Below are 99,898 nucleotides of genomic sequence, written 5' to 3' on the forward strand. Positions count from 1 at the left end.
CGGGGCCGTTGATCGGCCTGTTCGTCAACACCGTGGTGCTGCGGGCGGGTTTCCGGCCGGGGCTGACCTTCCGCGAACTGCTGGACGCGGTACGGGAGGACGCCGCCGCGGCCTTCTCCCACCAGGACGTGCCGTTCCACCACGTGGTCGAGGAGGTCGGCGTCGAGCCGAGCCTCGCCCACACCCCGCTGTTCCAGGTGATGTTCGTGTGGAACACCGCGGACTCCGGCACGGCGGAGACGGGCGGCGTCCTGGCACGGCCGGTGCCGCGCGAGGACCCGGCCACCGCGAAGTTCGACCTCACGCTGGAGGTGAGCGAGCAGCCCGGCGGCTGGGAGCTGGAGCTCGAGTACGACCGGGAGCTGTGGGACGGGGCGAGTGCCGCCCGCATGCTCGGGCACTACCTGGCGCTCGCCCGTTCCCTCGTCACCCGGCCCGGCCTCGCCGTCGGCGCCCCGGCCCTGGCGACGCGGAGCGAGCTGGAAGCGGCGCTGCGGGACGCCACCGGAGAGGTGCGCGACCATCCCGGGCCGGTCGACCTGGCCGCCATGATCGCGCAGCGGGCCGCGGCCGACGGGGCCGCGGTCGCGTTGAGCATGGACGGCGCGCACCTGACCTACCAGGACTTCGACCGGCGCGCGAACCGGCTGGCCCACCACCTGCGTGCGCTGGGCGCCGGGCCGGAGCAACCGGTCGGCGTGCTGCTGGAGAGGTCCTTCGACCTGGTCGTCGCGATCGTCGCGGTGGTGCGCGCCGGTGCGCCCTATCTGCCGCTGGACCCCGCGCACCCCGCCGAACGGAACGCCTCCGTCCTTCAGGACGCCGGCGCCCGCCTGGTGGTGACCACCGCGGCGCACGCCTCGCCGCCGGACTGCGCCGTGCGGCGAGCGGGCTGCGCGGCCGTGGCCGTCGACGCGGACGCCGAACGGATCGCCGCCCACCCCGGCGCGTGGAACCTCCCCGGCGCACTGCCCGACCAGCTCGCCTACGTGTTCTACACCTCCGGATCGACCGGCCGCCCCAAGGGCGTCATGGTCGGCCACCGGGCCGCGCACAACCAGATCCGCTGGCAGATCGACCGGTTCGGGCTCGGGCCGGGCGAAGCGGTGCTGCTGAAGACCAACATCACCTTCGACGACTCGGTGGTCGAGGTCTTCGCCACGCTGGCGTCCGGCGCGCGGCTGGTCGTCGCCGACCCGGCGGGACACCGCGACCCGGAGTACCTGCGCACGGTCATGGCCCAGGAACGGGTCAGCTACGTCCGCTTCGTACCGACCATGCTCGCGGCCCTGCTCGAACACGGCGGAGACGTGCCGCTGCCCGCTCTGCGGGTCGTCAAGAGCGCCGGAGAGCCGCTGCCGCCGGAACTTGCGGCCCGCTGCCTGGACGCGCTCGACGCCGAGCTGTTCAACGCGTACGGGCCGACCGAGACCGCCGTCAACGTGACCGCCGCCCGCTGCCTCCCCGCCGACCCGCGCATCGCGATCGGCCACCCGGTGGACAACACCCGCTGCCACGTGCTGGACGCCGAGCTGAACCCGCAGCCGGTCGGCCTGCCCGGCATGCTGTACGTCGGCGGCGTCCAGCTCGCCCGCGGATACCTGGGACGGCCCGGGCTGACCGCCGACCACTTCGTGCCGGACCCGTTCGGGCCGCCCGGCGGCCGGCTGTACCGCACCGGGGACCTGGTGCGGCGCCGGGAGGACGGCGGTCTGGAGTACCTGGGCCGCGCCGACCGGCAGGTGAAGATCCGGGGCACCCGCATCGAACTGGGCGAGATCGAGGCGGTCCTCGCCGAGCACCCGTCGGTGAACCAGGCGGTCGTCACCGCCCGCAACGACGGCCCCGACGGGCCGCGACTGGTCGCCTACGTGCTGCCGGGCACGGCCGCCGCACCGACCGCCCGGGAGCTGCGCGGCGCGCTGATCCGGAGACTCCCCGCCTACATGATGCCCGCGGCCTTCGTCGTCCTGGACGCCTTCCCGCAGCTGCCGAGCGGCAAGGTGGACCGCCGCAACCTGCCGGCGCCGGAGACCGTCCGGGACGGCGCGGGGCCGGGCGCCGCGGCGACCGGGCGGGAGAGCCGGCTGCCCGGCGACGCGCCCCACGAGCCGCCGTCCGGCGACGTGGAGCGGCGCCTCGCCGCGATCTGGGCCGAGACGCTGGGGCTCGCGACCGGGGAAGTCGGCCGCCACGACGGGTTCTTCCACCTGGGCGGCCACTCCCTGCTCGCCGTGCAGGCCGTCTTCGCGGTACGGGAACGGCTCGACCGGCAGGTGCCGTTGCGGCTGCTCTTCGAGGCGCCGACCGTGGCCGCCTTCGCGGAACGGCTCGCGGAAGCGGAGGACGCCGCGACCGCCCCCGAGGACAGCGGGGACAGCGAGGACGGCGCCGCGGGGAATCGCCGCCGGGACCCCGGCGGCCCGGCGGCGGAACCTCCCGGCCGCACCCGCGTCGTCCCCCGCCCCCCGGGGGCTCGGGAGGTCTCCGCGGCCGAGGCGCGGATCTGGTTCGCCGACCAGCTCGATCCGGGGGACCCGGCCTACAACCTGCCCGTGGTGTGCCGCCTGCACGGCCCCGTCGACCTGAACGCGCTGCGGAACGCCCTGCGGGCGCTCCCCCGCGCGCACGAGGCGTTGCGCACGTCCTTCCCCGGCGTCGACGGCAGGCCCGTCCGCGAGGTCGCCGGCGCCGTGGAACTGCCGCTGCGCACCGTGGACCTGCGGGACCGCGGCGCCGCGGACCGTGCCGCCGCGCTGCGCGACGTCCTGGCCGAGGAGAGCGGCACGCGGTTCGACCTGGGCCGGGGGCCGCTGGCCCGCGCGGCCGTCGTCCGGGTCGCCGACGAGGAGGCGGTCCTGGCGCTGACGGTGCACCACGTGAGCGCCGACGGCTGGTCGGCCCGCGTCCTGATGGAGGACCTGGCCGCCGCCTACCGCGGCGAGGGGCGCTCCGCGTCGCCGGCCGCGGAGAGGACGCTCGGTGCCGGGGACTACGCGGCCTGGCAGCGCCACGCCCTGAGCGACGAGGTCCGGGCGGCGGAGGCGGACCACTGGCGCGCGCGCCTGACCGGGGCGTCCGGCCAGGACCTCCCCGCGGACCGCCCACGGTCCGCGGGAGGGGCCGGCTCCGCCGGGTCGGCCCACCGGTTCACGCTGCCCGACGGTCCGTGCGCCCGGGTTCGGGAACTCGCCGACCAGGAGCACTGCACGCCGTTCGTCGTGCTGCTGTCCGCCTACGCGGCGCTGCTCGCCCGCCACTGCGGCACCGGCGAGGTGACGCTCACCCTGCCGGTGGCCGACCGCGAACGGCCCGAACTGGCCGGAGTCGTCGGCCTGTTGCTCAACACGGTGGCGCTGCGGTTGCCGGTCCGGGAGGAGTGGACCTTCCGCCGCCTGGTGCGCGAGGTCCGGGACGTCGTGCTGGACGCCTGGGAGCACCGGCTGCTGCCGTTCGACGAGGTGGTGGACGCGGCCGGTCTCGACGGCCGGGAACTCACCCGCCACAGCGTGTCGATGGACCCGGTCACGGTCGGCTCCCTGCCCTTCGCCGACGGCGTCCGCCTCGTGCCGGAGCCGTTCACCCCCGACCATGCCAAGGCCGACCTCGCCCTGTTCCTGGAGGAGGACGACCGGAAGGGTCTGGCCGGCTGGCTCGTCCACCGGACCGACGTCCTCGACGCCGGGCGCGTCGCGAGGATGGCCGGACACCTGCTGACACTGCTCGACCGGGGAACGGCCTCCCCCTCGGCCCGGCTCGGCACCCTGTCCCTGCTCTCCCCCGGCGAACGGCGGGCGCTGGCGCCCGGCACGCCCGAGCCGTACCGGAGCCGGCCGGGCACCCTGCACGGCCTGATCCTCGACCAGATCGCCCGGACCCCCGACGCGACCGCGGTCGTGTCCGGCGAGGAGGCGCTGACCTACCGCCGGCTGGGCGCACGGGCCGGCCGCCTCGCACGGCGGCTCGCGGCGCACGGCGTACGGCCCGGCTCGCTGGTCGGCCTCGGCCTCGGGCGGGGCGTGCAGCAGCCCGTGGCCGTGCTGGCCGTGCTGCTGACCGGAGCGGCGTACGTGGCGGTGGACCCCCGTCATCCCCGGCGACGGCTGCGGGAGTTGCTGGCGGACAGCGGCGCCGGACTGCTGGTCACCGACCGTCCCTGGGCGGACGCCTTCGACGGCGCCGGGCCGCCGGTCCTCGTGCTGGGAGACGACGCGGCCGGTGACTCCTCGGACGACGCCGGGGAGGCGTCGGTGCCGCAGACCGCCGGGCGGGTGCCGCCCGGCGCGCTGGCCTACCTCGCCTACACCTCCGGCTCCACCGGGCGCCCCAAGGGCGTGCGGACCTCGCACGGCGCGGCCGCCGCGTATCTGCGGGACTACCTCGGGGACCGCTTCGGGCTCGGGACGGAGGACACCGTCCTGCAGCTCGCCGGCCTGTCCTTCGACGCCTCGGTGCGCGACCTGCTCGGTCCGCTCACGACCGGAGCCCGGGTGGTGCTGCCGGACGACGACCAGGCCGCCGACCCGGAGGCGCTCGTCACGGCACTCGACCGGCACGGTGCGACCTGCCTGCTGAGCGTGGTGCCCACGCTGTTGCGGGCGCTGCTCTCCACGGCGGAGGCCCGGCGGTCCGCCGGGTCCCGGTCCGGCGCGCGGCTGCGACTGGTGCTGACCGCGGGAGAGCCCCTGGACACCGCCGACTGCGCGCGGGCGGAGGCGGCCTTCGCCGGGCGGCCCTCGGTCGTCGACCAGTACGGTCCCACCGAGGGCACCATGACGACCACCTGCATGCCGGTCCCGCCCGGGGAAGGCGCGGCCGGGCCGGTGCCGATCGGCCCTCCGGTGGCCGGTGCCCGGCTGTGGGTCGTCGACCCGTACGGCGAGCTCGCTCCCGTCGGGGTTCCCGGTGAGGTCTGGATCGGCGGGGCGCGGCTGGCCGACGGGTATCACCGGCAGCCCGGACTCACCGCCGACCGCTTCGTGCCGGAACCGTTCTCCGGGGAGCCGGGTGCACGCGCGTACCGGACCGGTGACCTGGCACGGAGGGAGGCCGACGGCACGCTCACGTTCCTGGGCCGCAACGACGACCAGATGAAGATCCGCGGCCAGCGCGTCGAACCGGCCGCCGTGGAACGCGTGCTGCGTACGCTGCCGGGCGTCGCGGAAGCCGCCGTCGTCGCGGTACGGAGCGCGGCGACCGGGCGACCGGACCGGCTGCTGGCCTGCGTCGCACCCGGCACGCTCGACCCGGAGGCGCTGCGGAGCGGGCTTCTCGCCCTGCTGCCCGAACAGCAGGTGCCGGCGGTGTTCCACCGGGTGCCGGCACTGCCGCGGACCGCGAACGGCAAACTGGACCGGAAGGCGGTCGCAGCACTTCCCGACGAGCCGGTCGCCGCCCCGGCCGGTCCGCCGCGGTCCGCCTCCGAGCGTGCGGTCGCCGCCGCCTTCACCGAGGTGCTGGGCGCCGAACGCGTCGGAGCACGGCCCGTCGGCCGGGAGGACGACTTCTTCGCGCGCGGTGGACACTCCCTCCTCGCCGCGCAGTTGGCGGCCCGGCTGCCGCGTCCGGCGGACGGCGGGGCGGTGCCCCTGCGGCAGGTGCTGGACCTGCGGACGGTGGCGGCGCTGGCCGCCTGGCTGGACGCGTCCGGGGCGGCACCGTCCGGCGTCGCGCGTTCCGCGCCCGCGCCGTCCGAGCACCCGGCCGCGCACGTCCCGGCCGCCCCGGGAACAGGGCCGCACGCCCTCACCGCGGGGCAGGAGTTCGTCTGGCGGCACCAGCAGCGCGAACCCGGCACGGCCGCCTACCACATCGGCTTCCACGCCCGGGTGCACGGCCCGCTGGACGAGGTGGCGCTGATCCGCGCCTTCGACGCGCTGACCGCCCGTCACGCCGCGCTGCGCACCCGGTTCGCCGACGAGGGGAACGGGCCGGTGCAGACGGTGGCCGCGGCCGCGCTGATACCCGTACGCCGGCACGACACCCGCGGACGGACGGCCCCGGTGGCGGCGGCCGAGGAGGCCGCCACCGCCGACCTGCGCGAGCCCTTCGACCTGGCCCAGGGCCCCCCGGTCCGCGCCACGCTCGTACGCTGCGGCGCGGACACGTACGTCCTGGGGCTGACGGTGCACCACATCGTGGCCGACGGCTGGACGCTGTCGGTGCTGGAGAACGACCTGGCGCTGCTGTACAACGCGTTCGCCGCCGGCCGGCTCCCGGAACTCCCCCCGCCGGGCGGCTTCCTGGCGCACGCGGCGGCGGAGCGGGCGTATCTGGCCTCCCCCGCCGCCCGGGAGAGTCTGCGTCACCGGGCCGAACTGCTGGGCGCCGTGCCCACGGCGCTCCCGCTGCCGTGCGACCGGCCGCGGCCCGGGGCGTGGTCGCTGGAGGGTGCGGTGGAGCACTTCGCGCTGCCGCCCGGCGTGGCCGCCGGCGTCCGGCAGCTCGCGGAGGACACGGGCTGCACGGTCTTCATGGTCCTGCTGGCCGCCGTGCAGCGGTGGCTGGGCGAACTGTCCGGTGCGGAACGCTTCCTGGTGGCGGTGCCGGTCGCCAACCGGAACGACCCGGAGTCGGAGACGGCGGCGGGCCCGTTCGCGGGCATCGTCCCCGTCCCCGCGGACCTGCGTGGCACACCCGGGTTCCGTACCGTCCTGGGACGCGCCCGGGAGGCGTTCCTGGCCGCGTGGGAGCACCGTGCCCTGCCGTTCGAGACGCTGGCGGAGGAGCACGGTGGTGGCGAAGAGGGCCGCCCTCCGCTGTGCCAGGCCATGTTCGCGGTGCAGAACGTGCCGTCCGCCGCCCACGGGCTCGACGGCCTCCGGGCGGAGCCGCTGTCGCTCGACCGGGGCACCTGCCGCTACGAGCTCCACCTGCGCTGCTACGACACCCCGGAGGGCATCTCCGGCTGGCTGGAGTACAGCACCGCGCTGTTCGAGACGGAGCCGCTCCGCCGCCGGCTCGCGCGGTTCCTCGCGCTGCTGGACGAGTCCGTCGCGGAGGCCCTGGGCAGCGCACCGGAGCGTGCGGGGGCCCCGGCGGAGAGCCACGACGGGAAGGACGTCCGGTGAGGGTCTTCAACCTGGTCTGGGCCGGTCAGGCGGCGTCCATGATCGGCACCGCGATGACCGTCTTCGGCCTGGGCGTCTGGGTGTTCCTGGAGACGGGCTCGCCGACGGCGTTCACCACCCTGGTGATGGCGGGGTCGCTGCCCGGCCTGCTGATGCTCCCCTTCGCGGGCGTCCTGGTGGACCGCTGGGACCGCCGGCGGGTCATGCTGGTCAGCGACCTCGGAACGGCCGTGCTGCCGCTCGCCGTCCTGGCGCTGCTCTCCGCCGGCGCGCTCGAACTGTGGCACCTGTACCCGCTGGTCGCCGCGGCCTCGGCGTGCAAGGCGTTCCAGTGGCCCGCCTTCTCCAGCCTGGTGTCCCAGGTCGTCGGCAAGGACGATCTGAGCAAGGCCAACGCGCGGGTCGGGCTCGCGGAGGCGGGCGGACTGGTCCTCGGCGACCTGCTGGCCGGAGCGCTGTACGGCGTGGTGGGCCTGGAGGGCCTGCTGCTGGTCGACCTGGCCACCTTCGGTCTCGCCGGCACCGCCACGCTCGCCTCCTTCCGGCTGCTGCCGCCCCTGCCGCCGGCGCGCACCGGCGGCGACCGGCGCGGGCCCCGGGCGCTGGGCGAGGAGATGGCGGAGGGCCTGCGCTTCATCCGGCAGCGCCCCGGGCTGCTGGGGCTGCTGGTCTTCTTCGCGGCGAACAACCTGCTGATGGAGATGTCGCTGGTCCTGGTGGCGCCCCTCATCCTCGGCGCCCACGCCCCTTCGGCGCTGGGCGTGGTGAACGCGGTCGGCGCCGTGGGCATGATCGTGGTCAGCGCGCTGCTGAGCGTCGTCCGGCTCCCCCGCGGGCTCGTGCGCACCGTCTTCGCGGTCACCCTGCTGCACGGGTGCCTGCTGCTGCTCATGGGCGCGCATCCGGCGCTGTGGATGCTCGGCCTCGGCCTCTTCGGCATCCTCGGCGGCTACGCCGTGACCAACGCGGTGACGCCGACGCTGTGGCAGCGGAAGACGCCGACGGAGATCCAGGGACGCGTCTTCGCCGTCCGGCGGATGATCGCCTGGTCCGCCGAGCCGGTGGCCTACGGTCTCGCGGGGCCGCTCGCGCTCCACGTCGGCGGCCCGCTGGCCGGGGCGGCCCCCTGGGAGACGGCCACCGGAACGGGAGCGGGCATCGCCATGATCCTGCTGCTGGCCGGACCGCTGCTGCTGGTGGTGGCCGCCCTCGCCTACGCCCGGCCCCGCGTGCGCCACCTGGAACGCGAGCTGCCCGACGTGGCGCGGGCGGAGCCCGCCGCGACCTGACCCCGCGCACCCGGCTCCGGCCTCCGCAACGGCCCGGCGAGCCGTGCCCGCCACCCCTCGACGACGAAGGAGTGAACCGATGGACGACACCCAGGACCACCGCGGCTACCAGGTGGTTCTCAACGACGAGGAGCAGTACTCGGTATGGCCCGCGGACCGCGGCCTCCCGGCCGGGTGGCGGGCCGAGGGCACCACCGGCGACCGGGAGGCGTGCCTGCGCCACATCGACGCGGTGTGGACCGACATGCGGCCGCTCGGACTCCGCCGGCAGCTCGACGGCACGGCCTGACGGAACGGCCTGAGGAAACGGCCTGAGGGAACGGCCTGAGGGAACGGCCTGACGGAACAGTCACGCGCCGCTGGAGGAAGGCACACGCCGCCCGACGGCAGTTCGGCGGAACGACCGATGGGCGGGGCACCGGGCTGCTCCTACCGTGGACGGATGCGACAGAACCGCCCGTACCGGCCGGTCGGCTCGTTCGACGCGGTCGCCGCCCGCCGCCTGCGCCAGGCGCTGGGGATGACGCCCGCCCACGTCGCACACGGCATGTGGGCGGCGTTCGGGCTGCGCGTCCCGCCGCACACGGTCCTCGCCTGGGAGGAGGGCGACGGCGTGCCCGGCGAAACCGAACTCCCCGCGCTGGCGGGCGCGTTGTGGTGTGCGCCGGGCGACCTGCTGGGCGAGCCGCAGACGCTGCGGCAGCACCGGATGGCGGCCGGCATGGCCGTCCCCGACCTGGCGCTGCTCATCGGCGTGGACCCGGCGGTCTACGAACGGATGGAGCAGGCCGGGCACTGGGACGGCGACGACCGGCAGGCCGCGGCGCTCGCCCGCGCGCTGCGGCTCCCGCCGGACGCGGCGCTGGACCTCACCGGCCGCTCCGCGCACCTCGCCGAGCTGCTGCGCTCCGCCGTCACCACGCGCTGGCAGTCCTACGCCGGACGCGTCGCCGACCTGGTGCCCCTGGAGCGGAGCCGCCTGGAGGACGCGCTGCGCGACCTGCACCGCGCCTACCAGTCCGCGACCGCCGGCTCGCTCCACTGGGGCGGCGCCGGCTCCGGCCGCCCCGACGACTCCGCGACCCTCTCCGCCGACTTCCTCGACGGCATCCTGGAGCGGTTCTGGGAACGCGCCGGTGTCACCGGCACGGACCGGCGATGATGATCCGCATGCTCCGGACACTGCGCGCGGCCGCCCCGGCCTGCCTCCTGACCGTCACCCTGCTCTCCGGCTGCGGCCCGGACGAGCCGTCGGCCTCCGACCGGCCTGCGGGCCCGACGTCCACCACGACCGCCGCCCCGGAGGCTGCCGCCCGGCTCGCGGACCGCTTCCGCGCGGCGGGCGGCCCGGAGGACGTCTACGGCATCGAGGTCGCCGACGGGCCCGGCGACGTGCCGCTCCTCGTCGTCCGGACGCACGGCACCGACGACGACTACGCGGCCTTCGAGAAGCTGAAGTCCTCGCTCACCGGCTTCCTGGCGCGCGACGAGGGCGTACCGCTCCAGGAGGGCTACCTGCTGGACGTCTACGGCCCGGACGGGTCGCTGCGGAACCGGCTGGACGCCCGCCCCTGACCCGGTTCCGGGCGGACCGGGTCAGCCGGTGACGCGGTGCACCCTGTGCTGGGCGGCCTGGGCGCGGGGGCGCACGACGAGCAGGTCGACGTTGACGTGCGGCGGCCGCGAGGCCGTCCACGCGATGGTGTCCGCGACGTCCTCCGCCGTCAGCGGGTCCGGCACGCCGTCGTACACGGCGGCCGCCCGGTCGGCGTCGCCGCGCATCCGGTTGAGCGCGAACTCGTCGGTGCGCACCATGCCCGGCGCGATCTCCACCACCCGCACCGGGCGGCCGCACAGCTCCAGGCGCAGCGTGGCGGCCAGTGCGTGCTCGCCGTGCTTGGCCGCGGCGTAGCCGCCCCCGCCCTCGTAGGCGACGAACGCGGCCGTCGAGGACAGCACGATCACCGTGCCCTCCGCGGCCTCCAGCCGGGGCAGCAGCGCCTGGGTGACGTGCAGCGTGCCCAGGACGTTGACCTCGTACATGGTGCGCCAGTCGTCCGGGTCGGTGGCGTCGACGTGCTCGGTGCCGAGCGCCCCGCCCGCGTTGTTGACCAGCAGCGTCAGCGGGCGGTCGCCGAGGGCGTCGGCGAAGGCGCGGACGGCGGCGCGGTCTGTCACATCCAGCGCACGCGCCTCCGCGCTGCCGCCGGCGTCGGCGATCTCGCGCGCCACGGCCTCGATGCGCTCGGTGCGGCGCCCGGCCAGCACCACGTGATGGCCCTCGGCGGCCAGTCGGCGGGCGGTCGCGGCGCCGATGCCACTGCCGGCACCGGTGACGACGGCGGTGGGGAACACGTGCTCGGTCATGATCAACCCTCGGTGGTGCGCTGGATCGTACGGCTGCGGCCCCGGAACTCGGCGACCACCTCGTCACCGCGCAGCACGGTGACGTCGTAGACGCCGCTGCGGCCGAAGCGGGTGCGTTCGGTGGCGACGGCGGTGAGCACGTCGCCCTCCTTCGCGGACGTCGTGAAGGTGATGTCCGCGCCCGCCGCGACGGTGACCGGGCCGTGGCTGTTGCAGGCACAGGCGAACGCGGTGTCCGCGAGCGTGAACACGAACCCGCCGTGCGCGATGCCGTGCCCGTTGACCATGGCGTCGGTGACGGTCATCCGCACCCGCGCGGCGCCGTCCCCGGCCTCCAGCAGCTCCATACCGAGCCGCCGCGAGGCGTCGTCCGCCTCGAACATCCGGTGCGCCGCGTTCCGCTCTCCGCCCATCCGCCGATCGTAACCGCCGCCCGCCACCGGACGACGTGCCGGTCCTCCGGGGCCCGGAGCCGGGCGGCGGGTCAGGGCCACGTCCGCGCGATGCCGGAGTCGGTGATCGCATAGACGGCCGGCCCGCCGCGTGCCACCGCCCGATGCACGTCCGCCCGGGCCCGGTGGATGCGATCGACCATGGCGTCGATACGAAGGGACTGGTTGTTCAGGTAGAAGAGCACCCCGGACAGTCGCTCGAGGGGCTCCCGCTCGTGGGCACGCCCCTTGATGCGTCCGTCCTTGCACAGGGGCACCCATCCGCGGACCAGCCCGAACTCCACCCATTCCTCGTCCGGAACCGCCTGAGCATCATTGTCGAACTCCTCGGCGATCCTCCGGATACGCCAACCGAGTTCGGCGAGTCTGGCGGGCACCGTCCTGCCGAGGTTGCGGTCGAGCAGGAACTCAGGCTGCGGGGGCGATGCGGCAGATCGCCTCGACCTGCTCACGGGACAGCTCGAACTCGTCGGCCACCGTGTCCAGCGTCTCGCCGGCCCGCCAGAGGTTCACCAGCGCCTCGACCTGGATCTTGTTCTGGGCCACGACGGGTGCGCCCCACCCGAACCGCGGGTCGATGATCACCGGGGCGAGTTCCGGATATTGCTTCAGACGGAGACTCTGCGGCGTGCGCCCGTCGGCCTCCCAGGTGATGTACCGGAGGTAGTCCTCGATGACCTGCTTGATGGGACGCTGACCGTCGCGGGCCCGGGCGAGGTCCCCCGCGTAGTCCACGAAGATGTCCACGCCGTCCGTCGCAATGCGCCGTGTGGCGAGACCGTAGGGCTCCCCGAAACGGCTTCGGACGGCTTCCGCGGCCTCCCTGATGCAGGGGAGCGTCACGCCGAGCGCTCTCAGCGACTGCAGGACGTATGCCTCGACGACAGCGACGAACGGGATCGAGGGCCAACCCTTTCGCTCCGCCCGCACCGCATGCACGAGGGGCTCTCCGGCCGCCTGCTCGTGCAGCCAGCGGTACATCGTGCGCTCGGTGATCTGGAGATGCCGCGCAGCCTCCACGGGTGTGAGGATCGGGTCGGAAAACTTGTCGACCATGCTCGGCGTCTCCTCTCCGACCTGAACGCATCACGCGCGCAGCCATGCCCACCCCCAAGGTATCCGGGTCCGTCATGATCAACGAGCCCAACGGCACCGTGGTCACGCACTCCGGTGGCGCAACCCAGGGCGTGAACGACGGCACGCTGTCGACCGAGAAGGGTGACAGCGCCGTCGTCGGAGGCGGGAGAGGAGACGACGACGTGCCGGTCCTCCGGGGCCCGGATCCGGGCGGCGGGTCAGAAGACGGCTTCGGTCTCGTCCATGCGGTGCTGCGGGACGCGCTTGAGCTCGGAGACGCCGTCGGCGAGCGGGACCATCACGATGTCGGTGCCGCGCAGCGCCGTCATCCGGCCGAACTCGCCGCGGTGGGCGGCCTCCACGGCGTGCCAGCCGAAGCGGGTGGCGAGCACCCGGTCGTACGCGGTCGGGGTGCCGCCGCGCTGGACGTGGCCGAGGATGACCGGCTTGGCCTCCTTGCCGACGCGGTGCTCCAGCTCGATCGCGAGGCGGTTGCCGATGCCGGCGAAGCGCTCGTGGCCGTACTGGTCGATGACGCCCTTCTCGTACGGCATGGAGCCCTCGGCGGGGTGCGCGCCCTCGGCGACGCAGATGAGGGCGAACTTCTTGCCGCGCGCGAAGCGTTCTTCGACCATCTTGGCGAGTTCGTCGACCTCGAAGGGGCGCTCCGGAACGCAGATGGCGTGCGCGCCGGCGGCCATGCCGGCCTCCAGGGCGATCCAGCCCGCGTGGCGGCCCATCACCTCGACGACCATCACACGCTGGTGCGACTCGGCGGTGGTCTTGAGGCGGTCCATGGCCTCCGTGGCGACGCCCACCGCCGTGTCGAAGCCGAAGGTGCGGTCGGTGGCGGAGATGTCGTTGTCGATCGTCTTGGGGACGCCGACCACCGGAAGGCCGGCGTCGGCGAGCATGCGCGCGGCGGTGAGGGTGCCCTCGCCGCCGATGGGGACGAGGGCGTCGAGCGCGAGGCGGGCGATGAGCTCCTCGGAGTTCTCGCACGCCTCGGCGAGCCGGGCGCGCTCCAGCCGCGAGGAGCCGAGGATGGTGCCGCCGCGCGCCAGGATGCCGCTGACGGATTCCAGGTCGAGTTCGCGGTACCGGCCGTCGAGGAGGCCCTTGAAGCCGTCCTCGAAGCCGATGACCTGGTCGCCCCGGTCGGCCACGGCGCGGTGGACGACGGACCGGATCACGGCGTTCAGACCGGGGCAGTCGCCGCCCGCGGTGAGGACTCCGATGCGCATGAGCTTCGCTTCCTGCTCGCTGGATCACGCTGGCGGCTGTGGCAGCGTCGGGTGCTTGGGCGCTGGGATTGTTTCACGAGTTGAACGCAGGGGGCACATCCCTGTCCGGCATACGGTCCGGTAGCCGCTCCGTGACGCACCCGGCGCGACGGGCCGTGCGGTTACCGTCAACACCATCAGGACCCATCAACACCCATCAACACTGTCAGGAGCAGGGTTCCGCGCGCCAGGGGCCGCGCGGCGCACGACACGGACGACGAGGGAGAGCACGCGTGACGCGCAGTGTGTACGTGACCGGCGTCGAGCGGGGGGACGGCCGTCAGGTCGTGGAGCTGGGGGTGATGGAGCTGCTCACCCGGCACGTGGACCGGGTCGGGGTGTTCCGTCCGCTGGCGCACGACGGCCCGGACCCGATCTTCGACCTGCTGCGCGCCCGGTACCGGCTGACCCAGCCGGCGGGCACGGTGGTCGGCCTGGGGCACGACGAGGCGGCCGCGCTGCAGGCGGAGAAGGGCACGGACGAGCTGGTGGCGCGGCTCGTCGCCCGCTTCCACGCGGTGGCGTCCGACTACGAGGCCGTTCTCGTGCTGGGTACCGACTTCGCCGACACCGGGCTGCCCGCCGAGCTGGCGCTGAACGCGCGGCTGGCGAACGAGTTCGGCGCGGCCGTGCTCCCCGTCGTCGGCGGCTACGGCCAGACCGGGGAGTCGGTGGTCGCCGAGGTGCGCAACGCGCACCACGCGTACGCGTCGCTGGGCTGCGAGATCCTCGCGATGATCGCGAACCGGGTGCAGGCCCCCGAGGCGCGGGACGCCGCCCGCACCTTGACCGGGCACCTGCCGGTGCCCGTGTCCGTGCTGCCGGAGGAGCCCGCCCTGTCCGCGCCGACGGTGGCCCAGGTCCGCGACACGCTGGGCGCCGAGGTCCTGCTGGGGGACCCGGCGGGGCTGTCCCGCGACGTGCGGGACTTCGTGTTCGGCGGCGCCCACCTGCCGACGTTCCTGCCCGCGCTGACCGAGGGCTGCCTGGTCATCACCCCGGGCGACCGCGCCGACCTGATCATCGGCTCGCTGGCCGCGCACTCCGCGGGCTCCCCCGCCCTCGCCGGCGTGCTGCTCACCCTCGCCGAGCGGCCCGGCCCGGAAACGATGGCGCTGGCCGAGCGGCTGGCGCCGGGGACGCCGCTGCTCGCCGTGCCGCACGGGTCGTTCCCCACCGCGGCCGAGCTGTTCGAGCTCCAGGGCAAGCTGACGGCGGCCACGCCGCGCAAGGCGGAGGTCGCGCTGGGCCTGTTCGAGAGGCACGTGGACACCCCGCGCCTCACCGAGCGGCTCTCGGTGGTCCGCAGCGCCCGCGTCACGCCGATGATGTTCGAGCACGAGCTGATCGAACGCGCCCGGGCGGAGCGCCGCGCGGTCGTGCTGCCGGAGGGCACCGAGGAGCGGGTGCTGCGCGCCGCGGAGGTCCTGCTGCGCCGGGACGTGTGCGACCTGACGCTGCTCGGCGACCCGACGGCCGTACGCAGGCGCACCGCGGAGCTGGGCATCGACCTGCCGCTGCTGGAGGACGACGAACTGCCGGACACCGCCGCGGCCACCGCCCGCGTCGTCGACCCGCAGACCTCGCCGCTGCGCGAGCGGTTCGCCGAGCTGTACGCGAAGCTCCGCGCCCCTCGCGGGGTGACGTACGAGCTGGCGTACGACGTGGTGGCGGACGTCTCCTACTTCGGGACGCTGATGGTGCGCGAGGGTCTGGCGGACGGCATGGTCTCCGGCGCGGCGCACTCGACGGCGGCGACCATCCGGCCGGCCTTCGAGGTGATCAAGACGAAGGCGGAGGCGGGCATCGTCTCCTCGGTGTTCTTCATGTGCCTGTCCGACCGGGTGCTGGCCTACGGCGACTGCGCGGTCAACCCCGACCCGGACGCCGAGCAGCTCGCGAACATCGCGGTGCAGTCGGCCGGCACGGCGGCGCAGTTCGGCGTGGAGCCGCGGATCGCGATGCTGTCGTACTCCACCGGCACCTCCGGTTCGGGCGCGGAGGTGGACAAGGTGCGGCGGGCCACCGAACTCGTCCGGTCGCGGCGGCCGGACCTGCTGGTCGAGGGGCCGATCCAGTACGACGCGGCGGTGGACCCGTCGGTGGCGGCGACCAAGCTGCCCGACTCGGAGGTGGCGGGGCGGGCGACCGTACTGGTCTTCCCGGACCTGAACACCGGCAACAACACCTACAAGGCGGTGCAGCGTTCGGCCGGCGCGGTGGCGGTCGGACCGGTGCTCCAGGGGCTGCGCAAGCCGGTCAACGACCTGTCGCGCGGCGCGCTGGTCTCCGACATCGTGAACACCGTGGCCATCACCGCGATCCAGGCGCAGTCCGGACGGGCTCCGGCCGGCAGCCGTGCGCGGGCCGGGAAGGAGGCGCGGGCATGAGCGCCACCCCCACCACCGCCCCCGCGGGGGCGACGCGCGTCCTGGTACTCAACTCCGGCTCCTCGTCCGTGAAGTACCAGCTGCTGGACATGGCGGGCGGCGGGCGGCTCGCGTCCGGGCTGGTGGAGCGGATCGGGGAGCAGACCTCGCGGCTCGCGCACACCCCGCCCGCCGGGCGGGACGGAACCGGCCAGGAGGGGGGAGAGCGCACCCGGGAGGGCCGCATCGCGGACCACGAGGCGGCGCTGAAGGCCGTCGCGGAGGAGCTGGCGGCGGACGGGCTGGGCCTGGACTCGCCGGAACTGGCGGCGATCGGCCACCGCGTGGTGCACGGCGGGCGCCGCTTCACCGAGCCCACGGTGATCGACGACGCGGTGCTGGCGGAGATCGAGCGCCTGGTGCCGCTGGCGCCGCTGCACAACCCGGCGAACCTCACCGGCATCCGCACCGCCCGGGCGCTCGGCCCGCACCTGCCGCAGGTGGCCGTCTTCGACACCGCGTTCCACACCACGATCCCGGAGCCCGCGGCCCGCTACGCGATCGAGAAGGAGACCGCCGACGCGCACCGCATCCGCCGCTACGGCTTCCACGGCACCTCGCACGCGTACGTCTCCCGCAGGACCGCCGAACTGCTGGGCCGGGACCCGTCCGAGGTGAACGTGATCGTGCTGCACCTGGGCAACGGCGCCTCGGCGTCGGCGGTGCGCGGCGGGGTGTGCGTGGAGACCTCGATGGGGCTGACGCCGCTCGAGGGCCTGGTCATGGGCACCCGCAGCGGCGACACCGACCCGGCGGTGATCTTCCACCTGGCGCGGGTGGCGGGCATGTCGGTGGACGAGATCGACACGCTGCTCAACCGCCGCAGCGGCCTGACGGGGCTGTGCGGCGACAACGACATGCGGGAGATCCGCCGCCGGATCGAGGAGGGCGACGAGGCGGCGCGGCTGGCCTTCGAGGTGTACACGCACCGGCTGAAGAAGTACGTGGGCGCCTACTACGCCGTGCTCGGCCGGGTGGACGCGGTGACGTTCACCGCCGGCGTCGGGGAGAACGCGGCCGAGGTGCGCGCGGCGGCCCTGGAGGGGCTGGAGGGGCTGGGTCTGTCCGTGGATCCGGGGCGCAACGGGGTACGCGGCCGGGAGCCGCGGCTGATCTCGCCCGGGGATGCCCGGGTCGCGGTGGCCGTGGTCCCCACGGACGAGGAGCTGGAGATCGCCCGGCAGACGTACGCGCTGGTCGGCGCCGCGGAGGCGGCATGATGAGGAGAATCGTTCGTGAGCGGGCTCACCCCCGTACGTTCCGCGTCTGAACAAAACCGATAGGATCGTCCTCATGCGCCGTTCCAAGATCGTCTGTACCCTGGGCCCCGCCGTCGACTCCTACGAGCAGCTGAAGACGCTGCTCGACGCCGGCATGAACGTGGCCCGCTTCAACATGAGCCACGGCAGCCAGCCGGAGCACGAGGAGCGCTACCACCGGCTGCGGAAGGCCGCGGACGAGGCGGGACGGGCGGTCGGCGTGCTGGCCGACCTCCAGGGGCCGAAGATCCGCCTGGAGACCTTCGCCGAGGGGCCGGTGGAGCTGGTCCGCGGCGAGGAGTTCACCATCACCACGGAGGACGTGGCCGGTGACCGGTCGCAGTGCGGCACCACGTACAAGGGCCTGCCGGGCGACGTGGCCAAGGGCGACCCGGTGCTGATCAACGACGGCAACGTGGCGCTCCAGGTCGTCGAGGTCGACGGGCCGCGGGTGCGCTGCATCGTCATCGAGGGCGGCGTCATCTCCGACCACAAGGGCATCAACCTGCCGGGCGCGGCGGTGAACGTGCCGGCGCTGTCGGACAAGGACGTCGACGACCTGAAGTTCGCGCTGCGGATGGGCTGCGACATGGTCGCGCTGTCGTTCGTGCGGAACGCCGCCGACGTGCGCGACGTGCACCGGGTGATGGACGAGGTCGGCCGCCGGGTGCCGGTCATCGCCAAGGTCGAGAAGCCGCAGGCCGTGGAGAACATGGAGGAGGTCGTCCTCGCGTTCGACGGCGTGATGGTGGCGCGCGGCGACCTCGCGGTGGAGTACCCGCTGGAGCGGGTGCCGATGGTCCAGAAGCGACTGATCGAACTGTGCCGGCGGAACGCCAAGCCGGTGATCGTGGCGACCCAGATGATGGAGTCGATGATCACCAACTCGCGCCCCACGCGCGCCGAGGCGTCGGACGTGGCGAACGCGATCCTGGACGGCGCGGACGCGGTGATGCTCTCCGCGGAGTCCTCGGTCGGCCAGTACCCGATCGAGACCGTCAAGACCATGTCGAAGATCGTCGAGGCGGCGGAGCAGGAGCTGCTCAGCCGCGGCCTCCAGCCGCTGGTGAAGGGCAAGAAGCCGCGCACGCAGGGCGGTTCGGTCGCCCGCGCGGCATGCGAGATCGCGGACTTCCTGCACGCCAAGACGCTGATCGCGTTCACCAAGTCGGGCGACACGGCCCGGCGACTGAGCCGCTACCGCGCCGCGCAGCCGATCCTCGCCTTCACCACCGAGGTCGCCACCCGCAACCAGCTGACGCTGAGCTGGGGCGTGGACTCCTTCGTCGTCCCGCACGTCAACACCACCGACGAGATGGTGGAACTGGTCGACGCGGAGCTGCTGAAGCTCCAGCGGTACGACGCCGGCGACAAGATGATCATCACGGCCGGTTCGCCGCCCGGCGTTCCGGGCACCACCAACATGGTCCGGGTGCACCACCTCGGCGGCGCGGAGCAGACCGCCGTCTGACCGGTCCCCGGGACGGCAGACACCCGGGCAACGGCCGCGACGGCCGGCGTCAGCCGCCGGAGATGGTGGAGTGGAGCCCGGGGACGGTCAGCGTGCCGCCGAACTGCCCGGCCTGCTGGACCGTCACGTCGGTGAAGAAGACGTCCGGCAGGTTGAGCGGCGGCGGGTGCTCGGGGTCGAAGGTGATCGGGATCAGACCGAACAGCTTGCCCTCCAGACGCTCGGTGTAGAGCGTCACCTGTCCCTCGCGGATCGTGGAGGTGGAGCCCGGCGCGGCCTTCACGTGGTACTGGAGGCCGTCCTGACCCTGCACGATCTGGTGCAGGTCGCCGATGTCGACGCTGTCGGCGGTGAACTTGAGGACCTGCTTGGTGCTGCCGTCCGCGGTGCGGACGTTGAACACGCCCTCGTAGTCCTGGCCGCGGATGGTCAGCGACGAGGCCTTCAGCGTCCACGGCTGGTTGGGCAGCATGGCGGGCGTCTGCTCCGCCTCGCCGGCGACCTTCTCCTCCTCGACGCAGGGGAAGACCTTCTTGCCGTCCTCACCCACCGGCAGTTCGGTCTCGTCCGTCGCCCCGTCGTCGCCGGTCTCGTCCGAGGACGCATCGTCGCCGGACGAGCCGGACAGGCCGTCGGTGACGTCGCCCAGGCCCTCCTCGACCTTGCCGACGGTGTCCTCGACGCCCTCGCCGACCTCGCCGACGGCGTCGCCGACCGGGTCGGAGGACTCCTTCTTCTCCGGCTTCTGCGACGCGTCCGGGGTCTCGGAGGGCGTGGGCTCCGGCTCGGCCTTCTCCTCGCGGTCGCCACCGCCCAGCAGGTCGCCGAGGGCGTCGCCGACGCCTCCCAGCAGGCCGCCGGAGCCGTCCTCCTCCGACGGGCTCGGCTCGGGCTCCGAGGAGCCGCCGGAGCCGCCCGAACCGGACGAGCCGCCGGTCGCGTCGTCACCGGAGCCGGAGCCGGAGCCGGAATCCGAGCCGGAATCCGACGCGTCGTCCTGCTCCGCGTCCTCCTTCTCCTGCTCGGCCTTCTCGGCGGCCTTCCGCTCGGCCTCGGCGCGCTTGCGCTCCTCCTCGGCCTTCGCGGCGGCCTCCGCCTCCTTCTCCGCCTCCTCCTCGGCGCGGTCCTGCTGCGAGACGCAGGGACCGTCGCTGAAGGGGTTCTTGGGCAGCGGCTTGGCGTAGGCCATTTGCGGCGTCACGCCCATGCTCATCAGGACGGCGGACGGCATGGCCACCATGGCCACCGCCTTGCTCGCCGGCACGTTCAGCCGGGTCAGGAAGGGCTTCCTGGGCGCCGCGTGCCGTGGGCCGGTTCTTTCCCGGCGAGCGCCCGGAACGGAATTCTCCGCTCCAGTCGCCTCCTCGTGCAGCTCGTCACCCGGCACGGTGCCTCCCGTTCGCGTTGTTCGCGTCCGCGCCCGCCGTCGGGGACGAGGGCGTTCCAGTGACTGACAGGTCGTCGAGGGCGCTGCCGGAGCCCTGGGCGGGGACGTGCGCCGTGTCGCCGGCGTCGTCCGCCTTCGGCTCGACGGGGTCGGGTCGCGACGGCCGTACGGATTCGCCGGGCGCCCAGGACAGGCAGAGGGCACCGCCGACCAGCCCCAGGAGGAAACCGATCAGGAAGGCGCCGAAGTTGGAGACGACCAGAGAGACCAGAGCCAGCAGGATCGCCGCCACTCCGGCGAACACCCGGGAGTGCGGCTGGAACCACATGGTGATCCCGAGGACCACCAGCAGGATGCCGATGATCAGCGAGCCGGCACCCGCCGTGGTGGACATGCGGATGGTGAGCGATCCCAGGGTCAGGTTCTGGTAGGGGATGTACATGATGGGGATGCCGGCCAGCAGCGTCAGCATCCCGCCCCAGAACGGGCGCTGTCCGCGCCACACCCGGAAATTCCGGCGCATCCGGGCGAACCGGTCCGCCTCTCGCGCATGCGTCTCGGCGCTCATAGGTACAGCTCCTCGGGGACTGGCACAGGTATTGCGGGGTGGAGCATCCGTACGGGCGCGGAAAGCGCACCCGCGCCCGTACGGTCAGTGCCTCAGTAGCACTCGTGCTTGCCCGTCTTGACGGACATCTTGAGACCACTGAGCTTGAAGGTTCCGGCCGTCGTCGCCCAGGCACGCTGCTTGACGTCGGTCAGCACGGCGCTCTCGGCCTGCTGGGCGAAGGAGCCCGGCAGGTACTTGTCGCCCTTGTTCGGACCGGGGCCCTTCGTGGTGTCGTCCACCGAGACGCCGATGTCGATGTTCTTGAACGTGGCGTTGGCGGACAGGACGTCGGCGTCGACGTACAGCTTCTTCGCGACGACCGGGTCCTTGTCGCCGGCACCCAGCACCATCGACACGTCGCCGAACCCGGGGACCGGGACGACGACGGACTGGCACAGGCCCTTGATGTCGGCGCTGTTCATGCCGACGACGGTGACCGGCTTGACACCCTTCGCGGTGCTGTCCACCGCACCGTACTGGGTGAAGCCCTCGGCCTCGATGCGCTCGGCCGTCAGCTTGAACTGCTGGCCGGAAACGCTGAACGAGGCCGCGAGCGCACCCTGGGAGAGGGCGACACCTATCGCTGCCGTTGCGGCAACGCTCGGGACCATGACGACGGCGAACCGCTTCCATCTGGTCCCGCCACGAGCCAGGGACTCCATGACTTTCCTCCTTCTCGGACGTACATCTCCGATGCGGGCCTGCGGTCCCGCACGGGATGGGAGAAGTGCTACGTCCTCGGGAAGGAGAGCGCCGTCACCTGGGGACGCGAGCATGTCACTCCCGAGCTGCCGGCGATCACCCCCGAGCGACAACCACTGGCCACGCTCTCGCGCAACCCGCACTCGGACAGGCCCTGCCGTTGTGGCAGAGACCCCCCTGTCCGCGACCGGCGATCGTGCTCACCGGTCCACTCGGTGGGGACCCGTCAACACCGATACCCGGATGGTGCCGGGACTACGGGAGAACGGACCGAGCGTGGCCGATCGTGGTGCATCTGCGGCCGACACACAAGGGGTTCGTTACTTGCGAGTAACGATCGGGCACCCGAAGCGGGGCGGCCCAGCCTAGAGCGGCGACAGCCCGTGTCGGACACCGGATCCGCAACGCGGGGATTAGTCGGACATGGCATCCCGAAACCGGCGGGACGGCTTACTGCGAGTAACGGCGGCCGCAATTGCCAAGTTTTGGCAAAGTGCGGCCGCCGTGTCGCTAAATCAACGCCTACCGGATCTTGCTCTTCGGCCTGTTCAGAACAGTACGCGCGCCAGGGCACTACGGGCGGTGACCACACGCGGGTCGTCCGCGCCGATCACCTCGAACAGCTCCAGCAGGCGCAGTCGCGCGGCCTCCCGGTCCTCGCCGGCGGTCCGCTGCACCGTCTCAACCAGGCGCCCGAAGGCGTCCTCGACGTGACCGCCGACCAGGTCCAGGTCCGCGGCGCGGAGCTGAGCGGCGACGTCCGCCGGATTCCCGGCCGCCTCCTTGCGCACCTGCTGGGCGTCCAGCCCCTGCACGCGGCCCAGGAGTTCGGCCTGCGCCAGGCCGAGCTTCGCCTCGGTGCTGGCCGGGTCGTCGGCGAGCACGTTGCGGTAGGCCTGGACGGCGCCGGCCAGGTCGCCGGCGTCCAGCGCGTCGTGCGCGGCGGCCAGTGCCGGGTCCTCCGGCACCTGCGGCTCCTCGGGCGCGGGGGTCTGCTCACCCTCGGGAGCGCCCTGGAGGCCGGTGATGCCGAAGCGCTGCTCGGCGACCTGCACGAGCTGGTCCAGCGTCTCCCGGACCTGCTGCTCGGGGGCGGCTCCCTGGAAGAGCGGCAGCGCCTGCCCGGCGACCACCGCGAAGACCGCGGGAATGCCCTGGACGCCGAACTGCTGGAAGAGCATCTGGTTCTGGTCGACGTCGATCTTGGCGAGCAGCAGCCGGCCGGCGTACTCCTCGACGACGCGCTCCAGCAGTGGACCGAGCTGCTTGCACGGCCCGCACCACTCGGCCCAGAAGTCGATGACGACCGGGACCTCGGCGGACCGCTGGAGGACCTCGTTCTCGAACCCCGCCTCGTCGACGTCGATGACGAGACCGGCGGGCGCGGGCGCGCCGCCGCCTTCGGCGGCCTGGGCGCGGGCGTGTTCGGCCTTCTGCCGGGCTTCCCCGGCCGCCTTGACCGCGGCGAGGTCGACCGCTCCGCTGATGGACATGTTGCGTGGCTGCATGGGACCAGTCTCCCCCCTCCGCGCGCGGTTCGTCGCCCGGTCCCCGCAGTCCGGCGAGGACGGTCGTTTCGATACGAGTCGTAGCGTAACACGGAGCCCCGGAACGGTGTCCCGCTACGCTGCCCGGCATGGCACGACCCCGCAGCACCGCCGCCGACGGCGCGATCCTCGACGCCACCCGGGCCGCGCTGGTCGAACTCGGCTGGTCGAAGCTGACGATGGGCGACGTCGCGGCCCGCGCCGGCGTCGCCAAGACGACGCTCTACCGGCGCTGGCCGGGCAAGAACGAGCTGGTCGTGGACGCGGTCGCGGTGCTCTTCGACACGCTCGAACTCCCCGACCGGGGAAGCCTGGAGGCCGATGTCGAGGGCGTCGTCCTGTCCTTCGCACGGCTGCTGGAGCGGCCGGAGACGCAGACCGCGCTGATGGCGGTGGTCGCCGAGTCCACCCGCGACCCGGCGCTGCGCGCCCGCATCCGCACCGCGGTCGTGGACCGGCAGAAGCGCCTGGTGCTGGAGGGCCGGGAACGCGCGCAGCGGCGCGGCGAGATCCCGCCGGACCAGGACGAGGAGTCCGCCGCCCGCCACGTCGACCTGGTCTTCGACGTGATCGCGGGCGCGGTGGTGCACCGGGCGCTGGTCAGCGCGGAGAAGGTGGACGCCGACTGGGCGTCCACCTTCTCGCGGCTGCTGATCGGCGGTCTCGGCGCGGTGGGCTGAGCGTTCGGCCGACCCGGCGGCCCGGACGACCGTTGCGCGGCTCAGAAGACCGGCGGCTCGGTGTACTCGCCCCACTCCTCGCGCAGCGCGTTGCAGATCTCCCCGAGGGTGGCCTCGGCGCGGATCGCCTCCAGCATCGGCCCGATCATGTTCGCGTCCGAGCGGGCGGCCTTCATCATGTCCTCCAGCGCGCGGGTGACCGCGGCGTCGTCCCGGCGGGACTTGCGCTCGCCCAGCTCGCGCACCTGCTCGCGCTCCACCTCGTGGCTGACCCGCAGGATCTCCAGGTCGCCGGTGACCGAGCCGGTGTGGCAGTTGACGCCGACGACCTTCTTGTCGTCCTTCTCCAGGGACTGCTGGTACTGGAAGGCGGCCTCGGCGATCTCGCCGGTGAACCAGCCGTCCTCGATACCGCGCAGGATGCCCGAGGTGATCGGGCCGATGGGGTGGTTCTCGTCCGGGTGGGCGCGGCGGCCGCGCTCCTTGATCTGGTCGAAGATCTTCTCCGCGTCCGCCTCGATGCGGTCGGTGAGCTGCTCGATGTACCAGGCGCCGCCCAGCGGGTCCGCGACGTTGGTGACGCCGGTCTCCTCCATCAGCACCTGCTGGGTGCGCAGCGCGATCTCGGCCGCCTGCTCGCTGGGCAGGGCCAGGGTCTCGTCCAGCGCGTTGGTGTGCAGCGAGTTGGTGCCGCCCAGCACGGCGGCGAGCGCCTCGACGGCCGTACGGACCACGTTGTTGTACGGCTGCTGCGCGGTGAGCGAGACGCCGGCGGTCTGCGTGTGGAAGCGCAGCCACTGCGCCTTCTCGGACGTGGCGCCGTAGACGTCGCGCATCCAGCGGGCCCAGATGCGCCGGGCCGCGCGGAACTTGGCGATCTCCTCGAAGAAGTCGAGGTGCGCGTCGAAGAAGAAGGACAGGCCGGGCGCGAACCTGTTCACGTCCAGCCCGCGGGAGAGACCGAGTTCGACGTAGCCGAACCCGTCGGCGAGGGTGTACGCCAGCTCCTGCGCGGCCGTGGAGCCGGCCTCGCGGATGTGGTAGCCGGAGACGGAGAGCGGCTTGTACGCGGGGATGTCGTGCGCGCAGTGCTCCATCAGGTCGCCGATCAGGCGGAGGTGCGGCTCGGGCTGGAAGAGCCACTCCTTCTGCGCGATGTACTCCTTGAAGATGTCCGTCTGCAGCGTGCCGTTGAGCACCGCCGGGTCGACGCCCTGCCGCTCGGCGGCCACCAGGTACATGCAGAAGACCGGGACGGCCGGGCCGGAGATCGTCATGGACGTCGTCACGTCGCCCAGCGGGATGTCGGAGAAGAGGATCTCCATGTCGGCCGCCGAGTCGATGGCGACGCCGCAGTGGCCGACCTCGCCCAGCGACTTCGGGTCGTCCGAGTCACGGCCCATCAGCGTCGGCATGTCGAAGGCGACCGAGAGGCCGCCGCCGCCGGCCTCCAGGATCATCTTGTAGCGCTCGTTGGTCTGCTGCGCGTTGCCGAAGCCGGCGAACTGCCGGATCGTCCAGGTACGGCCGCGGTAACCGGTCGCGTGCAGGCCGCGGGTGTAGGGGAACTCGCCGGGCCAGCCGATGCGCTCGAAGCCCTCGTAGGAGTCGCCCGGGCGCGGCCCGTAGACGGGGTCGACCGGGTCGCCGGACAGTGTGGTGAAGTCCGCGTCGCGCTTGCGTGCCGCGTCGTACCGGGCCTGCCAGCGCAGGCGCCCTTCCTCGATGGCCTCAGCATCCATGCGGTGTCGTCTGCCTCTCTGTGCCCCTCGCACCGGGCGGCGGAGGCGGCGAAAATACTAGGACGTCCTAGTAAGTGTCCGCCCCGAAGGCACCGCAATGCAAGGCGGACCCTTCAGACGCAGGTCGCACGGGGTGTCGGCCGGTACACGGAGGCGCCGGAAGAGGGCGGGCAGGCCCTCAGACCTTCGCCGTCGCCGCGGAGGAGTCCTCGAGCAGCGGCTCGACGTCGCGGACGACGTTGCGCTCCACGAAGAACGCCGCCAGCGGGATCGTTCCGGAGACCAGCACCCACAGCAGCTTGCCGAACGGCCAGCGCGCCTTCTGCCCCAGGTCGAAGGCGAAGATCACGTAGATGATGAACAGGACGCCGTGCAGCTGCGAGATCGCGAAGGTGACGTTCTCACCCATGTCGAAGCCGTACTTGAAGACCATCGCGGTGCACAGGGCGAGCAGCATGACGGCCGTGACGTAGGCCATCACGCGGTAGCGGGTCAACACGCTTTTCTTCATGCGGCGAGGGTATCGGCCCGCCCTCCGCTCCCCGGGTCCGCCCCCGCGGCCCTCGTGCTCGTCCGGCGGACCTTCGAAGGCCGGGCCTAAGCCGGGTCGTCGAAGTCGTCCGCGGCGACCCGCAGCGGCCTCAGCAGCGAGAAGATCGCGTCGCACTGCGCGTCGTCGTAGCTCGACAGCCCGAAGTCCATCGCCATCAGGTCGCGCGTCGCCGCGTCGCAGACCTCCCGCCCCTTGTCGGTGATCGACGCGAGCGTCCCGCGGCCGTCCTCCGGATTCGGCCCCTTGGTCACCAGGCCCGCGCGCTGGAGCCGGTCCACGGTGTTGGTCACCGACGTGGGGTGCACCATCAGCCGTTCGCCGATCTTCGACATCGGCAGCCGGCCGGCCCGCGAGAAGGTGAGCAGCACCAGCGCCTCGTACCGGGCGAACGTCAGACCGTACGGCTTGACCACGGCGTCCACCTGCGACAGCAGGATCTGGTGGGCGCGCATGATCGAGGTGATCGCGGCCATCGAGGGCGCCGGGCCCCATCGCCGCTTCCAGAGTTCGTCGGCGCGGGCGATCGGATCGAACGGCAGGCTGAGCGGCTTCGGCACGCACCCGACCCTACCGGCCGGTCATATCGTGAGCGCAACCGTCTCACCGTCCGGTCCCCCTGCCGGCCACCGGACGGTTTCGGGCGAGGGCGCAGCGGGCAGCGGCACAAGCGGGGGAGGCGTAGCCGCCGAGGCACTACGTCACCATGCGCCCTGAGGCCGGACCAGCCTGGAGGGGGAACATGCCGCTGCGCATGCATTTCGGCACCGAGGACCTGCTCAACTGCCGTTTCGCGCTCTCGCCTGCCTGGGAGACCCAGCAGGCCGTCCGGCTGCTGGCCCGCCCCGGACAGTGGGGCCACCACCTGCCGTGGCTGCGGCGGAGCGTGCGCGCCGCGGAGACGCTGGGCCTGGAACCGCTGTGGCTGCTCATGCCCCGGCAGGGCTGGACACCCGACTTCCTCTGCCCGCCGCCCGGCGGGCCGGTGCAGTCCTTCGACGAGGAGATCGAACGCCTGCGGGCCACCGATCCGGTCACCGCCAAGGAGGAGATGGCCCGCGCCCTCGCCGACACCCCCGGGGCGGCCGCGTCGCCGCTGGGCCTGGCGATGCTCGGCGACCCCGCGCGCGCCGTGCAGAGAGTGGCCGACGCCACCGTCCGGGCCTGGGAGACCCTCGTGGCCCCGCACTGGCAGCGGCTGCGGGCACTGCTGGAGGCCGACGTCGCCTTCCACACCCGGAGGCTGGCCGACGGCGGCCTGGCCGCGCTCTTCGACGGACTGCACCCGCACGTGACCTGGGCCGACGGCGCGCTGACGATAAGACGCGCGGAGGACGCGGCGCAGACGCTGGGCGGCGAGGGACTGACGCTGATGCCCAGCGTCTTCGTCTGGCCGGACGTGGTCAGCGGCTTCCACGCGCCGTGGCGGCCCGCCGTGGTCTACCCGGCACGCGGCATCGGCTCGTTGTGGTCGGAGGCCGAGGCCGGGCCGGGATCGCCGGAGGCGCTGGAACGGCTGCTGGGCGTGAACCGGGCCGCGGTGCTGGCGGCGCTCACCGAACCGGCGTCGACGACCGCGCTGGCCGCGCGGCTGGGGCTGGCGCCGTCCTCCGTGTCCGTGCACCTGTCGACGCTGCGCGGCGCGGGACTGCTGACCTCGCGCCGGGTACGGCACCAGGTGCTCTACGAACGCACGCCGCTCGGCATCGCCCTGTCCGCGGGCGACGGCGAGCTCGCGTAGCCGCCCGGCCCGGCCCGCACGCCCCGCCCGGTGTACGGCATCGCGCGCCCGCCGTGCTGGCGGCCGGTGAGTGCCCAGGCCAGGAACGGCGCCAGCGCGACCGTCAGGGCCAGCAGCGCCCACACGCCGATCACCGCGTGGGTGTGTCCCAGCCACAGCGAGGCCGCGAGCGAACAGCCCAGCACCGCCGCCCACCCCAGGTGGGTGCGGAACGTCCGCACCCCGTCGTCGCTGGCGGACTCCCCCTTCGGCGTCACCACGAAGCGGCACGGCCGCCGCAGCAGGGCCGCTCCCAGCGCCCGCGCGTACACCGGCGCCGCCAGCGCGGACATCGCCATGCCCGCCAGCCCGCCGGAGCCCTCCGGTTCGTGCGGCGAGACGTTGTGCCGCCGGTTCCACAGATACAGACCGACCTGGAGCGCGGCCGCGTCGCCGTACAGCATCAGCCAGGTCTGCGGCGGCACCGTGACGCCGGAGGTGCCGGCCCACAGGAACAGCGCGCAGCTCAACGCACCCAGCACCCACGTGGCGGCGCTCATCGGGTAGTACGCCAGCATCAGCGAGTAGTGGAGCAGCCGGCCGGCCGGCAGCCGGTGCGGAGGACGGCCGTACTGGTGCAGCACGGTCTCGAAGGTGCCGCGCGACCAGCGCAGCTGCTGGGAGAAGTAGTCCGTCCACGACTCGGGCCCCTCCCCCACCGCGAGCACGTCCGGGGTGTAGACGGAGCGCCACCGGCCGCCGGTGGCGGGGTTGCGGCGGCGGTGGATCTCGAAGCCGGTGGCCATGTCCTCGGTGACGGAGTCGTGCAGCCCGCCCACCTGCCGCAGAGCCGCGATCCGCACCACGTTGTTGGTACCGACGAACATCGGCGCCCCGTACCGGTTGCCCGCCCGCTGGATCAGCGCGTGGAAGAGGAACTGCTGGCTCTCGGCGCACTTGGTGACCAGCCGGTCGTAGTTGCCGTACACCTGCGGCCCGACGACGAAGGCGACGTCGGGATCACGGAAGTAGCCCAGCATCCGTTCCAGATAGGCGGGCAGCGGCACGTGGTCGGTGTCGACGGAGGCGAAGAACTCGTAGGCGTGGCCGTGCGCCTCCAGCCAGGCGTTGTAGTTGCCGTGCTTGGTCCGGGCCCGGAACGGCCCCCGGGGACGGTTCCACTCGGGCACTCCGCGGCGGGTGAAGTGGCGCACGCCCAGTTCCGCGCACAGCGCCCGTGCGGCGGGGTCGTCCCCCTCGTCCAGCAGCCAGACGTCCCGCCGCCCCCGGTGCCGGACGCGCAGCGCGCCCCGCAGGGTGGCCCGGACCATGGATATCGGCTCCTTGCCGGGCACGTACGTGGTGAGGAAGGCGACGGAGACGTTCCGCTCCGGACGCACGGGCACCGGGTCGCGGGCCACCAGCGTGGCGTGCGCGACGGACACCACGCCGAGCAGCCGGAACAGCTCGATCAGGCCGATGGCGCCGAGCATCACCGCGTCGGCGGCGACCAGCCAGCCCGGGGCCGCGTCGCCCCGGCGCGACCAGTGGGCCGGCCATATCAGCCACACCAGCAGCACGGCCGACAGCGCGGGCGCCGCGGCGATCAGCAGCACGACACCGAGCCGGTGCCTCTCGCGGGACAGCAGAGTGCGGTACCGCACCCGGTAGTCCGGGCCCGCGGCCGCGAGCGGCCCGGCGAGGCGGCTGTACCTCTCGTAGTCGTCACGAGACGGCGCCACGGCTCCCTCCCACCTCGCGCACGGGCGGTCCGGGCCCGCACGGATGCCTCCACCCTTCGACGCCGCCCCCACCGTCGCGACCTGGAGACCCCCGTCCGGGTCACCCGTGCGGGGGCGCCCGCCACGCTCCACCGGGGCCGTTCACCCGGAAGCCGCCCGCCGGCGGGAAAGCGGGCGTGGGGACTGCGGCAGGACTCCAAGGCTGAACCGGGAGCACCGCGGCGCTCGGGGACGTGCCGCATCGGTCCCGTTCAGGTCGACAGTGCGCCCGTAGCGGCGAATGCGGGGTGGCGGGGGCGGGTCAGTGGTCGTCGGCGGCGAGGTGGCGCTCGACGGTGTCGACCTTGGCGGTGAGGCCGTCGGTGACGCCCTCACGGATGTCGGCCTTGAGGACGAGGGACACGCGGGGCGCGCGGGCCTCGACCGCGGCGACGGCGCGGCGCACGACGTCCATGCAGGCGTCCCAGTCGCCCTCGATCGAGGTGAACATCGCGTCGGTGCGGTGGGGCAGACCGGACTCCCGGACCACCCGCACCGCGTCGGCCACGTAGGCGCCGACGTCCTCGCCGACGCCCAGGGGCGTCACGGAGAAGGCGACGATCACTGGGCCGTCACGCTCTCGCCCTGCCCGGTGGGCGCGGTGCGGGTCGCGGCGACGGCCTCGTTCTCCTCGCGGCGCAGCCTGCGGTCCGCGAAGAAGCCGCCGGCGGGCAGCACGGACAGCACGAAGTACAGGGCGGCGGTGCCGAAGGACCACTTGGTGCGGTTCCAGGCGTCCAGCAGGAAGAGCACGTACAGGACGAAGAGGAAGCCGTGGATCGCGCCCATCACCGGCACGGCGTTGAACTCCGTTGTGCGCTTGAGCACCGAGCAGACCAGCAGCAGCAGGAAGGAGACGGCCTCGGGCACCGAGACGAGGCGGAGTCGACGCATGGCGGAAACGGTCTTGATGTCCACGGCGGGTTTCCTCGATCTTTGTGAACGGATGCACAAACTTTTGCCATTGTGGCACCTCCCTCCCGGGCGGCGACCACCGGGTAGGTTCACTCCCGTGGCTCATTTCCGACTGCAAGGTGGCAAGGTGCTCGCCGTCGCGATGGCGGGCGACGCCGTGAAGGCCAAGAACGGCGCGATGGTCGCGTACGACGGCCGGATGGCGTTCAAGAAGCTCTCCGGGGGCGGTGAGGGCCTGCGCGGCATGGTCACGCGCCGCATCACCGGCGAGCAGATGGAGCTCATGGAGGTGAAGGGCGAGGGCACCTGCTGGTTCGCGGACCGCGCGAGCGACATCAGCCTGGTCGCGCTGAACGGCGAGACGCTGTACGTCGAGTCCAGCAACCTGCTGTGCGCCGACGCGTCGCTGCGCACCGGCACCAGCTTCACCGGCCTGCGCGGCGCCTCCCAGGGCACCGGCCTGTTCACCACCACCGTGGAGGGCACCGGGCAGGCCGCGCTGACCTCCGCCGGCACACCGGTGGTGCTGCGCGTCTCGCACGGCCAGCCGCTCCAGGTCGACCCCGGCGCGTACGTGGCGCACACCGGCCGTCTGCGGCAGGACTTCCAGTCGGGAGTGAACTTCCGCACGTTCCTCGGCGAGGGTTCCGGCGAGGCGTTCCAGATCCGCTTCGAGGGCGAGGGCCTGGTCTACGTGCAGCCGAGCGAGCGCAACACGATCGGGGGGCAGATCTGATGCCGTTCCAGCAGATCAACTCCAAGATCGTGGAGGCGCGGGTCGTGCCGGGCTCGCGCATGTTCAGCCAGCGTGGCGCGATGATCGCCTACACCGGGCAGGTCGGCTTCACACCCAACATGTCCGGCGGCCAGGGCGGCGTGATGGCCATGATCGGCCGCCGCGCGGCGGGCGAGGCGGCGCCGCTGATGACCGTCGAGGGCGACGGCACCGTGATGTACGGCCACGGCGGCCACCACGTGCAGGTCATCGACCTCACGGGCGACACGCTGTACGTCGAGGCCGACCGGCTGCTCGCCTTCGACGGCACGTTGGAGCAGGGCACGATGTTCATGGGCTCCCAGGGCGGGGTCATGGGCATGGTGCGCGGTCAGGTGAGCGGCCAGGGCCTGTTCACCACCACGCTCCGCGGCCACGGCTCGGTCGCCGTCATGGCCCACGGCGGCGTCCTCGAACTGCCGATCACCCCCGACCGCCCGGTCCACGTCGACCCGCAGGCGTACGTCGCCCACCACGGCGACGTGCGCAACAAGCTGTCCACCGCGCTGGGTTGGCGCGACATGGTCGGCCGCGGCTCGGGTGAGGCGTTCCAGCTGGAGCTGTCCGGCAACGGCACGGTCTATGTGCAGGCGAGCGAGGAGAAGCTGTGACCACCCCTCAGGACTTCACGACGCTGCCGTCGGACGACAACGTCAACCCGTACACGTTCTGCGTGGAACTGCGCGGCAGCCGCTGGTTCCTGCAGAAGGGGAAGATGATCGCCTACTACGGGCAGATCGACTTCCACGGCATCGGCCACGGCCCGCTGGACCGGCTGGTCGCCGGCAGCTTCCACTCGCCGCTGCACGCGCAGGACTGGACCGTCGCCGAGGGCAGCGGCAAGATGCTGCTCACCGACCGCGCCTTCGACGTCAACAGCTACGACCTGGAGGACGGCAACCTGACCGTCCGGTCCGGCAACCTGCTGGCCTTCGAGCCGTCGCTGTCGCTGAAGCAGTCGATCATCCCCGGCTTCCTCACGCTGATCGGCACCGGAAAGTTCGTGGCCGCGTCCAACGGCCAGGTGCACTTCGTCGAGCCGCCGGTGCGCGTCGATCCGGAGGCGCTGGTCGGCTGGGCCGACTGCCCCTCCCCCTGCCACCACTACGACCACCAGTACATGCGGGGCGTGCTGGGCGGCCTCCGTGCCGTGACCGGGCTGGGCGGCACCTCCGGCGAGGAGCACCAGTACGAGTTCACGGGAGCGGGAACCGTGCTGATCCAGTCGACCGAGGTGATGAAGGACGTGCCGCTCGCGGGTGAGGGCGCGCACCAGGGCGGCCACGGCACGGCCGGGCAGCAGACGCCGCGACTGCCCGGCCAGCTCGGCGACCTTCAGCGACGCTTCGGACTCTAGTGCTGTGACCGGGAAAGTCCCTCCCCCACCCTTCGGCCGGGAGGTGCCCCCACGCGGGGCGGTGGCCGGACGACGCCACTTTCCCGACACACCCTGGGTACGCTCTCGACATGAACACGGACAAGGGCTGGCTGAGCGACGCGGAACAGCAGGCCTGGCGCACCCACCTCGACGTCAGCCGGCTGCTCATGTACCAGCTGGAGCGCGACCTCCAGCCCTTCGGGCTGACCAACAACGACTACGAGATCCTGGTCAACCTCTCCGAGTCGCCCGAGCACCGGGTGCGGATGAGCGAGCTCGCGCACCGCACCCGGCAGTCCAAGAGCCGCCTGTCCCACCAGATCACCCGCATGGAGAGCGCGGGGCTGGTGCGGCGCGAGAACTGCGAGTCCGACAAGCGCGGGCTGTTCGCCGTCCTGACCGAGCAGGGCTGGGAGACGATGCGGAACGTCGCGCCGCATCACGTGGCGTCGGTGCGCCGGCACTTCATCGACCTGCTCACCCCGGAGGCCCTTCAGGAGCTGCAGACGTCGCTCTCCACCGTTGCCGACCACCTGCACACCGCACACGACCGCTGAACGGCTCAGGGCCGCAGGTCAACACGGCAGACGGAGGGTGAAGAGGGCGCCGCCCCCGGGCGCGTCGGTGACGGTGAGGGTGCCGCCGTGGCGTTCCGCCACGTCGCGGGCGATGGCGAGACCCAGCCCGGCGCCGCCGTCGTCGCGGCTGCGGGCGTCGTCGAGGCGCACGAAGCGTGCGAAGATCCGCTCCCGCTCCCCGGACGGCACGCCGGAGCCGTCGTCGGCGACCTCCACCACCCCGGGCCGTACCGACACCCGCACACCGGCGGACGCGTGCCGCTGGGCGTTGTCCAGCAGGTTGCCGACCACCCGGCCGAGCTGCGTGCGCGACCCCGTCGCCGTGGTGTCGGCGCCCTCCGGAACGTCGAGCCGGACGGGCACCCTGGCGACCCGCTGCCGCAGCTCGTCCCGCACCACCTCGGCGAGGTCGACCCGACCGGTGCCGGGCTGCTCCCCTGCGTCCAGCCTGGCGAGGAGCAGCAGGTCGGCGGCGAGACTCTGGAGCCGGACGGTGTCCTGCACGGCGCCGTCCAGGTCCAGCAGGTCGGGGTGGTGCGCGCCGACCTCCAGCTGGGTGCGCAGGGAGGCGATGGGGCTGCGCAGCTCGTGGGACGCGTCGGCGACGAACCGGCGCTGCCGCTCCACGGCGCTCTCCAGCGCACCCAGCGTCTCGTTGGTCGTACGGGCCAGCGCGGCGACCTCGTCGCGGGCGTCCGGCTCGGGGACCCGGCGGGACAGGTCGGTGCTGGCGGTGATGTCGGCCATCCCGCGCCGGATGCCCTCCACCGGCCGCAGCGCCCGCCGCACGACCAGCCAGGTGACGGCGCCGACCACGGCCAGCACGACCGGCAGGCCGACCAGCATCGCGCGGGTGACCGAGGAGACCGCCTCCTCCTGGCCGGCGAGCGAGGCCCCGGCGTAGACGCTCACCGGGGTGCCGTCCCGGGTGACGGCGTGCACGGCGACGACCTGGAAGTCCTGGCGGCTGGTCGCCTCGCTCCCGCGCGCGAACTCGCCGTCCTCGTCGACGGACAGGGCGAGCACCTCGCTCCGGCTGTTGCGGTCGACCTCGACGGGTTCCGGCGCGGGGGCCGTCGTCGTGGGCCCGTCGTCGCCCCCGTCGTCCGCGTCGTCCCCGTCGTCGTCCCCGCCGGCGTCCCCGCCGGCGTCCCCGTCGTCGTCCCCGCCGTCGCCGGGCGGGCGCGCCGTCTCCGGCGGGTCCGGCTTCTCCTCCGCCGGGGAGAAGTCCGCGAACGAGCCGCCGGGCGCGGAGGACCCGAGGACCCGTCCGCGGCCGTCGACCACCTGCACCGGCTCGTCGACGTCCAGGCCGTCGACCCGGGACACGCCGCTCGCCCGCACGTCCGTGACCTGTGCGGCCACCTCGCGCGCCGCGGACTCGGCGCGCAGCCGGGTGTTGTCCGCCAGGCCCGCCCGGAGGGTGAACACCACGGCCACCCCGGTCAGGACGAGTGCGACGGCGACCACCACGGTCGCACCGACGGCGGCCCGCAGCCGTACCGAGCCCCTACGCACGGCCGTCCAGCCGGTACCCGGCCCCCCGGACCGTGCGGATGCGGTCGGCGCCCAGCTTCCGGCGCAGCGCGCTCACGTGCACCTCGACCACGTTGACGTCGCCCTCGTAGGCGAAGTCCCAGGAGTGCTCCAGGATCTCCGCCTTGGAGACGACCTCCCCGGCCCGCGAGGCGAGCTGTTCCAGGACGGCGAACTCCTTCGCCGTCAGCGCGACCTCCTCCTCGTCCACCGTGACCCGGCGGCTACCCGGGTCGACGGCCAGGTCCCCGACGCGCAGCAGGGCCGCGCCGCCGCGGGTTCGGCGGCGCAGCAGCGCCCGTACGCGGGCCAGCAGCACCACGTAGCTGAACGGCTTGGTCAGGTAGTCGTCGGCGCCGGTGTCCAGGCCCTCGGCCTCGTCGTACTCGCCGTCCTTGGCGGTCAGCATCAGGATCGGCGTCTCGTCCCCGGCCGCGCGCAGCGCGGAGCAGACGCGGTAGCCGTTCATGCCGGGCAGCATGATGTCGAGGACGATCAGGTCGTAGCCGCCCTCGCCCGCCCGGTGCAGGCCGTCCAGCCCGTCGTGCACGACGTCCACGACGAAACCCTCGGCGGTCAGGCCGCGTGCCAGCGACACGGCGAGCCTGCGCTCGTCCTCCACGATCAGCAACCGCATGCGCCCAGCTTGCCCGACCGGACCTGAAGGGATCTTCAGGCCGCTTCAGCGTGCCTTCAGCTCCGGCTTGCGACGGTGTTCCCACATCGCAGGAACGACACGGGAGGAACCCCATGAACCGCAAGCTCGTCATCGCCGCCGTCGCCGCGTCCACCCTCGCCGTCGGCGGCACGACGGCGGCCTTCGCCGGTGACTCCGGCGGCACGGAAGCGCCGTCGCCGGGCCAGTCGCAGGGCCAGTCGCAGGACGACGACCGGGACGACGCGGACGACCGCGACGACCGCGACGACCGCGACGACCGCGACGACCGCGACGACCGCGAGCAGGGTGACGCGGACGACCGCGACGACGCGAAGGCGCTGTCCGGGGCCCAGCTCAGCGCGAAGGAGGCCGTCGACAAGGCTCTGGCCTCGGTGAACGGCAAGGTCGAGTCGATCGAGCTGGACGACGAGGCCGGTGGTCGCCTGGCCTGGGACGCCGACGTGCTGGGCGACGACGGCACCTGGCACGAGGTGCGCATCGACGCCGACAGCGGCGAGGTGACGCAGCAGACGGACGACGACCGCGACGACGCGGACGACCGGGACGACGACCGCGACCGCGACGACGCGGACGACCGGGACGACGACTGACGGGCCCGCCCCGGCACCGGGGCGGCCGTGCGGCGGGGCCGGGAGAGCTCTCCCGGCCCCGCGCCGTGGTGGCGGCCGTGCTTCACTGGCGTCCGTCGCACCCCCGGCCCGTACGACCCGGCCGGGAGCGTCGACCGTCCGGTTCGCCCATCGGGGAGACAGGCATGCAGCCCCTACGCGGAATCACGGTGGTGTCGCTCGAACAGGCCCTCGCCGCGCCGTACGCGAGCCGCCACCTCGCCGACCTCGGCGCGCGGGTGATCAAGGTGGAGCGGCCCGGCACCGGCGACTTCGCCCGCTCGTACGACGCGCGCACCGCCGGTCTCAGCGCGCACTTCGTGTGGGCGAACCGCAACAAGGAGTCCCTCACTCTCGACTTCAAGGACCCGCGCGGCCTGGACGTGCTGCGCCGGCTGCTGGCCGACGCGGACGTGTTCCTCCAGAACCTGGCGCCCGGCGCGACGGCCCGCGCCGGTCTGGGCGCCGAGGAGCTGCGGGCGCTCAACCCGCGCCTCATCGTGTGCGACATCTCCGGCTACGGGTCCCCGGGGCCGTACGAGGGGCGCAAGGCCTACGACCTGCTCGTGCAGTGCGAGGCCGGCCTGGTGTCCGTCACCGGCACCGAGGAGGAGATGGCGAAGGTCGGCGTCCCGGTGTCCGACATCGCCGCGGGCATGTACGCCTACAGCTCCGTCCTGGCCGCCCTGCTGGAACGCGGGCAGACCGGGACCGGCAGGCACCTGGACATCTCGATGCTCGAGTCCGCCGTCGAGTGGATGGGGTTCCCGCTGTACTACGCCTACGACGGCGCGCCGCCACCCCCGCGTTCGGGTGCCGCGCACGCGACCATCCAGCCGTACGGGCCCTTCACGGCGGGTGACGGGACGGTCGTGATGATGGCCGTCCAGAACGACCGCGAGTGGCGCGGCCTGTGCGCCGCGTTCCTGGACGACCCCGGGCTCGCCGACCACCCCGACTACGCGACGAACGCCGGCCGCAGCGACCACCGGGAGGCCCTCGGAGCGGTCCTCGCGTCCCGCTTCGCACAGCTGACCGGCGCCGAGGCCGTCGGCCTGCTCAGTTCCATTCCCGTCGCCAACGCCCGGGTCAACACCCCGGCCGAGGTGTGGGACCACCCCCAGCTGGCCGCGCGCGGCCGCTGGCACGAGGTCGCCACGCCGGCCGGTCCCGTCCGGGCGCCGGCCCCGCCGGGTCAGCAGCCCGGCGAGGCGCGGACGGACCCGGTGCCCGCGCTCGGCGCACACACCCGGGCCATCCTGGCCGAGCTGGGGCTCGCCGAGGACGAGATCGACCGGCTGATCGAGGACGGCGCGGCATGACGGACCGGAGGTCCGCCGCCCGGATCAGCTCTCCTGCGTGAGTCCTGCGACCAGCTCGTCCGCCGCCGCGTAGGGGTCGAGGGAGCCGCTCACGATGCGTTCGGCGAGCGCGCCCAGCCGGCGGTCGCCGCTGAGGCTGCCGATCCGCTCGCGCAGGGCGGTCACCGCGATCGTCTCGATCTCGTGGGCGGCCCGCCGGGCGCGCCGCTCCCCGAGCACTCCGCGCTCCTCCATCCAGGCGCGGTGCTTCTCCAGCGCCTCGACGACCTCGTCCAGGCCCTCGCCGCGGGCGGCGACGGTCTTGACGATCGGCGGACGCCAGTCCCCCGGGGCACGCGCCTCGCCGAGACCCAGCATGTGGTTGAGCTCGCGGGCCGTGGCGTCCGCGCCGTCCCGGTCGGCCTTGTTGACGACGTAGACGTCGCCGATCTCCAGGATGCCCGCCTTCGCGGCCTGGATGCCGTCGCCCATGCCCGGGGCCAGCAGGACCACGCTGGTGTCCGCCTGGGAGGCGATCTCCACCTCCGACTGCCCGACACCCACCGTCTCGACGAGGATCACGTCGCAGCCGGCGGCGTCCAGCACCCGGATGGCCTGCGGTGCGGCCCAGGCGAGGCCGCCGAGGTGACCGCGCGTGGCCATCGACCGGATGTAGACGCCGGGGTCGGAGGCGTGCTCGCTCATCCGCACCCGGTCACCGAGCAGCGCGCCGCCCGAGAACGGGGACGACGGGTCGACCGCGAGCACGCCGACCCGCTTCCCGGCCCGCCGGTAGGCGGAGACCAGTGCGGAGGTCGAGGTGGACTTGCCCACGCCGGGCGAGCCGGTCAGCCCGACCACGTACGCGTTTCCGCAGCGCGGAGCGAGCGCCGCCATGACCTCGCGGAGCTGCGGGGACGCCCCCTCGACCAGAGAGATCAGCCGGGCGACGGCACGCGGCCGCCCCTCCCGGGCCTGCGTCACCAGCGTGGGGACGTCCACCACTTCTCATTCCTCCGTACAGCCGGACTTCCGAACCGTGGAACCGCTCACTTACCGGGGACCCGTAGCACCAGCGCGTCGCCCTGGCCGCCGCCGCCGCACAGCGCCGCGGCGCCGACGCCGCCGCCCCGGCGGCCCAGCTCCAGCGCCAGGTGCAGGACGATGCGGGCACCGGACATCCCGATCGGGTGACCCAGTGCGATCGCGCCACCGTTGACGTTCACCTTTTCAGGTGACACGCCGAGGTCCTTCATCGACTGGACGCAGACGGCGGCGAACGCCTCGTTGATCTCGACGAGGTCCAGGTCGCCGACCGACAGGCCCTCCTTCTTCAGAGCGTGCTGGATCGCCTGGGACGGCTGCGACTGAAGCGAGTTGTCCGGGCCGGCGACGTTGCCGTGGGCGCCGATCTCGGCGATCCACTCCAGGCCCAGCTCCTGAGCCTTGGCCTTGCTCATCACCACGACGGCCGCCGCGCCGTCGGAGATCTGCGAGGCGGAGCCGGCGGTGATGGTGCCGTCCTTGGCGAAGGCGGGACGCAGCTTGCCGAGCGACTCGGCGGTGGTGTCGCCGCGGATGCCCTCGTCCTGCGAGAAGACCACCGGGTCGCCCTTGCGCTGGGGGATCTCGACCGGGGCGATCTCGGCGTCGAACAGGCCGTCCGCCTGGGCCTTCGCGGCCTTCTGGTGGGAGGCGGCGGCGATCTCGTCCTGCTCGGGGCGGCCGATGCCCAGACGGGTGTTGTGCTTCTCCGTGGACTCGCCCATGGCGATGTTCTCGAAGGAGTCGGTGAGCCCGTCGTACGCCATCGCGTCGAGCATCTCGACCGCGCCGTACTTGAAGCCGGAGCGCGACTTGGGCAGCAGGTGCGGGGCGTTGGTCATGGACTCCTGGCCACCGGCGACGATCACGTCGAACTCGCCGGCACGCACGAGCTGGTCGGCCAGCGCGATGGCGTCGAGACCGGAGAGGCACACCTTGTTCACCGTCAGTGCCGGGACGCTCATCGGGATGCCGGCCTTCACGGCGGCCTGCCGGGCGGGGATCTGGCCGGCGCCGGCCTGGAGGACCTGGCCCATGATCACGTACTCGACCTGGTCGCCGGCGACGCCCGCCCGCTCCAGTGCCGCCTTGATCGCGAAGCCGCCGAGGTCGGCCCCCGAGAAGGACTTCAGCGACCCGAGCAGCCGCCCCATGGGGGTGCGCGCACCCGCGACGATGACCGATGTGGTGCTGCTGGACGTGTCCGTCATGGCAGGGTCCCTTCCAGCGGGAGGTTAACGACTGTTATCTACACGGTACTGAGCGGTCAGGTCCCCGGTCACCGGTCGGACGGTGTGACCGTGCGCACGTTGCGTAATCGCGCATTGCGGAACCGCGCCCGACACGCTGCACTGTCCTCATGCTGACGCGTATCGATCACATCGGGATCGCCTGTACCGACCTCGACGCCACCGTCGAGTTCTACCGTGCCACCTACGGCTTCGAGGTGTTCCACACCGAGGTCAACGAGGAGCAGGGGGTCCGCGAGGCCATGCTCCGCATCAACGGCACCGACGACGGCGGGGCCTCCTACCTCCAGCTGCTGGAGCCGACGCGTGAGGACTCCGCGGTCGGGAAGTGGCTGGCGAAGAACGGGGAGGGCGTCCACCACATCGCGTTCGGCACGGCCGACGTGGACGCGGAGGCGGCCGGCATCCGCGACAAGGGCGTGCGGGTGCTCTACGACGAGCCGCGGCGCGGCTCGATGGACTCGCGCATCACGTTCCTGCACCCCAAGGACTGCCACGGGGTGCTGACCGAGCTCGTGACCTCCGCCGCCACCTCCGGCCGGGGGGCGGAGCACACGGACCACTGACGTCCGCTTCCCCGGCCGGTAGAGTGGCCGCGCGGCCGGGGCCGCTTGTCCAAGACCCCGGGAAGAAGCCGTGCCCAGGCCCTGCCCGGGCGGGCGCGGGTTCCTCGTTCCGCCGATGATCTGACACCATTTCCTCGGCACGTCCGGGAGATGTCCCGTACGGGCGTCTGCCGCGCATGGTGACGGGGGTGCAGGACAGTTCACCTTCATAGGCGACCAGGGGACGGATGGGACCGCGCAGTGCGGGGCAACGACCGCTACGAGGCTGACGACCACCTCTCGCGATTCGAAGCCGAGATGGAGCGGCTGAAGAAGGAGCGGGAGAAGGCGGTCGACCACGCCGACGACCTCGGCTACCAGGTCGAAGTGCTGCGTGCCAAGCTCCACGAGGCGCGCCGCGCTCTCGCCACGCGCCCGGCCGCCGGCTTCGAGAACCTCTCCCACCAGGCCGAACAGCTCCTGCACAACGCGCAGATGCAGGCCGACCAGATGCGCTCGGACGCCGAGCGCGAGCTGCGGGAGGCGCGCGCACAGACGCAGCGACTCCTCCAGGAGCAGGCCGAGGCCCAGTCGCGGCTGGAGTCCGAGCTGCACACCGAGGCCGTGCGGCGCCGGCGGCAGCTGGACGAAGAGCTGTCCGAACGCCGCTCCACGGTCGAGTCGCACGTCAACGAGAACGTCTCCTGGGCCGAGCAACTGCGCACCCGCACCGAACAGCAGGCCCGCCGCCTGATGGAGGAGACGCGGGCCGAGTCCGAACGGTCCCTCGCCCAGGCGCGTGCGGAGGCGCAGCGGCTCACCGAGGAGTCCCGCCACCGGATGGCCGCCGAGGCCGAGAACGCCCGGGCCGAGGCGGACGCCATGCTGCGCCGTGCCCGCGCCGAGGCCGAGCGGATGCTCTCCAACGCCACCGGGCAGGCGCAGGAGGCCACCGAGCAGGCCGAGCAGCTGCGCAGCCGCAGCTCGGGCGAGGCCGAGAGCAGCCGCCGCGAGGCCGCCGACCTGGTCCGCCGCGCCGAGGCGCGGATGCGGGAGGCCGAGACGGCCCTGCGCGAGGCCCGCGCGGAGGCCGAGAAGAAACTCACCGAGGCCGAGGAGGCCGCCGCCAAGAAGCTCGGTGACGCGGAGTCGGTCAACGAGCAGCGGGTGCGGACCGCCAAGTCCGAGGTGGCCCGCATGGTCGGCCAGGCCACCAAGGAGTCGGAGACGCTCCGCGGGGAGGCCGAACAGGTCCTCTCCGACGCCCGCACCGAAGCCGAGCGGCTCGTCGCCGAGGCCCGCGAAGAGGCTCGCACCCGCACCGCGGAGGAGTCGGCGCACCAGCTCGCCGAGGCCGCGCGTACGGCCGAGGACGTGCTCAACAAGGCGTCCGAAAAGGCCAAGGCCACCACGAAGGCGGCCACCGAGGAGGCCGAACGACTGCGCCGGGAGGCGGAGGAGGAGGCCGACCGGCTCCGCGCCGAGGCGCACGACGTCGCCACGGAACTCAAGGGCGCGGCCAAGGACGACACCAAGGAATACCGCGCCAAGACCGTCGAACTCCAGGAGGAGGCGCGGCGGCTGCGCGGCGAGGCGGAGCAACTGCGCGCCGAGGCCGTCGAGGAGGGCGAGAACATCCGCGGCGAGGCCCGCCGCGACGCCGTCCAGCAGATCGAGGAGGCCGCCACCAGCGCGGAGGAGCTGCTGGCGAAGGCGCGCACCGACGCCGAGGAACTCCGCGGCGACGCCGCGACGGAGAGCGAACGGGTCCGCACCGAGGCGATCGAGCGCGCCACCAGCCTGCGGCGGCAGGCCGACGAGGCGCTGGAACGCGCCCGCAAGGAGGCCGAGGAGCTGCGCTCCGGCGCAGAGGAGCAGGTCGAACAGAGCCGTACCGAGGCCGCCGAGGCGAGCCGCCGGGTCCGGGAGGACGCCGAGCAGGCCGTGGCCGAACTGCGCGCGGAGGCCGACCGGGAGCTGGAACGCCTGCGTGCCGACGCCGAGGACAAGGTGTCCCGCGCGGAGGAGGAGCTGCGGCTGGCCCGCGGCGAGGCCGACCGGCTGCGCGAGGAGGCCCGCACCGAGACCGAGCAGTTCCGGGTGGAGGCCGCCGAGAAGCGCCGCGCTCTCCAGCAGCAGGCCGAGGACGAGGCCGAACGGGTCCGCACCGAGGCGATCTCGGACGCGACCCAGGCACGTGCGGAGGGCGAGAACGTCGCCGTGCAGCTGCGCAGCGACGCCGCCGCCGAGGCGGAACGGCTGCGGACGGAGGCGCAGGAGTCCGCGGACCGGATGCGCCGGGAGGCAGACGCCGCGGCCGAGCGCACCAACACCGAGGCCTCGGAGGCACTGGAGGCCGCCCGCGTCGAGGCCGAGCGGCGGCGCCGGGAAGCGGAGGAACTGCTCGCCCACGCCCGCGAGGAGGCACACCAGGAACGTACGGCCGCCCGCGAGCAGGGAGAGGAACTGCTGGCCACGGCGCGGCAGCGGGTCGACGACGCGCAGGCCGAGGCCGTCCGCATCGTCGAGGAGGCCGAACGGCACGCCGCGGACCTGGTGGCCAGTGCCGAGGACACCGCACGGCAGGTGCGCGAGTCGGTGGCGGGGCTGCACGAGCAGGCGGAGCAGGAGATCACCGGGCTGCGCCGCGAGGCGCAGGAGGAGTTGGAGGCGGCGCGTTCGCTGGCCGAACGCACCGTGGACGAGGCGCTGGAGGCCGCCGAGCGGACCCGCGCGGACGCCGACCGCGCCCGGGACGAGGCCCGCGAGGACGCGGCACGCAAGCGCGGCGAGGCGGCCGAGCAGGCCGACACGCTGCTGGCGCAGGCCCGCGAGGAGGCCGAGACGTCGGCCGCCTCGGCCCAGGAGCGGGCCGACAGGCTGCTGGCCTCCGCCCGCGAGGAGGCCGAGGGCATGGTGAACAGCGCCCGTGCGGAGGGCCGCGAGAGGGTCGAGAAGGCCCGCGCGGATGCGAACACCCTGCTGGAGGAGGCCCGGACCGACGCCGCCGCGACCCGGGAGCGCGCCGAGGAACTGCGCGACCGGATCACGGGCGAGGTGGAGGAGCTGCACGAGCGGGCCCGCCGGGAGTCGGCGGAGGCGATGAAGTCCGCCGGCGAACGGTGCGACGCCCTGGTGAAGGCCGCCGAGGAACAGCTCGACGAGGCACGGCGGAAGGCCGCGGAGCTGGTCGACGACGCGGAGTCGGAGGCCGGAAAGGTGCGGATCGCCGCCGTGCGCAAGGCGGAAGGTCTGCTCAAGGAGGCCGAGCAGCGCAAGGCGACGCTGCTGGCCGAGGCGGAGAAGACCCGCGAGGACGCCGAGGCCGAGGCCCAGCGGACCCTCGACGCCGGACAGCGTGAACTCGAGGTGCTGGAGCGCCGTCAGGAGGACATCAACGCCGAGATCTCCCGTGTGCAGGACGTGCTGGAGGCCCTGGAGTCGTTCGAGGCGCCCGGCGGTGCCGGCGGCGGCAAGGGGTCCGGAAAGAACAGCGGCGGCCGGAAGAGCGGTTCGGACTCCGATGCGAACGGCGGCGTCAAGGCGGGTGCCGGCGCGGGCGGTTCACGCGGCGGTGGCAAGCCGTCCGGGCGTTAGCCACTCGAACGAGCGAGCATTCTCCACAACAAACGGGCATCAGCTCGATGACACGCCGCTTGTCCCCCTAGGATTCCCTCTATCACTCCCCGATACCCCAGCTTGACAACCCCCGTCTGACTCGACAGGAACCCCATGAGCGACACTTCCTCCCCCTTCGGCTTCGAGCTCGTGCGGCGTGGCTACGACCGCGGTCAGGTGGACGACCGCATCACCAAGCTCGTCGCCGACCGGGACAGCGCACTCTCTCGCATCACCTCTCTGGAAAAGCGCATCGAGGAGCTGCACCTCGAGACGCAGAACGCCCAGGCCCAGGTCAACGACTCGGAGCCGTCGTACGCCGGACTGGGCGCGCGCGTGGAGAAGATCCTCCGTCTCGCCGAGGAGGAGGCCAAGGACCTGCGCGAGGAGGCCCGCCGGGCCGCCGAGCAGCACCGCGAGCTCGCCGAGAGCGCCGCCCAGCAGGTCCGCAACGACGCCGAGGCGTTCGCCTCCGACCGCAAGCAGAAGGCGGAGGACGACGGCGCCCGCATCGTCGAGAAGGCCAAGGGCGAGGCCACGCAGCTGCGTTCGGACGCGGAGAAGGACGCGCAGTCCAAGCGCGAGGAGGCCGACTCCCTCTTCGAGGACACCCGTGCGAAGGCCGCCCAGGCCGCCGCCGACTTCGAGACCAACCTCGCCAAGCGCCGCGAGCAGTCCGAGCGCGACCTGGCGTCCCGCCAGGCCAAGGCCGAGAAGCGGCTCGCGGAGATCGAGCACCGTGCGGAGCAGCTGCGGCTGGAGGCCGAGAAGCTGCGCACCGACGCCGAGCGCCGCGCCCGCCAGACGGTCGAGACCGCGCAGCGCCAGGCCGAGGACATCGTGGCCGACGCCAACGCCAAGGCCGACCGCGTCCGCAGCGAGTCCGAGCGCGAGCTGGCGGCGCTCACCAACCGCCGCGACAGCATCAACGCGCAGCTGACCAACGTCCGCGAGATGCTGGCGACGCTGACCGGTGCCGCCGTGGCCGCGGCCGGTCAGCCGGGCGGCGAGGACGACACGGACGACGAGTCGGTGAGCCACGGCGTCCCGGCCCAGCAGTCCCGCTGACACCACCCTCGGCACGCCGCTCGCACGGAGCCCCGGCCCGCAAGGGCACGGGGCTCCGTGCGTGTTCGGGCGGGTTCTCTGCGTGTCCGGGGCCGCATGCCCCGCCCGTCGGTGCAGGGCGCGGGGCCCGGACGGGTTGCGCTGAGGGAACCGTCGTGCGACGGGGCCGTGCAGCTTCGGTGCGCCTCCCTGGCTCATGACAAATCACACGGGCGACGTCGGCGGATCTGCCCGTAGGATCGACGCATGATCGAGCTCGAAGGGCTGACCAAACGCTACGGCCGCAAGGTCGCCGTCGACCACCTCACGTTCAGCGTGCGCCCCGGCGTGGTCACCGGCTTCCTCGGCCCGAACGGCGCGGGGAAGTCCACCACCATGCGCATGATGCTGGGACTGGACGCGCCCACCAGCGGCGACGTCCGTATCGACGGCAAGCGGTACGACCGCCTGCAGGAGCCGCTGAACTACATCGGCGCGCTGCTGGAGGCCAAGTCCGTGCACGGTGGGCGCACGGCCTACAACCATCTGTTGTGCATGGCGCAGAGCAACGGCATCCCGCGCCGCCGGGTGTCCGAGGTGCTCGACCTGGTCGGTCTGTCCGCCGTCGCCAAGAAACGACCGAAGGGCTTCTCCCTCGGCATGGGCCAGCGCCTCGGCATCGCGGCCGCGCTGCTCGGCGACCCGAAGATCCTGATGTTCGACGAGCCGGTCAACGGACTCGACCCCGAGGGCATCCACTGGATCCGCAACCTGATGCAGGAACTGGCCCGGCAGGGCCGCACCGTCTTCGTCTCCAGCCACCTGATGAGCGAGATGGCGCTGACGGCCGAGCACCTGGTCGTCATCGGCCAGGGCCGGCTGCTCGCGGACACCCCGATGTCCGAGTTCATCGCCGAGCACTCGCGGACGTACGTGCGGCTGCGCACGCCAGAACCCGAGAAGCTGCTCGACCTGCTGCACCGCGAGGGCGTGACGCCGGTGACCGCCGCCGACGGATCGCTGGAGGCGGAGGGCGTCGAGGCGTCCCGGATCGGCGAACTCGCCGCGTCGGGAGGCATCGTGCTGCACGAGCTGAGCCCGCAGCAGGCGTCGCTGGAAGAAGCGTTCATGCGGCTGACCGCAGGGGCGGTGGAGTACCACGCGCACACGTCCACCGCCGACCCGGCGATGCAGCAGGCCGTCGCCGCGGGCGCGGTACCGGGCCAGGGCGCACCCGCCGGAGCACCGGGCGGGACGCCGGCCGCACCGCCGCCGCCCGGCGCCGTACAGGGCGAGCCGGTCCCGGCGCCGCAGCCGGGCACACCGCACACCGAGACGCCGCAGGACCGTCCCGCGTGGGGCGAGGGCTGGAAGAAGGGCCGCTGAACCATGGCACACGTATCCCGGGTCCTCCACTCCGAGTGGACCAAGGTCACCACCGTGCGTTCGACCTTCTGGACGCTGGCCACCGCCTTCGTCGTCACCGTCGGTCTCGGCGCGCTGATCGCCGCGGTCACGGCCTCCACCTTCAACGACATGCCGCCCCAGCAGAGGGCCACCTTCGACCCCACGTTCGTCAGTTTCTCGGGCACCACGCTCGGCCAGCTCGCGATGATCGCGTTCGGTGTGCTGGCCGTCTCCAGCGAGTACAGCACCGGCATGATCCGCAGCTCCCTCGGCGCCGTCCCGCAGCGCGGGGTCTTCATGGCCTCGAAGATCGCGGTCTCGACGCTGCTGGTCCTGGTGGTCGGCATGGCGACGAGCTTCAGCGCGTTCTTCATGGGTCAGGCCCTGCTCGGGGAGTACAGCACCTCGATCGGCGAGGAGAACGTGCTCCGCGCCATCATCGGCGGCGGCATCTACATGACGCTGATGGCGCTGTTCTCCATGGGCATCGCGTTCCTGCTGCGCAGCCCGCTGCTGGCGTTCGCGATCCTGATGCCGTTCTTCTTTCTGGTCTCCAACATCCTGGGCGCCGTCGAGGCCACCCGGGACGTGGGCATGTATCTGCCCGACCAGGCCGGATCGATGATCATGTCGGTCGTCGACGGCAGCATGGGCAGCGGCGACCGCCCGTACGGCCCCTGGGGCGGACTGCTGATCATGGCCGGCTGGGTCGTCGTCGCCCTGCTGGCGGGCTTCGTGACGGTCAAGAAGCGCGACGCGTAAGGCGGCACACCCGCCTGCGGCGCCCCCGGACCCTACGGTCCGGGGCGCCGTCGCGTCCGCCGCACGGCGCGGAAACCCGATGGAGCCGGCGCCGGCGACGTGCTGGGATGGCGTGATGGGAGAGCGCACGACGACGTCCGTGGACCGCGGGGCCTACCCGGATGCGGTGACGCCGTGGGAGCAGGAGACCTGGCGCGACGCCGCCCTCGACTGGGCGCGGCGCGGGCTCGCGGCGCACGGACTGCGGGAGACGGGACGGCGGGCGGTGCGCCTGCGGCCCTGGTCCGTGCTGGTGCGCCTTTCCGTCGAAGGAACCGCCGGTGCCGTGTGGTTCAAGGCGAACCCGCCCGCGAGCGCCTTCGAGGGCGCGCTGACCGGGGCGCTGGCCGCGTGGACGCCGGAGCACGTCCTCGCTCCGCTGGCCGTGGACGCCGAACGCGGCTGGTCGCTGCTGCCGGACGGCGGTGCGCTCTTCCGCGACGTGCTCGACCGCGTCCCCGACGACCCGCGCGCCTGGGAGGAGCCGCTGCGGTGCTACGCCGCACTGCAACGGGCCCTTCTGCCGCACCTGCCGGCCCTCGAACGGCTCGGCGTGCCCGCCGCGCGCACCACTGCGCTGCCCGAGGTCTTCGACCGGCTCGTGGAGGACGGCACGACGTCGGCACCCGGCGCTCGCGCGCGCCTGCTCGCGCTCCGGCCGCGCCTGGCCGACTGGTGCGCGGAACTCGCCGCCGTCGGCGTGCCGGACTCCCTCGACCACGCCGACCTGCACGCCGGCCAGGTCTTCGCCCCGCGGCCGGGCCGGTTCACCTTCTTCGACTGGGGCGACGCCACGCTCTCGCACCCGTTCTGCTCGCTCCGGGTCCCCGTCCGGGCGGCGTGCGAGCGGTACGGGCCCGAGGTGGCGCCGCGCCTGCGGGACGCCTACCTGGAGCCGTGGACGGGCCGGGGCACGAGCGCGGCCGAGCTGCGGCGGGCGGCCTCCCTCGCGTGGCGGCCGGGTGCGCTCGGCAGGGCGGTGTCCTTCGGACGCCTTTTCCCCGGAGCGTCCCGTGCCGCCGAACGCGCGTGCGCGGCGGCCTCGGCCGCCGCGCTGCGGGAGACGGCGGACGCACCGCCGTACTGAGGCGCCCTTCCCACCGCGGACGTGACCGACAGGAGGGAACCGGGCCGGCGGCCTGTACCCTCCTAGAGCTGTGACCGGGGGGCGAGAGCGGGGCGGTGAACGCGCGACGCGGGGCCCCGAACCACGTACAGGGGCGAGCATGATCGAGGCGTACGGCCTGACGAAGCGCTACGGTGCCAAGACGGCCGTGTACAACCTGTCCTTCCAGGTACGGCCCGGCGCCGTCACCGGCTTCCTGGGGCCCAACGGCTCCGGCAAGTCCACCACGATGCGGATGATCCTGGGCCTGGACCAGCCCACCTCGGGTCATGTCACGATCGGCGGGCAGCCGTACCGGAAGCTGCCGAACGCGCCGCGCCAGGTCGGCGCACTGCTCGACGCCAAGGCCGTGCACGGCGGGCGCAGCGCGCGCAGCCACCTGCTGTGCCTCGCGCAGCTGTCCGGAATCCCGGCCCGCCGGGTCGACGAGGTGCTGGGCCTCGTCGGTCTCCAGGACGTGGGCGGCAAGCGGTCCAAGGGCTTCTCCCTCGGTATGGGCCAGCGCCTCGGCATCGCGGCGGCACTGCTCGGCGACCCGCAGGTGCTGCTCTTCGACGAACCGGTCAACGGGCTCGACCCGGAGGGCATCCTCTGGGTCCGCAACCTGATGAAGCGGCTCGCGGACGAGGGGCGGACGGTTTTCGTCTCCAGCCACCTGATGAGCGAGATGGCGCTGACCGCCGACCATCTCATCGTCATCGGGCGCGGCCAGTTGATGGCCGACATGCCGGTGAAGGACTTCATCACGCAGAACTCCGTGGGATACGCGCGCGTGCGCACCCCGGACGACGCTCCCGAGCAGCGGGAGAAGCTGGGTTCGGCGCTCGCGGAGGCCGGCGGCCAGGTCGAACCGGAGGCGGACGGCGCCCTGCGGGTGACCGGGGTGCCGCTCCCCCGCATCAGCGACCTGGCACACGGGGCGGACGTGCGGCTGTGGGAACTCTCGCCGCACCAGGCGTCGCTGGAGGAGGCGTACATGCGGCTCACCCAGGGGGCCGTGGACTACCGGTCGACCACGGACCTGGCCGCGGGCCTCGCGCCGACGGGCTTCGGGCCGGGCGCGCCCGGCATGCCGGTGCCGGGGACCGTGCCGGGCGGGATGCCGGGCGGGATGCCGGGGCAGGTGCCCGGACAGGTACCGGGCCAGGCTCCGGGCGCGATGCCCGGCGGTCCCGTTCCGGGCGGGTACGGCCCTCCCGGTGGCGCCCCGCCCGTACCGCCGCAGGCCGACCCCCGGGGCGCCTACGCGGCGGGCCCGTACCAGGGGGCCTCCGGCGCCGGTGACGGAGGCCGCGGATGACGCGGCCCACCTCCCCCGGCACCATCCCGCCCGCCACCGAGCCCCCCACCGAGGACGCCCGATGACCACGCCCCAGCCACCCGAGAACCCCGCCTCCGACCCCGCCCCGGGCACGCAGTCGCCCGAGGAGGCGCACGTCCCGCACGTCCCCGGACAGGCCCAGGACCCCGCGAAGTCGGCGCCCGACGCGACGGAGAAAGCCGGGGAGGCCGGGGAGGCCGAGAGCACCGTGCCCGAGGCGGAGACGGCCGACCGGCGCCCCGAGCACACCATGTTGCTCAACCCCGCCCAGGCCGCGGCCGACGGCGCTCCACCGCAGCGGGCCCCGGCCCAGGGCACCATGATGCTCACGCCGCCGGCCCAGCCCGTCCAGCCGCCCGCGGCACCCGTCTCCGCGCCCCAGGGCCCGCCGCCCGGCCAGGCGCCGTACGCCACCGCTCCGGCCGCGCCCGCGCCCGCGCCGGTGCACGCCGCCGCACCGGCGGGCGGCTGGCCGCCGCCGCAGGGCACCGCGGGGCAGGCCGCGCTCCCCCGTACCCACCTCGGCCACGCCCTCGCCTCCGAGTGGACGAAGATCCGTACCGTGCGCTCGACGATGTGGACGCTCGGCGTGATGTTCGTGATCGTCGTGGGCATCGGCTTCCTGATGGCGCTCGCCTTCAGCGGCAGCAGCAACCGGTTCGTCACCACGCCGCTGCTCGGCGGCGGCCTGTTCGGCCTGATGCTCGGCCAGATCTGCGTCATCACCCTCGGCGTGCTGGTGATCACCTCCGAGTACGGCACCGGGATGATCCGCACGACGATGACGGCCTGCCCGGTCCGCGGGCGCGTACTGCTCGCCAAGGCGCTCGTCTTCTTCCTGGTCGCCTTCGTCATGACGACGCTCGCGGCCGGACTCACCGCGCTGATCCAGGCAGGGATGCTGGGCGGCGCCGAGGTGCCGCCGGACGCGATGGTGTCCGAGGGCCTGCGCGAGTCCGTCGTGAACGGCGAACTGACCGCCACCGGCGGCGAATGGCTCGGCGCCACCGTGGGCGCCGGCCTGTACGTCGCCCTCCTCGGCCTGCTCTCGCTCTCCGTCGGCGCGATGCTCCGCCACTCCGCCGGTGCCATCACCGCCATGCTGGGCGTGGTGCTGCTGCCGATGCTGGTCGCGATCTTCCTCCCGGCGAGCCTGAGCGACCTGCAGGACGGGCTGCTGGAGTACTCGCCGCTGAACGGCCTGGCGTCGATGTTCCAGATGCCGTTCCAGGGCGACGTGGGGACCACCGGCTGGCCGCTGCTCGGCCTGCTCGCGGTCGTCTCCGGCGCGGCCCTGGCCGGCGCCTACGCCGCCCTGGCCAACCGCGACGTCTGACCTTCCGCTCCGTACGGGCCCGGGACCGCGCACCGGCGCGGCCCCGGGCCCTCGGCATGCCGGCCCCGTCCTCGGCTCGCGACGCGTCTCCCGCCGCACGGCGTGCATTGGCATAGACCTGACACCCGCTCCTCGGCTACGCTCCCCGCAGCACGACATGAGAGCGCTCTCATACGCCTTCCGTACCACCCCTACCGGCACGACGAAAGGCAACGCCATGAGACGAAGAAAGGTCCTGCGCTCCGCCCTGACCACCGCGCTTCTCGCGGGCACCCTGGCGGGCGGACTCACCCAGGCGTCGGCGGCCGACGCCCCCGGCGACACAGCGGAGCAGGCCGCCTCCCCCGGCCTGGTCGCCGCCCTGCAGCGCGACCTGGGCCTGAGCGAGAAGGAGGCCCTCGCCCGGCTCGACGCGGAGGCGAAGGCCCGCACCGTGGAGTCGGCCGCGCGACGCGCCGCCGGAGCCGCCTACGGCGGCTCCTGGTTCGACGCCGGACGCGGCCGGCTCACCGTCGCGCTCACCGGCGCACGCACCGACGAGGACCGGCGTCGGGCCGTCGAGGCGACCGGCGCCCGGGTCGTACCCGCCGCGCACACCCTGCGCAGACTCGAGACCACCATGCGGAGCGTCGACACGCTCGACGCCCCCGCCGGGGTCGCCAGCTGGCACGTCGACCCGCGCGCCGGCGCGGTCGTCGTCCGGGTCGTCGAAGGGCACCGGCACGACGACGCCGTCCGCGCCTTCGTCGCCGACGCGCGCGAGGCCGGCCCGGTCGCCGTACGGGAGACCCCGCAGGCGCCCCGCACCTTCGCGGCGGGCACCGTCGGCGGCGACCCGTACTACACGGGCAACGTCCGCTGCTCCATAGGCTTCTCCGTGCACGGCGGCTTCGTCACCGCCGGGCACTGCGGCGGCGCGGGTTCCGCCGTGCGGGGCTGGGACGGCAGCCACATCGGCACCTTCCAGGGGTCCTCCTTCCCCGGTGACGACTACGCCTGGGTGAACGTCGGGAGCGGGTGGTGGACGGTGCCGGTCGTCCTCGGCTGGGGCACCGTCCCCGACCGTCTCGTGCGCGGTTCGGCGGAGGCGCCCGTGGGCGCGTCCGTCTGCCGCTCCGGCTCGACGACGCACTGGCACTGCGGCACCGTGCTCGCGAAGAACGAGACGGTCAACTACAGCCAGGGCGCCGTGCACCAGATGACCAAGACCAGCGTGTGCGCCGAACCGGGCGACTCCGGCGGCTCGTTCATCAGCGGCGACCAGGCGCAGGGCGTCACGTCCGGCGGCTGGGGCAACTGCTCCGGCGGCGGCGAGACCTGGCACCAGCCGATCAACGAGATCCTCCAGCGCTACGGCCTCACCCTGCACACCGCCTGACGGCACACCCCCGGCCCACCGCGACGGCCGGCACCGGAGCCCCCGCTCCGGTGCCGGCCGTCGCCACGTCTGCGAACAGGCTTCAGTACCGGGGGGCGTTGCGGGACCGCTGGAGGCGGGCGGAGCGGCGGTCCCGGGCGTTCCAGCACGCACGGTGCCAGTGGCGGCGGTCGTCCACGGGCCCGTGCTGCGCCCACGCGACGACGTGCGGGACGCCCGGCGGGATCTCCTGGTCGCAGCCCGGGCAGCGGTAGTGCTTCCCCGCGGCACCCCCGCCGACCTGCCGGACCACCCACTCCTCGCCCCGCCAGTCCTCCGTGCGCTCCACCCCGTACCGGTCGGCGCGCTCGGCACCCCCGGACGCGGACCTGCCGCCGCCACGCGGGCGGTTACGACGCGGGGACACGGTGCACCTCGGCGGTTCGGACGACGGCGAACGGCGTTCCGCGGACGAAGCCGCGGACGCGCGGACGGGCCCGGCGGGCTCGCGCCACCAGCGTACTGACCGCAGTCCCCCGCCCCGCCCCCTCGGGGGCGCGCGGCGCCCGCTGCGCGCCGGGGACCGTGCCTTGGGCACGTGTCAGGCGTTGATGCCGGGTGGGGGGCCGGGGTGGGCGGCCTCAGGGAGGCGGAGAACATGGGTGAGGCACGGGTCGAGACCGTCGGAGCGTTCGTGCTGGCCGCGCAGTTCCCCGGGCAGGGCCCGGCGGAGGCGCTGCACCGGGCGGTGTGCACGGCCGAGGAGGCGGAACGTGCGGGCCTGGCCGACGTGTGGCTGGCCGAGCACCACTTCGTGCCGTACGGCGTCTGCCCTTCGGCGGTGACGCTGGCCGCGCTGCTGCTCGGACGCACCCGGCGGATCGGCGTCGGCACGGCGGTCAGCGTGCTGCCGAACGCACACCCGGTCGCGCTCGGCGAGCAGACGGCGCTGCTGCACGTCACCTCCGGCGGCCGGTTCACGCTCGGCGTCGGACGGGGCGGGCCGTGGATCGACCTCGCGGTCTTCGGAGGGGGCCTGGAGGCGTACGAGCGCGGCTTCCCGGAGTCGCTGGAGCTGCTGATGCGCTGGCTGCGCGAGCCGCGCGTCGGCGCGGACGGCGCGCGGTACGCGTTCCCGGAGGTCGACGTGGTGCCCCGCCCGGACGACGCGGTGGCCGGCCTCGCCGACCCGCCGCCCGTGGTGGTGGCCTGCACCTCGCCCGGGACCGTACGGCTCGCCGCCCGGCACGCGCTGCCGATGCTGCTCGGCATGCACTGCGACGACGAGGAGAAGGCCGGCATGACCGCGTTGTGGCGGCGCGAGGCACGCGCCGCGGGACACGGCACGGACACGGTCGAACGGGCCGCCGCGGACCACGTGTCCGCGGGTGTGGCGCAGGTCGCCGACACCCGCCGGGAGGCGGTCGGGGCCCTCGCCAAGACCATGCCCGCATGGATGCGCCGCGGGCTCGCCGCACACCGCACCGTGGACGGCCGCGAACGGGCCATGCGGGACGCGGCCGCCTACACGGAGAAGCTCTGCGCACTGCACCCGGTGGGCCCGCCCGCGCTGTGCGCGGACCGGCTCGCCGCCACCGCGGAAACGACCGGAATCCGCCGTTTCGCCCTACTGGTCGAGGGAACGGGTGATCTTGCCGCGACACGGGACACCGTGGCCCGGCTGGGCGCCGACGTCCTGCCGCTGCTCCGCGACCGCTCACCGCGACAGGCGGCCTCGGGCGGAGCCACGGCGGCGACGCCGGCACCCGGTGCCGGGCCCGTCGGCGTCAGCAGTCGCGCAGCGTCGGCGACTGGTTGAGCAACTGCCCGCGCACGGACGTGAAACGGGCCAGCCGCTCGTCTCCCGACCCGTCGGTCGGGAAGACCGCCACCCGGTGGCAGTTCTGGAAGGCGAGCCGGACACCGAAGTGCCGCTCCAGCGCGCCGCGTATCGCGTCGCTCGCCAGTGCCCGCAGCAGCTGGCCGCGCGCCTGCTCGTCCGGCGGAGGCGTCTGGTTGTCGGCGAACTCACCGCCGTCCACCTTGAGCTGAGCGACCAGAGAGCTGACCATTTCCCACGCGTACGGCAAGGAGGTGCGGACGCAGTCGACGAAAGCCGCTTCGTCGACCTCGCCTCGCTCGGCCTGTGCGAGGAGGGCCGGTGAGACGTCGAGCGACATGAGTACTCCTCTCGCGACCCCGCGCGCACGCGTGCGAGGTCATACGGACGTGACCGGGGGCCCGCGAACGCGGCGAGCCGAGCCCTCCGCACTGGTTCCGTACGGCGACGCCCCCGATGCGAAGCGTAAGCCTGCGCGTACGGACGCACCAGGCGAATGCGCACACAACAAGCCATGCCAGAACAGGCTCAATCACGGGCGAATCGCGAACGGGTGCCGGTGTCCGCTAGCGTGATCCACCATGCGTCTCGTCATCGCCCGCTGCTCCGTCGACTACGCAGGCCGGCTCACCGCGCACCTTCCCGCCGCACCGCGACTCGTGCTGGTCAAGGCCGACGGATCGGTGTCCGTCCACGCGGACGACCGTGCCTACAAGCCCCTCAACTGGATGTCCCCGCCATGCACCCTCAAGGAGGGTGAGGAGGACGGAGTCACCGTGTGGACGGTCGTCAACAAGGCGGGTGAGAAGCTCATCCTCACGATGGAGGAGATCCTGCACGACTCCTCGCACGAACTGGGCGTGGACCCGGGTCTCATCAAGGACGGCGTGGAAGCGCACCTGCAGGAGCTGCTGGCCGACCGGATGGAGACCCTGGGTGAGGGCTGGTCCCTCATCCGTCGCGAATACCCCACGGCCATCGGTCCCGTGGACATCCTCTGCCGTGACGCCGACGGCACGACCGTCGCGGTCGAGATCAAGCGGCGCGGTGAGATCGACGGCGTCGAGCAGCTGACGCGCTACCTCGACCTGCTCAACCGCGACCCCCGTCTGGCGCCCGTGAAGGGCGTGTTCGCGGCCCAGGAGATCAAGCCGCAGGCCCGCGTGCTGGCCACCGACCGCGCGATCTCCTGCGTCACCCTCGACTACGACGCCCTCCGCGGCATCGACGACGACAAGCTCCGCCTCTTCTGACCGCACACGCCCCGGCGGGCGCCGTCGCCCGCCGGGCGGGAGTCCTGCACCGGCACGTGCGGCCCGCCCCGCGCGTCCCTGCGTGGGGCCGTGGCGCGCCCCTCCGCCCGGCGCGTGGGCCGACTGCCGCACGGAACTCCCCGGCCCCGCCGCCGCAGGACGGCGGAAACGGCTGTCGCCGCCGTGCGGCAAGGGAGAACGGGCGTGCCTGCCGGGGTCTCCGGGCGACGCGGACGGGGTCGGCCGCCCGGACCCGTCCGGCCCGCCGGGCGGCGGTGCAGGATCGCGCGGGCAGCCGGGCCGGTCCCGGTCACCCAGGCGCCCGCCACAGCACGCGCCGCGAACCCGCGGCGTGGCACGTCCCACCGCCGGGCGGGTACAGGTACAGGCGGGGTCCCGGCGGTGATGTCAGTCGACCGGCGTCGCGCTGCTGCCCGCCGCCGGGGACGCTCCGCTCGCCGTCGCGCTCGGCGGGGGCCCGTCCGCGGTCGGCGACGACGACCCCTCGCCCCCTCCCGACGACGACTCGGTCGGAGTGGGCGTGGGAGTGGGCGAATCCGAAGGGGAGGGCGATTCGGTCGGCGGCCGGGTCGTCTCGTCGTCGGTCGGGTCCGGGGACGGCGAGTCATCGTCGTCGTCCCCGCCACCACCGTTGCCGCCGCTGTTCCCGCCGCTGCCGCCGCCGTTCGACGAGGAGTCGTCGTCGGTCGGGGACGGGTCGGCGGGTGGGCCGCCTCCCTCGGAGGGGGAGGGCGAGGGGGTGGCGGAGCTGGAGGGGCCGGGGGTGCCGGGGCTGCGCGACGGGTCGTCCCCACGGTCCGCGCCACCGTCGCCGGACTCCGGATCGTCCGTCCAGTCGTCGGTGAACGTGTCCGACTGGTCCGGCTGGACCGTACCGCCACGCGGGGTGTCGGAGCTGTCGGACGCCGCGGTGAGGGCCACCGTCCCGAGGACGGCTGCCAGTACGGCGCCCGCCCCCGCCGCAAGAACGTTCTTGCGTGTGCTGCGCACCGCGAGGCCTCGGCGGCCGCCCAGGCCGGAGTGGCCGCGCTCCTCGTCCGCGGCGGCGCGCAGGGCCGCGATGCTGTCGTCCATGGCCGCCGCCGTCGACAACGCGGCCGCGGTGATCTCCTCCTGGGACCTGGTCTTCCCGTCGCCGTAGGACGAGCGGGGCGTCGGGGAGGTGGGCGTCTCGTCCGGGCCATGGGCCGGACGGACCGCTGAAGGACCCGCCCCCGCGGTCTTGCCGAGCCCCACCCGGGCACCTGCGGCGCCCGCCGCACCGGCAGCCCCCAGGGCGCCCGTCGCGCTTCCGGCGCCCGCGACACTCCCGGTCTCCGGGGGCGACGCGGGGGAAGCCGTCGGTCCGCCGGCGCGTGTGGGGCCGTCGGGCGTGCCCGGGGTGACCCCCGCCGCGCCGCCGGCGGCGGCCGCGGCGAGGCGATCGGTGACCAGCGCCAGTGCGCGGCGGCCGGCCACCGTGCCGTGCTGGTCGGCGAGCGCGGCACGCAGCGCCACGGAGGCGTCGAGTTCCGTGCGGGCTCGCTCCGGGTTGCCCTGGCAGAGCGCGAGCACACCCAACTCGTGGTGGAAATAGCCCTGTTCGGCAACCTCACCGGCGCGCCGGGCGGCCTCCTGGCCGCTGCGCAGCACGCGTTCCCACGGGCCCCAGCGCAGGGCGGCGGCGAGTACCGGCGCGGCGGACCGTGCCAGCAGCACGGCCGCGGCGGCCTTGCCGTCGCGCTGTGCCGCCTGGACGGCGGCGACCACGACGTCCGCCTCGGCGCCGACGCGGGCCGCGCTGACCGACGGATGGGCGACCCACCAGGCGTAGTGCTGGGCCACGGTCTCGGCCCGCACCGCGTCCCCGTCTCCGTCGCCCGGGTGCCCTGCGGCGAGCTGACCCGCCACACCGCCGGCCAGGCGGTAGTGGCCGCCGGCCTCGGTCACGAGACCGGCGTCGGCGAGCTCGTCCGGCGCATGGTCGGCGTGGTCCTCGCCGAGCAGCGCCGGCAGGTGGGTTCCGCGGGGGAGTTCGCCCCCGAGGACGGCCGCGATGCGCAGCGCGTCGCGGGCGGTGCCCGAGAGACCGGAGGCGACGTCGGCCGCCAGGTCGGCGCCGCTGGGCAGGCGGCCGTCGGAGGCGTCCTCGGCGCCGTACAGGGCGACGGCGGCGCCGCCGCCGCGCTGCCGCAGCAGCGTGCCGGCCTGCACGAAGGAGAGCGGGTTTCCTTCGCTGAGGAACCACAGGTCGCCGGCCCAGTCGGACTCGTCGTCGGTGAGCGGACGGCCGAGACGGTGCTCGAGCAGTTCCAGCGAGGCGGTGCGGCTCAGCCCGGGGAGGAAGACCTCCTCGATGCGGGCCCCTTCGGAGGGTGCGGCGACGTCGGGGGTGGCCGCGACGAGGTAGGCGCACTCGGGGGTGGCGGTGAGCAGTTCGTCGAGCGCGGAGGCGCCGAACTCCAGGTCGTCGAGGACGACGACCGCGCCGACCGAGGAGAGCGCCTCGCGCAGGCGGCGCCGGTCGGGGCGCAGGGCGGGAGCGTCATGAACGGCGGAGAAGAGGTCCTGGAGGACGTCGGTGACCCCGCGGCGGTAGCCGCTGAGCCGGATCACGCCGTCCGGGGCCAGGGTCGCCGCGTCGGCGGCGACGGCTTCCAGGAGGGCGGTGCGGCCGGAGCCGCGGGGCCCGGTGAGACGGACGGACCGCCCCCGGCCGAGCAGGCGGGTGAGGCGCTCGCGCTCCTCGTCCCGCTCCAGCAGGACGGGGCGCCTCCCGCCGACGCCGGCGGAGCCGCGTCCGGTGCCGGGACGGCCGGCCTCGGGCCGCTCTCCCGCAGCGCGGCGCCGGGGGCTTCCGGGGCGCTGTCCGGGCGGGCAGGGCTCGATCTCGCTGCCGTCGACCGGGTTGACGGTCAGCAGGTAGTCGCCCGATATGAGTCTGACCGTGCGGGCGAGGGGACCACCGCCCCGCTCGTCCGCGTGCTCCTCACCGGACTGGTCACTCTCGTGCTGAACCATGGCCTCCGCCCCATCGCAGTGTCCGGCACAGTATCCACGAGGGGCCGTGCTCGTGTGGGGGGCGGGACGTCACGGCTTGGTGAGGATTCCGACCTGCGGGGCGGCGACGGCGTCCTCGATGGCCAGGATCCGGTGCAGCCGGGTGGCGACGAGCAGGCGCTGCATCTGCGGCGGTACGCGCCGCAGAACGAGTCGCCGCCCGCAGCGCCCCGCCCGGCGGTGCGCACCCATGATGACGCCCAGCCCGGTGGCGTCCCACGACTCGAGTTCGGCCAGGTCGAGAACGAGGTCGCCCTCGCCCGCGTCGACGGCGCCGTGAAGAGCCGTACGGGCGTCCGCTGCGCTGCGGACGTCGAGGCGCCCCCCGACGACCAGCTCTGCGTGGTCGCCCCTGATGTGCATAACCGCTCCCGGTATGGATCGTGTGGCTGCGTCCTGTGTCGTACGTGTGGTCCCGTCGTGCTCGCGCATGCTCCGCGCCGCCGGACCCCGGCCGGGGCACGCCGCACGGCGAAGGGCCGGAACCCCTCTCCAGGGGAGACGACCTGACGGTCCGTCGAGTTGCCGTTCGTGGTCCAACCGATACGCAATTCACCCTCACGGGTGAGAACGGCGGGCCGGGACGCCCTCTCACGGGTGCTGCGGAGGACGCGCCCCGGACCGCCGTGCCGGGCCGGGGGAACGGCCGCCGCGCGGTCAGTACGTGTAGAAGCCCTTGCCGCTCTTGCGGCCCAGGTCGCCGGCGTCGACCATCCGCCGCATCTGCTCCGGCGGCGCGAACTTGCCGTCCTGCGACTCGGTGTAGATGTTCTCGGTGGCGTGCAGCAGGATGTCGACGCCGGTCAGGTCGGCGGTGGCGAGCGGGCCCATGGCGTGGCCGAAGCCGAGCTTGCAGGCGGTGTCGATGTCCTCGGCCGAGGCGACGCCGGACTCGTGGAGCTTGGCCGCCTCCACCACCAGGGCGGCGATGAGGCGGGTGGTGACGAAGCCGGCGACGTCGCGGTTGACCACGATGCAGGTCTTGCCGACCGACTCCGCGAACGCGCGGGCGGCGGCGAGCGCCTCGTCGCTGGTCTTGTGACCGCGCACCAGCTCGCACAGCCCCATCATCGGCACCGGCGAGAAGAAGTGGGTGCCGACGACGCGCTCGGGCCGGCGGGTGGCGGCCGCGATCTTGGTGATCGGAATGGCGGAGGTGTTGGAGGCGAGCACCGCCTCGTCCTTCACCAACCCGTCGAGGGCGCGGAAGATCTCCTGCTTGACCTCGATCTTCTCGAAGACGGCCTCGACGACGACGTCGGCCTCGGCCGCGGCGTCCAGTTCGGTGGTGGTGGTGATCCGGCCGAGCGCCGCCTCGGCCGCGGCGGCCTCCATCTTGCCCTTGCCGACGAACTTGTCGAAGGACGCCTTGATCCCGTCCGTGCCACGGCGCAACGCCTCGTCGGTCACATCGCGGAGGACCACCTCCCAGCCCGCCTGGGCCGAGACCTGCGCGATGCCGGAACCCATCAGACCGGCACCGATGACGGCGAGCTTCTTCGCCACGACACGCTTCCTTCCCTGGAGCATCCGAGCTGTTGGCGGGACCCTAGCGCTTCGGACGGACCCTCAGGCGGCGAAGAGACACGCGTCACGTCTCACATGGCGGACGTCACACCCGGGGCGTCCGTTTCGCCGCGCTATGCCCGATCCCCCGGCGATCCGGCGACCCGGCTTCCGGGATCTCCGGCGACGGGCGCCCGCCACCGGGGGAACCGGAGGACGCCGCGCGAGGGTGCCACTCGCACCGAGTGCGCGGACTTCACGGACAAGAGCGACATAATCCCCACATGTCGACGTGCTGCAACATGACGCTCAGCTATACCTGCCATTTAAGATTCCTTGCCCGAACCGATACTGCAGGCAGGGAAATGCAGGCCGTTTCGCCCTGGACAGGCAAAGGTGAAGGTGCGCACTCTGCTGTGGGTCTGTGTCCGGCACATCGGTTCCTCCGCTGCCACCGGCTCTCCAGCAGGCCCGCACCGACGCACCGACAGCAGGAGGTGGCCGCTCCATGGCCGACGTGACCACGAACCCTTCGGCGGACGCACCGGGTGACGACCGGCGTCTGAAGAAGGACTACGGAACGATCGGGCTGCTGTTCACAGCGGTCGGGTCGATCATCGGTTCCGGCTGGCTCTTCGGAGCACTCTTCGCGTCGCAGATGGCGGGGCCCGCGGCGATCCTCTCCTGGATCATCGGCGGCGTCATGTTCATCTTCATCGGGATGAGCTATTCGGAGCTGGGGACGATGTTCCCGCACTCCGGCGGCGTCGCCCGCTACCCGCACTACTCCTACGGCTCCTTCACCAGCTTCACGATGGGCTGGCTCACCTGGGTGGCCGCCGCGGCCGTGGCACCGATCGAGGTGCTCGCCGTCGTGCAGTACTCGAACAACTGGCTTCCCTGGCTGCAGGACGTGAAGGACGGACAACCCACGCTGACGGCCTGGGGCACCGTCGTCTCGGTTCTCCTGATGGGCCTCTTCGTCCTGGTCAACTTCTTCGGTGTGCGCTGGTTCCAGCGGCTGAACAACCTGCTGGTGTGGTGGAAGCTGCTGATGATCGTGCTGGTCATCGCGGTGTTCGTCGCCCTCGCGTTCAACACCGACCACTTCGCCGGCGACGAGTTCGGCGGCTTCGCCCCGTACGGCGCCAAGGGCGTGTTCTCCGCCGTCGCCAGCGCCGGCATCGCGTTCTCCTACTTCGGCTTCCGCCAGGGCGTGGAGCTCGCGGGCGAGACCGACAACCCGAAGAAGAACATCCCGCTGACGCTGATCGGCTCGGTCGTCATCTGCGGCATCCTCTACGTCGGTCTGCAGGTCGCCTTCATCGGATCCGTCCCGTCCGAGGCCATCACCGAGGGCGGCTGGGCCGAAGTCGGCGCCAACTTCACCGGCGAGACCGACGTGCTCGCGGTCTTCGGTCCGCTCGCCGCCATCGCGGGCATCCTGGGCGCGGTCTGGCTGGCCGGCCTGCTCTACGCCGACGCGATCATCTCCCCGGGGGACACGGGCATGATCTACGCCGGCGTCACCGCGCGCCTCTCCTACGCCATGGGCCGCAACCGCAACGCACCGGCGAATCTGGCCAAGGTCGACAGGAACGGCGTGCCGTGGGTCAGCCTGCTGCTGGCGTTCGTCGTCGGCTGCCTGTTCTTCCTGCCGTTCCCGGGCTGGGCACAGCTGGTCCCGTTCCTCACCAGCGCCACCGTGCTGTCCTTCGGATCGGGCCCGATCGTGCTGCTGGCCATGCGCAAACAGCTCCCGGAGCAGCACCGCCCGTACCGGCTGGGCGACAGGACGGTCTGGGTCGTCGGCTTCCTGGCGCTGTGGTCGACGAACCTGATCGTCTACTGGACGGGCTGGGAGCAGAACTGGAAGCTGTTCCTCCTGCTGATCCTCGGCTGGATCCTCATGGCGGCGTTCCTGCGGTTCTCCCGGCAGGACCACCCGAAGCTCGACCTCGCGGCCGGTTCCTGGGTGTTCGTGTGGTTCGCGGGCCTGGCGGTGATCAGCTTCGTCGGCGGCTACCCGGCGGAGTCGGAGGAGGCCGGGAACCTCGGCTGGCTCGGCCTGGGCACCGGCGCGGTCGCCACGTTCGTCCTGGCCCTGCTGACCATCTGGGTGTCCCTGAGGACCGCCCTTCCGCGCCACCGCGTGGAGGAGATCCTCGCCGAGTCGCAGCAGGCGCACGCCGGGGGGCCGCCGGCGCACTGAGCCCGGACGGCTCTGCTCGCAGGAGCCGCCCGGGGCGCCCCGGCCGCGTCGTCGCGGACCGGGGGCCACGAGGGGCCCGTGGCGGCGCCACGGGCCCCTCGGCCTGCTCGTACGGTCCCGTCCGGCGCTACGCTGCACGCATGGTCAACCTGACGCGCATCTACACCCGCACCGGTGACGACGGTACGACGGCCCTGGGCGACATGAGCCGTACCGCGAAGACGGACACCCGGATCGACGCCTACGCCGACGCCAACGAGGCGAACGCCGCGATCGGTGTGGCCCTCGCTCTCGGCGGCCTCGCCGAGGAGGTGAAGGAGGTGCTGGTGCGTGTGCAGAACGACCTGTTCGACGTCGGCGCCGATCTGGCCACCCCGGTCGTGGAGAACCCCGAGTTCCCGCCGCTGCGCGTCGAGCAGTCCTACGTCGACAGGCTGGAGGAGGACTGCGACCGCTTCCTGGCCGGCCTGGAGAAGCTGCGCAGCTTCATCCTGCCGGGCGGCACGGCCGGGGCGGCGCTGCTGCACCAGGCGACCACCGTCGCCCGCCGCGCCGAGCGCTCCACCTGGGCCGCGCTGCAGGAGCACGCGGACACGATGAACCCGCTCACCGCGACCTACCTCAACCGGCTCTCCGACCTGCTGTTCATCCTCGCGCGCACCGCCAACAAGGACGTCGGCGACGTCCTCTGGGTGCCCGGCGAGAACCGCTGACGGCTCGGCTCGGGCGAGCGGGCGGGGCCGGGCGGGGCGGTCAGGCGAGGACGTCGTCCAGCCAGTCGAAGACGCGCTGGTCGAAGCGGGAACGGTTCCAGCACTCGACGTGGTCGGCGGCGCCCTCCGCCTCGCTGAAGCGGACCAGGGTGCGCGGGCAGGTGAGCGCGTCGTACAGGGTCTCCGCGGCGGCCCCGACCGGGTCGTCCTCGGCCACGGCCACGAGCGTCGGGCAGGCGATCCGCGCCGCGACGTCGGAGAGGCGGTAGCGGCCGGTGTCGACGACGTACTCGCCCAGGTTCTTCACGCCGTGCACCCACATCGCGCGCTGCACCATCTTCCAGCAGTGCACCGGGTTCTCCACCAACGGCGTGAGGTGGGGTTCGAGTTCACCGGGGTCGACGTCCGGCAGGCGGTCGCGGAGTCCGCGCGGCAGCGGCAGCTGCGTACGGAACGCGTCGATCATGTCCCACTGACCCGGGTCGGCGACCAGCGCGGCGACGCGTGGTTCGCCGGCGGCGGCGCGCGGCGCCAGGTAGCCGCCCAGGCTCCAGCCCATCAGCACCAGCCGGTCGCCGTCGACACCGGGCAGGGTCAGGGCGTGGTCGACCACCGGGCCGATCACGTGCTCCCAGTCCGGACGCAGGTGGAGGCCCTGCTCGATCAGGGCCCGGCCCTGGCCGGGCCCGTCCACCAGCAGGCAGTGGTAGCCGCGGCGCAGCGCGGGGACGGCGTGCGACCAGTACATCTCGGGCAGGGCGGAGTCGTAGCCGTTGACCGCGATCAGCAGCGGTCGCGGGGTGCCGCTCGCGTCGGCCGGGCAGAAGCAGCCGGGCAGCGTGGTGCCCTCGTACGGGATCTCCTGCGGAAGCAGCCGCGGCTCGGCGAGCGCCGCGAACCGCTCGAAGCAGGCGGCGGAGCGGCCGAACGACATGACGAGCCGCGGGTCCACGGGCTCGCCGAAGAGCGGGTAGTACGCGATGCGGTGGTAGGTGCAGGCCCGCAGGAACGCCTCCCGCGCGCTGACCCGGTGGCCGCCACGCGCGGACTCCTCGGCCCACCCCTCGACGATCCGGGCGGTGCGGGTCCACTCCTCGTGCCAGCTGTCACGGTCGCCCTCGCTGACGCGCTCCGCGGTGAGCCGCACCTCGCCCCACTCGGCACCGCCCCGGGTGGCGGTCATCGCGACGCGCTCGGCGAAGGTCTGGAAGAGCGGGTCCTCGAAGAGTTCCATGGCGTGTCCGTGGGTCCGGGGCGGCCGGGAGGGCCTGCGCCTGCCTCCATGCTGCGGTCGGCGGGAGGGGGCCGCACCTCGGTGGCGGCCCCCGCGCGGCCACGGCCCCCGCACGAGGGCCGCGACGGCAGGACCCGCGCCCGCTGAGCCGCGCGTGCGAGGCTCACGTGGTCATGTCAGCCTTGAGTGGTGGCTTCGCGGACGGCCGGGTCCGACCGGGCTCCGGCCCGCTACTCGTCCCGGGAGCGTGCGGTCATCGCCGCCGCAGCGCTGTCCATGTTCATCGTGCAGATGGACTGGTTCGCACTGAACCTGACGCTTCCGGTCATCGCCCGTGACTTCGACACGTCGGTCACCGACCTCCAGTGGCTGGTCAGCGGCTACATGCTGGCGCTCGGTGCACTGATGATCGCCGGCGGACGCCTCGCCGACCTGTGGGGGCGGCGCAAGGTCATCCTCGTCGGCCTGGCCGGGTTCGCCGTCGTCTCGGTGGTCTGCGCCGCCGCGCAGAACCCCGCGTGGCTGATCACCGCGCGCGTCGTGCAGGGTGCCGCGGCGGCCGTGGTCTTCCCGGTCGCCGTGCCGGTGGTGGCCTCCCGCTTCGACCAGGCACGCCTCGCCCGTGCGGTCTCGACGGTGCTGGCGTTCAGCGCGGTGGGCACCGCCGTCGGCCCGTTCGTGGGCGGCGTGCTCGCGGAGCACGTGAGCTGGCGGGCGGTGTTCCTGGTCAACGTCCCGCTGTGCGCGGCGGCCATGGCCCTGGTGCTGCGGTTCGTCCGGGAGAGCCGGGACGCCGCGGCGGTGCGTCAGGTGGACGTTCCCGGTGTGCTGACCGTGGCGGGCGGGCTGGTCTGCGTGATGCTGGCCTTCGACCGCGGCGAGGCGTGGGGCTGGGCATCGGCGCGGACCGTGCTGCTGATGGCCGCGGGGGCGGTGCTGCTGGCGCTGTTCGTGCTGCTGGAGGCGCGGGTGCGCAACCCGCTGATCGACCTGGCGTTGTTCCGCAACGGGGCGTTCGACGTGGTCACCCTGGCCGGTTCGCTGTCCAACGCCGTCTACGCGCTGATCGCGGTACTCGCCGCTCTCTATCTCCAGCAGGTGCGGGGGCTGTCGCCGCTGGAGGCCGGCCTGGTGTTCCTCGCCCTGTCCGGCGGCTCCGGCGGGGCGAGCTACTGGGCCGGGCGGCTGGCCGAACGGTGGCGCGCCGAGGGCCCGATGGCGGCGGGGATGCTGACCAGCGGGGTGGCGCTGCTGGTGCTGACGTGGGTGCAGCCGCTGGGCTGGTACACCGTCGTCTTCGCGGTGTGCGGGGTGGGCGTCGGCCTGGGGTGGTCGCTGACCAACGTCGCGACCCAGTCGTACGTGCAGGAACGGGACCGGGCCGCGGCCTCGGGCATCGTGCTCACCTCCCTGGTGCTGCTCGGCGCCGTCGCGGTGGCGGTGGCGGCGTCGGTGCTGGAGGTCGTCAGCGGAGCGGCGTCCACGGCCGGGGCGGACGGGCCGGCCATCGAGGCGGTGCTGCGCGGGGCGTCCGTGCCGGCGTTCGCGGGCGCCGCCGGGCTGCTGGTGCTGCTGCGCCGCCGCGTCCACCACGGGCCTACCGGCCGGTAGGCCCTCCCACAATTCCGGTCACGGCCGACGACGCGAGCTGGCGCGACGCAGGGGGATCCCGGGCAATAACGGGCCCTGGGTTTGGGCGTGTTCTCCGCGAGCAGGATCGGGAGCGCTCTCACCCCACAGGAGAAGGGAAGGCACGACGTGCCGGCACGCAGATCGATATCGACGGGAAAGGCGCGAGCGGCGGTGGCTTCGCTCGCCGTACTGGCCGCACTCGGCGGCACGACGAGCGCGGCGGCCGCTCCGGCCGCCGGGCCGGGGACCGACGCGCCGGGCGAACGGCACTGCGTCGTCGGGCCCGACGGCGGCGGTGAGCGCTGCTTCGCCACCTTCGGCGCCGCCGTGGAGGCGGCCACGAGCGGACGCGTCGACGACGTACCCGCCTCCGCACGCGCGGCGGCACGGGACGACGGCTTCCGCGCGTCTCTCGCCGGAGAGGTCATCCAGGGCACGTTCTTCGAGCACGCCAACTACGGCGGATCCTCGCTGACCATCTACGGCCCGCAGCCCTGCGAGAAGGACGGCTGGGTCAACTGGCAGTACGACCTGGGCGACGGGTGGAAGGACAGCATCACGTCCGTCCAGCCCTGGGCGAACTGCTGGCTCTGGCTGTACCCGGAGCCCAACCTCGGCGGCGACCGGGACGGCCCGTTCAAGGAGAACACCCCCGACATCGGGTCCTTCATGAACGACCGGACGGAGTCGATCGGCTTCAGCTGACGCCGGCCTTCCGACGCGCCTACCGGCACCACCCGACCACCACCCCCCACAGTTCGAGAGGTACCCCCATGCCCACCACACGCAGAAGGACCCGGATCGGCATCCTCGCCGCCGCGATGACCGCCGCGGCGGGCGCCGTCGTGGCCCCGACCGCCGCCCAGGCGGCCCCCGCCGAGGAGACCCCGACGGCCCGCCAGCTGCTGGAGAAGTGCAACAACGGCACCGACGTGTGCATCTTCCACCCCGACGGCCCGCCGCAGCTGTCCATGGGCCCGTCCCACCAGGTCGGCCACTCCGCCTTCAACTGCACCCAGGACCCGCAGCGTTCGGGCGTCGGCTGGTCGGACACCACGGGCGAGAGCAACAGCGTCGGTGTCTCGATGAGCGCCGAGTACGGCTTCGGCGAGGTCTTCAAGGTGACGATCGAGGCCAGCTACGAGCACACCTGGTCCAACTCGCACACCGAATCCGCCACGACCTACATCGACGTCCGCCCGAACGAGGTCGGCTGGGTGACCCGCGAGACGCAGCTGCAGACCGTCAGCGGCCGGTACGAACTGCACTTCCCCGACCGCTACTACGGCCACTACTACTGGTACGTGCCGTTCACCGCCACCGGTCCGGTGCCGGACGCGCCGGACACCACGACGCAGCACACCCGGGCGATGACCGGCCAGGAGCACGCCGACCACTGCGGCTGACACCCCCGTCGCCCGTCACCCACGGGCGGTCGGCCGCAGGCGCGGGCGGGGCGGCTCCGGGCGAATCGGAGCCGCCCCGCCCGTTTCGCGCGTCGGGCGCGCCCGGCGCCCCGGTGCCGTGCGGCGTCAACGGCGTACGGTCTCCCCCTCCGGCCGCCGCGCCTCGCCGGACGGCGCCCCGGCGGGCGCCTGCTTCGGCCAGAGGGTGTAGCTCAGCGCGATGACCAGGTTGATGCCGGCGAGGAGGCCCATCTTGGCCTGCCAGTCCCGCAGCGAGGTCACCTGGCCGGTGTCGCCGACGTACCAGATCGCGGCCTGGAGCAGCGCCGCCGCGATCGCCGCGGCGCCGATCCAGCGGGCGGCCGTCTTCCACTCGTGCACGAGGCGCGCGGTGCCGTACTTCGGCGCCCGGCGCGGGGGCGGGCCGCCGGAGAAGCGGTGGGCGAAGCGGACGTCGGCCCACTTCACCAGGTGGTGGCCGTGGGTGACGGTGAAACCGATGTAGACGGCGGCCAGGCCGTGCTTCCAGTCCGGCTCGGCGCCGTTCCGCAGGTCGATCGCGGTGACGACCAGCAGCACCAGCTCCAGCAGCGGCTCGCACAGCAGCACCGCGGCCCCCGCACGCGGCATCCGGGCGAGGTAGCGCAGCGAGAGGCCCAGGGCGAGCAGTACCCAGAACCCGATCTCGCAGGCGATGATCAAGGCGACCAGCACGGTGGGAGCTCCTCTCGGCGACTCCCTCCAGCCTCCCGCCGCGCGCGGTCGTCCACGTCGTCACCGGCGACGATTCCGCGCTGCATCCTTCGATGTACCGGCCTGCTCCGCCCCTGCGCCGACGCCGACGGGGCGGCCGGCGTGCTGTGATGGGCGCATGCCCAGCCTGCCGCTCCCCCGCCGCCCGGCCCGGCCGCACCGCGACGACGTGCTCATCGGCGCGGCGGGCCTGGCCGGAGGGCTTGCGTTGTGGGGCGCCGGCATCCAGGGCGGCCCGGAGCTGCTCGGCGTGCCCTCCTGGGCGGCGCTGGTCGCGCTGGCCGTCATGGCGGGCACCGAACTGCTGCGCCGCAGCGCCCCCGGCGTCGCGCTCGTCCTGGGCACCGCCGCGCTGGCCCTGGACACCCTGGCGGGCACGCTGGTCGCGCCCGTGGTGATGTTCACCGACCTGGTGTACGCCGCGGTGGTGTACGGCGGGCCGAAGCTGGCCCGCCGGCTGCCGCGGGCCACCGTGCCGCTCACCGTGCTGGCGACGGTGGTGCCGGTGTCCGTCTGGCGGAATCCCGAACTGCTGCTGATCGGCATGGCCACCGGCCTGATCACCCTGGCCCCGTCGTTCACCGGCGTCGTCGTGCGCGGCCACCGGGAGGCCGCGGAGGCGGAACGGCTGCGTGCCGAGCAGACCCTGCTGCTGGCCGAGGCGGACCGCGTCCAGGCCGTCAACGCCGAACGGGCCCGGATGGCACGGGAGCTGCACGACATCGTGGCCAACCACCTGTCGGCCATCGCCATCCACGCCACCGCCGCCCAGGCGCTCCAGCACGACCGGGACGCCACCCGGGACGCGCTCGGCGTCATCCGCGAGAACAGCGTGCAGGGCCTCACCGAGATGCGCCGTCTGATCGGCATCCTGCGGGACGCGGAGGGCCGGCCGGTGCCGGACGCGACACCCCGGCTGGACGGCCTGGACGCACTGCTGGCGCGCGCCCGAGCCGCCGGCGGCACGGACCTGGTGTTCTCGCTGCACGACGCGCGGCGGGCCGGGGACGGTCCGCCCGTGCCGGTGGAGATGGCCGCCTACCGCGTCGTGCAGGAGGCGGTGACCAACGCGCTCAAGCACGCCTCCCCCGGCGAGGTCGCGGTGCGCCTGGCGGACGTCGGGGGCGGCGGCGGGAGCGGAGCGGACGGGGACGGCGGCGGACTCGCCGTCACGGTGACCAGCCCGCTGGGCGGCGGGCGTCCGTCCGGTCCGCGCGCTCCCGGCTCGGGCGCCGGACTCGTCGGCATGCGTGAACGGGTCGAGCTGCTGGGCGGCACACTGACGGCCGGGCCCGCGTCCCCCGAGGGGGACGGGCGACGGGTGTGGCGGGTGCGGGCCGAACTGCCCGCCGAGGGAAGGAAGAAGAGGTGACCGGAGGTTCCGCGATCCGGGTGCTCGTGGCCGAGGACCAGCAGGCCGTACGGGCGGGGCTGGTGCTCATCCTGCGCAGCGCGGGGGACGTCGAGGTGGTCGGGGAGGCCGCAGACGGCGAGGAGGCCGTATGCCTGGCGCGGGAACTGCGCCCGGACGTGGTGCTGATGGACGTGCAGATGCCGCGGCTCGACGGCGTCTCGGCGACCCGGCAGGTGACGGACGAAGGGCTCGCGGACGTGCTGGTGCTCACCACCTTCGACCTGGACGCGTACGTGTTCGGCGCGCTGCGGGCCGGGGCGGCGGGCTTCCTGCTGAAGGACAGCGAGGCGAGTGCGGTGATCGACGCGGTCCGCACGGTGGCGCGTGGGGAAGGGCTGATCGCTCCCGCGGTCACCCGGCGGCTGATCGCCGAGTTCGCGCGCCCGTCCGCCCCGGAGGGCCGGGGCGGCGGCGAGGCGCATCCCGGACTGGCCGCACTCACGCCACGTGAGCGCGAGGTGCTGGGCTGCCTCGGGCGCGGGCTCTCCAACGCGGAGATCGCGGACCGGCTGACGATGGCGGAGGCCACGGTGAAGACCCATGTCAGCCGGCTGCTGGGGAAGTTGGAGCTGCGCAGCCGCACCCAGGCTGCGGTGTTCGCCCGGGAGTGGGGCGTCACGACGAACTGACGACCCTTCTGGTCCAGACCTATTGACCAGTGGTCCAGACCTCTCTACGCTCCCCGTGACCGCGGCGAGCGCACCCACAGGCGCCCGCAGGCGGCGCGGTCCCCACCCGTACCCCCTCCGGACTCTCCACCGCACCGGACCGGACTCGAGGAGCACCCTTGAGATCAGGAACCGTACGACGCATCCGCAGCAGGGCCACGGCGTTCGCCGTGGCGCTGCTGCTCCCCATAGGCCTGCTGGTCGGACTGGCCACCCCCGCGCAGGCGGCCGAGTCGGCCACCGCGACGTTCATCAGGACCTCCCAGTGGGACACCGGCTTCGGCGGTCAGTGGACCGTCGAGAACACCGGCGACACCACCCTCACGGACTGGGAGCTGGAGTGGGACTTCCCCTCCGGCACCACCGTCGGCTCGCACTGGAACGGCACCGTCACCCGTGACGGCGACCACTACACCGCCACCCCGGCGAGCTGGAACGCCGACCTCGCCCCCGGCCAGTCCGCGACCATCGGCTTCAACGGCACCGGCACCGGCGAGCCCACCGGCTGCACCGTCAACGGCGAGCCCTGCGACGGCTCCGGCGGCGGCGACCCCTCCGACGAGGCGCCCTCCGCACCGGGCGGCCTCACGGTCGGCTCCGCCACCGACACCTCGCTCACCCTGAACTGGTCCGCGGCCACCGACGACGACGGCGTCGCCCGCTACCACGTCTTCCGCAACGGCACCGAGGTCGCGGCCGTCACCGGCACCTCCTACCGCGACACCGGCCTCACCCCCGGCACCGAGTACGCCTACGCGGTCACCGCCGAGGACACCGCCGGCCAGGTCGGCCCGGCCGGCGCCACCGTCACCGCGTCCACCACCTCGGACGGCGGCGGCGACCCGGAGCCGCCCGCCGACGGGCACGTCAAGCTCGGCTACTTCACCGAGTGGGGCGTCTACGGCCGCGACTACGACGTCAAGGACATCGACACCAGCGGCTCCGCCGAGAAGATCACGCACATCAACTACTCCTTCGGCAACGTCACCGGCGGCAAGTGCACCATGGGCGACTCCTACGCCGCCATCGAGAAGGCCCACACCGCGGCCGAGAGCGTCGACGGCGTCGCCGACACCTGGGACCAGCCGCTGCGCGGCAACTTCAACCAGCTGCTGGAGCTGAAGGCGAAGCACCCGCACATCAAGGTGCTGTGGTCCTTCGGCGGCTGGACCTGGTCCGGCGGCTTCGGTGAGGCCATGCAGAACCCGGCCGCGTTCGCCGAGTCCTGCTACCAGCTCGTCAACGACCCGCGCTGGGAAGGCGTCTTCGACGGCGTCGACCTCGACTGGGAGTACCCCAACGCCTGCGGCCTCAGCTGCGACAGCAGCGGCTACTCCTCCATGCGCGACATGATGCAGGCGTTCCGCGCGAAGTTCGGCGACCAGCTCGTCACCGCGGCCATCACCGCGGACGCCTCCGACGGCGGCAAGATCGAGAAGGCCGACTACGCGGGCGCCGCCCAGTACACCGACTGGTACAACGTCATGACGTACGACTTCTTCGGCGCCTTCGACAAGGACGGTCCCACCGCCCCGCACTCGCCGCTGCGCGGCTACGACGGCATCCCGCAGGAGGGCTTCAACTCCGACGCGGCCATCCAGAAGCTCAAGGCCATCGGCGTGCCCGCCGACAAGCTGCTGCTCGGCATCGGCTTCTACGGCCGCGGCTGGACCGGCGTGACCCAGAGCGAGCCCGGCGGCTCGGCGACGGGCGCGGCCCCGGGCACCTACGAGGCGGGCATCGAGGACTACAAGGTCCTCAAGAACAGCTGCCCGACGACCGGGACCGTGGCCGGCACCGCCTACGCCCACTGCGGCAACAACTGGTGGAGCTACGACACGCCCGAGACCATCCACGGCAAGATGTCCTACGCCAAGGACCAGGGCCTCGGCGGCGCCTTCTTCTGGGAGTTCAGCGGCGACACGACGAACGGCGAACTCGTCACGGCCATCGACACCGGCCTGAGCTGACACACACCCTCACCCGGCCGGGGAGACGGAGCCGCCCTCCGTCTCCCCGGCCCTCCGCGCGGTGCGGCGCAGCGCCTCCAGCCCGGCGGCAACCAGCGGATGCTCCGCGCTCCCCCGCCGCACGCATCCGAGGAGCCGCCGGGACGGCACCACCTCGCCGCGCAGCGGCACCCGCACCACGGCGTGGCGCGAGGGCACCGGCACGATGCGCGGCAACAGGCACACCCCGAGCCCCTCGCCGACCAGAGCGGAGACCGCGTACCACTCCTTCACCTCGTGCACCACGTGCGGCGTGAACCCGGCCGCGGCGCAGGCCGTCGCCAGCAGCGGCCAGCTGTCGTTGTCACGCCGCTTCACGATCCAGTCCTCCCCCGCCAGCTCGACGAGCCGCTCGCCCCCACCGCCCGCCCCGGCCAGCCGGTGGTCCGACGGCACCAGCAGGTCCTGCCGGTCGTCCAGGAGCGGAACGGACTCGAAGCGCGGGTCCACCACCGGCGGCAGGTCCGGCCCCGGGAGCACGAGCGCGATGTCGGCCTCCTCGGCGGTCAGCAGCCGGAAACAGTCGGCGCTCTCCTCCTCCGCAAGCCGGACGTCGAGCCGGGGATACCACCGCCGTAGCTGCTGCACGGCGGGCGCGGCGAGTGCTGCCAGCGCCGAGGACACCCCGCACACCCGCAGGCTCCCGGCCACCTCGCGGCCGGCGGCGTGTCCGGCCTCCGCCAGCTCCGCCGCCGCCGACTCCCACTGGGCGAACAGCACGTCGGCGTGCCGCAGCAGCACCTGCGCCTCCGTCGTCAGCCGGACCCGGCGACCGTCCTGGCGCAGCAGCTCGGCGCCCACGTCTCGAGAGAGCTGACGCAACTGCTGGGAGACGGCAGACGGCGTCAGATGCAGCGCGGCGGCGGTCGCCGTCACGGTGCCGTGTTCGGCGAGCGCACGCAGCACCCGGACCCGACGCAGGTCGATCATGTAGCCCAGGCTAAACGGTATGTACCGGAAACTTTCGATGGACCTGCACGGTGTGGGTCCCGGACTCTGGCAGGCATGAGGAGCAGCAGGCAGGTCGCCGCACCCGCGCTGGTGCTGGGCGCCGTGGTCAGCGTCCAGTTCGGGCAGGCGCTGGGCAAGCAGATGTTCGGCACGGTCGAGCCGATGGGCGTGGCCGCGTTGCGTCTCGGGCTGGCCGCCGTCGTCCTGCTGGCCCTCCACCGCCCCACGCTGCCGCGCTCCGCCGCCGAGCTGGGGATCGTGGCCGCTTTCGGCACCGCGATAGCCGGGATGAACCTGATCTACCCGGCCCTGCAGTATCTGCCGTTGGGGCTGGCGATCAGCCTCCAGCTGCTGGGGCCGATCACGCTCGCGCTGCTGGCCTCCCGCCGTGCCCTGGACGTGTGCCTGGCGGCGCTGGCAGGCTGCGGCATCTGGCTCTTCCACGGTCCGTCAGGCGGGCAGTCCCCCCTGCCCGGGGTCCTGCTGGCACTCGGCGGCGGGGTGTCGATGGCGTTGTACCTGCTGCTGAGCAGTCGCGCGGGCGCCCGCAGCACGGGCGGCGGCCCACTGGCTCTGGCGGTGACATGGGCGTCGCTGCTGACCGTGCCCTTCGGCGCCGCCCAGAGCGGCACCACGCTGCTGGAGCCGCGCGTACTGGCGCACGGCCTCCTGGTGGCCCTGGTGTCTGCCGCACTCCCCTACTCCCTCGAGCTGGCGGCGCTGCGGCGTCTGCCGCCCCGCGTGGTCGGAGTGCTCCAGAGTCTGGAACCGGCCGCAGCCGGACTCGCGGGCACCCTGCTGCTCTCCGAGCACCTGAATCCGCTCCAGTGGCTCGCCCTCGCCTGCGTCGGCGCCGCGGCGGCCGGCACGGTGGCCCGGCCCTCCGGGCCACGACGGCCGGCCAAGGAGGGCGACGCTCCCGCGTCCGCCCCGCCGGTCACTTATGGTCCTGCACGAGGACCGTGCACGTCCCGTGCGTGTACCGGCGCCGACGAAGGGACCGCATGATCGAGAGTTCCGGCAACGAAGCGTGGCCGTGGGCCACCGGCCCTGGGGTCGTCATGTGGTGTGTGACGTTCACGCACCGCGTGACACCGGCGGGTCCGACTCGAAGGACGTGCACGGTCCGAAGCTTTCTCTCACTGCCACCGCCTGGTCCGACTTCGTCGTAAGGCTGGCGGCTCGGACTTAGCCGACGGGGAGCGGCCCGGGCGTCAGGCCACGTTGACGCGCTGGCCGGGGGGTGCGGCTTCGAGCCAGGCGAGGAAGCCGGTCAACGCATCGTCGGACATCGCGAGCTCGACGCGGGTGCCGTAGAGGGTGCAGCCCAGGACGACCTGGTCGGAGAGGAGCGCCAGCTCCTCCTCGCCGCTGGGCAGGCGGCGGGCGCGGACGTCGATGCCGGAACGCTCCAGCGTGCGCCGCGGCCGGGGCGCGTAGGAGAAGACGCGGAACCAGTCGACCTGGTCGCCGTTGTAGCGGGCGACGCCGTAGACCCAGCCCTTGCCGCCGGACTCGCCGGTCTCCTCGGCCGGCACGTCCCAGCGCAGCGAGCAGTCGAACGTGCCGCCGGAGCGCTGGATCAGCCGCCGTCGCAGGCCGAAGACGAACAGCGCCAGCACCACCAGGAGCAGGGCCGTTCCGCACAGCACGAGTGCGAGGACCATCTTCACCGACCTCCTCGCATCGTCTCGACGTCCGGCTGCACGTCGACGGTTCCGGTATGGCTTCAGCCGCGGACCGCCCCGGAGATGCTCCGGTGCGGTCCGCGGCTGAGTGTCTGCTCCGCGGCGTCGGGCCTCAGTGGGCGCCCGTCACCGCGCGGAGGCGTACGTCGGCGCGCCGCTCGGCGGCGGCGTCGGCGTCCGCCTTGGCCCGCTCCAGCGCACGCTCGGCGCGCTGGACGTCGATCTCGTCGGACAGCTCGGCGATCTCCGCGAGCAGAGACAGCTTGTTGTCGGCGAACGAGATGAATCCGCCGTGCACGGCGGCGACGACGGTGCCCTCGCCGCTCTCACCGGTCGTGCGGATGTTGACCGGGCCGGACTCCAGGACACCGAGCAGCGGCTGGTGGCCGGGCATGACACCGATATCACCCGACGTGGTGCGCGCGACGACCAGGCCGGCCTCGCCCGACCAGACCTTGCGGTCCGCGGCGACCAGCTCGACGTGCAACTCAGCCACAGTGGCTCCTCGCTTACGTGGATGGTGAAAAGGATAAGGGGTGCCGGGGGCGGGTCCGGGCCGGGACCCGGGCCCGCCGTCCGACTACCGCGTCAGGAGACGCCGAGCTCCTTGGCGTTCGCCTTCAGGTCCTCCAGGCCACCGCACATGAAGAACGCCTGCTCCGGGAAGTGGTCGAAGTCGCCGTCCGCGATCGCGTTGAACGCGGTGATCGACTCGTCCAGCGGAACGTCCGATCCGTCCAGGCCGGTGAACTGCTTCGCCGCGTGGGTGTTCTGCGACAGGAAGCGCTCGATACGGCGGGCGCGGTGGACGACCAGCTTGTCCTCCTCGCCGAGCTCGTCGATACCGAGAATGGCGATGATGTCCTGGAGGTCCTTGTACTTCTGCAGGATGCCCTTGACGCGGGAGGCCGTGTCGTAGTGCTCCTGCGAGATGTAGCGCGGGTCCAGGATCCGGGAGGTGGAGTCCAGCGGGTCCACCGCCGGGTAGATGCCCTTCTCGGAGATCGGACGCGACAGAACGGTCGTGGCGTCCAGGTGCGCGAAGGTCGTCGCCGGGGCCGGGTCGGTGAGGTCGTCCGCGGGCACGTAGATCGCCTGCATCGAGGTGATCGAGTGGCCGCGGGTCGAGGTGATGCGCTCCTGGAGCACACCCATCTCGTCCGCCAGGTTCGGCTGGTAGCCCACCGCGGAGGGCATGCGGCCGAGCAGCGTGGAGACCTCGGAACCGGCCTGGGTGAAGCGGAAGATGTTGTCGATGAAGAACAGCACGTCCTGCTTCTGGACGTCGCGGAAGTACTCCGCCATCGTCAGACCGGCCAGCGCGACCCGGAGACGGGTGCCCGGCGGCTCGTCCATCTGGCCGAAGACCAGCGCGGTCTGCGGGAGAACGCCGGACTCGGCCATCTCGTCGATGAGGTCGTTGCCCTCACGGGTGCGCTCGCCGACGCCGGCGAACACGGAAACGCCCTCGTGCAGCTTCGCCACACGCATGATCATTTCCTGGATGAGGACGGTCTTGCCGACGCCCGCGCCACCGAACAGGCCGATCTTGCCGCCCTTGACGTACGGGGTCAGCAGGTCGACGACCTTCAGGCCGGTCTCGAACATCTCGGTCTTGGACTCGAGCTGGTCGAAGGCCGGGGCCTTGCGGTGGATCGGCCAGCGCTCGGTGACCTCGGACTCGGCCTCCGGCTCGTTCAGGATCTTGCCCAGGGTGTTGAACACCCGGCCCTTGGTGACGTCGCCGACCGGCACGGTGATGCCGTTGCCGGTGTCGGTGACCGGGGCCTGACGGATGATGCCGTCGGTGGGCTCCATGGAGATGGCCTTGACCAGGCCCTCACCGAGGTGCTGGGCGACCTCGAGGGTCAGGGTCTTCTTCTTGCCGTTCTCGGCCGGGTCGGCGACCTCGACGGTCAGCGCGTTGTAGATCTCCGGCATCGCGTCGACGGGGAACTCCACGTCGACGACCGGGCCGATGACCCGCGCGACGCGACCGGTCGCGGTCGCGGTCTCAACTGTGGTGGTCATGATTAGCGGTCACTCCCCGCAGAAGCGTCGGCCAGGGCGCTCGCGCCACCGACGATCTCGCTGATTTCCTGGGTGATGTCGGCCTGGCGGGCCGCGTTGGCAAGCCGCGTGAGCGACTTGATGAGTTCCTCGGCGTTGTCGGTCGCCGACTTCATCGCCCGGCGGCGGGCGGCGTGCTCGGAGGCGGCCGCCTGCAGCAGGGCGTTGTAGATCCGGCTCTCGACGTACCGCGGCAGCAGCGCGTCGAGCACGTCCTCGGAGGAGGGCTCGAAGTCGTACAGCGGAAGGATCTTGCCGCCCTTCGCCGCCGGCTTCGGCTCGTCGCCCTGGGCGGCGTCGCCCTTCGAGACGGAGACCGACTCCGCGCCCGCGCCGGACTCGCCGGCACCGTCGAGGGTGAGCGGCAGCATGCGCCGGTCGACCGGCGTCTGCGTCATCATCGACACGAACTCGGTGTAGACGATGTGCAGCTCGTCGACGGACCCTGAGGTGCCCTGCTCCGCGGTGATCGCCTCGATCAGCGGCTCGGCCGCCATCTTGGCGTGCGCGTAGGTCGGGCTGTCGGAGAAGCCTGTCCAGGACCCGGCGACCGCGCGCTTGCGGAAGCCGTAGTAGGACACGCCCTTGCGGCCGACGACGTAGGTGTCGACCTCCTTGCCCTCGCCCTCGAGCCGACGGGTCAGCTGCTCCGCCGCCTTGATGGCGTTGGAGGAGTAGCCGCCCGCCAGACCGCGGTCGCTGGTGATCAGCAGAACCGCGGCCCGGGTCGGGTGATCCGCCTCGGTGGTCAGGGCGTGCTTGCTGTCGGATCCCTGCGCCACCGCGGACACCGCGCGGGTGAGCTCGGTCGCGTACGGCGTGGAGGCCGCGACCTGCCGCTGCGCCTTGATGATGCGCGAGGCGGCGATCATCTCCATCGCCTTGGTGATCTTCTTGGTCGCAGTGACGGACTTGATCCGCCGCTTGTAGACCCGGAGCTGGGCACCCATGCTCAGCCCTCGCCCAGCAGCTTGCCGTCCGCGGTCTCGAACGTCTTCTTGAAGGAGTCCACGGCGTCGGAGACCGACTGGACGGTGTCGTCCGACATCTTGCCGCCCTCGACGATCGAGGTCATCAGGCCCTTGTGCTCGCGGTGCAGGTAGTCGAGCAGCTCGCGCTCGAACCGGCGGATGTCCGCGACCGGCACGTCGTCCATCTTGCCGTTGGAGCCGGCCCAGATGGAGACGACCTGGTCCTCGGTCGAGTACGGGGCGTACTGCGCCTGCTTCAGCAGCTCCACCATGCGCGAACCGCGGTCCAGGGCCGACTTCGAGGCGTCGTCCAGGTCGGAACCGAAGGCGGCGAACGCCTCCAGCTCACGGAACTGGGCGAGGTCCACGCGGAGACGACCGGAGACCTGCTTCATCGCCTTGTGCTGGGCGGAACCACCCACACGGGAGACGGAGATACCGACGTTCAGCGCCGGGCGCTGGCCCGCGTTGAACAGGTCGGACTCCAGGAAGCACTGGCCGTCGGTGATGGAGATGACGTTGGTCGGGATGAACGCCGACACGTCGTTCGCCTTGGTCTCGACGATCGGCAGACCGGTCATCGAGCCCTTGCCCATGTCGTCCGAGAGCTTCGCGCAGCGCTCGAGCAGCCGGGAGTGCAGGTAGAACACGTCGCCCGGGTACGCCTCACGGCCCGGCGGACGGCGCAGCAGCAGGGACACGGCGCGGTAGGCGTCGGCCTGCTTGGAGAGGTCGTCGAAGACGATCAGGACGTGCTTGCCCTGGTACATCCAGTGCTGGCCGATGGCCGAGCCGGTGTAGGGCGCCAGGTACTTGAAGCCCGCCGGGTCGGACGCCGGGGCGGCGACGATGGTGGTGTACTCCAGGGCGCCGGCCTCCTCCAGCGCGCCGCGCACGGACGCGATGGTGGAGCCCTTCTGGCCGATGGCGACGTAGATGCAGCGGACCTGCTTGTCCGGGTCGCCCGAGCGCCAGTTGTCGCGCTGGTTGATGATCGTGTCGATGCCGAGCGCGGTCTTGCCCGTCTGGCGGTCGCCGATGATCAGCTGACGCTGACCGCGGCCGATCGGGGTCATCGCGTCGACGGCCTTGTAGCCGGTCTCCATCGGCTCGTGGACCGACTTGCGCTGCATGACCGTGGGGGCCTGCAGCTCGAGGGCGCGCACGCTCTCGGTCTCGATCTCGCCGAGACCGTCGACCGGCTTGCCCAGCGGGTCCACGACGCGGCCGAGGTAGCCCTCGCCCACCGGGACCGAGAGGACCTCTCCGGTGCGCTGCACCGGCTGGCCCTCCTCGATGCCGCTGAACTCACCGAGGACAACGGCACCGATCTCGCGCTCCTCGAGGTTGAGGGCGAGGCCGAGGGTGCCGTCCTCGAACTTCAGCAGCTCGTTCGCCATGGCCGAGGGAAGACCCTCGACCTTCGCGATGCCGTCACCGGCAACGCTGACCGTCCCGACCTCTTCGCGCGAGGCCGCGTCCGGCGTGTACGACTGGACAAAGTTCTCCAGCGCGTCCCGGATCTCATCCGGCCGGATCGTGAGCTCCGCCATCTGGGTTCCCTGCTCTCCTTGTTGGGCCCGTAAGTCTTGTCTGTTACGGCCCAACTCGGGCCGCTAGTGATGCTTGTTGAGTTGGTGTGGCCAGGCCGTCCCGGTGGGAGCGGCCTCAGCCGGCCATCCGACGCTGCGCCTCTCCGAGGCGGTCCGCGATCGAACCGTTGATCTCCTCGTCACCGATGCGCACCGTGATCCCGCCGAGGACTGAAGGGTCCACGTCGAGGTTGAGGTGCACCTGGCGGCCGTAGAGGGACGCCAGCACGGCGGCGAGACGGTCCCGCTGCCCGTCGGACAGCGGCACCGCGGACGTGACGACCGCGACCGAACGGTCCCGGCGCTCCGCCGCGAGCTTGGAGAGGTGCTCCAGCCCGTTCTCCAGGCTACGTCCCCGCGGGTGCGTGACGAGACGCGTCACCAGACGCTCGGTCGCGGGCTTGGCCCGGCCGCCGAGCAGCGTGTGCAGCAGCTCGGTCTTGGCCGACACCCGCGCGGTGCGGCTGGTCAGCGCGGCGCGCAGCTCGGGCGAGGAGGCGACCGTCCGGCCGAACCGGAAGATCTCGTCCTCGACGTCCTCCAGGTCGCCCACCCGCTCGGCCGCGATCAGGTCGGCGCTGTCCGCCAGTCCCTCCGTCGCGTCGACCAGGTCGCGCGAGGAGGACCAGCGGGAGCGGACCATGCCGGACACCAGGTCGACGGTCTCCCCGCCGACCTGTCCGCCCAGCAGGCGTCCGACCAGCTCGGCCTTGGCCTCGCCGGACTGCGCCGGGTCGGTGAGGACCCGACGCAGCGACACCTCGCGGTCGAGCAGCGCGGTGACGGCGGCCAGCTCGTCGGCGAGCTTCGTCGCGTCGACCGACGTGCTGTCGGTCAGCGAGTTCAGGCTCTCGCGTGCGGCAGCCAGTGCCTCGCGGCTCGCTCCGTTCATCGTGCAGCCTCGGCCTTCTCCTCGAGCTGGTCGAGGAAGCGGTCGATGACGCGGCTCTGGCGGGCGTGGTCCTCGAGGGACTCGCCGACCAGCTTGCCGGCCAGGGTCGTGGCGAGCGTGCCCACGTCCTGACGCAGCGCCTGGGCCGCCTGCTTGCGGTCGGCCTCGATCTGCGCGTGACCGGCGGCGACGATCTCCTCACGCTGACGCTGGCCCTCGGCCCGCATCTCCGCGATGAGCTCGGCGCCCCGCTGCTCGGCCTCGGACCGCATCCGCGCGGCCTCGTGCCGGGCCTCGGCGAGCTGAGCCTTGTACTGGTCGAGGGTCTGCTGCGCCTCGAGCTTGGCCGCGTCGGCCTTCTCGATGCCGCCCTCGATGGCCTCGCGCCGCTCGTCCAGAACCTTGTTGATGTTCGGGAGGAGCTTCTTGGCGAGGAAACCGAAGACGATGGCGAAGGCGATCAGGCCGATGACCAGCTCTGGGATCGGCGGGACGAGGGGGTTCAGCGGTTCGTGCCCCTCCTGCGCCAGTTGTGTCAGGGCGTTCACATCAGTGCCTTTCGTCGCAAAAAGCTGTCAGCGACCGCTGATCAGATGCCGTAGACGAACGGCATGACGATGCCGATGAGGGCCAGCGCCTCACAGAAGGCGAAGCCGAGGATCTGGTTCTGACGGATCAGACCGGCGGCCTCGGGCTGACGAGCCAGCGCCTGGGTGCCGTTACCGAAGACGATGCCGACGCCGATGCCGGGGCCGATCGCGGCCAGGCCGTAGCCGACGGAGCCGAGCGAGCCACTGACGGCGGCGAGGTTTTCGAGAGCGGACATGCCGATTCTTCCTTCTCTTTCACGATCCGATGGGGGTTGGCCATCGGAAGGACGGGTGGTCGGTGAGGGGGCTCAGTGGTGCTCGGCGAGCGCGCCCTGGATGTAGGCACAGGCGAGCAGTACGAAGACGTACGCCTGAACAGCCTGGATGAAGAGTTCGAAGGCGGTCATGATGATGGTCATGCCGAACGAGACACCCGCGTAGGCGATGCCCCAGCCGTTCAGCAGGTACCAGCTCGCGATCGTGAACATCACGATGAGCAGGTGACCGGCGAACATGTTGGCGAAGAGTCGCACCGCGTGGGTGAAGGGCCGGACCAGCAGGTTCGAGAAGAACTCGATCGTCATGGCCATCGGGAGCACCGGGCCGAGTGACTTGTCGTAGCCGGTGAAGTTCTTGAAGGCCCCGACGAAACCGTGGCGCTTGAAGGTGAGAGAGACCCACAGGATGTAGACGATCGCCGCGAGGCCGGCCGGGTACGAGATGATCGACGTCACCGGGAACTGCGCGAGTGGAATGATCGACCAGAGGTTCATGATCCACACGAAGAAGAACAGCGAGACGATCAGGGGAACGTACTTCTCGCCCTCCTTCTTGCCGATCGTCTCGTAGACGACGCCGCGGCGGATGAAGTCGTATCCGGCCTCGGCGACCATCTGCAGCTTGCCCGGGACGACCTTCGGGTTGCCGAAGGCCGCCCAGAAGAAGCCGAGGATGGCCAGCGAGCCCAGCAGGGCCAGCAGCATGGTCTTGTTGAACTCGAAGCCGCCGACAGTGAACATCGGCTCGAAGACAAAGCTGTGCAGGCCCGGCGAAACAGTGCTGAAGCCGCATCCATCGAAGATGTGGCAATCGGTCTCGAAGGCGAGCATCTGGTCAGCACTCACCGCGAGCTCCTTCTGCGTTGCGCATGGATACGGCTACCTCGGTGTGTCGGCGCGACGCGGAGTCGCGGAACGGCACTGGACTGGTCATACGAAATTGGGGGCGGCTCACAGACGCAGAGCCGGTCGTCCGACACAGCTGCATCGCCGCAGATGGCATCGGACCATAGCAGTTGCTCGAACGCGTCCTTATACCGGCCCTACGCCTCACGAGCGCGCCTCGGTCTTCGGCTCGGACTTCTCGGTGGTCGACTCCGGCTCCACGTAAAGGATCTTGGCCCTGGAGTGCGCCCACGCCTGGGCGCCGACCCAGACGAGAGTCGACCCGAGAAGAGTGAAGGCGAACGCCCTGCCGTCGAACAGCGTCGTACCCTTGAAGGCGATCAGGACGACGGCGAGCAGGAGGATCTGCGTGGTGTAGAGCAGCAGGCCCATGGCCTGGAAGAGGTGCGGATACGACTTCGCGGTCTTCTGCAGACCCGCGAGGCCACCCCCCATGAAGAGGATCACGACCACCGCTCCGGCCACCGCGCCGATCGCTCCCTTGCCGCCGGCCAGCAGGCCACTCACGACCGCGCCCACGGCACCGCCTGCGGCGGTCGGGACGGCGCAGTGCAGGAGCATGCGGGCGTCGTTGGGCATGGGGGTACTCCGGGGAGTCGGGGGCGTCTGTCGTCGTTGACGAGCGTATCCCCGGCTGAGTGGGCACAACGCCCACCGGAGGGCCGTCTCAGTGCGGCCCTTCGGTGTGTCACCGGGTTCTCGTGAACGGTATCACAAACTATTTGATGAGGTCTTTACCTACCTCGTGTGCTGCCGGTCACACAAGGGAGTTGACCAGTGTGCTCTCGTTGACGCCCCCACGGCGCCGGTCAGCCGCGATCGTTGAGGCCGTGGCGGCGGCCGCCGATGGCCGTGGCGCCGTGGAGGCCGGCGAGGGCGGGTTCGCGGCTCTCCTCCTCGGCGGCCCCCCGGGACGGCCCGGACTCCGGGTCCGGGCCGGAGGCCGAATCTGCGTCGGCGGGACCTTCGTCGGCGTGCTCGGCGTTCTCGGCGACGGGGCGCCGGTACCGCGGCGGGACCAGCGCCTGTGCCCAGGCGGGCACATGGGGCGTGAAGCGCGGCATGAGCAGGATCACCAGGCCGACCGCGCAGAGTGCGACGACGACGAGCACGATCACCAGGGACGAGGCCTGCACGGAGAAGGCCACCGCGCCGAAGGCGATCAGCGCCGACCAGAAGTACATGATCAGCACGGCGCGGCTGTGCGAGTGGCCGATCTCCAGCAGCCGGTGGTGGAGGTGCCCCCGGTCGGCCGCGAACGGCGACTGGCCCTTCCAGGTGCGGCGGACGACCGCCAGCAGCAGGTCCATCATCGGCACCGCGATGATCGTCAGCGGAAGGAGCAGTAGCGGCATGTACAGCGGCACCTGGCCGCGGACGGCGGTCGATTCGGAACCCGCCTCCGTGACGATGAGGTCCGGGTCGACCTGTCCTGTGATGGAGACCGCGCCGGCGGCCAGCACGAGGCCGATCAGCATCGAGCCGGAGTCGCCCATGAAGATGCGGGCCGGGTGCATGTTGTGCGGCATGAAGCCCAGGCACATGCCCAGCAGGACGGCCGCGAACAGCGTCGCGGGCGCCGCCGCCTCGATGCCGTAGCCGTACCAGATGCGGTAGGCGTACATGAAGAACGCCGCGGCGGCGATGCCGACCATGCCGGCGGCGAGGCCGTCGAGACCGTCGACGAAGTTCACCGCGTTGATGGTGAGGAGCACCAGGGCGACGGTGAGCAGCGTGCCCTGCAGCGGGGTGAGTGCGACGTTGCCCACTCCGGGAACGGGAAGCCAGAGGATGGTCAGACCCTGGTAGACCATCACGCCGGCAGCGATCGTCTGGCCGCCCAGCTTCACCAGGGCGTCCACGCCCCATTTGTCGTCCAGCACGCCCAGCAGCCAGATCAGGGTGGCGCCGGAGAGCAGCGCTCGTGGCTCGTCGGAGAGCGTGAAAAGCACACCGATGTTGGTCAACCCGCTCGCGACCAGCAGGCCTGCGCAGAGGCCGCCGAACATGGCGATGCCGCCGAGGCGCGGCGTGGGCTCGCGGTGCACGTCGCGGGCGCGGATCTGCGGCATCGCGCCGGCCACGATGGCGAACTTCCGCACCGGTCCGGTCAGCAGGTAGGTGACCGCGGCTGTGACGCAGAGCGTCAGCAGGTATTCACGCAACGTATCCCCAGGGTCTCGCGGTCTTGCGGTGGTTCCTCGCGGTACGGCTCACTCCGGCCTCCACACCTTACGACGGCTCGCGCCCGCCGGCGGTTTCGCGTGTCCGGGCGTGACGCTCCGCGTCCAGGCGGTGGCGCGCCCGGTCGCGCGTCCGGGTCATGTGGGTGCGGGTACCCCGGTGAGCGCCGTCACAACGGGGTCCAGGGCGTGGCTGATGTCGTCGCCGACGCTCCGGAAGTACGGGATGGGCGCACCGTACGGGTCGTAGATCTCGTCCGCGTCGGCGCTGGGCGCCAGCAGCCAGCCGCGCAGCGCGGCGGCGGCCTGCACCAGGGCGCGGGCCCGTTCGGCGACGCCCGCGGCGCTGCCGGGGGGCGGCAGCGTCGCCGGGTCGATGGCCCGCACCAGGCGGGTGAACTCCTTGAGCGTGAACGTGCGCAGCCCCGCCGAATGCCCCATGGAGATCACCTGCGCCCGGTGGTCCCGGGTGGCGGTGAGCACCAGGTCGGCGCGGATGACGTGCTCGTCGAGCAGCTCACGCCCCAGGAAGCCGGTCGGGTCGGCGCCGTGCTCGACCAGCACGGCCGCCGCGTGTTCCTCCATGGGCGCACCCTCGTGTCCCCACGTTCCGGCGCTCTCCACGACGATGCCGTCGCTGAGCCGGCCGCCGAGCCGGTCCGCGAGGGCATGCCGGGTCAGCCGCTCGGTGATCGGTGAGCGGCAGACGTTGCCGGTGGAGACGTGGAGGATGCGGAAGACCCCGGCCTCGCCGGGGCCCGCCTGGACCGGTATGCCACGCCCTTCGGGAGGAGGCGTCAACTGCCCACCTCGAGGTCCGGTACCACCTTGCGCAGCTCCTCGGCGCTGAGCGCGCCGGCGCGGAGCAGCACCGGGACCTTGCCGGTGACGTCGACGATGGAGGACGGTTCGGGGTCGGGCGTGCGGCCGCCGTCGAGGTAGACGGAGACGGAGTCGCCCAGCATGTCCTGCGCGGCGTCGCAGTCCTGCGGGGCGGGTGCGCCGGTGAGGTTGGCGGAGGAGACGGCCATCGGCCCGAACTCGTTCAGCAGCTCCAGCGCGACCGGGTGGAGCGGCATGCGGACGGCGACGGTGCCGCGGGTCTCCCCCAGGTCCCAGGTCAGGGACGGCTGGTGGCGGGCGACGAGGGTGAGGGCGCCGGGCCAGAAGGCGTCGACGAGTTCCCAGGCGGTCTCGGAGAAGTCGGTGACCAGGCCGTGCAGGGTGTCGGGCGAGCCGATGAGCACGGGGGTGGGCATGTTGCGCCCGCGGCCCTTGGCCTCCAGGAGGTCGCCGACGGCCTCCGAGCTGAAGGCGTCGGCGCCGATGCCGTACACGGTGTCGGTGGGGAGCACGACGAGTTCGCGGCGGCGTACGGCGGCGGCCGCCTCACGCAGGCCGGTCTTGCGCTCGGTGGCGTCGGTGCAGTCGTAACGGCGTGCCATGTCTCAGGGCACCTCCCGGCGGGCAGTGGCGAATCGCGGACGGTTGTTGAGGTCGGGGTGGTCGGCGGCGTCCGCCCAGCCGCGGTCCTCCGCGAAGATCCACGGGACCTGACCGCCCTGGGTGTCGGCGTGCTCGACCACCACGACGCCGCCGGGCCGGAGCAGGCGGTGCGCCGTGCGTTCCAGGCCGCGGATGACGTCGAGTCCGTCCTCCCCGGAGAACAACGCGAGAGACGGGTCGTGGTCGCGGGCTTCCGGGGCCACATACTCCCACTCGGTGAGCGGGATGTAGGGCGGGTTGGAGATGACGAGGTCGACCTGCCCGTCGAGTTCGGGGAGCGCGCGGAGCGCGTCGCCGTGGTGCAGGGTGACGCGGCTGCCCTCGACGTTCTTCGCGGCCCAGCCGTGCGCGCCCTCGTCCAGCTCCACGGCGTGCACGCGGGACCGCGGCACCTCCTGGGCGAGGGCGAGGGCGATGGCGCCGGTACCGGTGCACAGGTCGACGATCAGCGGCTCGGCGACGTCCATGGCGCGTACGGCGTCTATCGCCCAGCCGACGACGGACTCGGTCTCCGGGCGCGGCACGAACACCCCGGGGCCGACCTGGAGTTCGAGGTAGCGGAAGAAGGCGCGGCCGGTGATGTGCTGCAGCGGTTCGCGGGCCTCGCGGCGGGCGACCGCCTCCCAGTAGCGGGCGTCGAAGTCGGCGTCGGCGACGCGGTGCAGCTCGCCGCGCTTCACGCCGTGCACGTAGGCGGCGAGCTCCTCGGCGTCGAAGCGGGGGGAGGGCACGCCGGCGTCGGCGAGGCGCTGGGTGGCCTGCGCGACCTCGGCGAGCAGCACCGGACGGGAGCGGGGGCCGGCGCCCCCGGATGATGGCTGCACTTCCTTCGGTCCTCCACGCGGGGGCTGCTGGGTCGGCTCTCTGGGCTCGGTCAACTCTGCGAGGCTGCCAGCTTGGCAGCGGAGTCCGCGTCGGCGCAGGCCTGGATCACCGGGTCGAGCTCGCCGTCGAGCACCTGGTCGAGGTTGTAGGCCTTGAAGCCGACACGGTGGTCGGAGATGCGGTTCTCCGGGAAGTTGTACGTGCGGATGCGTTCCGAGCGGTCCACGGTGCGGACCTGGCTGCGGCGTGCGTCCGACGCCTCCTTCTCGGCCTCCTCCTGCGCGGCGGCCAGCAGCCGGGCGCGCAGGATGCGCAGCGCCTGCTCCTTGTTCTGGAGCTGGCTCTTCTCGTTCTGGCAGGAGACGACGATGCCGGTCGGCTCGTGGGTGATGCGGACCGCGGAGTCGGTGGTGTTGACGGACTGGCCGCCGGGTCCGGAGGAGCGGTAGACGTCGATGCGCAGGTCGTTCGCGTTGATCTCGACGTCGACGTCCTCTGCCTCGGGGAGCACCAGTACGCCCGCGGCGGAGGTGTGGATGCGGCCCTGCGACTCGGTGGCCGGCACCCGCTGCACGCGGTGCACGCCGCCCTCGAACTTCAGCCGGGCCCACACGCCCTGTCCGGGCTCGGCGTTGCTCTTCGCCTTCACGGCGATCTGGACGTCCTTGTATCCGCCGAGGTCGGACTCGTTGGACTGGATCAGCTCGGTCTTCCAGCCGGTGCGCTCGGCGTAGCGCAGGTACATGCGCAGCAGGTCGCCGGCGAACAGCGCGGACTCGTCGCCGCCCTCCCCGGCCTTGATCTCGAGGATGACGTCCTTGTCGTCGCTGGGGTCGCGCGGGACGAGCAGCAGGCGCAGTTTCTCGGTGAGGGCCTCGCGGCCGGCCTCCAGCTCCTTCACCTCGGCGGCGAAGTCGGGGTCGTCGGCGGCGAGCTCACGCGCGGTGTCGATGTCCTCGGCGTTCTGCCGCCAGGCGCGGTAGGCGTTGATGATCGGCGTGAGCTCGGCGTAGCGCTTGTTGAGCCTGCGGGCGCGCGCCTGGTCGGCGTGCACCGCCGGGTCGGCGAGCTGCTTCTCGAGGTCGGCGTGTTCGCCGATCAGTTCCTCGACCGCCTCGAACATCGGCTGTTGTCCTTGTCTGGAGTGGGCGCGGGTGGCGCCGCGGCGTCGCGGTCCCGTCGCTGCCGGACGGAGCCGGGGGCCGGGACGCGCCGCGTACGGCGGTGAAACGACGAAGCGCCGGTCCGGCCGCCTGCGCTGAGGCGGCCGGGGACCGGCGCTGTCGGGTCGCTACTTCTTCTTGCCGGACCCGGCGTTCTTGCCGAAGCGGGCCTCGAAGCGGGCCACGCGGCCACCGGTGTCGAGGATCTTCTGCTTGCCCGTGTAGAACGGGTGGCACTCGGAGCAGATGTCGGCGCGGATGCTGCCGCCGGACATGGTGCTACGGGTGGTGAACGAGGCCCCGCAGGTGCAGCTGACCTGGGTCTCGGTGTACTCCGGGTGGATGTCGCGCTTCAAGGTGTCTCCTAGGTTCGGGAGGGCGCCGGGTCGCGTCGCGGATTGCGCCGCGTGAACCGGGGCCGACGTACCAGTCTGCCACTACTGGCCGCACACGAACAAAACGGGGTGGAGGCGTCCGGTATTCCGGCCCGGACCGGGGCCGCCGGGTTCCTTCGCGCCGCGCGGGGCGCGGTCAGCCGCGTTCCCGGCGCACGACGTCGGCGTCGCTGCGGGAGCCCGCGCTGCCCTCGGTGGCCGACTCGGGGACCGTCCGGTCCGCGCGCAGCGCGTCCCACACCTGGTCGGCCTTCCCCTTCAGGGGCAGGACGCGGTTGGGGTCGTCCGGGTCGTAGCGCACGGGCATGGTGAGCATGTCGATCTCGCCGGGCCCCACGTCCTTGAGCAGCTTGGCCATGCCGAGCAGATCGGCGGCGGAGTCCAGCTCCGTGTCGGTGGTGACGGCCGAGGTCGCGGTGTCGGCGAGGTCGTAGAGCTGCGCCGGGTCGCTGAAGAGGCCGACGTCGTCGACCTTCCCGAGCAGGGCGCGCAGGAAGGCGTGCTGGAGCTGTATCCGGCCCAGGTCGCTGCCGTTCCCGACCGCGTGCCGGGTGCGCACCAGGGCGAGGGCCTGCTCACCGTCCAGGGTGTGGCTGCCCGCCGCCAGGTCGAGGTGGCTGTCGGCGTCCTGCAGCGGTTCGCGCAGGGTGATCTGCACGCCACCGAGGGTGTCGACGAGCTCCTTGAAGCCGGTGAAGTCGACCTCGAGGTAGTGGTCCATGCGGATGTCGGTCATCGCCTCGACGGTCTTCACCGCGCAGGCGGGCCCGCCGACCTGGTAGGCCTCGTTGAACATCGACGGTGCGGCGCCGGGCGCCACGGTGCCGTCGGCCTTCCGGCACGGCGGCCGGGCCACCAGGGTGTCACGGGGAACCGACACGATCGTGGCACGGTCGTGCGCCTCGTTGACGTGCACGATCATGGCGGTGTCGGAGCGGGCGGAGCCGTCGTCGTCGCCGTACCGGGCGTTCTCGCCGGACCGCGAGTCGGAGCCGAGGACGAGGATGTCGACGGAGCCGTGCGGCATGTCCTCGGGGCGGTCGCCGCCGAGGCGGCCGTTGATGTCGACGCCGGCGATGTTGCCGTCCAGCCGGTAGTAGACGAACCCGAGGCCCGCGGCACCGAGGAGGAGGACTGCGGCGACCGTCCAGGCGGTGACGACGAGGGCGCGCCTCCGCCTGCCCCGGTGCCGCCCGCCCCGGGGCCGCTCGTCCGGCTCGCCGTGCCCTGTCCTGCTGTCCTGCTCCGCCATCGCGCGAGGCGCTCCTCCCGTCCGGCGTCATGCGAACGGGGCGAGTACCCCACGCGTCCGGCGGCACGCCGACGAGTTCCGCGCCCCCGCCGTCCTGCCCCGGCGCGCCCGTTGCGCCCGGTGCACGCGGCCTGGGTCCGGGGGCGACGCGGCGGGCCCGCCCCCACGCGGTGGGGGCGGGCCCGGTGCCGGTCCGAGGGTGCGGGCGGCGTCAGTCGCCGCCGTTCGGCGAGGGAGTCGTCTTCTGGATCTGGAGCAGGAACTCGGCGTTCGACTTCGTCTGCTTCATCTTGTCCAGGAGGAGTTCCACCGCCTGCTGCTGGTCCAGGGCGTGCAGCACCCGGCGCAGCTTCCAGACGACGGCGAGCTCGTCGCTGCCCATGAGGATCTCCTCCTTGCGGGTGCCGGACGCGTCGACGTCCACCGCGGGGAAGATCCGCTTGTCGGAGAGCTTGCGGTCGAGCTTGAGCTCCATGTTGCCGGTGCCCTTGAACTCCTCGAAGATCACCTCGTCCATGCGGGAGCCGGTCTCCACCATGGCCGTGGCGACGATCGTCAGGGAGCCGCCGTCCTCGATGTTGCGCGCGGCGCCGAAGAACTTCTTCGGCGGGTAGAGCGCGGTCGAGTCGACACCACCGGACAGGATGCGGCCCGACGCCGGCGCGGCGAGGTTGTACGCGCGCCCCAGGCGGGTGATCGAGTCCAGCAGCACGACGACGTCGTGGCCCAGCTCGACGAGCCGCTTGGCCCGCTCGATGGCCAGCTCGGCGACCGTGGTGTGGTCCTCGGCCGGGCGGTCGAAGGTCGAGGAGATGACCTCGCCCTTCACCGACCGCGTCATGTCGGTGACCTCCTCGGGCCGCTCGTCGACGAGGACGACCATGAGGTGGCACTCGGGGTTGTTGGTGGTGATCGCGTTGGCGATCGCCTGCATGATCATGGTCTTGCCGGTCTTCGGCGGGGCCACGATCAGGCCGCGCTGGCCCTTGCCGATCGGGGAGACCATGTCGATGATCCGCGTGGTCAGTGCACCCGGGTCGGTCTCCAGGCGCAGCCGCTCCTGCGGGTAGAGCGGGGTGAGCTTGGTGAACTCGGGCCTGCCCTTGCCGCCGCCCCCGTCCGGCGCGACGCCGTTGACGGAGTCGAGGCGGACCAGCGCGTTGAACTTCTCGCGCCGCTCGCCCTCGCGGGGCTGGCGCACCGCGCCGGTGACGTGGTCGCCCTTGCGCAGGCCGTTCTTGCGGACCTGGGCCAGCGAGACGTACACGTCGTTCGGGCCCGGCAGGTAGCCGGAGGTGCGGACGAACGCGTAGTTGTCGAGGATGTCGAGGATGCCGGCGACCGGGATCAGGACGTCGTCCTCGGAGATCTGCGGCTCGCCGCCCCCGAAGTCGTCGCGGCCCCGGCGTCCCCGCCGGTCGCGGTAACGGCCCCGGCGCCCTCTGCGGCCGCCGCCGTCGTCGTCGAAGTCGTCACGGCGGTTGCCGCCGCCGCCCTGGTTCTGCTGGCCGCCGCCGTCGTTGCCCTTGTTGCCGCGCTGGCGGTCGCGCTGACGCTCGCGCTTGGACGGGCGGTCCTGCTGCTGGCGGTCCTGCTGGCGGCCGCCCTTGCCGCCGCCCTGCCCGTCGCCGCCCTTGTCGGCGCGGTCACCGCGGTCGTCGCCGCGGCCGTCCTGCTTCGGGGCGTCGGTGCGGCCCTCGGCGATGTCGACGGCGGCCTCCGCCTTGCCGTCACCCTTGCCGCGACGGTTGCGGCGCTCGTCGGCGCCCTGGCCGGGGATGTCGATCTGCCCCTGGTCGCCGGACGCGGCCTGCTGCGCGCCGTCGGCGGAGTCGTCGCCCGTACGGGCACGGGAGGTGGTGCGGCGCTTCGGCTTCGACTCGGCGGAGTCGGCGGGCGCGTCCGCGGCCTTCTTGGCCTCGGCCGGTGCGGATCCGCCCCCGGCCTGCCGTTCCTTGATGACGTCGATCAGCTGGCTCTTGCGCATGCGCGCGGTGCCCCTGATGCCGAGGCCGGAGGCAACCTGCTGGAGCTCGGCCAGGACCATGCCCTCGAGCCCGGTGCCCGAGCGCCGGCGCCTGGGGGCGGCAGGAGCGTCCGTGGCGGGCGCGGCGCCGTTGTCCGCGCTCGTCGCGCTGTCGGCGTTGGCGCCCATCAGATCGGTGGTGTCGCTCACGAAGGGTCCTTCCCTGGAGCGGGCGTCGGCCTGTCTGGCTCGGCGACCGGTCGTGCTGTCCGGCTGCGGTCCCTCGTCCTTCGGACCGGCCGGGGCGGTGGTCCCGCCTCTACCTGTACGTACGGCGGAAAGATCATTCAATGGTTCGGCGTGAAGCGGTGACACATGTCCATCACGCCGGTTCCGGAGCGTGCACGGCACTGCTCGGCAGGATGCTCAAGCGGTGAGGAGGGCTCCCGGAAGAAGAGGTGGTCCCTGACAGGGACACCGTGCACCGCACTCTACGGGTCGTCGGCGCGACCCACGAGACTGCGAGTGCTGACTTGAGGTTAACACTACCGGCTCCAACAAACATTCCCCCTCTCCCGCACCGGCAATCCGATCTCACGAGGACGTGCCGCCCGTCTCCAGGGGCAGCACGCCGGCCCCGGCGGCGTCGAGGCCCAGCCGGTTGGCCGTCCAGTGCTCTCCCGCCGAACGGGCGACCCTGTCCGCCGCGTCGCCCTCGGTGAGGGCCAGCACGGTCGGGCCCGCGCCGGAGATCACCGCGGGCACGCCGTCGGCGCGCAGCCGGGCGACCAGCGCGGTGCTCTCCTCCATGGCCGGCGCGCGGTACTCCTGGTGCAGCCGGTCCTCGGTGGCGGGCAGCAGCAGGTCGGGGCGCCTCGTCAGCGCCTCGACGAGGAGCGCGGACCGGCCGGCGTTCAGCGCCGCGTCGACGTGCGGGACGCTGCGCGGCAGCAGGCCGCGGGCGGTCTCCGTCAGCAGCGGCTTCTCCGGGACGAAGACCACCGGAACGACCGTCTCCGCGGGGTCGAGGCGGACCGCGCGGGCGGCGCCGCCCTCCGTCCAGGCGATGGTGAATCCGCCGAGCAGGCAGGCCGCGACGTTGTCGGGGTGGCCCTCGATCTCCGTGGCCAGCTCCAGCATCGCGGTGTCGTCCAGCCGGACCTCGCCGCCCGTGGTGACCGCGCGGGCGGCCACGATGCCGGCGCAGATGGCGGCGGAGGAGGAGCCGAGGCCGCGGCCGTGCGGGATGCGGTTGGCGCACACCACCTCCAGGCCGCGCGGCTGCCCGCCGAGCAGGTCGAAGGCCGTGCGGAGGGAGCGCACCAGCAGGTGGTCCTCGTCGCGCGGCAGGGTCGCGGCGCCCTCGCCCGCGATGTCGATGTGCAGGCCGGAGTCGGCGACCCGGACCACCACGTCGTCGTAGAGGCCGAGCGCCAGGCCCATCGAGTCGTAACCGGGGCCGAGGTTGGCGCTGGTGGCGGGGACGCGCACCCGTACGGCGGCTGCGCGGAACGCGGGACCGGCCATCTTCCGATGACTCTCCTCGTGTGGTTCTTCTTTCACGTGCGGGTCGTGCCGACGTGCGGTCGTGGTCGACGTGCGGGGGCGGCGCGGTGCGGTCGCGACGGCTGTGCCGCACCGCACCCGTCACCTGCCACGGAGCCGCACATCGTTGCTTCCGTCGCACGTGCGTGGGAGGGGGTTGGGGCCCAGCCTATCGAAGGAAGGTTCCCCGGCAACACAGGGCGCACGGGAGGCGCACGATGCGTGTCGGATCACCGTACGTGCTTCGCACCGCCGGTGAGCTGCGGCGCTCCGGACCGGGCGTGCACCCGCCGGCCCTGTCGATGGCCGAAACCCGCCCCGCGGTCTTGACCGGCCGGCATGAGGCGGGCGCGGCGACCGTCGCTCGCCGCGCCGCGGGAGCCGCCGTCAGGCGGGAGGGAGCCGCCGTCAGGCGCGCAGGACCGTCCCCGTCACGCCAGCCCGAGGCGTTCGGCGGCGGCGTCCGCGTCGACGGGCACCACGATCGGCTGCGGCGCTCCGGCCACCGCCCAGTCGGGGTCCTTCAGCCCGTTCCCGGTGACCGTGCAGACGATGCGCTGCCCCGGATCGACGCGGTTCTGCTCTGCCGCCTGGAGCAGACCTGCCACCGAAGCGGCCGACGCGGGCTCCACGAAGACGCCCTCCTCGGCCGCCAACAGCCGGTAGGCGCGCAGGATCTGACGGTCGGTCACCGACTCGATGAACCCACCGGACTCGTCCCGTGCCTGCTCGGCGAGCGTCCAGGAGGCGGGGTTGCCGATCCGGATCGCGGTGGCGATGGTGCTGGGCTCCGTCACCGGTGCACCGTGCACGAGGGGCGCGGCGCCCGACGCCTGGAAGCCCCACATGCGGGGCGTACGGGTGGCGGGGCCGCCGGTCGCCGGGTCCGCGTACTCCCGGTAGCCCTTCCAGTAGGCGGTGATGTTGCCCGCGTTGCCCACCGGCAGCACGTGGATGTCGGGCGCGTCGCCGAGGGCGTCGACGACCTCGAACGCGGCCGTCTTCTGCCCCTCGATGCGGGACGGGTTGACCGAGTTGACCAGCGCGACCGGGTACTTCTCGGACAGTCCGCGCGCCAGGTTGAGGCAGTCGTCGAAGTTGCCGTCCACCTGGAGGATCTTGGAGCCGTGGACCAGCGCCTGCCCCATCTTCCCCAGGGCGATCTTGCCCTGGGGCACCAGCACGGCGCACACCATCCCGGCACGCACCGCGTACGCCGCGGCCGAGGCACTGGTGTTGCCCGTGGAGGCGCAGATGACGGCCTGCGCACCCCGCGCCTTGGCGTGCGTGATGGCCATCGTCATGCCGCGGTCCTTGAAGGACCCGGTCGGATTCGCGCCCTCCACCTTCAGGTGCACGTCGCACCCGGTGGCGGCGGACAGCACACGGGCCGGGACGAGCGGCGTGCCGCCCTCCCGCAGGGTGACGACCTCGGTCTCCGCGTCGACGGGCAGCCGGTCGCGGTACTCCTCGATGACGCCGCGCCACTGGTGGGTGGTGGCGCCGGCGGGCATGCGTTCCATGATGGTCATTGTCCTCGTTGCTCCCCTTGAACCCCTTGTTCCCCTGGAACCCCTCTGCGGCCGCGTCGTGCCCGCGCCTCCTCGCACGGGTGCGTCGCGGCCGGCCGGCCACGCGAAACTCGCTACTCGCCCTCGACCCGCATGATGCTGGCCACGCCGCGCACGGTGTCGAGGCCGCGCAGCGCCTCCACCGTCGCCGTGAGGGCCGCGTCGGACGCCCGGTGCGTGACCACGACCAGCCACGCCTCGCCGTCCTTGCCCTGCTGGCGCACCGTGTCGATGGACACCCCGTGCTCCGCGAAGACCATGGCGACCTGGGCCAGCACACCCGGCTTGTCGGCCACGTCCAGGCTGATGTGGTAGCGGGTGACGACCTCGCCCATGGGCGAGACCGGCAGCTGCGCGTACGCCGACTCGCCCGGCCCGCGCGCGCCGTTGACCTTGTTGCGGCAGGCCGCGACCAGGTCGCCCAGCACCGCCGAGGCGGTGGGCGCGCCACCCGCGCCGGGACCGTAGAACATCAGCTGCCCGGCGGCGTCCGCCTCCACGAAGACCGCGTTGTACGCCTCGCGCACGGACGCCAGGGGATGGCTCAGCGGGATCATCGCCGGGTGCACGCGGGCGGAGACGCTGCGGCCGTCCGCCGCCCGCTCGCAGATGGCCAGCAGCTTGACCGTGCAGCCCATGCGCTGCGCGGAGGCGATGTCCGCGGAGGTGACGTCGGTGAGGCCCTCCCGGTGCACGTCGTCCAGCCGCACCCGCGTGTGGAAGGCGATACCGGCGAGGATGGCGGCCTTGGCCGCGGCGTCGAAGCCCTCGACGTCGGCCGTGGGGTCGGCCTCGGCGTAGCCGAGCGCGGTGGCCTCGTCCAGCGCCTCGCCGTAGCCGGTGCCGGCGGTGTCCATCCGGTCGAGGATGAAGTTGGTGGTGCCGTTGACGATGCCGAGGACGCGGTTGACCTTGTCGCCCGCGAGCGACTCGCGCAGCGGCCGCACCAGCGGGATCGCGGCGGCCGCGGCGGCCTCGTAGTAGAGGTCGGCGCCGTACTTCTCGGCCGTCTCGTGCAGGCTGGCGCCGTCCTCGGCGATCAGCGCCTTGTTGGCGGTGACGACGCTGGCGCCGTGCTCGAAGGCGGTGGTGATCAGGCCGCGTGCGGGTTCGATCCCGCCGATGACCTCGATCACCACGTCGATGTCCGCCCGCTGCACCAGACCGCTCGCGTCCGTGGTCACCAGCTCCGGGGCGACGCCCTCCCGCACCCGCCCCGGGCGGCGTACGGCGACCCCGGCCAGTTCGACCGGGGCGCCGATGCGCGCGGCGAGGTCGTGCGCGTGCGTCGTCATGATGCGTGCCACCTCGGAGCCGACGACCCCACAGCCCAGCAGCGCCACTTTCAGCGGACGCGTACGCATCATTCGACCTCGCTCACATCTGTTGTGGTTGTCCAAGTCTCACGCACGGGTCCGGTTCGTCCACGCCCCATCCAGCATGTGGAACGCCCGTCTCACGCCTGCGCGCTTCGGTGGCCGGGTGCGTCCCGTTGTTCCGGGAACCCGCCGGCCCGGCGGCCGCCGGGCCGGGAGCCCGGCGGGCCCGTCCCGTCAGCCGACGTCCAGCCGCGCCAGGTCCTCCTCCGTCTCCCGGCGCACGATGACCCGCGCCTCGCCGTTGCGCACCGCGACCACCGGAGGCCGCAGCGCGTGGTTGTAGTTGCTGGCCATCGAGCGGCAGTACGCCCCGGTCGCCGGCACGGCGAGCAGGTCGCCGGGCGCCAGATCGGCCGGCAGGAACGCGTCCTTGACGACGATGTCGCCGCTCTCGCAGTGCTTGCCCACCACGCGGGAGAGCATCGGCTCCGCCTCGGAGGTGCGGGAGACCAGCGACACGCTGTACTCGGCGTCGTAGAGCGCGGTGCGGATGTTGTCCGACATGCCGCCGTCCACACTCACGTAGGTGCGCAGCCCCTCCAGCTCCTTCACGGTGCCGACCTCGTACAGCGTGAACGCCGTCGGCCCGACGATCGCGCGGCCCGGCTCCACCGACAGGCGCGGCACGGACAGCCCCGCCGCCCGGCACTCGCCGGTGACGATGTCACCGAGCGCCTTGGCGATCTCGTGCGGCTCCCGCGGGTCGTCCTCGGAGGTGTAGGCGATGCCGAGGCCGCCGCCCAGGTCGATCTCCGGCAGCTCGACGCCGTGCTCGTCCCGCACCTGCCGCAGCAGGCCGACGACGCGGTGCGCGGCGACCTCGAAGCCGGAGGTGTCGAAGATCTGCGAGCCGATGTGCGAGTGGATGCCGAGCAGTTCCAGGCTGTCCAGCTGCAGGACCCTGCGCACCGCCTCGGCGGCCTGGCCGTCGGCCAGCGCCAGGCCGAACTTCTGGTCCTCGTGCGCCGTGGCGATGAACTCGTGGGTGTGCGCCTCGACGCCGACGGTGACGCGGATCTGCACCTTCTGCACGGTGCCCAGCTCCCGTGCGAGGTGCGCGACGCGGGCGATCTCCTGGAAGGAGTCCAGCACGATCCGGCCGACTCCGGCCTCGACGGCCTGCCGGATCTCGGACGTCGACTTGTTGTTGCCGTGCAGGGCGATGCGGTCGGCGGGCATGCCCGCCGCCAGCGCGGTGTGCAGTTCGCCCGCGGAGCAGACGTCCAGGTTGAGGCCCTCCTCGTGCAGCCAGCGCACCACGGCGCGGGAGAGGAACGCCTTGCCGGCGTAGAACACGTCGGCCTCCGAGCCGAACGCGTCCCGCCAGGCGCGGCAGCGCTCGCGGAAGTCGGACTCGTCCAGGAAGTACGCCGGGGTGCCGAACTCCTCGGCCAGGTCCCGGACGTCCAGCCCGCCGACCGTGACCGCGCCGGTGTCGGCGCGGACGACCGTACGGGCCCAGATCTGCGGGTCGAGTGCGTTGAGATCGGCGGGCGGGCCGGAGTAGTGCCCCTCGGGCAGTACGTCGGCGTGGCGGGGCCCGGCGGGGTGTGCGGATCTGCTCATGAGCGTGGCTGGTTTCCCTCTACAGGTGTGCGGGTGCGGTGACACCGAGCTGGAACAGGCCGCCGGCCAGCACCGTTCCGCAGGCTTCGGTGAGAGCCAGGCGGGCGCGGTGGGCGGCCCCGGGTTTCTCGTCCCCCCGGGGCAGGGGCGGGCAGGCCTCGTGGAAGGCGTGGCAGGCGTCGGCGACGGCGGAGAGGTGGCGGGCCAGACGCCCGGCGTCCCCGGCCTCGGCTATCCGGCGCTGGTCGGCGAGCAGCGCCAGCAGCCCCCGCTCGGCGGGAGCGCCGTACCCGTGCCCGCCGGCTCCGGCCCCGGGCCGCAGGCCCAGGTCGGTGGCGTTGCGCAGCAGCGCCCGCGTGCGGGCGTGGGCGTACTGCACGCGGAACAGGGAACTGCCGTCCGTGCGCGGGAGCGACGCCTCCGGCGTCTCCCCCGTCGCCTCGGCCCAGCGGCGAGCGTCCTGTGCGGGCGCGTCGGGCGTGCTGTGGTCCGGCCCGGTCAGCGCGCGGACGAGGGCGGCCCTGCCGTCCGCGTCCAGCGTGACGTCGAGGAACCCCGGCCCCTGCACCTCGACCCCGGCGACGCCGCTCTCCCCGGCCAGGGTGTCGGCGACCGTGCCGGCGAGGCGCCGAGCGTCGTTCCCGCTCGCCCTGGCGGCCTGGAGCACCGCGCCCGTGGCGTAGTCGCCGCTCCCCCGGCGCGGCGGTGACTCCACCACCACCCGCCCCGGCGCGGCATCGCCCACCGCACCGCGCAGAACGTGCTGCACGGTGCTCGAGAGCTGGGCCGGTGTCACGTGGCCCAGCCTAGGAGAGGAGGGGCGGTATCGCGCCAACGGGTTCCGTCTGCTGGGACGGCGCGCCGCGCTTCCTCCCCCTGCTCCCCGCACCTCGGCCCACCTCGGAGCGGCAACTCCGCTGCCGCTCCCGCACACCCGCCGACCGCCTCAGCCGTGCGGCACCGACGGGGTACCCTTCCCGCCCCGGCCGCGCGCCGAGCGCGCCTGGCAGGCCAGCCGCCGCACCATCCCGACCAGCACCGAGGGCTCGAACGGCTTCGCCAGCACAGCGTCCACCCGTGCCGCCTCACGGTCCCCCAGGCCCCCAGCACCGCACGCCGACACCAGCGCCAGCGGGATCTCCCGCGTCCTCGGGTCCGCGCGCAGGCACGCCGCCGCCCGCAGCCCGTCGAGCCGCGGCATCACCACGTCCAGCGTGATCACGTCGGGGCGCACCCCGTGCACGACCTCCAGGCAGTCGGCACCGTCGTCCGCGGTCACGACCTCGAAGCCCTCCAGCTCCAGGTTGACCCTGATCAGCTGCCGGATCACCTCGTCGTCGTCCACGACGAGCACCCGGCCGGACGCGCCCTGCACACGCAGAGCGTATGCGTCCGATACGCCCCGCGTCCGCGTTTTGCCTGATTCCAACCGCCCCGGCCCACGCCCCCACGCCCCCGGGAAACCCGTTCCGACCCACCCCCTCCGGGCTGGTAGTGTTCTACCCGTCGGCACGCACAGCGCGCCACGCCCCCGTAGCTCAGGGGATAGAGCAACGGCCTCCGGAGCCGTGTGCGCAGGTTCGAATCCTGCCGGGGGTACTCCTTCTGAAGTGCCCAAAGACCCCGTGACCAGCGGAGACGCTGAGTACGGGGTCTTCGTGCGTGCGCAGTCGTATGCCGCTCGATGCGGCCGTATGTCGGGGCCCGTGGACTATCCGTGGACAGGATCTCGGCCCGTTTCCCCAGGTGAGCCCACGCACGACGAAGGTCTAGTACGGGACAGCGCAACACCCTTCCACCAGATGTGGAGTTCACCTCGCCCTGCTGGCGCGGGGATGGGAAGTGGGCCAGCAGGCTGCCGCACCAAGAGGTCGTCGTGTGGGTGTCTACGATGCGGCTGGTGAGACACGACTATCGCGCCCGAATAGTGCTGGCCTGCTGCGTCGTCGCCCTCTCCACGTTCGGGTGGTACGCAACCCAAACCGTGCGTCCATCCAGCTGTGAGGTCGCCTTCGGTGCATTCGTCGGAGGTGACGGGCAGCCTCTCCCAGAGAACGGGGAGGACGTGACCTGGGAAGAATTGGACGAGCGCGCCTACCAGGACTTGGTCGCCTCAGGACATTGCGAACCGCCAGCAGCCCGCTGGCGCCACTGGCTCAGCTGACACGGCAGTTGTAGTTCCGGTCATGGGTTGTCGTGGTAGCGGTGTCGCTGCTGCTGGCAGGGGCGGGCGATGGCTTGGTGACGGCGGCGCCAGGTGGTCCAGTGCAGGAAGTGGTCGCGGCTGCGGTTCATGGGCGGTAGGACCAGGACGCGCAGCAGACGGATGAGTTCTGGACAGGTCAGGGGACGAGCCGTACGGGGCTGGCGCCCCTTGGTGGTGATCCGGTGGCGCGAAGGGTGAGGGCGAGCACGGCTGCGGCGATCAGGGAGAACAGGCTTCCCCGAGTAGAAGGGGCGGTCGGCGGCATTGCGGTCGATCGGCAGGAGGGTACGAGGAGGGCGTACGCCTTGCGCGGTGCGGTGCGAACGGCCTCGGCAAGGGACGGCGCGAGTGCGGCCAGCATGTCGACGGCTTGGCGGAGGTAGCGGTAGGCGGTACGCAGGGCCGAACTCATGCCGACGCCGCCGGACATGGGCGAGGCGGCGCAGCCGACGGGCCGCCGCCGATGACGGCCCTCCGGGCGGCCACGGCCGCCCCCTCCTCACCGGGTCGAACTCCACCCCACGACCTCACGCCCTGCCAGAACCACAGGTCGCACGGGGACCTGGATGTCCGGGGCCCGGTCGCACGGGACCGGACTCCGTTCACCGGGGCCCGGTGGGTCCGGGACTCCTCCCAAGGACTCAACTGATGAAGGACTTCCCACC

Annotated in this window: 87 protein-coding genes, 1 tRNA gene and 1 pseudogene (1 of these 89 running past the window's edge); 37 read left to right on the forward strand and 52 right to left on the reverse strand. The window is 72.8% G+C overall.

Annotation, left to right across the window (positions count from 1 at the left end):
- The 5 genes from RM572_RS18640 to RM572_RS18660 form a co-directional block, all read left to right on the forward strand.
- Nucleotides 1-7,070, forward strand: the 3' portion of a protein-coding gene (locus tag RM572_RS18640) for a non-ribosomal peptide synthetase (RefSeq protein WP_311674491.1). Its footprint begins 1,039 nt before the window's first position; 7,070 of the gene's 8,109 nt are visible here — the last part of the coding sequence; its start codon lies off the left edge, out of view; the stop codon is at nucleotides 7,068-7,070.
- A complete protein-coding gene (locus RM572_RS18645; RefSeq protein WP_311674492.1) occupies nucleotides 7,067-8,359 on the forward strand; it encodes an MFS transporter in 1,293 nt (430 codons plus the stop codon). The genes RM572_RS18640 and RM572_RS18645 overlap by 4 nt, the downstream gene beginning before the upstream one ends.
- Nucleotides 8,360-8,438: 79 nt before the next feature.
- Nucleotides 8,439-8,648 (forward strand): MbtH family protein, encoded by a 210-nt coding sequence (locus RM572_RS18650; RefSeq protein WP_311674494.1) that lies wholly within the window; start codon nucleotides 8,439-8,441, stop codon nucleotides 8,646-8,648.
- Between the two features lie 153 nt (nucleotides 8,649-8,801).
- Nucleotides 8,802-9,521: a helix-turn-helix domain-containing protein gene (locus RM572_RS18655; protein ID WP_311674495.1), complete on the forward strand. Its 720-nt coding sequence runs from the start codon at nucleotides 8,802-8,804 to the stop codon at nucleotides 9,519-9,521.
- 8 nt (nucleotides 9,522-9,529) lie between these two features.
- On the forward strand, nucleotides 9,530-9,934 hold the full coding sequence (locus RM572_RS18660) for a hypothetical protein (RefSeq protein ID WP_311674496.1): 405 nt from the start codon (nucleotides 9,530-9,532) through the stop codon (nucleotides 9,932-9,934).
- 21 nt (nucleotides 9,935-9,955) lie between these two features.
- On the opposite strand, the gene RM572_RS18665 is transcribed toward RM572_RS18660, so the two are convergent.
- The 5 genes from RM572_RS18665 to RM572_RS18685 all read right to left on the reverse strand — a co-directional run bounded on the left by RM572_RS18665 (nucleotide 9,956) and on the right by RM572_RS18685 (nucleotide 13,499).
- Nucleotides 9,956-10,726, reverse strand: a complete 771-nt coding sequence (locus RM572_RS18665; protein ID WP_311674498.1) for an SDR family oxidoreductase — start codon at nucleotides 10,724-10,726, stop codon at nucleotides 9,956-9,958.
- Between the two features lie 2 nt (nucleotides 10,727-10,728).
- On the reverse strand, nucleotides 10,729-11,139 hold the full coding sequence (gene paaI / locus RM572_RS18670) for a hydroxyphenylacetyl-CoA thioesterase PaaI (protein ID WP_136182335.1): 411 nt from the start codon (nucleotides 11,137-11,139) through the stop codon (nucleotides 10,729-10,731).
- A gap of 71 nt (nucleotides 11,140-11,210) precedes the next feature.
- Nucleotides 11,211-11,555: a PIN-like domain-containing protein gene (locus RM572_RS18675; RefSeq protein WP_311674499.1), complete on the reverse strand. Its 345-nt coding sequence runs from the start codon at nucleotides 11,553-11,555 to the stop codon at nucleotides 11,211-11,213.
- A 31-nt stretch (nucleotides 11,556-11,586) separates the two neighbouring features.
- Nucleotides 11,587-12,234: a DUF433 domain-containing protein gene (locus RM572_RS18680; protein WP_311674500.1), complete on the reverse strand. Its 648-nt coding sequence runs from the start codon at nucleotides 12,232-12,234 to the stop codon at nucleotides 11,587-11,589.
- 239 nt (nucleotides 12,235-12,473) lie between these two features.
- Nucleotides 12,474-13,499, reverse strand: coding sequence for an ATP-dependent 6-phosphofructokinase (locus RM572_RS18685; RefSeq protein WP_136182336.1), 1,026 nt, complete (start codon nucleotides 13,497-13,499; stop codon nucleotides 12,474-12,476).
- Nucleotides 13,500-13,771: 272 nt separating this feature from the next.
- Between RM572_RS18685 and pta the strand changes: the two genes are divergently transcribed.
- From pta to pyk, 3 genes are all read left to right on the forward strand, one after another.
- Nucleotides 13,772-15,928, forward strand: coding sequence for a phosphate acetyltransferase (pta, locus tag RM572_RS18690; RefSeq protein WP_311674501.1), 2,157 nt, complete (start codon nucleotides 13,772-13,774; stop codon nucleotides 15,926-15,928).
- The gene (locus RM572_RS18695) at nucleotides 15,925-17,187 is read left to right on the forward strand and encodes an acetate kinase (protein ID WP_311674502.1); all 1,263 of its coding nucleotides are present in this window, start codon (nucleotides 15,925-15,927) and stop codon (nucleotides 17,185-17,187) included. The genes pta and RM572_RS18695 overlap by 4 nt, the downstream gene beginning before the upstream one ends.
- Nucleotides 17,188-17,260: 73 nt before the next feature.
- Entirely contained in the window at nucleotides 17,261-18,697 is a 1,437-nt protein-coding gene (pyk, locus tag RM572_RS18700) for a pyruvate kinase (protein ID WP_027765977.1), read from the forward strand.
- A 49-nt stretch (nucleotides 18,698-18,746) separates the two neighbouring features.
- Here pyk and RM572_RS18705 read toward each other — a convergent pair whose 3' ends face one another.
- The 4 genes from RM572_RS18705 to RM572_RS18720 form a co-directional block, all read right to left on the reverse strand.
- Nucleotides 18,747-19,961, reverse strand: a complete 1,215-nt coding sequence (locus RM572_RS18705; protein ID WP_311674503.1) for a hypothetical protein — start codon at nucleotides 19,959-19,961, stop codon at nucleotides 18,747-18,749.
- A gap of 112 nt (nucleotides 19,962-20,073) precedes the next feature.
- Nucleotides 20,074-20,652 (reverse strand): DUF6114 domain-containing protein, encoded by a 579-nt coding sequence (locus RM572_RS18710; protein ID WP_311674504.1) that lies wholly within the window; start codon nucleotides 20,650-20,652, stop codon nucleotides 20,074-20,076.
- A gap of 92 nt (nucleotides 20,653-20,744) precedes the next feature.
- Nucleotides 20,745-21,356, reverse strand: coding sequence for a DUF6230 family protein (locus tag RM572_RS18715; protein ID WP_027765980.1), 612 nt, complete (start codon nucleotides 21,354-21,356; stop codon nucleotides 20,745-20,747).
- Nucleotides 21,357-21,944: 588 nt separating this feature from the next.
- Nucleotides 21,945-22,904: a tetratricopeptide repeat protein gene (locus RM572_RS18720; protein ID WP_311674505.1), complete on the reverse strand. Its 960-nt coding sequence runs from the start codon at nucleotides 22,902-22,904 to the stop codon at nucleotides 21,945-21,947.
- Nucleotides 22,905-23,032: 128 nt separating this feature from the next.
- Between RM572_RS18720 and RM572_RS18725 the strand changes: the two genes are divergently transcribed.
- Nucleotides 23,033-23,623 (forward strand): TetR/AcrR family transcriptional regulator, encoded by a 591-nt coding sequence (locus RM572_RS18725; RefSeq protein ID WP_311674506.1) that lies wholly within the window; start codon nucleotides 23,033-23,035, stop codon nucleotides 23,621-23,623.
- A gap of 41 nt (nucleotides 23,624-23,664) precedes the next feature.
- Here RM572_RS18725 and RM572_RS18730 read toward each other — a convergent pair whose 3' ends face one another.
- The 3 genes from RM572_RS18730 to RM572_RS18740 form a co-directional block, all read right to left on the reverse strand.
- Nucleotides 23,665-25,365: an acyl-CoA mutase large subunit family protein gene (locus RM572_RS18730; RefSeq protein WP_311674507.1), complete on the reverse strand. Its 1,701-nt coding sequence runs from the start codon at nucleotides 25,363-25,365 to the stop codon at nucleotides 23,665-23,667.
- Between the two features lie 178 nt (nucleotides 25,366-25,543).
- Nucleotides 25,544-25,876, reverse strand: a complete 333-nt coding sequence (locus tag RM572_RS18735; RefSeq protein ID WP_311674508.1) for a DUF3817 domain-containing protein — start codon at nucleotides 25,874-25,876, stop codon at nucleotides 25,544-25,546.
- Between the two features lie 86 nt (nucleotides 25,877-25,962).
- A complete protein-coding gene (locus RM572_RS18740; RefSeq protein WP_027765985.1) occupies nucleotides 25,963-26,475 on the reverse strand; it encodes a MarR family winged helix-turn-helix transcriptional regulator in 513 nt (170 codons plus the stop codon).
- A 182-nt stretch (nucleotides 26,476-26,657) separates the two neighbouring features.
- Between RM572_RS18740 and RM572_RS18745 the strand changes: the two genes are divergently transcribed.
- Complete coding sequence (locus tag RM572_RS18745) at nucleotides 26,658-27,656, forward strand: ArsR/SmtB family transcription factor (RefSeq protein ID WP_311674509.1); 999 nt, start codon at nucleotides 26,658-26,660, stop codon at nucleotides 27,654-27,656.
- Here the strand turns inward: RM572_RS18745 and RM572_RS18750 are convergent.
- From RM572_RS18750 to RM572_RS18760, 3 genes are all read right to left on the reverse strand, one after another.
- Nucleotides 27,599-29,377, reverse strand: a complete 1,779-nt coding sequence (locus RM572_RS18750) for a glycosyltransferase family 2 protein (RefSeq protein ID WP_311674510.1) — start codon at nucleotides 29,375-29,377, stop codon at nucleotides 27,599-27,601. The genes RM572_RS18745 and RM572_RS18750 overlap by 58 nt on opposite strands.
- A 301-nt stretch (nucleotides 29,378-29,678) precedes the next feature.
- Nucleotides 29,679-29,981, reverse strand: coding sequence for an MTH1187 family thiamine-binding protein (locus RM572_RS18755; RefSeq protein ID WP_311674511.1), 303 nt, complete (start codon nucleotides 29,979-29,981; stop codon nucleotides 29,679-29,681).
- Nucleotides 29,978-30,334 (reverse strand): DUF3817 domain-containing protein, encoded by a 357-nt coding sequence (locus tag RM572_RS18760; RefSeq protein ID WP_136182350.1) that lies wholly within the window; start codon nucleotides 30,332-30,334, stop codon nucleotides 29,978-29,980. Before RM572_RS18760 ends, RM572_RS18755 begins: the two co-directional genes overlap by 4 nt.
- 94 nt (nucleotides 30,335-30,428) lie before the next feature.
- On the opposite strand from RM572_RS18760, the gene RM572_RS18765 reads away from it, so the two are divergent.
- The 4 genes from RM572_RS18765 (at nucleotide 30,429) to RM572_RS18780 (ending at nucleotide 33,041) form a co-directional block, all read left to right on the forward strand.
- On the forward strand, nucleotides 30,429-31,067 hold the full coding sequence (locus tag RM572_RS18765; RefSeq protein WP_311674512.1) for an AIM24 family protein: 639 nt from the start codon (nucleotides 30,429-30,431) through the stop codon (nucleotides 31,065-31,067).
- Nucleotides 31,067-31,717, forward strand: a complete 651-nt coding sequence (locus RM572_RS18770) for an AIM24 family protein (RefSeq protein ID WP_311674513.1) — start codon at nucleotides 31,067-31,069, stop codon at nucleotides 31,715-31,717. Before RM572_RS18765 ends, RM572_RS18770 begins: the two co-directional genes overlap by 1 nt.
- On the forward strand, nucleotides 31,714-32,463 hold the full coding sequence (locus RM572_RS18775; RefSeq protein WP_311674514.1) for an AIM24 family protein: 750 nt from the start codon (nucleotides 31,714-31,716) through the stop codon (nucleotides 32,461-32,463). Before RM572_RS18770 ends, RM572_RS18775 begins: the two co-directional genes overlap by 4 nt.
- Before the next feature lie 110 nt (nucleotides 32,464-32,573).
- Entirely contained in the window at nucleotides 32,574-33,041 is a 468-nt protein-coding gene (locus tag RM572_RS18780; RefSeq protein ID WP_027765992.1) for a MarR family winged helix-turn-helix transcriptional regulator, read from the forward strand.
- Nucleotides 33,042-33,059: 18 nt separating this feature from the next.
- On the opposite strand, the gene RM572_RS18785 is transcribed toward RM572_RS18780, so the two are convergent.
- Both RM572_RS18785 and RM572_RS18790 read right to left on the reverse strand, forming a co-directional pair.
- Complete coding sequence (locus RM572_RS18785) at nucleotides 33,060-34,580, reverse strand: sensor histidine kinase (protein ID WP_311674515.1); 1,521 nt, start codon at nucleotides 34,578-34,580, stop codon at nucleotides 33,060-33,062.
- Nucleotides 34,573-35,235 (reverse strand): response regulator transcription factor, encoded by a 663-nt coding sequence (locus RM572_RS18790; RefSeq protein WP_311674516.1) that lies wholly within the window; start codon nucleotides 35,233-35,235, stop codon nucleotides 34,573-34,575. Before RM572_RS18790 ends, RM572_RS18785 begins: the two co-directional genes overlap by 8 nt.
- Nucleotides 35,236-35,348: 113 nt before the next feature.
- On the opposite strand from RM572_RS18790, the gene RM572_RS18795 reads away from it, so the two are divergent.
- Both RM572_RS18795 and RM572_RS18800 read left to right on the forward strand, forming a co-directional pair.
- Nucleotides 35,349-35,867 carry a PepSY domain-containing protein gene (locus RM572_RS18795; RefSeq protein ID WP_311674517.1) on the forward strand — a complete coding sequence of 173 codons (519 nt, stop codon included), beginning with the start codon at nucleotides 35,349-35,351 and terminating at the stop codon, nucleotides 35,865-35,867.
- 164 nt (nucleotides 35,868-36,031) lie between these two features.
- Entirely contained in the window at nucleotides 36,032-37,207 is a 1,176-nt protein-coding gene (locus tag RM572_RS18800) for a CaiB/BaiF CoA transferase family protein (RefSeq protein WP_311674518.1), read from the forward strand.
- Between the two features lie 24 nt (nucleotides 37,208-37,231).
- On the opposite strand, the gene meaB is transcribed toward RM572_RS18800, so the two are convergent.
- Complete coding sequence (gene meaB, locus RM572_RS18805) at nucleotides 37,232-38,191, reverse strand: methylmalonyl Co-A mutase-associated GTPase MeaB (RefSeq protein WP_311674519.1); 960 nt, start codon at nucleotides 38,189-38,191, stop codon at nucleotides 37,232-37,234.
- Nucleotides 38,192-38,235: 44 nt separating this feature from the next.
- Complete coding sequence (locus RM572_RS18810) at nucleotides 38,236-39,441, reverse strand: acetyl-CoA C-acetyltransferase (RefSeq protein WP_311674520.1); 1,206 nt, start codon at nucleotides 39,439-39,441, stop codon at nucleotides 38,236-38,238.
- A 149-nt stretch (nucleotides 39,442-39,590) separates the two neighbouring features.
- Here RM572_RS18810 and mce point away from each other — a divergent pair, with 149 nt between their 5' ends.
- From mce to RM572_RS18855, 9 genes are all read left to right on the forward strand, one after another.
- On the forward strand, nucleotides 39,591-40,046 hold the full coding sequence (gene mce / locus RM572_RS18815) for a methylmalonyl-CoA epimerase (RefSeq protein WP_311674521.1): 456 nt from the start codon (nucleotides 39,591-39,593) through the stop codon (nucleotides 40,044-40,046).
- A gap of 240 nt (nucleotides 40,047-40,286) precedes the next feature.
- A complete protein-coding gene (gene scy / locus RM572_RS18820) occupies nucleotides 40,287-43,622 on the forward strand; it encodes a polarized growth protein Scy (RefSeq protein ID WP_311674522.1) in 3,336 nt (1,111 codons plus the stop codon).
- A 135-nt stretch (nucleotides 43,623-43,757) separates the two neighbouring features.
- Entirely contained in the window at nucleotides 43,758-44,711 is a 954-nt protein-coding gene (locus RM572_RS18825; protein ID WP_027765999.1) for a coiled-coil domain-containing protein, read from the forward strand.
- Nucleotides 44,712-44,957: 246 nt separating this feature from the next.
- The gene (locus tag RM572_RS18830) at nucleotides 44,958-46,076 is read left to right on the forward strand and encodes an ABC transporter ATP-binding protein (protein WP_311674523.1); all 1,119 of its coding nucleotides are present in this window, start codon (nucleotides 44,958-44,960) and stop codon (nucleotides 46,074-46,076) included.
- A gap of 3 nt (nucleotides 46,077-46,079) precedes the next feature.
- A complete protein-coding gene (locus tag RM572_RS18835) occupies nucleotides 46,080-46,859 on the forward strand; it encodes an ABC-2 transporter permease (protein ID WP_311674524.1) in 780 nt (259 codons plus the stop codon).
- A 115-nt stretch (nucleotides 46,860-46,974) separates the two neighbouring features.
- Nucleotides 46,975-47,985 (forward strand): aminoglycoside phosphotransferase family protein, encoded by a 1,011-nt coding sequence (locus RM572_RS18840; RefSeq protein WP_311674525.1) that lies wholly within the window; start codon nucleotides 46,975-46,977, stop codon nucleotides 47,983-47,985.
- Nucleotides 47,986-48,124: 139 nt separating this feature from the next.
- Complete coding sequence (locus tag RM572_RS18845) at nucleotides 48,125-49,324, forward strand: ABC transporter ATP-binding protein (protein WP_311674526.1); 1,200 nt, start codon at nucleotides 48,125-48,127, stop codon at nucleotides 49,322-49,324.
- Between the two features lie 61 nt (nucleotides 49,325-49,385).
- Nucleotides 49,386-50,681, forward strand: coding sequence for an ABC transporter permease (locus tag RM572_RS18850; protein ID WP_311674527.1), 1,296 nt, complete (start codon nucleotides 49,386-49,388; stop codon nucleotides 50,679-50,681).
- Nucleotides 50,682-50,898: 217 nt separating this feature from the next.
- Nucleotides 50,899-52,059 (forward strand): S1 family peptidase, encoded by a 1,161-nt coding sequence (locus tag RM572_RS18855; protein WP_311674528.1) that lies wholly within the window; start codon nucleotides 50,899-50,901, stop codon nucleotides 52,057-52,059.
- 82 nt (nucleotides 52,060-52,141) lie between these two features.
- Here RM572_RS18855 and RM572_RS18860 read toward each other — a convergent pair whose 3' ends face one another.
- Nucleotides 52,142-52,465, reverse strand: coding sequence for a hypothetical protein (locus RM572_RS18860; RefSeq protein ID WP_027766004.1), 324 nt, complete (start codon nucleotides 52,463-52,465; stop codon nucleotides 52,142-52,144).
- 231 nt (nucleotides 52,466-52,696) lie between these two features.
- Here RM572_RS18860 and RM572_RS18865 point away from each other — a divergent pair, with 231 nt between their 5' ends.
- Nucleotides 52,697-53,857: an LLM class flavin-dependent oxidoreductase gene (locus RM572_RS18865; RefSeq protein ID WP_311674529.1), complete on the forward strand. Its 1,161-nt coding sequence runs from the start codon at nucleotides 52,697-52,699 to the stop codon at nucleotides 53,855-53,857.
- Here RM572_RS18865 and RM572_RS18870 read toward each other — a convergent pair.
- Nucleotides 53,826-54,218: an SCO5389 family protein gene (locus tag RM572_RS18870; RefSeq protein WP_027766005.1), complete on the reverse strand. Its 393-nt coding sequence runs from the start codon at nucleotides 54,216-54,218 to the stop codon at nucleotides 53,826-53,828. The two genes, RM572_RS18865 and RM572_RS18870, sit on opposite strands and share 32 nt — an antisense overlap.
- Before the next feature lie 241 nt (nucleotides 54,219-54,459).
- On the opposite strand from RM572_RS18870, the gene nucS reads away from it, so the two are divergent.
- Nucleotides 54,460-55,131 (forward strand): endonuclease NucS, encoded by a 672-nt coding sequence (gene nucS, locus RM572_RS18875; RefSeq protein WP_311674530.1) that lies wholly within the window; start codon nucleotides 54,460-54,462, stop codon nucleotides 55,129-55,131.
- A gap of 408 nt (nucleotides 55,132-55,539) precedes the next feature.
- On the opposite strand, the gene RM572_RS18880 is transcribed toward nucS, so the two are convergent.
- From RM572_RS18880 to RM572_RS18890, 3 genes are all read right to left on the reverse strand, one after another.
- The gene (locus RM572_RS18880; protein ID WP_311674531.1) at nucleotides 55,540-58,152 is read right to left on the reverse strand and encodes an ATP-binding protein; all 2,613 of its coding nucleotides are present in this window, start codon (nucleotides 58,150-58,152) and stop codon (nucleotides 55,540-55,542) included.
- A 69-nt stretch (nucleotides 58,153-58,221) separates the two neighbouring features.
- Entirely contained in the window at nucleotides 58,222-58,554 is a 333-nt protein-coding gene (locus tag RM572_RS18885) for an STAS domain-containing protein (protein ID WP_027766007.1), read from the reverse strand.
- A 294-nt stretch (nucleotides 58,555-58,848) separates the two neighbouring features.
- Nucleotides 58,849-59,697, reverse strand: coding sequence for a 3-hydroxyacyl-CoA dehydrogenase family protein (locus tag RM572_RS18890; protein ID WP_136182370.1), 849 nt, complete (start codon nucleotides 59,695-59,697; stop codon nucleotides 58,849-58,851).
- Between the two features lie 508 nt (nucleotides 59,698-60,205).
- Between RM572_RS18890 and RM572_RS18895 the strand changes: the two genes are divergently transcribed.
- Both RM572_RS18895 and RM572_RS18900 read left to right on the forward strand, forming a co-directional pair.
- Nucleotides 60,206-61,909: an APC family permease gene (locus tag RM572_RS18895; RefSeq protein WP_311674532.1), complete on the forward strand. Its 1,704-nt coding sequence runs from the start codon at nucleotides 60,206-60,208 to the stop codon at nucleotides 61,907-61,909.
- A 140-nt stretch (nucleotides 61,910-62,049) separates the two neighbouring features.
- Complete coding sequence (locus tag RM572_RS18900; RefSeq protein WP_311674533.1) at nucleotides 62,050-62,622, forward strand: cob(I)yrinic acid a,c-diamide adenosyltransferase; 573 nt, start codon at nucleotides 62,050-62,052, stop codon at nucleotides 62,620-62,622.
- Between the two features lie 40 nt (nucleotides 62,623-62,662).
- Here RM572_RS18900 and RM572_RS18905 read toward each other — a convergent pair whose 3' ends face one another.
- Nucleotides 62,663-63,856 carry an alpha/beta hydrolase family protein gene (locus tag RM572_RS18905; protein WP_311674534.1) on the reverse strand — a complete coding sequence of 398 codons (1,194 nt, stop codon included), beginning with the start codon at nucleotides 63,854-63,856 and terminating at the stop codon, nucleotides 62,663-62,665.
- A 189-nt stretch (nucleotides 63,857-64,045) separates the two neighbouring features.
- On the opposite strand from RM572_RS18905, the gene RM572_RS18910 reads away from it, so the two are divergent.
- From RM572_RS18910 to RM572_RS18920, 3 genes are all read left to right on the forward strand, one after another.
- Nucleotides 64,046-65,467 carry an MFS transporter gene (locus tag RM572_RS18910; RefSeq protein WP_311674535.1) on the forward strand — a complete coding sequence of 474 codons (1,422 nt, stop codon included), beginning with the start codon at nucleotides 64,046-64,048 and terminating at the stop codon, nucleotides 65,465-65,467.
- A 192-nt stretch (nucleotides 65,468-65,659) separates the two neighbouring features.
- Nucleotides 65,660-66,193 carry a hypothetical protein gene (locus RM572_RS18915; protein ID WP_311674536.1) on the forward strand — a complete coding sequence of 178 codons (534 nt, stop codon included), beginning with the start codon at nucleotides 65,660-65,662 and terminating at the stop codon, nucleotides 66,191-66,193.
- Between the two features lie 68 nt (nucleotides 66,194-66,261).
- Nucleotides 66,262-66,894 (forward strand): hypothetical protein, encoded by a 633-nt coding sequence (locus tag RM572_RS18920; RefSeq protein WP_311674537.1) that lies wholly within the window; start codon nucleotides 66,262-66,264, stop codon nucleotides 66,892-66,894.
- A gap of 126 nt (nucleotides 66,895-67,020) precedes the next feature.
- Here RM572_RS18920 and RM572_RS18925 read toward each other — a convergent pair whose 3' ends face one another.
- The gene (locus RM572_RS18925) at nucleotides 67,021-67,608 is read right to left on the reverse strand and encodes a hypothetical protein (protein WP_311674538.1); all 588 of its coding nucleotides are present in this window, start codon (nucleotides 67,606-67,608) and stop codon (nucleotides 67,021-67,023) included.
- Between the two features lie 157 nt (nucleotides 67,609-67,765).
- Between RM572_RS18925 and RM572_RS18930 the strand changes: the two genes are divergently transcribed.
- The 3 genes from RM572_RS18930 (at nucleotide 67,766) to RM572_RS18940 (ending at nucleotide 71,699) form a co-directional block, all read left to right on the forward strand.
- Complete coding sequence (locus RM572_RS18930; protein ID WP_311674539.1) at nucleotides 67,766-69,019, forward strand: sensor histidine kinase; 1,254 nt, start codon at nucleotides 67,766-67,768, stop codon at nucleotides 69,017-69,019.
- Nucleotides 69,016-69,690, forward strand: coding sequence for a response regulator transcription factor (locus RM572_RS18935; RefSeq protein WP_311674540.1), 675 nt, complete (start codon nucleotides 69,016-69,018; stop codon nucleotides 69,688-69,690). The genes RM572_RS18930 and RM572_RS18935 overlap by 4 nt, the downstream gene beginning before the upstream one ends.
- Before the next feature lie 158 nt (nucleotides 69,691-69,848).
- The gene (locus RM572_RS18940; protein ID WP_311674541.1) at nucleotides 69,849-71,699 is read left to right on the forward strand and encodes a glycoside hydrolase family 18 chitinase; all 1,851 of its coding nucleotides are present in this window, start codon (nucleotides 69,849-69,851) and stop codon (nucleotides 71,697-71,699) included.
- A 9-nt stretch (nucleotides 71,700-71,708) separates the two neighbouring features.
- Here the strand turns inward: RM572_RS18940 and RM572_RS18945 are convergent, their stop codons facing one another.
- Complete coding sequence (locus tag RM572_RS18945) at nucleotides 71,709-72,668, reverse strand: LysR family transcriptional regulator (protein ID WP_311674542.1); 960 nt, start codon at nucleotides 72,666-72,668, stop codon at nucleotides 71,709-71,711.
- Between the two features lie 75 nt (nucleotides 72,669-72,743).
- Here RM572_RS18945 and RM572_RS18950 point away from each other — a divergent pair, with 75 nt between their 5' ends.
- Nucleotides 72,744-73,697, forward strand: coding sequence for an EamA family transporter (locus RM572_RS18950; RefSeq protein ID WP_311674543.1), 954 nt, complete (start codon nucleotides 72,744-72,746; stop codon nucleotides 73,695-73,697).
- 206 nt (nucleotides 73,698-73,903) lie between these two features.
- Here the strand turns inward: RM572_RS18950 and RM572_RS18955 are convergent, their stop codons facing one another.
- The 24 genes from RM572_RS18955 to RM572_RS19070 all read right to left on the reverse strand — a co-directional run bounded on the left by RM572_RS18955 (nucleotide 73,904) and on the right by RM572_RS19070 (nucleotide 98,408).
- Nucleotides 73,904-74,356 carry a DUF2550 domain-containing protein gene (locus RM572_RS18955; RefSeq protein WP_037792003.1) on the reverse strand — a complete coding sequence of 151 codons (453 nt, stop codon included), beginning with the start codon at nucleotides 74,354-74,356 and terminating at the stop codon, nucleotides 73,904-73,906.
- 133 nt (nucleotides 74,357-74,489) lie between these two features.
- On the reverse strand, nucleotides 74,490-74,873 hold the full coding sequence (locus RM572_RS18960; RefSeq protein WP_027766020.1) for a F0F1 ATP synthase subunit epsilon: 384 nt from the start codon (nucleotides 74,871-74,873) through the stop codon (nucleotides 74,490-74,492).
- A 92-nt stretch (nucleotides 74,874-74,965) separates the two neighbouring features.
- Entirely contained in the window at nucleotides 74,966-76,408 is a 1,443-nt protein-coding gene (atpD, locus tag RM572_RS18965) for a F0F1 ATP synthase subunit beta (RefSeq protein WP_311674544.1), read from the reverse strand.
- Between the two features lie 2 nt (nucleotides 76,409-76,410).
- Entirely contained in the window at nucleotides 76,411-77,397 is a 987-nt protein-coding gene (locus RM572_RS18970) for a F0F1 ATP synthase subunit gamma (RefSeq protein ID WP_311674545.1), read from the reverse strand.
- 2 nt (nucleotides 77,398-77,399) lie between these two features.
- Complete coding sequence (gene atpA / locus RM572_RS18975; protein WP_136182381.1) at nucleotides 77,400-78,971, reverse strand: F0F1 ATP synthase subunit alpha; 1,572 nt, start codon at nucleotides 78,969-78,971, stop codon at nucleotides 77,400-77,402.
- 115 nt (nucleotides 78,972-79,086) lie between these two features.
- The gene (locus RM572_RS18980; protein ID WP_311674546.1) at nucleotides 79,087-79,902 is read right to left on the reverse strand and encodes a F0F1 ATP synthase subunit delta; all 816 of its coding nucleotides are present in this window, start codon (nucleotides 79,900-79,902) and stop codon (nucleotides 79,087-79,089) included.
- Nucleotides 79,899-80,450: a F0F1 ATP synthase subunit B gene (locus RM572_RS18985; RefSeq protein ID WP_311674548.1), complete on the reverse strand. Its 552-nt coding sequence runs from the start codon at nucleotides 80,448-80,450 to the stop codon at nucleotides 79,899-79,901. Before RM572_RS18985 ends, RM572_RS18980 begins: the two co-directional genes overlap by 4 nt.
- Nucleotides 80,451-80,491: 41 nt before the next feature.
- Nucleotides 80,492-80,728, reverse strand: a complete 237-nt coding sequence (gene atpE / locus RM572_RS18990) for an ATP synthase F0 subunit C (RefSeq protein WP_311674549.1) — start codon at nucleotides 80,726-80,728, stop codon at nucleotides 80,492-80,494.
- A gap of 72 nt (nucleotides 80,729-80,800) precedes the next feature.
- Nucleotides 80,801-81,601 (reverse strand): F0F1 ATP synthase subunit A, encoded by an 801-nt coding sequence (gene atpB / locus RM572_RS18995; RefSeq protein ID WP_394813643.1) that lies wholly within the window; start codon nucleotides 81,599-81,601, stop codon nucleotides 80,801-80,803.
- Between the two features lie 219 nt (nucleotides 81,602-81,820).
- Entirely contained in the window at nucleotides 81,821-82,255 is a 435-nt protein-coding gene (locus RM572_RS19000) for a hypothetical protein (RefSeq protein ID WP_311674551.1), read from the reverse strand.
- 230 nt (nucleotides 82,256-82,485) lie between these two features.
- Nucleotides 82,486-83,841 (reverse strand): glycosyltransferase family 4 protein, encoded by a 1,356-nt coding sequence (locus RM572_RS19005; RefSeq protein ID WP_311674552.1) that lies wholly within the window; start codon nucleotides 83,839-83,841, stop codon nucleotides 82,486-82,488.
- A gap of 156 nt (nucleotides 83,842-83,997) precedes the next feature.
- Complete coding sequence (locus tag RM572_RS19010; RefSeq protein WP_136182386.1) at nucleotides 83,998-84,660, reverse strand: arsenate reductase/protein-tyrosine-phosphatase family protein; 663 nt, start codon at nucleotides 84,658-84,660, stop codon at nucleotides 83,998-84,000.
- Nucleotides 84,657-85,304 carry an L-threonylcarbamoyladenylate synthase gene (locus RM572_RS19015; protein ID WP_311674554.1) on the reverse strand — a complete coding sequence of 216 codons (648 nt, stop codon included), beginning with the start codon at nucleotides 85,302-85,304 and terminating at the stop codon, nucleotides 84,657-84,659. Before RM572_RS19015 ends, RM572_RS19010 begins: the two co-directional genes overlap by 4 nt.
- A 3-nt stretch (nucleotides 85,305-85,307) precedes the next feature.
- Nucleotides 85,308-86,189 (reverse strand): peptide chain release factor N(5)-glutamine methyltransferase, encoded by an 882-nt coding sequence (prmC, locus tag RM572_RS19020; protein ID WP_311674555.1) that lies wholly within the window; start codon nucleotides 86,187-86,189, stop codon nucleotides 85,308-85,310.
- Between the two features lie 50 nt (nucleotides 86,190-86,239).
- Nucleotides 86,240-87,313, reverse strand: coding sequence for a peptide chain release factor 1 (gene prfA, locus RM572_RS19025; RefSeq protein ID WP_311674556.1), 1,074 nt, complete (start codon nucleotides 87,311-87,313; stop codon nucleotides 86,240-86,242).
- 168 nt (nucleotides 87,314-87,481) lie between these two features.
- Entirely contained in the window at nucleotides 87,482-87,709 is a 228-nt protein-coding gene (gene rpmE, locus RM572_RS19030; RefSeq protein ID WP_027766034.1) for a 50S ribosomal protein L31, read from the reverse strand.
- Between the two features lie 175 nt (nucleotides 87,710-87,884).
- The gene (locus RM572_RS19035) at nucleotides 87,885-89,000 is read right to left on the reverse strand and encodes an LCP family protein (protein ID WP_311674557.1); all 1,116 of its coding nucleotides are present in this window, start codon (nucleotides 88,998-89,000) and stop codon (nucleotides 87,885-87,887) included.
- A gap of 211 nt (nucleotides 89,001-89,211) precedes the next feature.
- A complete protein-coding gene (gene rho / locus RM572_RS19040; RefSeq protein ID WP_311674558.1) occupies nucleotides 89,212-91,176 on the reverse strand; it encodes a transcription termination factor Rho in 1,965 nt (654 codons plus the stop codon).
- 384 nt (nucleotides 91,177-91,560) lie between these two features.
- Nucleotides 91,561-92,493 (reverse strand): homoserine kinase, encoded by a 933-nt coding sequence (gene thrB, locus RM572_RS19045; protein ID WP_311674559.1) that lies wholly within the window; start codon nucleotides 92,491-92,493, stop codon nucleotides 91,561-91,563.
- Nucleotides 92,494-92,942: 449 nt separating this feature from the next.
- On the reverse strand, nucleotides 92,943-94,034 hold the full coding sequence (gene thrC / locus RM572_RS19050; RefSeq protein WP_311674560.1) for a threonine synthase: 1,092 nt from the start codon (nucleotides 94,032-94,034) through the stop codon (nucleotides 92,943-92,945).
- A 122-nt stretch (nucleotides 94,035-94,156) separates the two neighbouring features.
- Nucleotides 94,157-95,449: a homoserine dehydrogenase gene (locus tag RM572_RS19055; protein ID WP_311674561.1), complete on the reverse strand. Its 1,293-nt coding sequence runs from the start codon at nucleotides 95,447-95,449 to the stop codon at nucleotides 94,157-94,159.
- A gap of 186 nt (nucleotides 95,450-95,635) precedes the next feature.
- A complete protein-coding gene (gene lysA, locus RM572_RS19060) occupies nucleotides 95,636-97,027 on the reverse strand; it encodes a diaminopimelate decarboxylase (protein WP_311674562.1) in 1,392 nt (463 codons plus the stop codon).
- A 19-nt stretch (nucleotides 97,028-97,046) separates the two neighbouring features.
- Complete coding sequence (locus RM572_RS19065; RefSeq protein WP_311674563.1) at nucleotides 97,047-97,823, reverse strand: DALR anticodon-binding domain-containing protein; 777 nt, start codon at nucleotides 97,821-97,823, stop codon at nucleotides 97,047-97,049.
- 150 nt (nucleotides 97,824-97,973) lie between these two features.
- Nucleotides 97,974-98,408 (reverse strand): response regulator, encoded by a 435-nt coding sequence (locus RM572_RS19070; protein ID WP_394813644.1) that lies wholly within the window; start codon nucleotides 98,406-98,408, stop codon nucleotides 97,974-97,976.
- Nucleotides 98,409-98,554: 146 nt separating this feature from the next.
- On the opposite strand from RM572_RS19070, the gene RM572_RS19075 reads away from it, so the two are divergent.
- Nucleotides 98,555-98,626 (forward strand) — tRNA-Arg (locus RM572_RS19075).
- Between the two features lie 840 nt (nucleotides 98,627-99,466).
- Here the strand turns inward: RM572_RS19075 and RM572_RS19080 are convergent.
- Nucleotides 99,467-99,627, reverse strand: a pseudogene (locus RM572_RS19080) (IS5/IS1182 family transposase); the annotation flags it as partial.
- Nucleotides 99,628-99,898 lie beyond the last annotated feature (271 nt).

The organism is Streptomyces hazeniae, from assembly GCF_031845485.1.
In the GTDB taxonomy this organism is placed as follows: Bacteria; Actinomycetota; Actinomycetes; order Streptomycetales; family Streptomycetaceae; genus Streptomyces; species Streptomyces hazeniae.

Coding starts and splice junctions, on each gene's coding strand:
- RM572_RS18650 (WP_311674494.1), top strand. CDS start 8,439: ATGGACGACACCCAGGACCACCGCGGCTACCAGGTGGTTCTCAACGAC.
- RM572_RS18655 (WP_311674495.1), top strand. CDS start 8,802: ATGCGACAGAACCGCCCGTACCGGCCGGTCGGCTCGTTCGACGCGGTC.
- RM572_RS18660 (WP_311674496.1), top strand. CDS start 9,530: ATGCTCCGGACACTGCGCGCGGCCGCCCCGGCCTGCCTCCTGACCGTC.
- RM572_RS18665 (WP_311674498.1), bottom strand. CDS start 10,726: ATGACCGAGCACGTGTTCCCCACCGCCGTCGTCACCGGTGCCGGCAGT.
- paaI (WP_136182335.1), bottom strand. CDS start 11,139: ATGGGCGGAGAGCGGAACGCGGCGCACCGGATGTTCGAGGCGGACGAC.
- RM572_RS18680 (WP_311674500.1), bottom strand. CDS start 12,234: ATGGTCGACAAGTTTTCCGACCCGATCCTCACACCCGTGGAGGCTGCG.
- RM572_RS18685 (WP_136182336.1), bottom strand. CDS start 13,499: ATGCGCATCGGAGTCCTCACCGCGGGCGGCGACTGCCCCGGTCTGAAC.
- RM572_RS18695 (WP_311674502.1), top strand. CDS start 15,925: ATGAGCGCCACCCCCACCACCGCCCCCGCGGGGGCGACGCGCGTCCTG.
- pyk (WP_027765977.1), top strand. CDS start 17,261: ATGCGCCGTTCCAAGATCGTCTGTACCCTGGGCCCCGCCGTCGACTCC.
- RM572_RS18710 (WP_311674504.1), bottom strand. CDS start 20,652: ATGAGCGCCGAGACGCATGCGCGAGAGGCGGACCGGTTCGCCCGGATG.
- RM572_RS18715 (WP_027765980.1), bottom strand. CDS start 21,356: ATGGAGTCCCTGGCTCGTGGCGGGACCAGATGGAAGCGGTTCGCCGTC.
- RM572_RS18720 (WP_311674505.1), bottom strand. CDS start 22,904: ATGCAGCCACGCAACATGTCCATCAGCGGAGCGGTCGACCTCGCCGCG.
- RM572_RS18725 (WP_311674506.1), top strand. CDS start 23,033: ATGGCACGACCCCGCAGCACCGCCGCCGACGGCGCGATCCTCGACGCC.
- RM572_RS18730 (WP_311674507.1), bottom strand. CDS start 25,365: ATGGATGCTGAGGCCATCGAGGAAGGGCGCCTGCGCTGGCAGGCCCGG.
- RM572_RS18735 (WP_311674508.1), bottom strand. CDS start 25,876: ATGAAGAAAAGCGTGTTGACCCGCTACCGCGTGATGGCCTACGTCACG.
- RM572_RS18745 (WP_311674509.1), top strand. CDS start 26,658: ATGCCGCTGCGCATGCATTTCGGCACCGAGGACCTGCTCAACTGCCGT.
- RM572_RS18770 (WP_311674513.1), top strand. CDS start 31,067: ATGCCGTTCCAGCAGATCAACTCCAAGATCGTGGAGGCGCGGGTCGTG.
- RM572_RS18780 (WP_027765992.1), top strand. CDS start 32,574: ATGAACACGGACAAGGGCTGGCTGAGCGACGCGGAACAGCAGGCCTGG.
- RM572_RS18790 (WP_311674516.1), bottom strand. CDS start 35,235: ATGCGGTTGCTGATCGTGGAGGACGAGCGCAGGCTCGCCGTGTCGCTG.
- RM572_RS18795 (WP_311674517.1), top strand. CDS start 35,349: ATGAACCGCAAGCTCGTCATCGCCGCCGTCGCCGCGTCCACCCTCGCC.
- RM572_RS18800 (WP_311674518.1), top strand. CDS start 36,032: ATGCAGCCCCTACGCGGAATCACGGTGGTGTCGCTCGAACAGGCCCTC.
- RM572_RS18810 (WP_311674520.1), bottom strand. CDS start 39,441: ATGACGGACACGTCCAGCAGCACCACATCGGTCATCGTCGCGGGTGCG.
- mce (WP_311674521.1), top strand. CDS start 39,591: ATGCTGACGCGTATCGATCACATCGGGATCGCCTGTACCGACCTCGAC.
- RM572_RS18825 (WP_027765999.1), top strand. CDS start 43,758: ATGAGCGACACTTCCTCCCCCTTCGGCTTCGAGCTCGTGCGGCGTGGC.
- RM572_RS18830 (WP_311674523.1), top strand. CDS start 44,958: ATGATCGAGCTCGAAGGGCTGACCAAACGCTACGGCCGCAAGGTCGCC.
- RM572_RS18835 (WP_311674524.1), top strand. CDS start 46,080: ATGGCACACGTATCCCGGGTCCTCCACTCCGAGTGGACCAAGGTCACC.
- RM572_RS18840 (WP_311674525.1), top strand. CDS start 46,975: ATGGGAGAGCGCACGACGACGTCCGTGGACCGCGGGGCCTACCCGGAT.
- RM572_RS18845 (WP_311674526.1), top strand. CDS start 48,125: ATGATCGAGGCGTACGGCCTGACGAAGCGCTACGGTGCCAAGACGGCC.
- RM572_RS18850 (WP_311674527.1), top strand. CDS start 49,386: ATGACCACGCCCCAGCCACCCGAGAACCCCGCCTCCGACCCCGCCCCG.
- RM572_RS18855 (WP_311674528.1), top strand. CDS start 50,899: ATGAGACGAAGAAAGGTCCTGCGCTCCGCCCTGACCACCGCGCTTCTC.
- RM572_RS18865 (WP_311674529.1), top strand. CDS start 52,697: ATGGGTGAGGCACGGGTCGAGACCGTCGGAGCGTTCGTGCTGGCCGCG.
- RM572_RS18870 (WP_027766005.1), bottom strand. CDS start 54,218: ATGTCGCTCGACGTCTCACCGGCCCTCCTCGCACAGGCCGAGCGAGGC.
- nucS (WP_311674530.1), top strand. CDS start 54,460: ATGCGTCTCGTCATCGCCCGCTGCTCCGTCGACTACGCAGGCCGGCTC.
- RM572_RS18880 (WP_311674531.1), bottom strand. CDS start 58,152: ATGGTTCAGCACGAGAGTGACCAGTCCGGTGAGGAGCACGCGGACGAG.
- RM572_RS18885 (WP_027766007.1), bottom strand. CDS start 58,554: ATGCACATCAGGGGCGACCACGCAGAGCTGGTCGTCGGGGGGCGCCTC.
- RM572_RS18895 (WP_311674532.1), top strand. CDS start 60,206: ATGGCCGACGTGACCACGAACCCTTCGGCGGACGCACCGGGTGACGAC.
- RM572_RS18900 (WP_311674533.1), top strand. CDS start 62,050: ATGGTCAACCTGACGCGCATCTACACCCGCACCGGTGACGACGGTACG.
- RM572_RS18905 (WP_311674534.1), bottom strand. CDS start 63,856: ATGGAACTCTTCGAGGACCCGCTCTTCCAGACCTTCGCCGAGCGCGTC.
- RM572_RS18920 (WP_311674537.1), top strand. CDS start 66,262: ATGCCCACCACACGCAGAAGGACCCGGATCGGCATCCTCGCCGCCGCG.
- RM572_RS18930 (WP_311674539.1), top strand. CDS start 67,766: ATGCCCAGCCTGCCGCTCCCCCGCCGCCCGGCCCGGCCGCACCGCGAC.
- RM572_RS18945 (WP_311674542.1), bottom strand. CDS start 72,668: ATGATCGACCTGCGTCGGGTCCGGGTGCTGCGTGCGCTCGCCGAACAC.
- RM572_RS18950 (WP_311674543.1), top strand. CDS start 72,744: ATGAGGAGCAGCAGGCAGGTCGCCGCACCCGCGCTGGTGCTGGGCGCC.
- RM572_RS18955 (WP_037792003.1), bottom strand. CDS start 74,356: ATGGTCCTCGCACTCGTGCTGTGCGGAACGGCCCTGCTCCTGGTGGTG.
- atpD (WP_311674544.1), bottom strand. CDS start 76,408: ATGACCACCACAGTTGAGACCGCGACCGCGACCGGTCGCGTCGCGCGG.
- RM572_RS18970 (WP_311674545.1), bottom strand. CDS start 77,397: ATGGGTGCCCAGCTCCGGGTCTACAAGCGGCGGATCAAGTCCGTCACT.
- atpA (WP_136182381.1), bottom strand. CDS start 78,971: ATGGCGGAGCTCACGATCCGGCCGGATGAGATCCGGGACGCGCTGGAG.
- RM572_RS18980 (WP_311674546.1), bottom strand. CDS start 79,902: ATGAACGGAGCGAGCCGCGAGGCACTGGCTGCCGCACGCGAGAGCCTG.
- atpE (WP_311674549.1), bottom strand. CDS start 80,728: ATGTCCGCTCTCGAAAACCTCGCCGCCGTCAGTGGCTCGCTCGGCTCC.
- atpB (WP_394813643.1), bottom strand. CDS start 81,601: ATGCTCGCCTTCGAGACCGATTGCCACATCTTCGATGGATGCGGCTTC.
- RM572_RS19000 (WP_311674551.1), bottom strand. CDS start 82,255: ATGCCCAACGACGCCCGCATGCTCCTGCACTGCGCCGTCCCGACCGCC.
- RM572_RS19015 (WP_311674554.1), bottom strand. CDS start 85,304: ATGGCACGCCGTTACGACTGCACCGACGCCACCGAGCGCAAGACCGGC.
- prfA (WP_311674556.1), bottom strand. CDS start 87,313: ATGTTCGAGGCGGTCGAGGAACTGATCGGCGAACACGCCGACCTCGAG.
- RM572_RS19035 (WP_311674557.1), bottom strand. CDS start 89,000: ATGGCGGAGCAGGACAGCAGGACAGGGCACGGCGAGCCGGACGAGCGG.
- thrB (WP_311674559.1), bottom strand. CDS start 92,493: ATGGCCGGTCCCGCGTTCCGCGCAGCCGCCGTACGGGTGCGCGTCCCC.
- thrC (WP_311674560.1), bottom strand. CDS start 94,034: ATGGAACGCATGCCCGCCGGCGCCACCACCCACCAGTGGCGCGGCGTC.
- RM572_RS19055 (WP_311674561.1), bottom strand. CDS start 95,449: ATGATGCGTACGCGTCCGCTGAAAGTGGCGCTGCTGGGCTGTGGGGTC.
- lysA (WP_311674562.1), bottom strand. CDS start 97,027: ATGAGCAGATCCGCACACCCCGCCGGGCCCCGCCACGCCGACGTACTG.